The sequence below is a fragment of the Rhizobium sp. PP-F2F-G48 genome (assembly GCF_004342335.1).
Classification (GTDB): domain Bacteria; phylum Pseudomonadota; class Alphaproteobacteria; order Rhizobiales; family Rhizobiaceae; genus Ferranicluibacter.
Genome location: NZ_SLVH01000008.1, coordinates 57,672 through 171,567 on the forward strand (window position 1 = coordinate 57,672; position 113,896 = coordinate 171,567).

The 113,896-nt window shown below is 64.9% G+C and carries 101 protein-coding genes and 7 pseudogenes (2 of these 108 only partly in view); 61 read left to right on the top strand and 47 right to left on the bottom strand.

The genetic code is table 11. The features are described 5' to 3' along the window. A pseudogene (locus C8J36_RS25385) lies at positions 1–52 on the bottom strand (TrmO family methyltransferase); its annotated part reaches 172 nt to the left of the window's first position; the annotation flags it as partial. Positions 53–631: 579 nt separating this feature from the next. Continuing rightward, positions 632–2,821, bottom strand: coding sequence for an EAL domain-containing protein (locus C8J36_RS17590; protein ID WP_132536708.1), 2,190 nt, complete (start codon positions 2,819–2,821; stop codon positions 632–634). A 705-nt stretch (positions 2,822–3,526) separates the two neighbouring features. On the opposite strand from C8J36_RS17590, the pseudogene C8J36_RS25390 reads away from it, so the two are divergent. The 3 pseudogenes from C8J36_RS25390 to istB form a co-directional block, all read left to right on the top strand. After that, a pseudogene (locus C8J36_RS25390) lies at positions 3,527–3,766 on the top strand (hypothetical protein); the annotation flags it as partial. A gap of 139 nt (positions 3,767–3,905) precedes the next feature. Further along, positions 3,906–4,897, top strand: a pseudogene (locus C8J36_RS17600) (IS21 family transposase); the annotation flags it as partial. Next, a pseudogene (gene istB, locus C8J36_RS17605) lies at positions 4,894–5,680 on the top strand (IS21-like element helper ATPase IstB). The pseudogenes C8J36_RS17600 and istB, both read left to right, overlap by 4 nt. A 437-nt stretch (positions 5,681–6,117) precedes the next feature. Here the strand turns inward: istB and virB11 are convergent. The 13 genes from virB11 to C8J36_RS17670 are packed head-to-tail and all read right to left on the bottom strand — an operon-like array spanning position 6,118 to position 16,328. Further along, on the bottom strand, positions 6,118–7,125 hold the full coding sequence (virB11, locus tag C8J36_RS17610) for a P-type DNA transfer ATPase VirB11 (RefSeq protein ID WP_132536709.1): 1,008 nt from the start codon (positions 7,123–7,125) through the stop codon (positions 6,118–6,120). After that, the gene (gene virB10 / locus C8J36_RS17615; RefSeq protein ID WP_132536710.1) at positions 7,122–8,306 is read right to left on the bottom strand and encodes a type IV secretion system protein VirB10; all 1,185 of its coding nucleotides are present in this window, start codon (positions 8,304–8,306) and stop codon (positions 7,122–7,124) included. The genes virB11 and virB10 overlap by 4 nt, the downstream gene beginning before the upstream one ends. A 14-nt stretch (positions 8,307–8,320) precedes the next feature. Beyond that, positions 8,321–9,181, bottom strand: a complete 861-nt coding sequence (gene virB9 / locus C8J36_RS17620; protein WP_132536711.1) for a P-type conjugative transfer protein VirB9 — start codon at positions 9,179–9,181, stop codon at positions 8,321–8,323. After that, complete coding sequence (locus C8J36_RS17625; RefSeq protein ID WP_132536712.1) at positions 9,178–9,849, bottom strand: virB8 family protein; 672 nt, start codon at positions 9,847–9,849, stop codon at positions 9,178–9,180. The genes virB9 and C8J36_RS17625 overlap by 4 nt, the downstream gene beginning before the upstream one ends. A gap of 4 nt (positions 9,850–9,853) precedes the next feature. Next, positions 9,854–10,129 (bottom strand): type IV secretion system protein VirB7, encoded by a 276-nt coding sequence (locus C8J36_RS25395; protein ID WP_132536713.1) that lies wholly within the window; start codon positions 10,127–10,129, stop codon positions 9,854–9,856. 34 nt (positions 10,130–10,163) lie between these two features. Beyond that, complete coding sequence (locus C8J36_RS17635; RefSeq protein WP_165915095.1) at positions 10,164–11,105, bottom strand: type IV secretion system protein; 942 nt, start codon at positions 11,103–11,105, stop codon at positions 10,164–10,166. Between the two features lie 2 nt (positions 11,106–11,107). Then, complete coding sequence (locus tag C8J36_RS17640; RefSeq protein WP_165915106.1) at positions 11,108–11,380, bottom strand: EexN family lipoprotein; 273 nt, start codon at positions 11,378–11,380, stop codon at positions 11,108–11,110. A 2-nt stretch (positions 11,381–11,382) separates the two neighbouring features. Further along, the gene (gene virB5, locus C8J36_RS17645) at positions 11,383–12,087 is read right to left on the bottom strand and encodes a P-type DNA transfer protein VirB5 (RefSeq protein ID WP_132536715.1); all 705 of its coding nucleotides are present in this window, start codon (positions 12,085–12,087) and stop codon (positions 11,383–11,385) included. Then, positions 12,087–14,453 carry a VirB4 family type IV secretion system protein gene (locus C8J36_RS17650; protein WP_132536716.1) on the bottom strand — a complete coding sequence of 789 codons (2,367 nt, stop codon included), beginning with the start codon at positions 14,451–14,453 and terminating at the stop codon, positions 12,087–12,089. Before C8J36_RS17650 ends, virB5 begins: the two co-directional genes overlap by 1 nt. Next, a complete protein-coding gene (locus C8J36_RS17655; RefSeq protein ID WP_132536717.1) occupies positions 14,446–14,784 on the bottom strand; it encodes a type IV secretion system protein VirB3 in 339 nt (112 codons plus the stop codon). Before C8J36_RS17655 ends, C8J36_RS17650 begins: the two co-directional genes overlap by 8 nt. Positions 14,785–14,787: 3 nt before the next feature. Further along, entirely contained in the window at positions 14,788–15,090 is a 303-nt protein-coding gene (locus tag C8J36_RS17660) for a TrbC/VirB2 family protein (protein ID WP_132536718.1), read from the bottom strand. 28 nt (positions 15,091–15,118) lie between these two features. Further along, complete coding sequence (locus C8J36_RS17665; RefSeq protein WP_132536874.1) at positions 15,119–15,802, bottom strand: lytic transglycosylase domain-containing protein; 684 nt, start codon at positions 15,800–15,802, stop codon at positions 15,119–15,121. Between the two features lie 4 nt (positions 15,803–15,806). Then, positions 15,807–16,328: a hypothetical protein gene (locus tag C8J36_RS17670; RefSeq protein WP_132536719.1), complete on the bottom strand. Its 522-nt coding sequence runs from the start codon at positions 16,326–16,328 to the stop codon at positions 15,807–15,809. 86 nt (positions 16,329–16,414) lie between these two features. Between C8J36_RS17670 and C8J36_RS25400 the strand changes: the two genes are divergently transcribed. Both C8J36_RS25400 and C8J36_RS25405 read left to right on the top strand, forming a co-directional pair. Next, positions 16,415–16,768 (top strand): MarR family transcriptional regulator, encoded by a 354-nt coding sequence (locus tag C8J36_RS25400; RefSeq protein WP_132536720.1) that lies wholly within the window; start codon positions 16,415–16,417, stop codon positions 16,766–16,768. Between the two features lie 213 nt (positions 16,769–16,981). Continuing rightward, positions 16,982–17,173, top strand: a pseudogene (locus C8J36_RS25405) (IS30 family transposase); the annotation flags it as partial. A gap of 214 nt (positions 17,174–17,387) precedes the next feature. On the opposite strand, the gene C8J36_RS17685 reads toward C8J36_RS25405, so the two are convergent. Beyond that, entirely contained in the window at positions 17,388–18,392 is a 1,005-nt protein-coding gene (locus tag C8J36_RS17685; RefSeq protein ID WP_132536721.1) for a LacI family DNA-binding transcriptional regulator, read from the bottom strand. 195 nt (positions 18,393–18,587) lie between these two features. Between C8J36_RS17685 and C8J36_RS17690 the strand changes: the two genes are divergently transcribed. The 5 genes from C8J36_RS17690 (at position 18,588) to ugpC (C8J36_RS17710) (ending at position 24,981) form a co-directional block, all read left to right on the top strand. After that, on the top strand, positions 18,588–19,832 hold the full coding sequence (locus tag C8J36_RS17690; RefSeq protein ID WP_132536722.1) for a sugar ABC transporter substrate-binding protein: 1,245 nt from the start codon (positions 18,588–18,590) through the stop codon (positions 19,830–19,832). A 254-nt stretch (positions 19,833–20,086) separates the two neighbouring features. Continuing rightward, entirely contained in the window at positions 20,087–21,007 is a 921-nt protein-coding gene (locus C8J36_RS17695; protein WP_245506625.1) for a sugar ABC transporter permease, read from the top strand. Then, positions 21,007–21,876 carry a carbohydrate ABC transporter permease gene (locus tag C8J36_RS17700; RefSeq protein ID WP_132536723.1) on the top strand — a complete coding sequence of 290 codons (870 nt, stop codon included), beginning with the start codon at positions 21,007–21,009 and terminating at the stop codon, positions 21,874–21,876. Before C8J36_RS17695 ends, C8J36_RS17700 begins: the two co-directional genes overlap by 1 nt. A gap of 38 nt (positions 21,877–21,914) precedes the next feature. After that, positions 21,915–23,846, top strand: coding sequence for a beta-L-arabinofuranosidase domain-containing protein (locus C8J36_RS17705; protein WP_245506626.1), 1,932 nt, complete (start codon positions 21,915–21,917; stop codon positions 23,844–23,846). A 10-nt stretch (positions 23,847–23,856) separates the two neighbouring features. Next, entirely contained in the window at positions 23,857–24,981 is a 1,125-nt protein-coding gene (ugpC, locus tag C8J36_RS17710) for a sn-glycerol-3-phosphate ABC transporter ATP-binding protein UgpC (protein WP_132536724.1), read from the top strand. 289 nt (positions 24,982–25,270) lie between these two features. Here the strand turns inward: ugpC (C8J36_RS17710) and C8J36_RS17720 are convergent, their stop codons facing one another. Beyond that, positions 25,271–25,750, bottom strand: a complete 480-nt coding sequence (locus C8J36_RS17720; RefSeq protein ID WP_132536726.1) for an Lrp/AsnC family transcriptional regulator — start codon at positions 25,748–25,750, stop codon at positions 25,271–25,273. Positions 25,751–25,835: 85 nt separating this feature from the next. Between C8J36_RS17720 and C8J36_RS17725 the strand changes: the two genes are divergently transcribed. Both C8J36_RS17725 and C8J36_RS17730 read left to right on the top strand, forming a co-directional pair. Continuing rightward, positions 25,836–26,750 (top strand): DMT family transporter, encoded by a 915-nt coding sequence (locus C8J36_RS17725; protein ID WP_132536727.1) that lies wholly within the window; start codon positions 25,836–25,838, stop codon positions 26,748–26,750. A 130-nt stretch (positions 26,751–26,880) separates the two neighbouring features. Beyond that, entirely contained in the window at positions 26,881–27,915 is a 1,035-nt protein-coding gene (locus tag C8J36_RS17730; protein ID WP_062593810.1) for a LacI family DNA-binding transcriptional regulator, read from the top strand. Positions 27,916–27,933: 18 nt separating this feature from the next. Here C8J36_RS17730 and C8J36_RS17735 read toward each other — a convergent pair whose 3' ends face one another. Both C8J36_RS17735 and C8J36_RS17740 read right to left on the bottom strand, forming a co-directional pair. Next, positions 27,934–28,881: an alpha/beta hydrolase gene (locus C8J36_RS17735; protein ID WP_132536728.1), complete on the bottom strand. Its 948-nt coding sequence runs from the start codon at positions 28,879–28,881 to the stop codon at positions 27,934–27,936. Continuing rightward, the gene (locus tag C8J36_RS17740) at positions 28,878–30,026 is read right to left on the bottom strand and encodes a Gfo/Idh/MocA family oxidoreductase (protein ID WP_132536729.1); all 1,149 of its coding nucleotides are present in this window, start codon (positions 30,024–30,026) and stop codon (positions 28,878–28,880) included. Before C8J36_RS17740 ends, C8J36_RS17735 begins: the two co-directional genes overlap by 4 nt. A 269-nt stretch (positions 30,027–30,295) precedes the next feature. Here C8J36_RS17740 and C8J36_RS17745 point away from each other — a divergent pair, with 269 nt between their 5' ends. The 6 genes from C8J36_RS17745 to C8J36_RS17770 are packed head-to-tail and all read left to right on the top strand — an operon-like array spanning position 30,296 to position 35,492. Then, a complete protein-coding gene (locus tag C8J36_RS17745; RefSeq protein ID WP_132536730.1) occupies positions 30,296–31,141 on the top strand; it encodes a sugar phosphate isomerase/epimerase in 846 nt (281 codons plus the stop codon). Then, positions 31,138–32,214, top strand: a complete 1,077-nt coding sequence (locus C8J36_RS17750) for a Gfo/Idh/MocA family oxidoreductase (RefSeq protein WP_132536731.1) — start codon at positions 31,138–31,140, stop codon at positions 32,212–32,214. Before C8J36_RS17745 ends, C8J36_RS17750 begins: the two co-directional genes overlap by 4 nt. After that, on the top strand, positions 32,214–33,050 hold the full coding sequence (locus tag C8J36_RS17755; RefSeq protein WP_132536732.1) for a sugar phosphate isomerase/epimerase: 837 nt from the start codon (positions 32,214–32,216) through the stop codon (positions 33,048–33,050). The genes C8J36_RS17750 and C8J36_RS17755 overlap by 1 nt, the downstream gene beginning before the upstream one ends. Then, on the top strand, positions 33,047–33,802 hold the full coding sequence (locus C8J36_RS17760) for an alpha/beta fold hydrolase (RefSeq protein WP_132536733.1): 756 nt from the start codon (positions 33,047–33,049) through the stop codon (positions 33,800–33,802). Before C8J36_RS17755 ends, C8J36_RS17760 begins: the two co-directional genes overlap by 4 nt. Next, entirely contained in the window at positions 33,799–34,512 is a 714-nt protein-coding gene (locus tag C8J36_RS17765; RefSeq protein WP_132536734.1) for a ribulose-phosphate 3-epimerase, read from the top strand. The genes C8J36_RS17760 and C8J36_RS17765 overlap by 4 nt, the downstream gene beginning before the upstream one ends. Next, positions 34,509–35,492, top strand: coding sequence for an ROK family protein (locus C8J36_RS17770; RefSeq protein ID WP_132536735.1), 984 nt, complete (start codon positions 34,509–34,511; stop codon positions 35,490–35,492). The genes C8J36_RS17765 and C8J36_RS17770 overlap by 4 nt, the downstream gene beginning before the upstream one ends. Here the strand turns inward: C8J36_RS17770 and C8J36_RS17775 are convergent. Continuing rightward, positions 35,483–36,244: a DeoR/GlpR family DNA-binding transcription regulator gene (locus tag C8J36_RS17775; protein ID WP_062593824.1), complete on the bottom strand. Its 762-nt coding sequence runs from the start codon at positions 36,242–36,244 to the stop codon at positions 35,483–35,485. The two genes, C8J36_RS17770 and C8J36_RS17775, sit on opposite strands and share 10 nt — an antisense overlap. Before the next feature lie 207 nt (positions 36,245–36,451). On the opposite strand from C8J36_RS17775, the gene C8J36_RS17780 reads away from it, so the two are divergent. The 6 genes from C8J36_RS17780 (at position 36,452) to C8J36_RS17805 (ending at position 43,114) form a co-directional block, all read left to right on the top strand. Continuing rightward, the gene (locus C8J36_RS17780) at positions 36,452–37,252 is read left to right on the top strand and encodes a class I fructose-bisphosphate aldolase (protein WP_062593826.1); all 801 of its coding nucleotides are present in this window, start codon (positions 36,452–36,454) and stop codon (positions 37,250–37,252) included. Positions 37,253–37,256: 4 nt separating this feature from the next. Further along, complete coding sequence (locus C8J36_RS17785; RefSeq protein ID WP_132536736.1) at positions 37,257–38,189, top strand: PfkB family carbohydrate kinase; 933 nt, start codon at positions 37,257–37,259, stop codon at positions 38,187–38,189. A gap of 257 nt (positions 38,190–38,446) precedes the next feature. Further along, positions 38,447–39,592, top strand: a complete 1,146-nt coding sequence (locus C8J36_RS17790; protein ID WP_132536737.1) for an ABC transporter ATP-binding protein — start codon at positions 38,447–38,449, stop codon at positions 39,590–39,592. Between the two features lie 378 nt (positions 39,593–39,970). After that, complete coding sequence (locus C8J36_RS17795) at positions 39,971–41,206, top strand: sugar ABC transporter substrate-binding protein (protein WP_062593832.1); 1,236 nt, start codon at positions 39,971–39,973, stop codon at positions 41,204–41,206. A 107-nt stretch (positions 41,207–41,313) separates the two neighbouring features. Then, entirely contained in the window at positions 41,314–42,252 is a 939-nt protein-coding gene (locus C8J36_RS17800) for a sugar ABC transporter permease (RefSeq protein WP_132536738.1), read from the top strand. Between the two features lie 4 nt (positions 42,253–42,256). Continuing rightward, a complete protein-coding gene (locus C8J36_RS17805) occupies positions 42,257–43,114 on the top strand; it encodes a carbohydrate ABC transporter permease (protein ID WP_062593835.1) in 858 nt (285 codons plus the stop codon). Positions 43,115–43,525: 411 nt separating this feature from the next. Here C8J36_RS17805 and C8J36_RS17810 read toward each other — a convergent pair whose 3' ends face one another. Beyond that, the gene (locus C8J36_RS17810; protein ID WP_132536739.1) at positions 43,526–44,437 is read right to left on the bottom strand and encodes a DMT family transporter; all 912 of its coding nucleotides are present in this window, start codon (positions 44,435–44,437) and stop codon (positions 43,526–43,528) included. Positions 44,438–44,719: 282 nt separating this feature from the next. Between C8J36_RS17810 and C8J36_RS17815 the strand changes: the two genes are divergently transcribed. Next, the gene (locus C8J36_RS17815) at positions 44,720–45,469 is read left to right on the top strand and encodes an AraC family transcriptional regulator (RefSeq protein ID WP_207897564.1); all 750 of its coding nucleotides are present in this window, start codon (positions 44,720–44,722) and stop codon (positions 45,467–45,469) included. A 209-nt stretch (positions 45,470–45,678) separates the two neighbouring features. Here the strand turns inward: C8J36_RS17815 and C8J36_RS17820 are convergent, their stop codons facing one another. From C8J36_RS17820 to C8J36_RS17845, 6 genes and pseudogenes are all read right to left on the bottom strand, one after another. Then, on the bottom strand, positions 45,679–47,328 hold the full coding sequence (locus C8J36_RS17820; protein ID WP_207897557.1) for a dihydroxyacetone kinase subunit DhaK: 1,650 nt from the start codon (positions 47,326–47,328) through the stop codon (positions 45,679–45,681). 191 nt (positions 47,329–47,519) lie between these two features. After that, positions 47,520–48,146: an isochorismatase family protein gene (locus C8J36_RS17825; RefSeq protein ID WP_132536742.1), complete on the bottom strand. Its 627-nt coding sequence runs from the start codon at positions 48,144–48,146 to the stop codon at positions 47,520–47,522. A 10-nt stretch (positions 48,147–48,156) separates the two neighbouring features. Next, positions 48,157–49,455 (bottom strand): amidase, encoded by a 1,299-nt coding sequence (locus C8J36_RS17830; RefSeq protein ID WP_132536743.1) that lies wholly within the window; start codon positions 49,453–49,455, stop codon positions 48,157–48,159. Continuing rightward, positions 49,452–51,029 (bottom strand): amidase, encoded by a 1,578-nt coding sequence (locus tag C8J36_RS17835; RefSeq protein ID WP_132536744.1) that lies wholly within the window; start codon positions 51,027–51,029, stop codon positions 49,452–49,454. Before C8J36_RS17835 ends, C8J36_RS17830 begins: the two co-directional genes overlap by 4 nt. After that, positions 51,026–52,110, bottom strand: a pseudogene (gene rutA / locus C8J36_RS17840) (pyrimidine utilization protein A). The gene C8J36_RS17835 and the pseudogene rutA overlap by 4 nt, the downstream one beginning before the upstream one ends. Positions 52,111–52,386: 276 nt before the next feature. Beyond that, positions 52,387–53,178 carry a GntR family transcriptional regulator gene (locus tag C8J36_RS17845; protein WP_165915096.1) on the bottom strand — a complete coding sequence of 264 codons (792 nt, stop codon included), beginning with the start codon at positions 53,176–53,178 and terminating at the stop codon, positions 52,387–52,389. A 186-nt stretch (positions 53,179–53,364) separates the two neighbouring features. On the opposite strand from C8J36_RS17845, the gene C8J36_RS17850 reads away from it, so the two are divergent. The 7 genes from C8J36_RS17850 to rutF all read left to right on the top strand — a co-directional run bounded on the left by C8J36_RS17850 (position 53,365) and on the right by rutF (position 60,839). Continuing rightward, positions 53,365–54,582 (top strand): MFS transporter, encoded by a 1,218-nt coding sequence (locus tag C8J36_RS17850; protein ID WP_165915097.1) that lies wholly within the window; start codon positions 53,365–53,367, stop codon positions 54,580–54,582. 271 nt (positions 54,583–54,853) lie between these two features. Then, a complete protein-coding gene (locus C8J36_RS17855) occupies positions 54,854–55,951 on the top strand; it encodes a sugar ABC transporter substrate-binding protein (protein WP_165915098.1) in 1,098 nt (365 codons plus the stop codon). 87 nt (positions 55,952–56,038) lie between these two features. Further along, a complete protein-coding gene (locus C8J36_RS17860) occupies positions 56,039–57,607 on the top strand; it encodes a sugar ABC transporter ATP-binding protein (RefSeq protein ID WP_165915099.1) in 1,569 nt (522 codons plus the stop codon). Continuing rightward, positions 57,604–58,650, top strand: coding sequence for an ABC transporter permease (locus tag C8J36_RS17865; RefSeq protein ID WP_132536749.1), 1,047 nt, complete (start codon positions 57,604–57,606; stop codon positions 58,648–58,650). The genes C8J36_RS17860 and C8J36_RS17865 overlap by 4 nt, the downstream gene beginning before the upstream one ends. Positions 58,651–58,660: 10 nt before the next feature. Beyond that, positions 58,661–58,867: a hypothetical protein gene (locus tag C8J36_RS25005; protein ID WP_165915100.1), complete on the top strand. Its 207-nt coding sequence runs from the start codon at positions 58,661–58,663 to the stop codon at positions 58,865–58,867. Next, complete coding sequence (locus C8J36_RS17870; protein WP_165915101.1) at positions 58,854–60,272, top strand: amidase; 1,419 nt, start codon at positions 58,854–58,856, stop codon at positions 60,270–60,272. Before C8J36_RS25005 ends, C8J36_RS17870 begins: the two co-directional genes overlap by 14 nt. 33 nt (positions 60,273–60,305) lie before the next feature. Continuing rightward, on the top strand, positions 60,306–60,839 hold the full coding sequence (rutF, locus tag C8J36_RS17875; protein WP_132536751.1) for an NADH-dependent FMN reductase RutF: 534 nt from the start codon (positions 60,306–60,308) through the stop codon (positions 60,837–60,839). An 80-nt stretch (positions 60,840–60,919) separates the two neighbouring features. Here the strand turns inward: rutF and C8J36_RS17880 are convergent, their stop codons facing one another. Genes C8J36_RS17880 through C8J36_RS17900 form a run of 5 tightly spaced genes read right to left on the bottom strand, consistent with a single transcriptional unit; the run spans position 60,920 to position 66,189 of the window. Then, positions 60,920–61,711, bottom strand: a complete 792-nt coding sequence (locus C8J36_RS17880; RefSeq protein WP_165915107.1) for an ABC transporter ATP-binding protein — start codon at positions 61,709–61,711, stop codon at positions 60,920–60,922. A gap of 8 nt (positions 61,712–61,719) precedes the next feature. Next, on the bottom strand, positions 61,720–62,580 hold the full coding sequence (locus tag C8J36_RS17885) for an ABC transporter ATP-binding protein (protein ID WP_062597205.1): 861 nt from the start codon (positions 62,578–62,580) through the stop codon (positions 61,720–61,722). Next, positions 62,573–63,484 carry an ABC transporter permease gene (locus C8J36_RS17890; RefSeq protein ID WP_062597292.1) on the bottom strand — a complete coding sequence of 304 codons (912 nt, stop codon included), beginning with the start codon at positions 63,482–63,484 and terminating at the stop codon, positions 62,573–62,575. The genes C8J36_RS17885 and C8J36_RS17890 overlap by 8 nt, the downstream gene beginning before the upstream one ends. A 2-nt stretch (positions 63,485–63,486) precedes the next feature. After that, positions 63,487–64,554, bottom strand: a complete 1,068-nt coding sequence (locus C8J36_RS17895) for an ABC transporter permease (RefSeq protein WP_132536753.1) — start codon at positions 64,552–64,554, stop codon at positions 63,487–63,489. A 39-nt stretch (positions 64,555–64,593) separates the two neighbouring features. Beyond that, positions 64,594–66,189 (bottom strand): ABC transporter substrate-binding protein, encoded by a 1,596-nt coding sequence (locus C8J36_RS17900; protein WP_132536754.1) that lies wholly within the window; start codon positions 66,187–66,189, stop codon positions 64,594–64,596. A gap of 156 nt (positions 66,190–66,345) precedes the next feature. Here C8J36_RS17900 and C8J36_RS17905 point away from each other — a divergent pair, with 156 nt between their 5' ends. Genes C8J36_RS17905 through C8J36_RS17915 form a run of 3 tightly spaced genes read left to right on the top strand, consistent with a single transcriptional unit; the run spans position 66,346 to position 69,090 of the window. Next, entirely contained in the window at positions 66,346–67,014 is a 669-nt protein-coding gene (locus C8J36_RS17905) for a GntR family transcriptional regulator (RefSeq protein ID WP_245506612.1), read from the top strand. 1 nt (position 67,015) lies between these two features. Next, complete coding sequence (locus tag C8J36_RS17910; protein WP_245506613.1) at positions 67,016–67,936, top strand: dihydrodipicolinate synthase family protein; 921 nt, start codon at positions 67,016–67,018, stop codon at positions 67,934–67,936. Between the two features lie 14 nt (positions 67,937–67,950). Beyond that, a complete protein-coding gene (locus C8J36_RS17915; RefSeq protein ID WP_132536756.1) occupies positions 67,951–69,090 on the top strand; it encodes a mandelate racemase/muconate lactonizing enzyme family protein in 1,140 nt (379 codons plus the stop codon). Between the two features lie 143 nt (positions 69,091–69,233). Here C8J36_RS17915 and C8J36_RS17920 read toward each other — a convergent pair whose 3' ends face one another. After that, a complete protein-coding gene (locus C8J36_RS17920) occupies positions 69,234–70,826 on the bottom strand; it encodes an isocitrate lyase (RefSeq protein ID WP_132536757.1) in 1,593 nt (530 codons plus the stop codon). Between the two features lie 126 nt (positions 70,827–70,952). Between C8J36_RS17920 and C8J36_RS17925 the strand changes: the two genes are divergently transcribed. The 5 genes from C8J36_RS17925 (at position 70,953) to C8J36_RS17945 (ending at position 77,204) form a co-directional block, all read left to right on the top strand. Beyond that, positions 70,953–72,353: a helix-turn-helix transcriptional regulator gene (locus C8J36_RS17925; RefSeq protein ID WP_132536758.1), complete on the top strand. Its 1,401-nt coding sequence runs from the start codon at positions 70,953–70,955 to the stop codon at positions 72,351–72,353. A 118-nt stretch (positions 72,354–72,471) separates the two neighbouring features. Then, positions 72,472–74,265 (top strand): GGDEF domain-containing protein, encoded by a 1,794-nt coding sequence (locus C8J36_RS17930; RefSeq protein WP_132536759.1) that lies wholly within the window; start codon positions 72,472–72,474, stop codon positions 74,263–74,265. Positions 74,266–74,459: 194 nt separating this feature from the next. Further along, positions 74,460–75,659 (top strand): amidohydrolase family protein, encoded by a 1,200-nt coding sequence (locus C8J36_RS17935; protein WP_132536760.1) that lies wholly within the window; start codon positions 74,460–74,462, stop codon positions 75,657–75,659. Positions 75,660–75,771: 112 nt separating this feature from the next. Beyond that, positions 75,772–76,104, top strand: a complete 333-nt coding sequence (locus C8J36_RS17940; RefSeq protein WP_207897561.1) for a hypothetical protein — start codon at positions 75,772–75,774, stop codon at positions 76,102–76,104. 224 nt (positions 76,105–76,328) lie between these two features. Continuing rightward, entirely contained in the window at positions 76,329–77,204 is an 876-nt protein-coding gene (locus C8J36_RS17945; protein ID WP_132536761.1) for a DMT family transporter, read from the top strand. 64 nt (positions 77,205–77,268) lie between these two features. Here C8J36_RS17945 and C8J36_RS17950 read toward each other — a convergent pair whose 3' ends face one another. After that, on the bottom strand, positions 77,269–77,868 hold the full coding sequence (locus C8J36_RS17950; RefSeq protein WP_062597195.1) for a TetR/AcrR family transcriptional regulator: 600 nt from the start codon (positions 77,866–77,868) through the stop codon (positions 77,269–77,271). Positions 77,869–78,035: 167 nt separating this feature from the next. Here C8J36_RS17950 and C8J36_RS17955 point away from each other — a divergent pair, with 167 nt between their 5' ends. After that, a complete protein-coding gene (locus tag C8J36_RS17955) occupies positions 78,036–78,425 on the top strand; it encodes a RidA family protein (RefSeq protein ID WP_132536762.1) in 390 nt (129 codons plus the stop codon). Here C8J36_RS17955 and C8J36_RS17960 read toward each other — a convergent pair. Further along, entirely contained in the window at positions 78,422–79,366 is a 945-nt protein-coding gene (locus tag C8J36_RS17960; RefSeq protein WP_245506614.1) for a LysR substrate-binding domain-containing protein, read from the bottom strand. The two genes, C8J36_RS17955 and C8J36_RS17960, sit on opposite strands and share 4 nt — an antisense overlap. Before the next feature lie 107 nt (positions 79,367–79,473). Between C8J36_RS17960 and C8J36_RS17965 the strand changes: the two genes are divergently transcribed. Both C8J36_RS17965 and C8J36_RS25630 read left to right on the top strand, forming a co-directional pair. Then, positions 79,474–80,358, top strand: coding sequence for an aldo/keto reductase family oxidoreductase (locus C8J36_RS17965; RefSeq protein ID WP_132536763.1), 885 nt, complete (start codon positions 79,474–79,476; stop codon positions 80,356–80,358). A 100-nt stretch (positions 80,359–80,458) separates the two neighbouring features. After that, a complete protein-coding gene (locus C8J36_RS25630; protein WP_281029251.1) occupies positions 80,459–80,590 on the top strand; it encodes a hypothetical protein in 132 nt (43 codons plus the stop codon). A 65-nt stretch (positions 80,591–80,655) separates the two neighbouring features. Here C8J36_RS25630 and fdhA read toward each other — a convergent pair whose 3' ends face one another. From fdhA to C8J36_RS17985, 3 genes are all read right to left on the bottom strand, one after another. Then, positions 80,656–81,846, bottom strand: a complete 1,191-nt coding sequence (fdhA, locus tag C8J36_RS17975; protein ID WP_132536764.1) for a formaldehyde dehydrogenase, glutathione-independent — start codon at positions 81,844–81,846, stop codon at positions 80,656–80,658. A gap of 241 nt (positions 81,847–82,087) precedes the next feature. Beyond that, the gene (locus C8J36_RS17980; RefSeq protein ID WP_132536765.1) at positions 82,088–83,590 is read right to left on the bottom strand and encodes an FGGY-family carbohydrate kinase; all 1,503 of its coding nucleotides are present in this window, start codon (positions 83,588–83,590) and stop codon (positions 82,088–82,090) included. A gap of 157 nt (positions 83,591–83,747) precedes the next feature. Beyond that, positions 83,748–84,746, bottom strand: a complete 999-nt coding sequence (locus C8J36_RS17985; RefSeq protein WP_165915102.1) for a sugar-binding transcriptional regulator — start codon at positions 84,744–84,746, stop codon at positions 83,748–83,750. Between the two features lie 109 nt (positions 84,747–84,855). On the opposite strand from C8J36_RS17985, the gene C8J36_RS17990 reads away from it, so the two are divergent. From C8J36_RS17990 to C8J36_RS18040, 11 genes are all read left to right on the top strand, one after another. Further along, on the top strand, positions 84,856–86,205 hold the full coding sequence (locus tag C8J36_RS17990) for a sn-glycerol-1-phosphate dehydrogenase (RefSeq protein ID WP_132536767.1): 1,350 nt from the start codon (positions 84,856–84,858) through the stop codon (positions 86,203–86,205). A gap of 4 nt (positions 86,206–86,209) precedes the next feature. After that, positions 86,210–87,022: an HAD-IIB family hydrolase gene (locus C8J36_RS17995; protein WP_132536768.1), complete on the top strand. Its 813-nt coding sequence runs from the start codon at positions 86,210–86,212 to the stop codon at positions 87,020–87,022. Further along, positions 87,019–88,620, top strand: coding sequence for a glycerol-3-phosphate dehydrogenase (glpD, locus tag C8J36_RS18000; RefSeq protein ID WP_132536769.1), 1,602 nt, complete (start codon positions 87,019–87,021; stop codon positions 88,618–88,620). Before C8J36_RS17995 ends, glpD begins: the two co-directional genes overlap by 4 nt. 130 nt (positions 88,621–88,750) lie before the next feature. Further along, positions 88,751–89,638: a sugar ABC transporter permease gene (locus tag C8J36_RS18005; protein ID WP_062597186.1), complete on the top strand. Its 888-nt coding sequence runs from the start codon at positions 88,751–88,753 to the stop codon at positions 89,636–89,638. 1 nt (position 89,639) lies between these two features. Next, the gene (locus C8J36_RS18010; protein WP_062597185.1) at positions 89,640–90,515 is read left to right on the top strand and encodes a carbohydrate ABC transporter permease; all 876 of its coding nucleotides are present in this window, start codon (positions 89,640–89,642) and stop codon (positions 90,513–90,515) included. Between the two features lie 81 nt (positions 90,516–90,596). After that, positions 90,597–92,093 (top strand): extracellular solute-binding protein, encoded by a 1,497-nt coding sequence (locus C8J36_RS18015; protein ID WP_062597184.1) that lies wholly within the window; start codon positions 90,597–90,599, stop codon positions 92,091–92,093. A gap of 99 nt (positions 92,094–92,192) precedes the next feature. Then, a complete protein-coding gene (locus C8J36_RS18020; protein ID WP_132536770.1) occupies positions 92,193–92,918 on the top strand; it encodes an SDR family oxidoreductase in 726 nt (241 codons plus the stop codon). A 47-nt stretch (positions 92,919–92,965) separates the two neighbouring features. After that, positions 92,966–94,030 (top strand): sn-glycerol-3-phosphate ABC transporter ATP-binding protein UgpC, encoded by a 1,065-nt coding sequence (ugpC, locus tag C8J36_RS18025; protein WP_132536771.1) that lies wholly within the window; start codon positions 92,966–92,968, stop codon positions 94,028–94,030. Positions 94,031–94,152: 122 nt separating this feature from the next. Continuing rightward, the gene (locus C8J36_RS18030) at positions 94,153–96,201 is read left to right on the top strand and encodes a bifunctional aldolase/short-chain dehydrogenase (RefSeq protein WP_132536772.1); all 2,049 of its coding nucleotides are present in this window, start codon (positions 94,153–94,155) and stop codon (positions 96,199–96,201) included. A 26-nt stretch (positions 96,202–96,227) separates the two neighbouring features. Continuing rightward, on the top strand, positions 96,228–97,265 hold the full coding sequence (locus tag C8J36_RS18035) for a 2-dehydropantoate 2-reductase N-terminal domain-containing protein (protein WP_132536773.1): 1,038 nt from the start codon (positions 96,228–96,230) through the stop codon (positions 97,263–97,265). Between the two features lie 218 nt (positions 97,266–97,483). Further along, positions 97,484–98,284, top strand: a complete 801-nt coding sequence (locus tag C8J36_RS18040; protein WP_245506615.1) for a GNAT family N-acetyltransferase — start codon at positions 97,484–97,486, stop codon at positions 98,282–98,284. A gap of 152 nt (positions 98,285–98,436) precedes the next feature. On the opposite strand, the gene vapC is transcribed toward C8J36_RS18040, so the two are convergent. From vapC to C8J36_RS18060, 4 genes are all read right to left on the bottom strand, one after another. Then, positions 98,437–98,838: a tRNA(fMet)-specific endonuclease VapC gene (vapC, locus tag C8J36_RS18045; RefSeq protein ID WP_132536775.1), complete on the bottom strand. Its 402-nt coding sequence runs from the start codon at positions 98,836–98,838 to the stop codon at positions 98,437–98,439. Continuing rightward, a complete protein-coding gene (vapB, locus tag C8J36_RS18050; protein ID WP_132536776.1) occupies positions 98,838–99,068 on the bottom strand; it encodes a type II toxin-antitoxin system VapB family antitoxin in 231 nt (76 codons plus the stop codon). The genes vapC and vapB overlap by 1 nt, the downstream gene beginning before the upstream one ends. Positions 99,069–99,176: 108 nt before the next feature. After that, positions 99,177–99,845: a dienelactone hydrolase family protein gene (locus C8J36_RS18055; RefSeq protein ID WP_132536777.1), complete on the bottom strand. Its 669-nt coding sequence runs from the start codon at positions 99,843–99,845 to the stop codon at positions 99,177–99,179. A 149-nt stretch (positions 99,846–99,994) separates the two neighbouring features. Next, entirely contained in the window at positions 99,995–100,894 is a 900-nt protein-coding gene (locus C8J36_RS18060; protein WP_132536778.1) for a LysR family transcriptional regulator, read from the bottom strand. Between the two features lie 121 nt (positions 100,895–101,015). On the opposite strand from C8J36_RS18060, the gene C8J36_RS18065 reads away from it, so the two are divergent. Beyond that, positions 101,016–101,780 (top strand): SDR family oxidoreductase, encoded by a 765-nt coding sequence (locus C8J36_RS18065; protein WP_132536779.1) that lies wholly within the window; start codon positions 101,016–101,018, stop codon positions 101,778–101,780. A gap of 31 nt (positions 101,781–101,811) precedes the next feature. Here C8J36_RS18065 and C8J36_RS18070 read toward each other — a convergent pair whose 3' ends face one another. Next, positions 101,812–102,567 (bottom strand): metallophosphoesterase, encoded by a 756-nt coding sequence (locus tag C8J36_RS18070; RefSeq protein WP_132536780.1) that lies wholly within the window; start codon positions 102,565–102,567, stop codon positions 101,812–101,814. 247 nt (positions 102,568–102,814) lie between these two features. Continuing rightward, positions 102,815–103,291 carry an Lrp/AsnC family transcriptional regulator gene (locus tag C8J36_RS18075; RefSeq protein WP_132536781.1) on the bottom strand — a complete coding sequence of 159 codons (477 nt, stop codon included), beginning with the start codon at positions 103,289–103,291 and terminating at the stop codon, positions 102,815–102,817. A gap of 127 nt (positions 103,292–103,418) precedes the next feature. Here C8J36_RS18075 and C8J36_RS18080 point away from each other — a divergent pair. From C8J36_RS18080 to C8J36_RS18100, 5 genes and pseudogenes are all read left to right on the top strand, one after another. Beyond that, positions 103,419–104,659 (top strand): annotated as a pseudogene (locus C8J36_RS18080) (argininosuccinate synthase). Between the two features lie 202 nt (positions 104,660–104,861). Beyond that, positions 104,862–106,208, top strand: a complete 1,347-nt coding sequence (locus C8J36_RS18085) for an LLM class flavin-dependent oxidoreductase (RefSeq protein WP_132536782.1) — start codon at positions 104,862–104,864, stop codon at positions 106,206–106,208. Positions 106,209–106,308: 100 nt separating this feature from the next. After that, positions 106,309–107,322 (top strand): ABC transporter permease, encoded by a 1,014-nt coding sequence (locus C8J36_RS18090; RefSeq protein ID WP_245506616.1) that lies wholly within the window; start codon positions 106,309–106,311, stop codon positions 107,320–107,322. Between the two features lie 81 nt (positions 107,323–107,403). Continuing rightward, a complete protein-coding gene (locus C8J36_RS18095; RefSeq protein ID WP_132536783.1) occupies positions 107,404–108,405 on the top strand; it encodes an ABC transporter substrate-binding protein in 1,002 nt (333 codons plus the stop codon). 119 nt (positions 108,406–108,524) lie between these two features. Further along, a complete protein-coding gene (locus tag C8J36_RS18100; protein WP_062597285.1) occupies positions 108,525–109,262 on the top strand; it encodes an ABC transporter ATP-binding protein in 738 nt (245 codons plus the stop codon). A gap of 236 nt (positions 109,263–109,498) precedes the next feature. Here the strand turns inward: C8J36_RS18100 and repC are convergent, their stop codons facing one another. The 3 genes from repC to repA all read right to left on the bottom strand — a co-directional run bounded on the left by repC (position 109,499) and on the right by repA (position 113,624). Next, positions 109,499–110,710: a plasmid replication protein RepC gene (repC, locus tag C8J36_RS18105; protein ID WP_132536785.1), complete on the bottom strand. Its 1,212-nt coding sequence runs from the start codon at positions 110,708–110,710 to the stop codon at positions 109,499–109,501. Between the two features lie 383 nt (positions 110,711–111,093). Further along, complete coding sequence (gene repB, locus C8J36_RS18110) at positions 111,094–112,266, bottom strand: plasmid partitioning protein RepB (RefSeq protein WP_132536786.1); 1,173 nt, start codon at positions 112,264–112,266, stop codon at positions 111,094–111,096. 86 nt (positions 112,267–112,352) lie between these two features. Next, positions 112,353–113,624 (bottom strand): plasmid partitioning protein RepA, encoded by a 1,272-nt coding sequence (repA, locus tag C8J36_RS18115; RefSeq protein ID WP_132536787.1) that lies wholly within the window; start codon positions 113,622–113,624, stop codon positions 112,353–112,355. Between the two features lie 52 nt (positions 113,625–113,676). On the opposite strand from repA, the gene C8J36_RS18120 reads away from it, so the two are divergent. Further along, on the top strand, positions 113,677–113,896 hold the 5' portion of the coding sequence (locus C8J36_RS18120) for a hypothetical protein (protein ID WP_132536788.1). 83 nt of this gene lie beyond the right edge of the window; only the first 220 of its 303 coding nucleotides appear in the window; it begins with the start codon at positions 113,677–113,679; its stop codon lies beyond the right edge, outside the window.

Here is a 113,896-nt window from a genome sequence, read left to right on the forward strand (position 1 = left end):
GCACGACGATGGATGTGCCGATCGGTTTTGGCCCTAAGGGCGAAGGCAGTGACTGAATCGTCGGATAGAATGAGACGGAACGTGCTGAACCTTGGTCCCCAAAAGGTCCGGTGACGCAAGCCGTCGACCGTCCTTGGCCGAAGGTTAGGCGGAGAGGGGGACCCGCCAAAGCACACGATGTTACGCCAAGGCAGGCTATCCGGGGACCTCGTACCTGCCTGATGGCAAGCCCGCTTTGCACGGAAGGGAATAAAAGCCGCAACTGATTGTTCGCAACAGCGCTGTCAGCGGACCGGGTCTTACCAGCCTTTTCGACGTCAGGGCGCAGATCGAGATGGCTCGACGCTCGCCGTGCATTCGCACAGCGAAGTCTTGGCCAAAGCGCAGACATGCGGCGCGCCGAAGCACGTCATACGAAGGGGATCAGACCATGCCGACCCCACACGCCGCCAGTATCGTTCTCCGGACTGCAGAGAATGCTGTACTGATTTTCTTCGACGTCCTGCTCGCCGACGGAAAGGAGGAGTGGAACCGCAGCATGAAGCGGACGGGATCGGCAACGCCCGATTAGACCGGAGCTTCAGAAGCATCCCTTATAACTAAAATCGTGTTCGACTTCTTTTTCTCTGGATCAAGCGACAGCAAGTCCATACTCACCGGTTCCGCTATTCTCTTCGTGCACTACCCTCGAATGCGGACAGTTCGTGTTGCTAAGTTCCTCGTCTATGTCACACGCCAGCATCGGCCTGCCCATTAGATAACCTTGAAATTGGTCACACCCCGCCGCCCTCAAGATGTCTGCTTGGGCAGTGTTCTCGATACCTTCCGCCGTCACAGGTATATTTAAAGCGGTTGCCAGCAGTACCGTCGCCTTTAGCACATCTTCGCCATTTTGCTCTTCCTCAAGTGCGATTACGAGCGAACGATCAATCTTCACACGATCAAACCCAAAAGTGCGCAGAGCACCGATACTGGCATAGCCGCTGCCAAAGTCATCGAGTGCGAACCGCACCCCAACTCTCTTGAGCGATTCAATCGACCGGCGCGCCTGGTCCGGATTTGACATTAGAACGCCCTCGGTAATCTCGAGGGTAAGGCGATGTGGATCAAAACTTTCCTTGTCTAGAATTGTTAGGACTACTAGGGGGAAATCCGGGCTGCAGAGTTGCAAGGGCGAAACGTTGACCGACAAATACAGGCTCGGCCAGCGCTTTGCGTGAGCAATGGATGAAGAGAGCATAAGCCGCCCCAGAGCGTCGATGAGCCCGGCTTTTTCCGCCAGCGGAATGAAGATTTCCGGGCTGATACGCCCGTTTGCTCCGTTCCAACGCGCGAGGGCTTCGACACCTTGCATAGTTCCATCTGCTGCCGATACGAGCGGCTGAAACACCGGCGTTATATCACCTTTCACGATCGCTTCTCTTAGATCCGCTTCAAGAAGCGATACACGTTCCCTTTCGACATCGAGCAACAGATCATAGTGAACGACACGGCCTTTTCCGTCTTCCTTCGCACGGTAAAGCGCTATGTCCGCTTGACGCAAAATTTCCAGAGGCTCGACGGTCGCAGTCGCTGTTGCCGTTCCGATGCTTGCACCAACCTCAACGGTTCGTCCGGAAACGCTAAAGGGCACGCGGAAGATGTCCAGAACAACTTCGTCGATCTTGGAAGTCATTGCACCACGTTGCAGAAGCGCAAACTCATCTCCACCGAAGCGCGCAGCACATTCGATCGCTGGAGAGAGCGCTGCGAGCGCCTGACCGACTTGCTTGATCAGTTCATCTCCTACGGCATGCCCCCAAGCGTCATTGACAGCCTTGAAGCCATCAAGGTCGATGAGATGAAGCGTCAACAAACCGTCGTTTTCCCGGAGGTTTTGGAGAGTGCCGACTTGCTGCATCAGACCCGTCCGGTTGAAAAGGCCTGTCAGGCTGTCTTGGGCGGCTTCTCGTTGAGCTACGGCAGCAAGCGCCTTAAGACGCTTTGCCTCCAACCCTCCGCAAACCAAGACTGCCATCAGAAAGACAATGAGAATGGCGATAGCCAGATAGATGTAGGGCCTTACCGCGCGGTACAACTCTTGGCCAGGATGCTGCGCGTGCCATATTAGAGTGCCGACGACACCTCCGGCCGTATTTGTGATATTGACCTTGAGTTGCCCCGTCTCCGCCGCTTGCGTAAGCCTTAAGCCATCCAGGTTGTGTTGCTGAGCTTCGGCGTCAAGAACCGCAGGCGTCAGCTCCTTGATGAAGGAGAGGACGTGATGCCGTCCGGGCAAACCGGCAGACGACGCGAACGGCTGGATGGCATTGGTGGAGACCAAGAAAATCCGTCCGTTGGTAGCAAGAAACTCTACGACAGGCTTGGTTCCGCCCTGTGTGGCCTTGTCGATTTGGTGCTGCAGCGTGGTGCCGAACATAAAAACGGCATCGAATTTCTCGCCTTTAAGGTAGGACGAGTAAGGATTTCCTGATTGATCCGCGACGACCACCCCATCATAGAGCGGGTAGTCTGTGCTGGTCTTGGCCCAGTTTTCGTAAGCCCAGCCAACCGGATCTGCACCGACCGAGGCGGCGTATGCATCGTCCCAGACACTATTGTCGCTGGTGATTGCTGAGATTCGGCTTTTCAGCGACGAGACAGCAGCTTCTACCGCTCTCGTGGCGCGCACATCATCTATCGCATCTGCTGACATCACCATGGTGCCGACCACATGTGCCATGATGGCGGTAAGCGTAAGCCCGACAATAAGGAAAAAAACGGTTGCGCAGGCGACGGATGAGGTCGAGCCGTTGCGCCGAGAGTAGACGCGGGGGTTCATGTTCAATCCAAGAGGAGGGAAGACATCATCTGCGACTGCATCTCTTGACATCATGCCAAGCATTTCGCGCAATCTAACTTTACCGAGAGACTGTGAAAACAAGACGAAGCGATATCGTTAACGATCAAAGAAATGGGGACCGACGCCGGTAGATGAGTAAACGATCGCCTGTACCATCGGATTGTCTGCCGTCAGATATCATTCGGGGGTATCAAGCAATACACTGACAACGAATCGTCCAAGCAGCTGATGTCCGTGGAGACAAATCCGGTAGCGACGCCCGAGATCACGAAGATTCGAAAATGTTCTGGTGCGCTGCCACTCATCAAACAACGCAGCGGAAATCACGTCGCAGGTGACAGGATCGCAATATACGTCTGACCATGGTCGCGACATACCAACCGCTTTTCAGCTGTTGTCGTGTCTTCTGGCTAGACGAGCGGCTGATCCTTGAGTGCCCAAACAGGCTCTTGGCGTCACCGCTGGCCTTGCTTGACCCCGGCGCGGACGAAAAGACGATGTACGAGCGCATCGTCGGTCAACTCGCCGGACAAGGGCCAGGTCAAGCCCGCTAGCGCCGCCCGCTTTAGATATCAGCGGCGACGCGATCGCTTCAGCGGGGATCTGACTAGGGCTTCGAGGCTTTAACTACCCCCTCCTTTCCGCAAAGTGAAACCGCGACCTTGGGACCGCATCTTCTTGCATATGCGCGGCGATCTGAGTGAGATCGAGCGCGCTTAGAAGTTCTCTGGGCAATCGTTACGCGCCGGGCTCGCCTCGTCCGCAGAGGTCGATGAAAGCGATTTTCAGAAGCAGCTTGGCCATGTATCTGCGGAGATGACGCGGCGTCATCAGCGGCGGGGGGATCGCTTCGGGGTCAACCGAACCGAAGCTGCCGGTCCACATCGGGCCTTAGAGGGAGGTCGCGACGAACGAAAACGTTAGCTTTTGAGTCGCTTATCAAAGTCATTTTGGGATGACAGGATCGCGTTTCGATGCATTTTCGACCAATCCACCAGATCGATTACCATAGCGGCGAAGCTATGCCCCCGTGTCGCGAGGGCAAATGTGACCGAGGGCGGGTTGGGTCGACGGCCACATCCACGCGTTCGCGTTCTTTGGGGCCGTGCCTCAGTCGATCGTCTATGACAACGATCCTGCTTGGTGGCAAAGATCCTGCCCGACGGCACGCGCAAGCGCGCAATGCTGTTCAGTGGCTTCCTGTCCCACTACCTGATCCGGGATCGCTATGGCCGTCCTGGAAAGGGCAACGATAAAGGGAATGTCGAAAGACTTGTCGGCTATGCCCGACGTAACTTTATGGTGCCGATCGCGCAGTTTCCGACATGGGAGGCGTTCAACACCTGGCTGGAAGAGCAATGTCGCAAGCGCCAGCGCGATAAGCTACGCGGCGAGAACGAGACGATAGGCGAACGCTTGTTGCGGGATCTCGCGGCCATGCGCTCCTTGCCGGCGTCGCCCTTCGATGCGTGCGATCAGGCGTGTGCTATTGTGACGGCCCAGGCGCTCGTTCGCTACAAGACCAACGACTATTCCGTGCCGGTCGCCTACGGTCATCACGTCTGGGTCCGGGGCTACGTCGACAAGTTGGTCATCGGCTGCCGCGGCGAGATCTTTGCCCGCCATCCGCGGTGCTGGGAGCGCGAAGATTTCATCTTCGACCCGATCCATTACCTGCCGCTGATCGAGCAAAAGATCAATTCGCTGGATCAGGCAGCGCCTCTCCAGGGCTGGGACTTGCCAGACGAATTCGCCACGCTGCGCCGCCTTATGGAAGGCCGCATGGCCAAGCATGGCCGGCGTGAATATGTGCAGGTCCTGCGCCTGCTGGAGAGCTTTGAGCTTGCAGACCTTCACGCGGCGGTGAAGCAGGCCCTCCAGCTCGGCGCGATCGGCTTCGATGCCGTCAAGCATTTGATCCTGTGTCGGGTGGAACGCCGGCCGCCTCGACTGGACCTGTCCATTTATCCCTACCAGCCAAGGGCGACGGTCGAGACGACATCGGCGAAGGCATATATGCGGCTGCTTTCGACGCATAGGGAGGAAGCGGCATGAGCACCGAAGTGCCCGAGATCCTGCTCTCCCACTACCTCAAGATTCTGAAGTTGCCGACCTTCCAACGGGAATATCAGAAACTGGCCCGGCACTGTGCCACCGAGGGCGTCGATCATGGCGGATACCTGTTTCGGCTTTTCGAACGGGAGATGATTGAACGCGATCGGCGCAAGGTCGAGCGTCGCATCAAGGCGGCAAGGTTCCCTGTCGTCAAAAGCCTCGACAGCTTCGACTTCACCGCAATACCGAAGCTCAACAAGATGCAGGTGCTGGAACTTGCACGTTGCGAATGGATCGAGCGTCGTGAGAACGTGATAGCCCTTGGTCCCAGCGGCACGGGCAAGACCCATGTCGCCCTCGACCTCGGCCTGGCAGCATGCCAGAAAGGCTTGTCCGTCGGCTTCACCACGGCCGCAGCACTTGTCAGCGAGATGATGGAGGCACGTGACGAACGGCGTCTGCTCCGCTTCCAGAAGCGAATGGCTGCACACCAGCTTCTCATCATCGACGAGCTGGGCTTAGTGCCGCTCTCGAAAACCGGCGCGGAGTTGCTGTTCGAGCTGATCTCGCAACGATACGAACTCGGAGCCACCCCCGCGACAAATGCTTTGCATTTGCGCTGTGATCACCAGCAATCTTCCGTTTGACGAATGGACCGAATCCCTGGACTCCGAGCGTCTGACGGGCGCACTGCTCGATCGCATCACCCCCCACGTCAACATCCTCGAGATGAACGGCGACAGCTATCGTCTCGCCCAAAGTCGAGCCCGCAAGGCAGGCTGAAGCCCGGAGAAAATAGCCACCAGCATGAGATCCCCGCTCGGGCTACGCCCTCCCGGCGGCGCGCCACAAGTGGCCTGGTTTTACTCCGCCGCCTGGCCGGACTTTACTCCGCCGTTGACAACTGCACAAAAGAGCGGGCCAATCCATCCTCCTGAAACCATGGTCATCATTGTCCTCGTTGCATTTGAAAATGGAATCTGCCGCCATGCAATCTGTGGTTGCATAGGATATGTTATGGGACTAATTCATTGATTTTATGGGCGAAATGTATTGCAATCGGTCCTGTCACCAGCTGCGGCCGCATCACTCAAACCAAATGGTCTCCGGCAAAACCGGTGCGGTTCAGCCGATCTGCTTGTGGAACCACCTTCGATCCGTTTTGGCGCATAGTGAGACCAAATGGGCAGTGAGTGCGAGACCCACCTTAGCCTTTCGTGTCATGCGCTTTGTCGTGACGGATCGAAGGCGACTTCAGTGACTTTGAAGCGCCCGCCGACCCGCTTGCACTGAACCACGATATCGACAAGTTCGGAGAGAAGGCCGCGAATATCGTCGCGCGCGAGATCGCGCCCGCCTTCGGACTCCTTTACCAGAAGCGTCAGCTGCTCGAATGCGAGTCGTGCGGAGTCCGCGTGAACGGTGGTGATCGAGCCGGGATGGCCTGAGTTTACGTTGCGAATGTAATAGAAGGCCGTGCCGTCGCGCAGTTCCTGCAGAAGGATGCGATCCGGCCGCATGCGCAGGCAGGATTCCAGCAGTTCCTTCGGCCCGACCTTCGACAGCCCCTGCCCGCCCTTGGAGTAGAACAGCCGGACATGGTTGGGCTGGGGCAAGACGAGTTCCGGCGTGTCCTCGATGGTGATGATCCTTTCGTCCAGGGGGATGTGCTGGATCAGGGCCTTTGAGAGCGTCGTCTTGCCCGAGCCGGTCGCGCCGGAAATGATGATGTTCTTGCGAGCAAGGACCGCCTTCTCGAGGAAGGCGGCGATCCGACCGGACTGGTGACGCTTCAGCAGTTCCGCGTCGTCTCCGCCGATCTCGCTGGTTAGGGGCGCGACATCCGAGAACAGGCCGGCATTGTCGAGCTCGCTCAGGCTGAGGGAGATCGAGGAAGGCTTTCTGAGAGTGAGACTGACGGTTCCCTTGGTCACGGCCGGCGGGATGACGATCTGAATACGTTCCTCGTCCGGAAGGGTGGCGGACAGGAGCGGATGCGCCTCGTCGATCGCCTGGTGCGAGTGACTGGCCACGGCGCGCGCCAGCCGCATCAGCCTGTCGAAGGTGAGCTGCGGCACCTCGTGCCGCGCCCAACCGCCGGCGCCCTCGGTCAGAACCTCGCCGGGCCGGTTGACGACGATCTCGTAGAGCGACGGATCGTTCAGGAACGTCGACAGCGGCGCGAGCAACTGCCGGACGACGTTCGCATCCGAAGCGCTCCCGGTCACTTGGTCACGAGATCGGAATGGCGGCTGAAGTCGCCCGAGACCGCGCGGTCGTAGACGGTGTTGCGCGGCTCGGTGACGCGCAGGCGATAGATGCCCGAGAAGTCGAGATCGCGGGCGACGAAGATGGAGACGAGCGAGCCCTGATGCTTGTTCAGCGTCGGCGGGATGTTGATCGACTGCTCGACGGCGATGGCCGCAGCGTCCTTGCCGGCACTCGATGTTCCCTCCATGTCGATGTCCTGGTCCTGGAGCTGCTGCGACAGAGCGGACGTTGCATCCCCGACGATCGACAGGAGAAGCGCGCTGCCAAATCGCTCCCACCAGTGCGTATCGACGTGACCGCTGAAGCCGGCGCGGCCGAGCGGATCGGTGGCCGGCGAGGCGAGCGTGACGATGACGCCGGTCGGGGTCTTGGCGCGGTTCCACAGGACGAACAGCCGGCTCTGGCCCCGGCGCAGGCCGCCGCGATATTCGCCGACGATCTGCGTGCCCTTCTCCATGAGGACGACGCGACCGTTGTCGGAAAAAATGTCGCGGTTGGTGACACAGCTGACGAAGCCCGGCTGGTCGGAAGCCATCGCAGTCTCGAGCACGCAGGGGATCGAGGTTCCCATGGCCACGATGAAGTTGCGGTTGCCGAGATACCCTGCGCGCGAGCCCTCGAGTTGGGTCGGCGTCAGCATCCGGTTGAAGCGCTGGTCCTCGTTCTCACCTCGCGCCTCGCCACCGAAGCCCGCAGCCGGAAAGGGTTGGAAGGCGCTGTCGGCGCTTCCATCGCCGTCCGTCGGCGTCGTATCCCTGCGGGATGAACTGCCGGTGCTGCCGCCGCCGAAGGCCATGACCGGTGCGCGGCGGGCCGAATCCATCAGTTCATCGACGACCGGTGCGGCCTGCGGCTCGGTGCCCGGCGTTGGCAGGGAGACGGGCGGGAGGGGTAATGCCACCGGTGGAGGCTCTTGCCTTGCGGGCTCGAAATCGCGGGTCTGGCGTTGGACGACCCGCTCCGGCGTCGCCTCGTCGGTTCTCGGAGCGCCCGAGCGCATCGACCAGGCGGCAAAGCCCATGAACGCTGTGACGGCGAGGACCACGAACCCGCGCTTGGCCAGTTGGTTCTCGGCCGGTCGCGCGGTCGGTGTCTCCGCGCGCTCGCCTTCGATTCTCGTTTCGGTTTCGTCTGCCATGATCTCTCCCCTCCCTATCGTTGCGCCGCGGACGGCAGGGCCACGACCCGTTCGACCGAAGGCGACGTCGTGTTGGTTCCGGGATTGATGCCGGTCGGCGACCAGGCCTCGTTGAATATGCAGAGCACGTCGCCGCCGCGGCGCAGGATGAACTTTCGACTGATCGCGTGGACGAGGACGAGATCGCCGGTGATCGATTTGGGCACCAGCGTCTCCGCGCCATCGCTGTTCTCGATGTAGATCGCCGGCATCTCCTGGTTTCCGGAAAAGGCGAACGTGGTGATCTTTCCGTTGTCGTAGACCGCCTGGGGCTCGATCGCGGACGAGCCTTGCGCGGTGTAGCGCCAGCTGCGCGGCCCGTACTCTTCATGGATGCCGAGCACGGCATCGGCCTCGCCAGCCTTCGCGGCCTCGGCGCGCGCGGCGGAGGCCAGCCGCTTTTGCGCCGCCTCGTCGGCGGGATATCGGTATTTGACGTAGAAGTATGTGTTCTGACCGGCCTCGACCGATCCCTCCCGAACCATCAGCTCCATCTGGTAGCTGCGCTTGGAGCCGTCCCGGCGCGTGGTGACGACGGAGATGTTGGTGACGGGCTGGTTCTCGCGCGGCTTGAGGAAGAGGATGTTGCCGGCGGGGGCGACCTCCCAGGCAACCGTGTTGCCGAGCGCGACATGGGCGATCTCCTCGTCGGGCGAGAACTCGACCTGCACGGAAGATCGCAGCGAGCCGACGATCCGGGTGATGTCATAGGGCTGGTAGTTGACGAAGCGCACGCGGCTGTCCCCATCTGCGCCGCGGGGAACTTCAAGAGCGTTTGCCGGTCCTGCGAGGAGGGCGGCTGCAAGCGCAGCTACGATGAGCGGTCTTTGCCTCATTGAATGGCCTCCGGGTCGGCCCGGTACTCACTGACGACGAAGCCGAGCGGGTTCGTCAGGCGGTCGGTCGAGGACATCGGGGCATTGGTGTAGGCATAGGTCAGCGTCGCGACCCAGTGGGTGATCGTGGTCTCCTCGCCGCGCGTGACGGTGCGGATGTAGCGGACGGAAACGACACTGGCGGAGATCAGCGAGATCGACTTGATGGTGATCTCGGCTGTTGCGCCCCGGCCATAGAGGTTCTGCGGCGAGTCCGGATTGCCGCCGCGATAGAGACTGGCGAAGCGGGTCTGTTCGGCGGCGCTCGATAGCAGCGAGACAGTCCTGAAGTTCTCCTCGGCCTCCGACTGGACATAGCCCTCGCGCGCCCGGACGTAGCGGGCGGCGAAGTATTTGGTGACGGCCTCGTCATAGGTCCCGGCCGTCGAGGTCAGCGCCGAGACGACGTCGACGATGCCCGTGGAATTGTCGACGCGGATCACGAAGGGTTCGACGGTCTTCAGTGGGGTCAGCGCCGCCACCGAGAAGACGGCGAGAGCCGCGATGACGCCGGCGGCGACGGCGACGCCCCAGGCCATGCGGGCCGACCGTTCCACGCGCAAAAGCCGATCCTGATCGAAACGGCGGGCCTTGTCGAAATAGCTCTTGAGGTTGTCGGAGGTGATCATCGCCCTACCCCGCCCGGCAGGCGCGGCGTGAGCCCGCCTCATCGAATGACGCAAAGGCCGGATGCTGGGCCACCTGCGCCGGCGCTGTCTCCGTGTAATCGAGGGGTTCGGTCTGCGCCGGCTGATGGGGATCGCCTGCCCTCTCCTGCTGCCACTGCCACATCGATCGGTTGAGAGGCCGCTTGGCCGCGCCGTCGCATTTGGGGAGCGGGTAGGAAAGCGATGCGCAGCCGGCGAGCAGGGACGCGATGCAGACGAGAACTACTTTTTGAAACGACATGACGAACTCTGAACTTCGAATTGTGGGCATGGGGTCAGGCGACCCCCTTGGTGAGGAGTCTGCGGACCGCCGCGCGGGCTCCGCGACCGACTATCGCCGTGCCACGGCCCGCGAGGACCGCACCGCGGGCGATCGAACCCTGATGGGCATCGCGGGCCGTGCCGTAGCCGTAGGTCAGTGAGGCTCCGCCGGCAGCCAGCGCCGAGGCGATGCCCGGGAGCTGATAGAAGACGTAGAGGGCGGCAAGGCAGATGGCGCAGAGCGCGATCGGCCGCATCAACACGTCGCTATAGGCCTCGATCGCGGTAAAGGTCGTGTCGATGCTGGAGATCAGCAGCGAGCCCACGGCAACGACGAGAACCTGCAGGATGACGAAGTTGACGAGCTGGCCGAGCCAGGCCTCGGTAAATCGGCGCGTCGCCTGGAACATGGCGAGGGCGACGAAGATCGGGCCGATCGCGAGCACGATGGCGAGGGCCAGGCGCGCGTACAGCGAGACGATGTAGCCGATCGCGGCGACGATGAAGCTCGCCCCGATCACCATCATGCCGCCGATGCCTGTCACGATGTCGATCGGCCAGGAGCCGCGAGACCAGATGTCGTAGGCCGACTTCTGGCCCTTATCGAGCAGGCTGTCGAAGGTGCTCGCGCTCGGCGCCGTGCCGGAATTGAGCGCTTGAGATATCTCGCGTGGCAGGCTGTCGAAGAAGAGGTCGGTCACATAGGACTGGTAGTCCGCGGCATTGCGCACGAGCATCAGGATGATGGCGAGCTTGATGGCGCGGATGGCGAAGTCCATGATCGGTTCGCTGATCGAGCCTTTGAGGATCAGGAAGCCGTAGAGAACGACATAAAGGGTCAGCGCGATCGTCAGCGGCCCCGCGATCCAGGCGGCGATGTTCGACGTGCCGGTCGAGACGAACGTCTCCAGCGGCGTTCGAAACTGGTCGTCGAGGAAGGCGAAGACGGTGTACATCGCTATCCCTCAAGCGCCTTGCGCATGCGCTCCAGCCGCGACTTGCCGTCGGCGGCCTCGACATTTCGGCAGTTCGGCGTCTTGGCCAGCATGCCGGGATCGTTCCGGCACTTGGCGATCTGGTCGGCCAGAAGCGCCGGGTCCGCAACGAGCTCCTCGACGGTGTAGGTGCGTTTCGGCGGATTTGCCTCCGAGCATCCGGCGAGCCCGACGGCAAGGGCTGCGAAAAGCGCGATCGCAGTTACGGCCGCGCGTGACCCCCTAAAGATCCTCATCGTCATTTCAGCGCTTCCCCGATCGTGTCCATGCGCTTGCGCCAGTCCTCGGCCTTGCGCTGTTCGTCGACCTGGACCTGCGCCTGCTGCATCATCTGCAGGCCCTGCATCCGCAGGACATCCGTCTGGAGAAACGCGCTCTCGGCCTGCAGGCGGGCTTGCAGGTCGGCGATCTCCTTCGCGTCGCCCGCCGTTCCGATTTTTTTGCGCAGCTGATCGATGCCGTCGATCCGCTTGGTCGCCGCATCGTAGATCTGCTCGCCGAGCGTGATCTGTCCGGCATTCCTCTTCTGGGTCCGGGTCAGCTCCCTGGCGTAGAAATCCTCGGCGTCCGACCGATAGGTCGTGTTCTCGTCGAGATGCCGGGTGGCGCTCTCACCGAACACGCCCTCGCCCGTTCCCTTCAGAAGGCCCTCGATGCCTGCGAAGTCCGCGGGCAAGGCCTTGCGTATCTCGGGACGATTGAGGAGACTCGCGACGTCGGCCATGTCCGTCAGCTTGTTCAGCGAGCCGTAGAGTTGCTCGGCCTGGGAGATCTGCTCGTTCAGCGCATCGAGTTGGTTCTTGAGCTGGGTAATGGATTCGATCTGCTTCAGGATTGCCGTCTGGTCGATCACGGGAATGCCCTGCGCGGCGGCAGGCCCGACCTCGGCGGCGAAGGTCGCGACCATCAGGGCCAGGACGAGGGAAGGCTTCGTTCGTCGCATCAGCTTGCACTCCTTCTCTGTTGGAACAACGGCAGCCAGTCCTCGGGTCGGTCCCCGACCTCGGCACGGATCGTCTCTGCGAGTTCGACATTGGCGGTGCGGCCCGACAGGATCGCGAGCTCGTCGTCGAAGCCGGACAGGTTCAGCTCCGCGACGACGCTGTCGTGGCCCTGCTTGACGATGAAGCGCCGGCTGTCGGAGGACAGCTCGCGCGCGAGAAGCTCGAACTCCGTCTCCGTCAGCTTGAAGCCATCGACATAGTCGGTCCGGTTGCCGCGCGGGTTCGGCATGAAGACCTGCGTCGGGCACTGCTCGATGATCGTGTGGGCGATCGGCGAGGCGATCGCGTCGCGCGGGCTCTGGGTCGCAAACAGCATCAGGCCGTTCTGCTTGCGGATCGTCTTCAGCTTGTTCTGGGCGAGATCGCGGAACCCCTCGTCTGCCAGCGCCTTCCAGAACTCGTCGATGACGATGATGATCCGCCGGCCGTCGATCAGCTGCTCCACACGGTGGAAGAGATAGGCCATCAGCGGCGTGCGGATCTCCTCGTTGTCGAGGAAGTCGGTCATGTCGTAGCCGAGGAATTTTGCGCCGATGCCGATCTCGTCGGCCTCATTATCGAAGACCCAACCGAGCGGCCCTCCCCTCTCCCACCGCCGCAGACGCGCGGCGCTGCCTTCGGGATCGGTGTTGTTGAGGAAGCTGCGCAGCGCGCCGATCGTTCGGCTTGCCACCGGCAGATCGGCCAGGCCGTCGATCGCGCCGGCGATGTCGCGGACCTCTGTCACCGACAGTTCGCGCGACCGCGACCCGACGAGCTTTGCGACCCATTGGGCGAGGAAGATCCGGTTCGCAGGCGTCAGCTCGAGGCCCTTCAGTGGCGCGCAGCCGGTCGGCTGCCCGTTCTTCAGCGGCAGATAGGTGCCACCGGCCGCCCGCACGAAAAGGTCCGCGCCGCGGTCCTTGTCGAAGAACACCATGTGCGGATCGTGCTTCTGGAGCTGGGCCAGCATGAAGTTGAGGATGACTGTCTTGCCCGAGCCGGACGGTCCGCAGACGAAGGTATTGCCGAGATCGCCGTGATGGAAGTTGAAATAGAAGGGCGAGCCCGACGCTGTCTTCAGCATGGCGACGGCCGGACCCCATTCGTTGCCGTCCGCGGCTCCTGTGGGATAGCCGTGGAAAGGTGCGAAGGCCGCGAAGTTCCTGGACGTGATCGCGCCGGAGCGGGCGCGGAAGCGGAAATTGCCGGGCAGTTGCGCCCACCAGGCCGCCTCGAGACCCAGATCCTCGCGTGCGACGACCGCGCCGCCATTGGTCAGATGCGAGCGGGCCTTCGACAGGTTGTCGGTGAGCGCCTTCACGCTCGGCGCGAAGACGGCGAGCGACAGATGGTGCTCGCCGAGCACGAAGCGGTTGGATTCGAGATCGTCGAGCGCATCGTCCAGCTCGTCGAGCTGGGAGCTCGCCCGGTCGCCGGCACTGACCATCTGGTTCTGCTTGCGCGCCATGATCGCCTTGGCATCCGACTTCGACGCGAAGGCGAAGCTCTGCGAGAGGATGAACTCGAAGGGTGCGGTCAGCAGACCGTCGAGCATGCCGGGCCGCGTGCGCGCCGGATATTCCTTGAAGCCGAACATGCCGGCATAGCGGCTCGTGCCCTCGTGGCGGATCTCGATCGTCTCCCGGCCGATGATGACGCGGTCGGAGTAGATCGCGGAGGAGATGCGGCCTTCGGTGAGCGGCACGGGCTCGCGCCGGCCGCCGACCAGCTGATGCAGGACCGCGCTCGGCTCGGAGAAGACAATCCCGTCGATCTCGACCAAAGATAGGACGCGCGGCGAGAAGCGGCTCAGTCCGGTCGTAACGTCGACGACGGTATCGCAGAGCTTCTTCAGCGCGTCCTGGTCGACCTCCCTCCCCTGTCGGCGGGCACCCCGCAGGCGCGACATCAGCTTTGCCAGCTTCTCGGCCGGATCGCGGCCGGGATGCCAGACGAGGCTCAGGACGAGATCGTTGCGGAACAGCTCCTCCCCGATCATCCGCTCGCGGTAGCGGGCGTTTAGACCCGCCGAAAACGGATTGGCGAAGGCGCCATCCGGATAGGACATGTCACGGCGGCGGATGACATGCGTCCACAGCGCCAAGCGTTCGTCGGCGATGTTGCGGTAGAGCGTGTTGAGATGGCGGTGAAGCGCGTTGAGGTCGATCGGGTCCGCGGTCTCGAAGGAGACGCCCTCGATGGCGATCATCACCATGAGCGCGCGGCTGTCGAGTGCGATGATGTGAGCGTCGACATGCCGGACGTACGGAATGAAGGTCTCGGGCTCCAGCTCTCTGGCTCTGACGGTCGCAGCTTTAGGCAAGGCTAAGATCCCTTGCGTCATATCGGCGGGCGAGTTTGAGGGGCGTCACCGTCGAGCCGCCCCAGACCGCGCCGTTGCGCGCCCTGCCCCGTGTCTCGATCCAGGCGAGCAGAACGCGGAACATGTTGTGGTCGTGCTTGACGATGGCCTTGAAGACGATGTGGACGACGACCCCGACAAGCGCGTAGACGACCGAGCCCGCGACGATGAACAGCACCGTCGTCAGGATCATGTTGATCCCCATCGCCTCCATCGTGACACCGGCAATCATCGCCGGCCGCGTGCAGGCGAGAAACAGCGTGTCTTCCTCTATCGCGATCTTCTCCGTCATGGATCAACCACCGGCCAGCGTGTTGACGATCCCGGTCGCCCCGAAAATGATGCCGATGCCGAGAACCACGAAGGCGGCCTTGCGCAGGTCGAGATAGCCGAACATCCAGGCGATGCCGACGATGATGGTGGCGATGATCGCGAGCAGGCGCGCGACATTGCCGGTCAGAAGCGTGACGATATTCTGGAGCGTCGTTTCGATACCGCCCCCGGCCTGCGCGAATGCTGGCTCCATCATGGCCGCACTGACAAGGAAGGTTATCGCTGCGACGGTGGCAAACGATCGTGCTCGGGTACTCTGCACCATGGGTGCTCACTCCTTCTGCTGCTGAATGCTATCGAGAGAAAATCAGGATGGTGGACTGCCGCGACTGGCCGAACACGTCCCACGCTTGGGCGGGCGCGATCGGCTCATCAGATGGCGTGGCCTCTTGGGCTGCGAGCGTGACGGCATCAAATGATGGCGAGGCGCGTGACGCTACCTCGGGCATCCCCCGTGTCTGCAAGCCCCCTGCCCCGTCGCTATCCTGGAGCGTCAGCGATGAAAGCCTGCCGGTCAGGCGCCGTTCTTCCTCGACAATCCGCCGGTCGTAGCCGACCATCGCGCCGATCTTTGCATCGCCCTGTCCATAATAGGACTGCAGCATTGCGACTCCAGCTTCCTTTCCCGTTGCGCCGGACGCCACCGCGGCGCGGTAATAGCGATTGAGGAGAATGCCCGTGGCTTTGAGATTGAGGCAGGGATCGAAGAGATCGGAAATGGACAGCCCTAGGCCTGGCAGGTCGTAGGCGCTGACGCCACCGAGACCGAGATCGACGCTCTGTCCGTTGGACGCCATCGTCGTCGCGATCTCGATCGCTTCCGCCTTGCTCATGGGTCGTTCCGGGCTCGACGCATCACTGTTGATGCGGATCGCCAGAGGATTAAAGCGGCTTTCCACGCTGACGACGGCGGCGAGGACCTCCGCTCTGACCATGGGCGCGCAGGTCTGCGCGATGTCTGCGAATGCTATGGGCATAGGATCAATACCAGATGCGCTGGCGGTTTTGACCGTCGATGGTGATATCGACAAAGCGCGGCTTGTCGCGCCTGTTCGGCGCCGCTGCGACCGTCTCCTTACACACCAGGCGGTCGCCGTCTCGCACCCAGCGAGCTGTCGACCGGCGATTGTCGTCGTCTGACAGGCATCGCGAACTGTTTACCTCACGAGGCGCGACCGAGACGCATACAGCTTCACGCCTGCCGTCACTATAGCGTGATGTCAGACGGGAGCCCGTGCTGCAGAAGTAGGGCTCATAGCCTGGTGCCGATGCCGAGAAGCCAGCACCGCTGCAGGTCGGGAACGAACGACCTTTGGCGAGATGGTGCAACAACTTCTCGATGGGAGGGCGGCATTCCCCAAATTGCATCGGACCACCCGGATTCGAAAGGCATAGAATAACCTCGCAACCCCAGTCATCGGCATGGGCATGACTGTCCGGAATAAGATATAAAGCGGCTGTCAAAAGGACTGGAGACAGCGTTTTAAGGACGGCAGCTTTCATGTTCTCGACACCCTTCAACCAAAAGCAGAGGCCTCTACTGCATGGTCGGCCTTGGCTTGATTGTTTTATAGCGGGCTTTTAAACATATGCCAAGCCGTTTTGATAGTCACTGGCACAGCCTTTCCTTTGCAGCCATGGTCCTCCGTGAAATAATAGATAATCCCTTCGAAAACGAGACGGCTTCGTCACGTCTGAAGCAAATCGGACTGATGAGCGTCCTGTATTACATGCACATATCCAATAAAAACCTGACCATCGCTAATATCATAGAGGAAACTGGGCTTACGAGAGGGGGGATATGGGAAGCCGTGGACTTCCTGATCCAGCGTAAGCTGCTTACCGAGACCCAGGTTAAGAACTCTCTTGGCCGCGGAAGAGCCCGACAGTTCGACATTCCTCAGACAATTTTCGAAAAACTTCGCCATTTCGAGAACGCTTGACCCGGTGCGCTGAGGCGGCCATCTGCGGGAAACAACGAGTGGATAACGTCTTATCAGAGACAGTCTCGCACGGCTTGCGCCAGTTGCGCATAGCTGCCACGTGATTCGAACGGCAACGCGTCAGTGCCAAGTGTGTTGTCGGGATCTGGGATGTGTTTCGGCGTGGAAAGATTGGACGCCGATAAGGGGTCAACGTTCCGAGCCGATTGACACACTGTCGAAAACACCAACAGACGAGCCCGGAAAGGGCTTTCGAGAGAGGTGGATCCACTAGCTTTTAGCGACCATGATCTCACCCAGATCTGCAACCACCTGAACGCGACACCACGGAAATGCCTCGGCTACAAAACACCCGCGGAAGTCTTCCGCCAGAAACGCCTCGCCCAAATCAGGCGCACCGGTTAGCTTCTTCCAGCCTGCAAGTCGCGGTTCGCCATGAACTCACATCTTGAGCCTGAAGTGCAGCGCCATCTGGAACCCGACATCCAGCGGCATTCTCCTCACGATCCTGAACCTGCTCGCAGGGACAGCGAACCGGCTTGGTCGCTGCGCAACGATCAGGAATTCTCATAGGGACTCAAGTGCCGGCGAGGACCCTGAAGGATCGAGATCCTGAGCCTCAAGCGGCACCACAAGATTTTCGAACGACGAGATTGCAGCCCAGGGCCTCGATTCCGAGCGGGACGGATTTCCCTTGGGTGAGGTCCAGCATGGCCAGCCCCGCCCGCCGGCCGAGTTCCTTTAGGCCCATGTCGATCGTCGTGAGAGCCGGGCGCGTCTGCGCGGCGACGACGTGCCAGTTGTCGAAGCCGACGACGGCGATATCGCCTGGCACGGAGAGACCGTTGTCGCGCGAGGCGTCGATGACGCCCCGGGCCGTCTCGTCGCTGCCGCAGAAAATCGCCTCCGGCCGCGGACGGTCGCGCGCGAGCATCTGCCGGATCGCCTCGTGCCCCCAATCCTCGCCCCAAGGTCCGTACATCACCTCGCCCTCGCTGCCGAGACAGTCGCGATAAGCCTCGGCGCGCCGACGGACGGCGGCAAAATCTTCGGGGCCGGTGATGTGCAGGATCCGGCGGTGGCCGAGCGACAGGAGGTGCTCGACCGCGAGACGGGCGCCCTGGGCATCGTCGGGAACGAAGGACACGCTGGTACCCGGCCCTTCGGCAAACGCGTAGACCACGGGGACCGGCAGATGCGTGAGATCGACCGGCGGCGGCAGATCGACCCGGGTGGCGGTGAAAATAATCCCGTCCACCTGCTTGTCCAGCAGCGCTTCCAGGTGCAGACGGGCAAGCCGAGGGTCGTTGTTGGTCGCGCAGAGAAAGACCGAAACACCGTGATCGACCAGCGCTTCCGACACGCCGGCCGTCATCGGCAAGGTGAGCCGGCCATAGGTATCGTTGGTGATCATGCCGATCGAATGGCTTCGTCGGCTGAGCAATCCCCGCGCAAGCGCATTCGGCCGAAAACCGATTTCGTCGGCGACGCGTTTCACCCGGTCGCGCGTCTCCGGATTGGTTCGCCCCTGCCCGTTGAGAGCGTTGGACGCCGTCGAGATACTGACGCCGGCCGCCAGCGCCACGTCCCGGATGGTGGCCCTTCGATCCCGTCCCGCCGTCATATGAACATCCCATTCTCGGTTTGATAAAAGGTTTCATCAAGAAATAATGCAAGTGCTAAAACGTTTTAGCAGTTTTATGACCATCCCTTGTGTCCACACTGTCGACACACTTCATAATCTCGATTACCGTCCGTGTCACGTCAATGCCCCGACCTGCCGAAGGGAGAGTTGGCGACACCGAAAAAGGGAACGCTCATGCTGAAGATCAAACTGGCGCTCGCCGCGCTTTCGCTTGTTGCCAGCACCACGCTGGCGAATGCAACCGATGTGTCCTTGTGGGTCCGAACCTCGTCGGGCGCCGTCCTCCAGGGTCTCGCCGACCACTACAACGCCTCCCATCCCGACAAGATCGTCGTGACGCAGATCACGGCCGAGCAGATGGTGCCGAAGCTGGGCGCAGCGATCGCCGGCGGTGCGGCGCCCGATGGTGCTGTTCTCGACCTGATCTACCTGCCGACTTTCGCGGCAGCCGAAGGCCTGGAAGATATCAGCGAATTCGTCAAGAGCCGTCCCTATGCGAGCGCGATGAGCCCGTCCCATATCCGCCTTGCGACCTACGAAGACAAGATCTACGGCGTGCCGGCACTCCCGGATGCCTCCATCATCGCTTACAATACCGCGCTCTTCGAAAAGGCCGGCCTCGATCCGAACAAGGCTCCCGCGTCGCTGGAAGAGATCGCAGAAGATGCCAAGAAGATCACGGCGCTCGGCAACGAAACCTATGGCTTCTACTTCGTCGCCAATTCCGGCAGCTGGCTGATCTACGACTTCCTGCCCCACCTCTGGGCAGCGGGCGCCGATATCCTCAGCGAGGACGGTCGCACGGCGACGGTGGATACCCCGGCGCTGCGCGAGACGATCGCCGCCTATCGCGATATGTGGAAGGCCGGCGCGATCCATCCCACCTCCCGCTCGGGCAATGGCAACAATGCGGTCGAGGCCTTTGCTTCCGGCAAGGTCGGCGTCCTCATGACCGGCTCCTACATCGTCAACCTGCTGACGAGCAAATATCCCGACGTCAAGTTCGCCGTCGCGCCGATCCCCGGCCCCAAGGGCGGCGCCTCCAGCTTTGCCGGCGGCGATACGCTCGCCGTCATGAAGGGTATCGACGAGGAGAAGAAGAAAGTGCTGCTCGACTTCGTCGACTTCTACATGACGCCGGAGCAGCAGGTCTACATCACCAAGGAGTCCGGCATGCCCTCGCGCACCGATGTCGCGGGCGACGCCTATGCCAGCTTCGACACGCGCAATCTGGTCGCCTACGACATCCTTGCGAAGGCGCGCACGCCCTACACCTTCTCCTCGGATGAGCTCTTCGTCAGCCGCACAGGCCCGTTCGTCAACCTGATCCAGGGTGCGATCTTCGGGGACGACGTCGATGGCTCGATCAAGACCGCGCAGGATGCCTTTACCAAGGTTCTCGATCGCACCAATCCGTAAGGGCTTCACGGATCGCCGTCCGGGATCGTCAGGACCAATCAGGTTGTGGTCTTGGCCGCCCTCACCCGTCCCCTCTCCGCATGCGGGGCGAGGGGACGGGCCGCAAAGTCGCTCCGAGTTCCTTCTCCCCACGCGCGAGGAGGAGGGACCGGCAGGTGAATGAGGGCGGATGCGACCAGGAACGAGAACGTCGCGCACGTCGCCCGTCCCGTCGGCGACCCCGTCCATCATCTACGAGGAGCAGCATCTTGGCTTTGACGGCCCAAAGACCGACGCAGGGGGTGACGGCTGCGAGCAACGATCCCGAGCCGAAGGGCTGGCTCGGCCTTGCCTTCATGGCGCCGAGCCTCGTCTTCATTCTCGGGCTTTTCGTCGTGCCCCTGGTCATGGCGCTCTGGATGAGCCTTCACAACTGGCCGCTGCTCGGACGCCGCAAATTCATCGGGCTTGCCAATTATGCGGAACTGCTGGGGGACATGCAGCTCTGGCACTCGCTCGGCTTCACGCTGCTCTATACGGTGCTCGTCACCGCCGCCATCATGGCCGTCGCCTTGCCCCTGGCATTGCTGGTGGACCGGCCGCTCCGGCTCGCCGGGTTCTTTCGCACGGTCTACTTCATGCCGGTCGTCATCGGCTTCGGAGCGGCATCCACGCTCTGGATGTGGCTGCTCAATCCCGACAACGGCGTTTTTGCGCATCTGCTGCGCGGTCTTGGCCTCGTGGACAGCGCGCCGCGGCCGCTCGAAAGCTTCTGGCCGGCACTCGGCGTGATCATCCTCATGGTGGTCTGGAAGACGGCGGGCTTCACCATGGTCATCCTGCTCACCGGCCTTCAGGCCATTCCGGCCGATGTGACGGAAGCCGCCAAGATCGACGGCGCCGGTGTCTTCAGCCGTTTCCGCCGGATCACGCTGCCGCTGATGCGCAATTCGCTGCTTCTGGCGCTGGTGCTGAACGTGACGTCGTCGATGCTCGCCTTCGACCAGTTCTTCATCATCACGCAAGGCGGCCCATCGAACAGCACCGTCTCCGCCGTATTCTCGATCTACCTCGCCTCCTTCTCCTCCTATCGCCTCGGCTACGGATCGGCCATGTCCTTCGTGCTGCTTGTCGTCCTCGTGGCGATCTCCTCAATCCAGCTCGCCTTCCTGCGCCAGCGGCCGGAGGAAAGCTGATGAGCCGCACCCTCCCCACATCCGCACCCTTGCCGGCGCGCGAGAAGCTCGGCTTCGCCGCCTTTCTCCTCGTCTCCGTTGTCTTCGCGCTGTTCTTCCTGCTGCCGATCGTCTGGTCGTTTGCCAACTCCTTCAAGCCCGCCGCCGAGGCGCTGGCCCATCCGGTCGCGCTGTTCTCCAAAGCCTTCTCGCTGGAGAACTACCGACGGCTCGATACGGTGGGTGCCGGTTGGACCGTCTATGCCGGAAACTCGGTCATGATCGCGTTGGGAACGGTCGTCCTGACGGTGCTTGTCGCCGTTCCCGCCGGCTATGGGTTCTCGAAATTCCGCTTTCCCGGGCAATCCGCCCTGTTCATCGTCGTCATGGCCACGATGATGATCCCGTTCCAGTCGATCCTGACGCCGCTGTTTCTCATCCTCAAGGTACTGAAACTGCAGAACAATCTCTTTGGGCTCGTGCTGATCTACGTGACCTTCCAGCTGCCCTTTTCGATCTTCATGATGCGCAATGCCTTCGATGCCGTTCCCCGGGCGTTGATCGAGGCGGCGCGGATCGACGGGGCATCGCAATGGACGATCCTCAGGCGGATCATGCTGCCAATCGCCCTGCCGGGCGTCGCGACGGTCGCCATGTTCGCCTTCCTCAATTCCTGGAACGAGTTTCTGGCCGCGCTTATCTTCCTGTCCGACCAGAACAAGTTCACGCTGCCGATCATGCTGGTCAACGTCTCCTCCGGCATCTACGGCATCATCGACTGGGGCGCGCTGCAGGCCGGCGTCACCGTCACCATGGTTCCCTGCATCATCCTCTTCCTTCTCCTGCAACGCTATTACGTGCGCGGCCTCACCGCCGGCGCCGTGAAATGAGCATCGTGCATTCCGAAAAGGCTTCTTCCATGTCGTCCATGCCCGCCCCCGCGCACGTCCAGCCGACCCCGCCCCGCCGCTTCATGCCCGCCGATCACGCCGCCGTCGACTTTACCGGCGGGTTCTGGGAGAGCTGGTCGAAGACCATGCGAGAGGTGACCATTCCCACCCAGCACATGCGGCTCAAGGAGGAAGGCTTTCTCGAGGTCCTCGACTTCGACAAGCCGCCGTCGCCGCTGGTGCGCCGCATCCAGCCGAGCGGACTGTCGATGCAGCATTTCTTCGACAGCGATTTCGGCAAATGGATCGAGGCGGCGAGCTATACGCTGAAAAAGCATCCGAATGCCGATATCGAGGCGAAGATCGACGCCATCGTCGGGAAGCTCGAACAGGGGCAGATGGCGGATGGCTACCTCAACAGCTGGTTCATCCGCCGCGAGCCGGAGAAACGCTGGACGAACCTGCGGGATCTGCACGAGATGTACTCGATGGGGCACCTGCTCGAGGGAGCCGTGGCCTATTTCGAGGCGACCGGCAAGCGCCGCTTCCTCGACGTGATGATCCGCGCCGTCGATCACATCATCGACACCTTCGGCCCGGAGCCCGGCAAGCTGCGCGGCTATGATGCCCACGAGGAGATCGAGCTGGCGCTGGTGAAGCTCTATCGCGTGACGCGCGAGCCGCGACATCTGGCGCTTGCGACCTACTTCGTGAACGAGCGCGGCCGGATGCCCTCCTATTACGATGAAGAGGCCCGCCGCCGCGGCGAGAACCCTGAGGACTACGTCTATCAGACCTATGCCTACAGCCAGGCGCACATGCCGGTGCGCGAACAGAAAGAGGTCGTCGGCCACGCGGTGCGCGCCATGTATCTTTTCTCCGCCATGGTCGATCTGGCACATGAGAACGACGATCCGACCCTGAAGGCCGCCTGCGAGCGCCTGTTCGACAACCTGACAGGCCGCCAGCTCTACGTGACGGGCGGACTCGGGCCTTCCGCTTCCAACGAGGGTTTCACGCGGGAATACGACCTGCCCAACGAGACGGCCTATGCCGAGACCTGCGCTGCCGTCGCGCTCGGTTTCTGGAGCCATCGCATGGCGCAGCTCGATCTCGACGCGAAGTATACGGACAGACTGGAAACCGTGCTCTTCAATGGCGCGCTCTCCGGGATCGCCCGCGACGGCGAGCATTATTTTTACGAGAACGTGCTCGAAAGCCACGGCCAGAACCGCCGCTGGAGATGGCATTACTGCCCCTGCTGCCCGACCAACATCGCCCGACTGATCACCTCGCTCGGCCAGTACGTCTATTCCGCGACGGATGCGGATCTGGCCGTGCATCTCTACGGCGCAAACACGGCGGAGATCGTGCTTGGGCAGACGGTCGTCCGGCTCGTTCAGGAGACGCGCTATCCCTGGGATGGCGACATCGGCATCGTGCTCGGGCTCGATGCACCCGCGTCCTTCACGCTGCACCTGCGCATCCCCGGCTGGAGCCGCACAGGCCGCGTGACGGTCAATGGCGAGGCGATCGATGTGAAGGCCGCAACAACCAAGGGCTATGCAGCGATCAAGCGCGACTGGGCGGATGGCGACGACGTCCGGTTGTCCCTCGACATGCCGGTCGATCGGCTCTACGCGCATCCCGCGGTCGGCGAGGATGCCGGCCGGGTGGCGCTGCGGCGCGGCCCGTTGGTCTATTGCGTCGAGGAAACCGACATCGGCACGGAACCGCAACGGCTGCGGCTGCCGGCGAATGCCACGCTCGACGTTGCTTACGATGCGGACCTGCTGGGCGGGGCCGCCGTGCTGACCGGCGAGGCGCTGGAGGCCGATGCGGACGATTGGGACGGGCTTTACCGCACGACCCCGCCGGCGCTCAAGCCCCGCGCCTTCAAGGCGATCCCCTATCATCTCTGGGCAAACCGAGACCCTGGCGCCATGCTCGTCTGGCTGAACGAGAAGTAGGAGACAGAAGATGGCCCGGCTCGAGCTGCGAAACGTCGTCAAATCCTATGGCATCTACGAGGCCGTGCGCGGCATCGATCTGGAGATCGAGGACAAGGAGTTCGTCGTATTCGTCGGGCCGTCCGGCTGCGGCAAATCGACGACGCTGCGGATGATCGCCGGGCTTGAACATATCACCGGCGGTGATATCGTCATCGGCGACCGGGTGGTCAACCGCCTCGGGCCGGGCCAGCGCGATATCGCCATGGTGTTCCAGAACTATGCGCTCTACCCGCACATGTCCGTGCGCGAAAACATCGCCTTCTGCCTCGAACAGCAACGCCTGCCGAAAAGCGAGATCGACACGCGCATCCTGGAAGCCGCGCGCACGCTGCACATCGAGGAGCTTCTCGACCGGCGCCCCGGCCAGCTCTCCGGCGGGCAGCGCCAGCGTGTTGCCATGGGCCGGGCGATCGTTCGCAATCCCAAGGTGTTCCTGTTCGACGAGCCGCTCTCGAACCTCGATGCCAAGCTGCGCGTGCAGATGCGCACCGAAATCAAGCGCCTCCACCAGATCCTGCCGACCACCACCGTCTACGTCACCCACGACCAGATCGAGGCGATGACCATGGCCGACCGCGTCGTCGTCATGAATGGCGGGCTGATCGAGCAATGCGGCCCGCCGCAACATCTCTACCACCATCCCGCCACCCGCTTCGTCGCCGGTTTCATCGGCTCGCCGGCAATGAACTTTCTCGAGGCGAGACTTGTCGAGGTGGCCGGTCAACTCGCGGTGCGCCTTGAGGACGGCACGGTTCTACCGGTGCCCCGGGAACGCGCCGCCCTCTACGCCCCCTTCATCGACCGCGCGGTCACCTTCGGAATCCGACCCGAAGCTCTGAGCGCCCAACAGCAGCGTCCGGGCTATGCGCCGTTTACCGCGCACATCGACCTGGTGGAACCGCTCGGCCCCTCGACCATGATCTATTTCGACATCGGCACCACGACCCTCTGCGCCAGCATCGACCCTGAAGCCGGCGCGAGGGCGGGCGAGGCGATCGGTCTGTCCGTGAACATGAACCAGATGCACCTGTTCGACGCAGAGACAGGCGTGTCCCTCACCCCGGCACCATCCTCAATAACGTTCGGATCCTGAGCATAGAGTTTGGCCAAGCAGCGAGCTTACAAGAGCCGATGGGGCAGACTTCACGGCTCAACGAAAAAAAGTTGCTGCCAAAAGCAATGTCTTCAATTCCAGCGCTGGCGCCTGCATTTGGATCGTGGATGCATGGATCGCGAGCTCGATGCTTCCCAGAGCCGGCCTCTGAGGGACGTGCTCGGGCCGAACCTTCCGGTTGCGACCTATGTCGTTATTCATGAGATCGACGCCGATGCTTGGGGCTATGACGGTCGAACGCAACAAGCGCGCCGACTTTTCTCCGACCCTACAAGGGCGGCAGGCGTCGTTTGACCGACGTTCCCTTGATGACGGCCGTGCTGGTGACGGCGTGTTCCGAAAGCGCTTCGAGAACATCGTCCATCTGCTCGATGGTATGGACGACGAGGCGAGCCAGGAAAGGATCGTCGCCGGTGATCTTGTCGCATTCGACAAACTCCTGCCGCTCCTGGATGAGCCTTTCGACAAGGTGAAGCTTTCCAGGTAACGGCCGGATCCGCACCATCGCCCGGATCTGGTAGCCCATGGCGCGCGTGTCCACATCGATGGTAAAGCCCCGGATGACGCCGGCGGCCTCAAGCCGGCGAACGCGCTCCGACACGCTCGGCGCGGACATGCCGACAAGACGGGCAAGCTCGCTGATCGACTGGCGCGCATCGGAATCGAGCGCGACGACAATCCGTGCGTCCGTCGCGTCCAGCGTCGATTTTCCGGTTTGAAGATTTTGAGGAGCTTTTGCCTTTGACATGACAGGCAAACTATGAGAACGGCTCGCGCAACTCCATATAAATCGTTCAGAACACTTCGCATGATGGCTCCGACAGGAGACCATCATGCTTCTTGGGATTTTTGCCGGCCTTACCACCTGCGCGCTCTGGGGACTGACCTTCGTTGCCCCGCGCGCCGTCGCGCCGTTCTCGGCATGGGATCTGACGATCCCCCGCTATGGCGTGTTCGGCCTGGCGTGCCTGTTGCTGATGGCCGATCGACGGTTCCGACCAACCGGCATTGCACCCGCGAGGCTTCTCATCGGCCTGTTTCTGGGCGGCGCTGGCTATGTCGGATACTTCATCAGCGCCGCCTTTGCCGTCCAGTTGGCCGGCGCGGCCATTCCGCCCGTCATCATCGGCACCATGCCGGTCTTCCTGGCGATCATCGCCAATGTGAGGGACCGATCGGTGTCCTGGATGGCTCTCACGCTGCCCCTGGCCCTGATTGCGGGTGGCGTGGGTATCGTGAACGTCGCAACGGTTCGCGCGGCGGATGCTGCGGACGCGGCGTCGATTATGCTCGGCGTTCTCGCAAGTCTGGCAGCCCTGACGATCTGGATCGCCTACGGCTTGGCCAATGCGGCTGTCATGCGGTCAGCGGACGCGCCGGATGGCCTGCAATGGACGGGTCTTCAAGGCATCGGCGCGGCGATTGGAAGTCTGCTCCTTTTGCCATTGGCGTCGTTCGATCTCGCGGAGGCGGCATCCGCGTCGCAGATCACGCGCTTTATCGTCTGGGCCGTGGTGATGGGGCTCGCTGGCTCGTGGTTTGCGACCTGGTGCTGGGTGGTCGCCTCCCGTCGCCTGCCGCTGGCGCTCGCGGCCCAGCTGATCGTCGCGGAAACCGTGTTCGGCCTCATCTATGGCTTTCTCTTCGAGGGCCGGTTGCCCTCTCCGGCCGAGGCCATCGGGGCGACGATGCAAATCGCCGGTGTCTTCTTCGGCATCGCGGCTTTCATCAAACCACGGGCTTCGTAGCCTTCGGAGAGAGAACTTCCACGAAATTTCCTTGCGAAATTTTTTTCTTTTCGCTTGTAAAAATCTTGTCCGATGTGAATTTGACGTCGAAGGTGGGCGCGGCCGGAAGGGTCGCAGGCAGGAAGCGGGCATGGCGAAGAAGAGCTACAAGTCGATGGACGAATTCGCCCAGGCCTGCGGTGTTTCGCGCCCGACGCTGTCGAAATATTTCCACGATCCGTCGAACGTCAAGGAGGTCACGCGCAAGCGGATCGAGGCGGCGCTGAAGAAGTCGAATTTCGAGCCCAATCTCTTTGCCCGGCATCTCAACCGCAAGCGCACGCGCAATATCGGCGTTCTCGTTCCCACCATCTCCGACCCTTTCTACGTGCAGGTCGTCACCCTGATCGAGCTGGAGCTGCGCGCACGCGGATACTGGCCGATCCAGATCTCCTCGCACACCCGGCCCGATCTGGAGGAGGAGGCGATCCGAACGTTGCTGGCGCTGAAGGTGGCGGGGGCCATCGTCGCGCCGCTCGGCGCCGGCTCGCAGGCCTCGACGCTCCAGCGGCTGACGGATACGATCCCCGTCGTCTGCTTCGACAGTCCGGCGAGCTTCGACCTGCCCTATGTCGGCAACGACAATGCGCAGAGCGTGGCGGCCATGGTGCAGTATCTCTGTCGCTCGGGCGAGCCGCCGGTCTTTCTGGAAATTCCGCAGGTCAACGAGAACTCCGGCGAGCGGCAGGAGAGCTACCGGGCGACGATGCTGAAGGAGGGACACGAGCCCCTGGTGATCGACTGCGAAACGCCGGCCTCCTGGGAGTTCGAGCGGCTGGGCTTCGAGCAGATGCAGACCATCCTGAAGCGGGACGGCCTGCCCGGCCGGACGCTCTTCTGCGCCAATGACCGCTTCGCCTTCGGGGCGATGGCGGCGGCCTTCGCGGCCGGGCTGAAGATCGGGCGGGGCGAGGGCTGCGACGTGCGGATCGCCGGCCATGACGACCATCCGCTGAGCCGCTACACCTGCCCGCCCTTGACGACCATGGCGCAGGATGCCGCCGCCATCGCCGCGACGAGCGTCGAGATCCTGCTGCGCCGGATCGACGATCTCGACGAGGGACGCCCGATGCAGGACGACAAGGTCATTCTGGAAGCGACGCTGGTCATGCGGGAGTCCGCGTGAGGCCTATGGTTGTCCGGCCTATCGTCTTGCCCGGCCGATTTTCGCATCGAACGCGGTCCAGGCTTCGGCCGCGGCCGCCAAAGCGTCCCGGGCTTCCGGGATGAGGCCGCCCATGGAGACGAAGCCGTGGATCTGGCCCGGCCAGGTCCGGACGATCGCCTCCGCCTCCGTTTGCAGGCGCTCGGCATAGGCTGCACCCTCGTCGTAGAGAACGTCGTGACCGGCCAACGCGACGAAGGCCGGAGCGACGTCCTCAAGCGAGGAGACGAGCAGCGGCGACAGGCGCCAGTCCGTCCCGTCGTCCCCCCGCGGCAGGTAATGCGCGCGGAACCAGGCCATGCCGGCGGCGGTCAGCCCGAAATCCCGGGCGTAAGCGGCATAGCTGGCGGAGGTCTGCCGCTGGTCCGTCACGGGGTAGATCAGGATCTGTGCCGTCACCGGCGGCAGCGCGCCGTCCCGCGCCATCAATGCGAGAACCGCCGCGAGATTTCCGCCGGCACTGTCGCCGCCGACCGCAATGCGGGCAGGATCGATGCCATAGCGATCGGCGTGCGTCGCCATGTCGGCGAGAAGCGCGGCGCAATCCTCGACCGCTGCGGGATAGGGATGGTCGGGTGCGAGCCGGTAATCGGGCGAGACCACAACGGCGCCCGCCAGATTGGCGAGGATGCGGCAGATATCCTCATGGCTCTCCGGCGCGCCGACGACCCAGCCGCCGCCATGCAGATAGAGAAGCGCCGGCGCGCCTTCGGCCGGTGCGCCCTGCCCGCGCCAGAGGCGCAGGCGCAGCGGCCCGAGAAAGCGCTCCTCCGTCGCCGCGACCTCTTCGAGCGGCCTTTGCAGCGCGGCGAAGCCTTCGAGAAAGCCCGTGCGGGCCTCCTCCGGCGAGAGCGTCTCGATCGGCGGCGCATTTTCCCGCGCCATCAGGTCGAGAACGCGCCGTGCGGAGAGATCGAGCCCGGTCATGCGAGCAGGCTCCGGGCTTCGTCTTCCCGCAGTTCGGCCGGCTGGTCCAGCGCGCCCTCGATCGCCTGCGCGTTCCCGGTTTCCGCCGCCCGCAGGATACCCTCCATGATCTCCAGCACATGCAGCGCGAGCGCGCCGGAGGCGCGCGGTGCCCGTTTCTCGCCGATGGCGCGGGCGAGGTCGGCAAGGCCGAGCATGCGGTAGTTCGCCCTGTCCGGCGCATCGACGGGCCAGTTGACGGCGCCGTAGGGGAGCGTTGCCGTATCCGTCTCCTTCCAGTCGGCGCCGCGCTCGGACACGGCCACCGTGCCGCCGAACGTATCGGGGTCCGGCAGCCGGAGCGACCCCTCCGTGCCGTGCAGTTCGATCGGATGGTTGGAATGGCGGAAGACATCCCAGGACGCCCCGAAGGTGATCGTCGCGCCATTCTCAAATTCGAGCAGCGACAGAACGCTGGTCGGTGTCCCCACGGAAAAGCGCGTGCCCTGCTTCGGGCCTTCGGCGGTGATCAGCCGGTCCTTCTGGCCGCTGGTCGCCACGGCCTGCACGCGGCGGACGGGGCCGATCAGGTTGACCAGCATCGTCAGGTAGTAGGGCCCCATGTCCATGACCGGGCCGGCGCCGGGCTGGTAGTAGAAGCCGGGGTCGGGATGCCAGTGCTCCATCCCGCGTCCCATCATGAAGGCGGTGCCCGTGACCGGCTTGCCGATCGCGCCGGCCTCCATCAGGCGCCGCGCATGCCGCCCGGCGGCGCCCAGAAACGTATCGGGCGCCGAACCGATCAGAAGCCCGCGCGCGGCCGCTTCCCGCACCAGCCGGCGTCCGAGCTCCGCCGTCACCGCCAGCGGCTTCTCCGTGAAGACGTGCTTCTGCGCCTCCAGAGCCTGCATCGAAATGTCGAAATGGACTGCGGGAATGGTGAGGTTGAGCACGAGGTCGATATCGGCCGCCGCCATCAGGGCATCGACGCCGCTCGCGCGCAGGCCGAACTGCGCGGCGCGCTGGTCGGCCGCCTGCGGATTGACGTCGGCGCAGGCGACGATCTCCACGTCGCGAAACAGCGGTGCGTTGCGCAGATAGGCCATCGAGATATTGCCGCATCCCACGATGCCGATCCGGAGGGGTTGGCGTGCTGTGTTCGTCATGTGCTGAACCTGATCGTTGAGCCGCGTGGTCGCAAACACGCAGACAAAATATGTTGACGTGCGATAAGAATTTATCTTACGTACAACCAACCAGGCTGGGAGGCAACGGTGACATCCATCAAAATCACGACGGCTTCCGGTCGTCCCGGCGGCATCGATGCCTGCGGATCCAATGCCTCCGCCGCTTGCCGCATCTCCCGCCTTTTGGCCTGACGAACCGCCGGAGACGGCCGCGCGGCTCGCCCGGAAACCATGACAGGAACCGACGGATGACGAAAACAGAACGGAAGTTCGGCTGCCAGACCTACACATGGGAGATGCTCGGGTCCGGTTGGAACGGCGGCCCGGACGCGCTGATCGCGGCGGTCGCGGAGGGCGGCTACACCGGCATCGAGATCACCAACACCATGATCGGCGATTACGCGGCGCGCCCGGACGACTTCGCACGGGCGCTGGACGGCACCGGTCTGACGCTCGTCTCCTTCGCGTTCGGCTCTGACAGCGGCTTCACCCTGCCCGGCCGGATCGGGGAGGATCTGGATGCCGTCAGGCGCTGGGTGGATTTCGTCGCCCGGTTTCCCGGCGCGCTGGTCTCCCTCGGCTCCGCCACATCCGTGTCGGACGGACCCCGGGACGACGGGTTCGGGGTCGCAGCCGAGATCTACAACAGGGCGAGCGATATCGGGCGCGCGGCTGGCGTGGTCGTTGCCGTCCACCCCTCCTCGCACCACCGGACGCTGCTTTCCACCCGCAGCGATTACGACGAGATCTTCTCGCGTCTCCACCCTGAGGTCGGCTGGGTGCCCGATACCGGGCACATCCTGCGGGGCGGCCAGACGATGGCCGACACACTCGCCGCGCATCACGATCGCATCCGCTACGTCCATCTGAAGGATGTGGATGCCGCCGGCGACTGGGCGATGCTGGGGGCGGGCGTCTGCGATATTGCCGAGGTCATCGCCATCGTCGCGAAGGCCCCGAATTTCAACGGTTGGATCGTGGTCGAGGAGGAATCCGACGCGGCGGGCAAGGACCCGGCAGCCGCCGTGCGCGCCAACCGCGAGACGCTCTCCCGCATGGGTTTCGACGATGCCCGCACGGGAGCAGGGTCGTGATCCGCAAACAGGAAAGACGGCTCCGGGTGGGCGTGCTCGGATGCGGACCCATCGCGCAGTTCGCGCATCTGGAATCCTGCGTGAAGGCCGGCAATGCCGATCTCTATGCCATCTGCGATGCGGCGCCGGACCTTCTGGCGCGCATGGCGGCGACCTACGAGCCGCAGCGCAGCTATGCCGATTACGACGAAATGCTCGCCGATCCGGAGCTGGAGGCCGTCATCGTCGCGACGTCGGACGCCTATCACGTGCCGATGTCGATCAAGGCGCTCGACGCGGGCAAGCATGTGCTCTGCGAGAAACCGATCGGCGTCTCGATCGAGGAAGGCGAGGCGCTGGCCCGCGCGGTGGAGGACTCCGGCAAGATCCTCCAGGTCGGGCACATGAAACGCTTCGATCCGGCGCTGGAGGCGGCACGGGATTTCGTGCGCGACGACATGGGCGAGATCCTGGCGCTCAAAGCCTGGTACTGCGACAGCACGCATCGCTACACCAACACGGACGCCGTGCAGCCGCTGCCGGTGTCGAGCAAGCTGGCGAAGCGGCCGGGCGGCAATCCCAAGGCCGATCTCCGGCAATATTTCATGCTGGCGCACGGGTCGCATCTCGTCGACACCGCCCGCTTCTTCTGCGGCGATATCGTCGCCGTCCGCGCGCGTCTTGCCACGCGCTTCGGCGCCTATTGCTGGTTCGTGGAAACCGAATTCGCCAATGGCGCCCTCGGCCATCTCGACCTCACCGTCGCGGTGCGGATGGACTGGCACGAGGGTTTTCAGCTCTATGGCGAGAACGGCTCGGTGATCGCGAAGACGTTCAATCCCTGGTATTTTCGCGCCTCCGAGGTCGATATCTTCCACGAGAAAGATGCGACGTCGCGGCGTCCGCTCGGAGCCGACGGCCACTTCTTCCGCCGCCAGGTCGAAGGGCTTGCGGACACGGTCCTCACCGGTGCGCCGATGCGCGGTGCGGACGTCCGCGACGGCCTCGCCTCCATCCGCGCCATGGTCGCCATCGCCCGCTCGGTGGAGACCGGCGAACGCGTCGAGCTGGCCTCCGTCACGGGAGCGGTCTGATGCAGCTCGGCATCTTCGCCAAGACCTTTGCCGGGACCGACCCCATGCAGGTGCTGCAGGCGGCGCGCGCAGCCGGCTACGCGACGGTGCAGTTCAACCTCGCCTGCACAGGCCTGCCCTCCCTGCCGGACGAGATCGCCGACATCGCAGCCCTGGTCGACCGCATCGATGCGGCGCGTGTCGCATCCGGCGTCGGTATCGCGGCGCTGTCCGGCACCTACAACATGGCGCATCCCGACGCCGCGGTTCGCGCCCGCGGACGGCAGGCGCTCGGCCACGTCATCGATATCGCGGGCGCGCTGAAGATCCCGCTCGTCACACTTTGCACCGGCTCCCGCCACCCCGGCGATCAGTGGGCGCACCACCCCGACAATGCGAAGCCCGAAGCCTGGGCCGACATGGTCGCGGACATGGCGGCCGCCCTTCAGCGTGCGGAGGCTGCGGGGATCACGCTCGGGATCGAGCCGGAACAGGCGAATGTCGTCGCGTCGGCCGACGATGCCCGCCGGTTGATCGGGGAGATGGCCTCCGACCGGCTGCGGATCGTGCTCGATCCCGCAAACCTGTTCGAGAAGGCGGATGCCGGGCGCGCCCGCGCGATCGTCGCGCGCGCCGTGGAGATCGCGGCGGGGTTGACCGTCATGGCGCATGCCAAGGACCGGCAGGCCGACGGCCGCTTTGCCGCACCCGGACGCGGCGTCGTGGATTTCGCCGATTTCATCGCCCGGCTGCGCGCCGCCGGATTCGACGGCGCCGTCGTGACGCATGGCCTGGAGCCGGAAGACGCGCCCGGCGTTGCCCGGTTCCTGGCCCCGCTCCTCACGGTGCCGGCATGAGGCGGGCGGTTCTCTTCCAGCACGGATTGGGCGGCGACGACGCGCAGGCGGCGGCAAACTGGCCGGAGACGTCGAATGCGCTGCGGGTAACGATCAACAGTCGCGGCCACAAGGAGACACCGCTCGGTCCCGACCGGCCGTTCAGCATCCCGCTGTTTGCAAGGGACGCGCTGGATGCCATGGCGGGGCACGAGAGGTTCATCGCGGGCGGCATATCGATGGGCGCCGCCATCGCCCTCTATCTCGCCTGCCATCATCCCGAGCGCGTGACCGGCCTCATCCTCGTACGCCCGGCCTGGACCTTTACCAGCGCCCCCGACAATATGGCACCCATCGCCGACATCGCGGCCCTGCTGCGGCGCCTGCCGCCCGAGGCCGCGCGCGCGGCATTTGCCGAGGGGGAGATCGGGCAGCGCCTCGCGCGGGATGCGCCCGACAATCTCGCCTCGCTGCTCGGCTATGCCGACCGACCTCAGCCCTTACGCTTTGCCGAGGTGCTCGCCGATATCGCCGCGGGTTCCCCCGGCGTCAGCCGGCAGGCGGTCGAGGCCCTGCGGCTTCCCGCCCTGATCATTGCCAACGCGCACGACGCCATCCATCCGCGCGCCTGCGCCGAAACGCTCGCGGAGGCAATCCCCGGTGCCCGGCTCGTCACCGTGGCGCCAAAGGCGCTCGAACGGGATCGCCACCACCAAGAGGTCAGGGCCGCGATTGCGGACTTTCTCGCCATGCACACCCGGAGCCCATCATGATCGGAAACCACGCCCTTGCCATCTCTGCCCTGCCCCGCAACCGCCTGCTTGCGGAATTCTCGTTGTGGTCGGCCGATCTGGTCAATCTGGAGCGCGACCTCGCCCGCATCGAGGCGGTCGCTGATCTCCATCATATCGATGTCGCGGACGGGCGTTTTGCGCCGGGTTATCTGTTCTTCCCCGATCTCGTCGCCCAGATCTCGCAGCAGACCAAGGTTCCGATCCACGTCCATCTGATGGTGGAGGCCGACAGCGTCGAGGCGCAGGCCGCGCAGTTCGTCGAGGCCGGCGCCAGCCTTCTGAGCGTGCATGCCGAAAACGGCGACGCCGGCCTTCGCGCTCTGGCGGCGGCGCGCGAGGCCGGTGTCGTCGGCGGCGTGGTCCTGCGGCTGGAGACGCCGGTCGAGGCGATCCTGCCCTTCCTGCCGCATGTGGGCATGGTCACGCTGCTCGGCACGCGGATCGGCGTCAAGGGGCAGTCGCTTGCGCCCGAGGCGTGCGGCCGGCTGGGGGAAGCACGGCGTCTTATCGAGGCGGCCGGGCTTTCCCACATCATCCTCGCCGCCGATGGCGGTATCCGAGAGACCACGGTGCCGGCGCTGCGCGCGGCGGGGGCTGAGACCGTCGTCCTCGGATCGCTTGCCTTCGGCGCGCCGGATCTCGCCGCCCGGATCGACTGGCTGCACGGACTTGGCGGCAGGGCGGCATGACCGCCGCCGCAGCCCTTGCCTTCGATCTCGGCGGCACCGATCTGCGGGCTGCAATCGTCACGCGGACAGGCGAGGTGCGGCAGGCGCTGACGGTGCCGACCCGTGCGCGCGCGGGGGTCGATGCAGTGCTCGACCAGATGGCGTCGCTCGCCAAGACATTGATGGCGGAGACGGACGGCACCATCGCGGGCGTCGGGCTCGGCGCGCCGGGGCCGCTCGACCCGTCGGCCGGCATCATGATCGCGCCGCCGACGCTCGCCGGCTGGCACGATGTCGCCGTGGTCGAGCGTCTGTCGGCGCGGCTCGGCCTGCCGGTGTTCCTCGACAATGACGCGAACATGGCGGCGCTCGGCGAATGGCGCCATGGCGCGGCCCGCGGGTTCGAGACCGTGCTGTTCGTCACCGTCTCCACCGGCATCGGCGGCGGCGTCGTCTCCGGCGGACGCATCTTTCACGGTCGTCGCGGCCTTGCGGTCGAGATCGGCCATATGACCCTCTCCGGGTCCGGCCCGCGCTGCCTCTGCGGCAATGTGGGATGTTTCGAGGCGCTGGCATCGGGAACCGCGCTCGGTCATCGCGGTGCCGACGCCGCTTTGCGACCGGGCGGCGAAAAGATCGCTGCGGCCCAATCGGCCATCGGTCGTCCGGGCGCGCGGTCGGTGGTGGAGGCAGCGCGGGTGGACGATCCCGTCGCCCTCGCCCTGATCGCGGAGGAGGCGGAATGGCTCGGCATCGGACTGACCAACCTGCTGCACATCTTCTCGCCGGATATCGTCGTTATCGGCGGCGGCCTTTCGAATGCCTTCGATCTCCTGATCGGCGGCATCCGCAGCGTCGTCGCGACACGCGCAATGTCGGCCTATCGCGACGTCGTCATCGTGCGGGCGGGGCTTGGAACGAATGCCGGGCTGGTGGGAGCCGCCGGCCTGGTCTTTGCGCAGCCGGGCTTCACGATCCGTGCCGACCGCGATCAGACGTAGCGGACCTCGACACCCAGCTTGTCGAGGCGACCGCGGATCGAATAGGGCATGCCGGTATCGGTGATGATCATGTCGACGCGCGACAGCGAAAACGCCTTGGACGAGGCGCCAGTGTCCCATTTGGTCGAGTCCGCAACCAGGATAACGCGCCGCGCCATGCGCACCAGGTTGCGTTTCGTGCGGGCGATATCCTCGGAGACGTCGACGACGTCGAAGGCGTGATCGATCGCATGCGCGCTGACGAAGGCCTGGTGCGCCACCAGTCCGCCCACGGCCTTGTCGGCATCCGACACGATGGTGCTGACCGTGTTGGGAAACACCCGGCCGCCGATCATGTGGACGTCCAGTCCGGGGCGGTACATCAGGTGCTGGGCGATGTTCATGGCGGTCGTGGCGACCACCACATTGTGCACCGGCGGCATCTGCATCGCCAGCTGCAGCAGAGTCGAGCCGCTGTCGAAGACGATGGACTGGTTGTCGAGAATGAGCCGCGCCGCCATCTGGGCTATCCGGCGCTTGGCCTCGAAGTTGCGGTTCATCCGCTCCTCGAAGGCGGCGGCCGGCGAATCCACCGGCAAGGCGATGGCGCCGCCATGCGTCTTGATGAGCTGCTTCTTCCCGTCGAGATTTTCGAGGTCCGAGCGAATGGTGACTTCGGACACGCCGAAGCGCTCCGCAAGCTCCCGGGTTTTCGCCTGCCCCACGCGTTGGAGCTCAAGCATGATCTGGTGTCGTCGTTGTTCTGCAAGCATGGCTGTTCCGGTGGCGGAAGACTTTCGAAAAAACGAAACAGGCATCGCATGTGCGATGCCAAAATAAGCGTGTGCAGCGCAATATAGCGGAGATCTTTCGGAAATATCTATAAGGCAAATGTAAAACGAAAGAAATCGAAATATTGTGTATTTGTTTTCTTTCGAGTTAGCTGAGGCACAGACACGTCATCAACGGAGGAGATCGTTATGGGCCTTGGAACCAAAGTGCGGCTGTCGCGGCTGTTTTCGCACGCATCGGGAAATCTGTTCGGCGGCGCCGTCGATCATTTCGTCGGCTATGGCAATGTGCGCGAAGGCGGGCTTGCGGATCTGCCCGGCGCGCTGGAGCGGGTGATGGCCGGTGGGCCGGACTATATCAGCATCCAGCCGGGTGCCGCCCGGCATCTCTGGTCGGCCTATGCCGGCAAGGCGGCGCTCGTCATCCAGGCCGGCTGCTTCACGCCGGACGACCGCATCCGCCAGCTCATCGCCACGCCGGAAGACGCGGTTCGCTACGGCGCCGACGCTTTGGCCGTCGCCATTCCCGTGCGCGGCGATACAGAGGGCCATTACATCCGCTGGCTGACGGACACGGTCAACGCCGCCGCCCGCTTCGAAATGCCGGTCGTCGCCCACGTCTACCCGCGCGACTATGCCAATGGCGGCAAGATCGTCTTCACGCCGGACGAGATCGCCTATGCCGTCCGCATCGGTTTCGAGACCGGGGTGGACGTGATCAAAGTTGGCTATACAGGCGACTTCGACAGCTTCAAGGAAACGGTCGCCACCTGCCCGGTCCCGATCGTCATCGCGGGCGGACCGAAGACCGATACGCTGCTCGGCGCCCTTCAGCAGACCAGCGAGGCGCTGCGCGCCGGTGCCCGTGGTGCCGTCGTCGGCCGCAATCTCTGGGGTCACGGGGACACGACGAAGGCGGCCCGCGCCTTCAAGCTCGTCATTCACGACGGCATGGCGCCAGAGGAAGCTCTGGCCGCCGCAGGCGCCTGACGCCATGGCGCCGCACCGCCTCGACGTTCTCGGCTTCGGCGCCGTCGCCATCGACGACATCGTCTATGTCGATCGACCGCTGAAGGCCGGTAAAGGCAAGGTCGTGGGGCGCACGCGAGACTTCGGCGGCAATGTCGCAACCGCCCTCGTGGCGGTTGCGCGGCTCGGCGGCCGGGCGGGCTTCATCGGCTGGCTGAGCGGCGCCTCCGACGACGATCCGAGCGCCGGCGAGCTCGAACGGCAGGGCGTGGACGTCTCCCGCGCCCCGCGCCGCCCCGATGCCCGGGCCATCCGCTCGGTCATCACCGTCGGGCCCGACGGAGACCGGTTCATCGCCTATGACGACGATGTGCCGCACGGGACCCGCGACGATCTCAGCGACCAGACGCTGTCGGAGGCGCGGGTCCTGCTCATCGATGGCTATGCGACGCATTCCGAGCGCACCGTCGCGCGGGCGCGGGCACTCGGGCTGTCGGTCGTCGCCGACATCGAATGGTCGATCGGCCCGGCCACCGATCGCCTGATCGCGCTTGCCGATCATCTCGTCCTGCCGCTCGCCTATGCCGAGACGCAGACGGGCGAGACCGCGCCGGCCGCCATTCTCCAGCGTCTGTGGACCGGCGACCGCGCAGCCGTCGTGCTCACCGATGGCGACCGCGGCGCCTTCGTCCGCCAGGCGGGCGATGCGCGCGACTGGCACGTTCCGGCCTATGCGGTGCACGCCGTGGATACGACCGGTGCGGGCGACTGCTTTCACGGCGCCTATGCTCTGGCGCTTTCGCGGGGCGAACCGCCGATCGACTGCGTGCGCTATGCCGCCGCCGCCGCCGCGATCTCGGTGACCGGGAAAGGCGGCCGGATGGCCCTCCCCGATCACGCCGCCTGCAACGCGCTGATGACGGCGACCGACGCGCCGAGACCTCTGGCGATGGCCTGACGCAGGCGCATCGAACGAACCGTTAAACTTGCACGCGTAAAAATATATTTTTTCGTTCGCAATATGGAAGACACGTTCGAAAATGCGTGTCTTATGAAGGGCCTACGGAATCTGCAATCGGAGTGGCCGGCAGTGACGGAGGCTTTCGGCGGCAACGGGCCGTTGACGCGCGGCGCGCGGACAGGCCTTCTATCGGCGCTGTCGCACAAGGACCATCGCAAGGTTCCGATGGCTGAGGAAACTGGGAGGAGAACACCGTGGCCGACGTGGTGCTGGACAAAATCTGCAAGACCTTTGGAACCGAGTTCCACGCGATCAAGGATCTCAGCCTGACGATCCGCGACGGCGAATTCCTGATCCTCGTCGGGCCGTCCGGCTGCGGCAAGTCGACCGCCCTCCGCATGATCGCCGGGCTGGAAGAGATCAGCAGCGGCACGCTGAGCATCGGCGGCGAAAACGTCGTCGATCTCTCGCCCAAGGATCGCAACATCGCCATGGTGTTCCAGTCCTATGCGCTCTACCCGCACATGACCGTGTTCGACAATATCGCCTTCTCGATGAAGCTTGCGGGAAAGAGCAAGGACGAGCGCACGAAACGCGTCAACGAAATCGCAAAGACCCTGCAACTGACCAAGGTGCTCGGCAACAAGCCGGCGGAGCTTTCCGGCGGGCAGCGCCAGCGCGTGGCGATGGGGCGGGCCATGGTGCGGGAGCCCGCAGCCTTCCTGATGGACGAGCCGCTCTCCAACCTCGACGCCAAGCTGCGCGTGCAGATGCGCGCCGAGATCGTCAACCTGCAGCGGCAGCTCGCGGTGACGACCATCTACGTCACCCACGACCAGACCGAGGCCCTGACGATGGGCGACCGTGTCGCCGTGCTCAAGGGCGGCGTGCTGCAACAGGTGGACACGCCCAAAGTTCTCTACAGCAAGCCGGTCAATGCCTTCGTCGCGGGCTTCATCGGCTCGCCGTCGATGAACCTCTTCCAGGGGCGGCTCGAAAACGGCCGCATCGTCCTGCCGACCTTTTCGATCCCGGTGCCGGAGGCGGTCTTCGCGCGGTCGCCCGGGCTGCGGGCGTTCGAGGGGCGCATGGTGGTGTTCGGCATCCGCCCGGAGGATCTCCACGACAGCGGGCTCGCCTCCGGCGCGATGTATCCGACCTTGCCGGCAACGGTCAAATCCATCGAGGAGCTGGGCTCGGAGTGGATCGTCCATCTGAACATCGATGCCGTCCGCGTGGATTCCGGCGACCCCGATGCCGTGGAGGAACTGAGCAGTGCCGCGAATGCCGTCGCCAAGTTCGAGGCCACCAGCCCGGCCCGGGCCGGTGCGCGGATCGATGTGGCGATCGACGTTACCAAGCTGCATGTCTTCGACCCGGAGACCCATCTGGCGCTCTGACCGCTGCGTCGCTCACCCTCGTATCGGAGGCTGCCGGACAGGGTGCCGGGCACGCGGAAAAGCAGCACATCGAGGGGCTTGCAGAGAGCGGCTGTCGCTCTGCGAGCTTCACCGAAAAACCGCCGGAATCGCGTTCTTTCATTTATTTACGAAAGTAAAGAAATAACGATCCGCAGGTAATTTACTTTGAGATGAATCGCGCTGCCGGGATTGGGAATAATATAACTATATATCAATAGGATACCGGATTCCATCGGGACTCGAAAATACCGAAATTCCGGCAGGCCGAAATTGGACGTTGACAGGTGTCGGCGTTCGGGACCCTACTGCCATATCGATCTGGGAGGATCGAACAAACCGTATTCCTGGGAGGGGATCATGAAGGCTAAGAAGTTTCTCGCCACAGCAGCGCTCTGGGCATTGTGCTCGACGGCTGCTTTCGCCGATACCACCATCGAGTTCATCCAGTGGTGGGAGCCGGAAATGCCCGCAGGCGCGCTGCGCGGCATCATGGATGATTTCGAAAAGGCCAATCCGGGCATCAAGGTCACGCTCGTCAGCGGCCCCTACGCCACCACGCGCGACCAGATCGTCGTCGGTGCGGCGTCCGGCACGCTCAGCGACGTCGTCGGCCTCGATGGCGCCTGGGTCAACGGCCTCGCCAAGCAGGGCGCCATCGCCGCGATGGACCCGCTGATGGCCAATGCGAAATACGATGCCGGGCAGATCGCCGACATCGTCAAGGTCGATGGCAACAGCGTCATGTTCCCGCTTGCCTCCTTCGTCTATCCGGTGTTCGTCAATCTCGATCTTGCCAAGGCGGCCGGCGTCGACAAGGTGCCGGGCACGCGCACGGAATTTGCCGAAGCCGCCAAGAAGATGACGGATGCGGCCAAGAACCAGTATGGCTGGGTGCTGCCGCTGTCGCTGCAGAACCCCGGCGGCATCCAGAACGACGTGATGTCCTGGACCTGGGCGTCCGGCGGATCGATGCTGAAGGACGGCAAGCCGGATCTCGAAAACGAGTCCGTCGTCGGCACGCTCGAATACATCAAGTCCCTGCACGACGCGGGCGTCATCTCGCCCGGCATCTTCGCCAAGAAGGAGCAGGACAAGGTCGAGGAATTCGTCAACGGTCGCGTCGGCATGATGGTCGACTCCCTGGCCCACATCAACCTGATCCGCGAGCGGAACCCGAAGCTCAATTTCGGCATCTCCGCCCTGCCCGCGGTCGATGGCTATACGGGCAAGCGCGGCCTGCCCTATGCATCCTGGGGCATCGGCATCAGCGAAGGCAGCAAGCACAAGGAAGAGGCCTGGAAGCTGGTCGAATATCTGATGAGCCCCGACGTCAACGGCCGCCTCGTCTCCATCGCCAATGCGTTTCCAGGCAATGTGAACGCAAAGCCCGACTTCTCGAAGTCCGACCCGCTGTTCGAGCAGGCCTTCGCGATCTTCCAGAGCGGTCATCTCGCCAACGAGTTCGTCGGCCTTCCCGTGGCCGAGGATCTGATGCGCCAGATGGGCATCGAGGTCCAGAAGATGTTCGACGGTTCGGAAACGCCCAAGGAAGCCGCGGCCAACACCCAGAAGCAATGGCTGACCAAGTTCTAACGCGTTTCCTTGCAGCGTGAAAACCGCGCCGCACGCATCCCCGGCAGGCGCCAATCGCCTGCCGGGGCGCTTCATCCGCCTTTGAGGACATCGGGAAAGCAACCGTCATGAGCAGTGTGACAGAAGGTCTGGCCGTTCCGTCCGCAACGAAGCGCAAGCGCGGCTTCGTTGCCTATCGAACGCGAAAGCGGCTGGTTCCGTATCTCTATATCGCCCCGGCCACCCTGCTCTTCTCGGTGCTCATGCTGTTTCCGATGATCATGGTCTTTCGCTATTCGCTGATGGATGGCGCGATCATGAAGAAGGATTCCGCGTTCGTCGGCTTTCAGAACTACCTGACGATCTTCGGCGACGCGATCTTCTGGCAGGCCTTCGGCCAGACGCTCTATTTCACGGTGATGAGCGTGGTCTTCCACTTTCTCATCGGCCTCGCCTTCGCGCTTCTCCTCAATACACAGCGGATCGATCCCGCCATTCGCAGCCTGTTGCGCGTGCTCTACATTCTGCCCTGGCTCTTCACCGCCGTCATCATCGCCATCATCTGGCGGCTGCTGCTCGACCCGAACGGCGTCGTAAACAGCGTGCTCATGGCCCTTCATATCGTCGATTTCAAAGTGGAGTGGTTCTCCTCCACCGCGACCGCGCTTCATGCCCTCACCTTCGCGAACATCTGGGCCGGCTATCCGCTCTACATGGTCAGCCTGCTCGCCGGCCTGCAGGGCATCTCCAAGGAGCTCTACGAGGCGGCCGGCATCGACGGGGCGAACGAGCTGCAGAAATTCTGGTACATCACCATTCCGCAACTGATGCCGATCATCATCTCGATCGCGCTTCTCGATTTCATCTGGACGATGCAGGTCTTTCCGCTCGTCTGGATGACGACCGGCGGCGGGCCGATCTACGCGACGGAGGTGCTGAGCACCTACACCTACAAGCTCGCCTTCTCGCAGTATGAATTCTCGCTGGCCTCGGCGAGCGCCATCATCATCCTCGTGGTGTCGATGAGCGTGACCTATTTCTACATCAAGCACCAGAAGGGCAGGTAATCCCATGGCCCAACGTTCAGCCAAGCGCGCCTCCGGCCGTTCCGTCCTGCCCACGATCCTGACCTATATCGGCCTGGCGATCGGCCTCGTCTTTGCGGGCTTTCCCATTCTCTGGATGGTCTTCAGCTCGCTGAAATCCAACACGGAAATCTTCGCCCTGCCCCCAAAACTCCTGCCGGACGTCTATACGCTCGTGGCCTACGCCTCGATCTTCGACGATCCGGTGAAGATCCGCTTCTTCATCAACAGCTACATCGTCGCCGGCGTCGTCACGCTGCTCACCTTGCTCGTCGCCATCGTCACGGCCTACGGTTTCAGTCGGTATTCGTTCCGCTTCAAGAACACGCTGAACATCTTCATCATCAGCACGCAGACCGTGCCGCCGATCACGCTGCTCATCCCCTATTTCGGCATGGTCGTCGCCTTCGGCATCTTCGATACCTATTTCGCGCTGATCCTGACCTACCTCGTCTTCACCCTGCCCTATGCCATCCTGCTGATGACGGGCTACCTCAACACGCTGCCGAAGGAGCTGGACGAAGCGGTCCTGGTCGATGGCGGCACCAGCTGGACGGCGCTCTGGCGCGTGATCGTCCCGGTCTCGGTGCCCGGCATCGTCGCCACGGCGGTCTATACGTTCCTTCTCTCCTGGAACGAATTTCTCTTTGCGCTGACGCTGACGAAATCCATGGACCTTCGCACGGTCCCGATCGGCATCCAGCTGCTGATGGGACAGCACGCCTTCGAGTGGAACGAGATGATGGCGATGAGCGTGCTGGGCTCGCTGCCGCTCCTGCTCCTTTACCTCTTCGCCCAACGCTATTTCCTCGCGGGCATGACCTCCGGATCGGTGAAGAGCTGATCGGCGCGCGTTGAGCGCGGGCCGCGCAACGGTCCTGCATGGGTCGCCAAGTCCCCGCTCTCCCCGTGCGAAACCGCGCCGCAGACCATCTGCAGATTGCCGGGGTGCCTTCCCGTGCCGCGATCCGGTCTGAGCCGAGCGTCCCGTTGACCAGGCCGGCCTCAAGCCCGATGTGGCCGTGACCGAAGGCATGGGGGGGTGTCGCTGGCCAGTTCGACCTGTCCGGCGACGCGCAGGCCGGCGCGAAACCGCCTCGCCGGACCTGCTGGCATCCGTCAAGGCCCGCATGGCGGGATCACGGCGGGTGCGGGAGGCACTCCTGTCCGCGACAGGCCCGGGACGTTGAGTTCGATGTGACGTCGAGGGAGATCGACCGTGGCGCAGACCTCAGCTCCAATCGTCAGGCGGGTTTCAAGGTGGCGACACTCTTGCTGTGGCTCGATCTGTCGATCGCGACCTCGGGCGCGCGAAGATCACCACATTTCCGGCGAGCGTCAGCACGAGGCCGAGGATTGCAAGGGGGGTCCAATGATAGCCCTCGTAGACGGTCGAGAGCGACAGCGCCACGACCGGGAAGAGCACCGTCGTATAGGCAGCCCGCGACGAGCCGACGCGCGAAACCAGCATCAGATAGGTGGTGAAGCCGATCACCGAGCCGAAGGCCGCGAGATAGAGCAAGGCGATGAGATAGCGCGTGTCGGGCGGTGCGACGACCGGTGTGCCGGTGAGGGCGATGAGGAGCAGCAGGACGATCGCGCCATAGGTCATGCCCCAGGCATTGGCGATCACGGGGGCGATGCCCCCGGCGCTGTTGCGGCGGGAGACCATGTTGCCCAGCGAGAAGAACAGGGTGCCGAGCGCCGACAGGCCGACGCCCTTCCACGTGTCGGCATCGAAATGCACGAGGATATCCGGGCCAAACAGCAGGAGCAGCCCGGACGCGCCGAGCGCAGCCGCCACCACCGTTCGCCCGGTGATCCGATCGCCGAAGAACAGCCGGGCATTGATGGCGTTGTAGATCGTTGCCAGCGAGAAGATCACGGAGATCAGGCCCGACGGCACGTAGCTGGCGGCGTTGTAGAAGCAGATGAAGTTGCAGCTGAACAGGCAGAGCGCCTGGGCCAGAATGAAAGGCTGGTGCCGGGCGGCGGGCACCTTGAGCTTGCCCATCGCGCCCAGCACGACGAGGAAGATGAGCGCGGCCGCCGCAAAGCGGTAGAACACCGAAACCAGCACCGGCACCGACCCGACCTGCATGGCAATGGCGATCCAGGTCGTGCCCCAGATGATGACGGTCGAAACGAACAGAAGGATGTTGGCCATGACGTTCTCGCTGTGATGGCGGAACAGTAGGAGGGAAAAAGCCGCACTTCTTGCAGATTCTTGCGGTGAAAGTGCTCTGGCCGAGGCCAGACGAGATGCCGCGGCTGGCCAGCGCTGCCCAATGTCGTAAGATGGCGCTCAGTCCGCCAGAGCACTGTCATGTCCCTCGACAACCCGTCCATCTTCCGCTTTCTTTCGGCCTCGCCCCGCGCGCAGGTCACCGATGCGCTGACTCTCGGCTTGGGCCGGTCGGCGGCGATCTGGCGCAACGCCCATGACCAGATGCGCTACGAGCAGCCGGATGACCACACGTTCAGCCTGTATCTCGAAGGTGGATCCGGCACCCGTCGTATCGATCGAGGTCATGTTAGCGGCTGGCCGGGTGCGCTCTGCATCATGCCGCAAGGCGCCTCCTCGGAATGGGAAATCACCGAGCCCTTCGCCTTCGTCCACCTCTATGTGCCCGATGTGGAGATCCGGCGCGTCTTTGCCGAGACCTTCGATCGCGACTGCCGGCTGATGGTGGTGCCCGAAGCGACGTTCGACCAGTCACCGGCGCTCGCGCAGGCGCTGCGCCGAATCGCGGACGCCACGATGTGGGGCGATCCGCTGCTGGCCGACGCGGCGATCACGACGGCCCTCGCCTGTCTGTTTGTCGATCCCCGTTATGGCGGTGCCCGTCCCGTCTGCGTGAAGAGCGGCCTTGCACCTGTCGTGCGCCGCCGGATCACCGATTACATCGAGGCCCATCTCGACACCCAGATCACCTTGCCGCATCTCGCCGCCCTTGCCGGCCTCAGCGCATTCCACCTGCAGCGCATGTTCCGCGCCAGCTGCGGTGTCTCGCCCCACGGCTGGGTCCAGCACAGGCGCCTCGCACGCGCCAAGGCGCTTCTGGCCGAAGGCGAGCCGATTGCCCGGATCGCTTCGGCCTGCGGCTTCAGCAGCCAGAGCCACCTGACGCGGGTCTTCAAGACACATACCGGCACCACGCCCTCTGCCTTTCGAAGACGCGTTTCCGATCGCGCCTGATGGTCGCACTGCCGTTTGCGCGCCGAACATCGAGCGCTCCGGATAGCAGCTGCCGATGCAGCCGTCGGCACTGGCCGTCGCCCGGAAGGAGGGCGAGTGCCGTCCATGGGCCGAGCGTCCCTCGCGGCAGAGGACATCCGCAGGACGAGACGATGCGGTACCCGCCGTCACCCAGATGTCTCAATCCGTCTGGTCAGCGTCCCGTCCGGTCAGCGGCCCGTCTGGTGCGCGATATCTTCAAAGAGGCGCGCGACGGCTTCCGCGCCTGGGTCATTGATGCCCTTGAGCGCCGATGCCGGAACATAGGCGGACCTGCCGGCGCCGGCCTTGGTGATCGTCGCCGTATGATTTGCGCCGCTGCGCGCCGCTTGCGCGGCGGCGTCGAGAGACTGCGTGGCGACCAGCGCTTCGAGCGCCGGTTCGAGCGCATCGACCATCGTCCGGTCGCCGCGCTTTGCCCCGCCATAGCGTTTCATCTGGTGAAGTCCGGCAAGCAGGGCCCTGCCCCAATCTGCGTCCGTCGCAAACGACGGACCGGCCGATGTAAAGAGGATCGACAGAAGGACACCGCTTGACCCGCCCGCAGATCGCAGGAGCCGTTCGCCGATGGATTGCAGCAGGGACGCGCCGTCTCGAAGCGGCAGCTGGTCGAGGTGACCCGATATCGCACCGGCGGCGAGCGCCAGCGTCGATCCCGTGTCTCCGTCGCCGACCTTGGCATCCAGAGCATCCACATCCGCCGCGTGCGACGCGAGAGAGGCGGTTGCGGCCAGAAGAAACGCGTGAACCGCCGGATCGTCCGAAGGGGCGACCGTGGTCCGGGCAAGCTCCGGTGTTGCGATGATCCGCGCCGCCGCATCGGGCCGAGCGTTCAACCGCGGCCAGGTCGCGACCGACGTCTCGGCCTGGATCGCCCGCAGCCGCTCGCGGTTCAGCACCAGCACGCTCAGCGAGAAGCCGCGCATGTCGATCGCCGTCATCAAGGGAGCCGGGCCGAGAACGGCGTCCACCCGGGCAAACAGCCTGGTCTTCCTCAAGGCACTGGTGACGATCGCCATCTCCAGGGGCGACGTGCCGCCGAGCGAATTCACGAGCAGCGCGACGCGGTCCTTCGCGCCAAGGCGCGCGTCGATCCTGTCGGCCACGATCGCGACGAGCTCGTCGGCCGGCGCGAACGGACGCGTTTCGGCTCCCGGTTCTCCGTGGATGCCGAGCCCCAGCTCGACCGCGTCTTCGGCGAGGTGCGTGTGGTATCCGGGAGCACCGGGGATGTTGCAATTTGTCAGTGCCAGTCCGAGCGAGCGGACGTTCGCGGCCGCATCCCGTGCCGCCGCGTGGACCGCCTCGAGCGAGGCCCCTTCCGAGGCCAGTGCGCCGGCGATCTTGTGGACGAACAGGGTTCCGGCAATGCCGCGTGGATTGGGAAAATCCGGGAGCGCGATATCGTCCGAGACGATCACCATCTCGACCTTCAGACCCAGGGCCTTGGCGCGTTCGGCGGCAAGCCCGAAATTCAGTCGGTCGCCCGTGTAGTTCTTGACGATCAGCAGGCATCCGGGGTCGCCCGTCACCGCGACGATCGCCGCGAGAACGGCATCGACGCTCGGCGACGCAAAGACCTCACCGCAGACGGCGGCCGTCAACATGCCCTCGCCGACAAAGCCGGCATGGGCGGGTTCGTGGCCGGATCCTCCGCCGGAAATGACCGCCACCTGCCGCTTCTGCCAGTCTCTCCGCAGAACGACCTTGATCTCCGGAAAGCCGTCGAGCCGGACGAGCGCCTCGCCGGCGGACGAGATCAGCAACCCCTCGATCGCTTCCGTCACTAGGTTCTCGCGGGCATTCATGAAGCATTTCACGGGTCGGTTCCTCCGAGGCGACGGGACGAGGTGGCGTTCCCGGCTCCGTCGTGATCCCTTCATTATAGGTCAGGTTGGATGCAGAGGAACATCGGTCTCCTATAGAGAGGCGATGCCCGCCTTCATAGCCGCGCGAATGGTGCCCTCCGGCTCGTCCAACGAGGGATGATGTCCAGGAGAGGAGGTCTGGCTCAAAGGCTGTGGAAATGCGCGAGAATATCGGCCTCGGAAACGACGTCGGCATATTTGGCGTTCATGTCGAACAGATTTGCCTCGTGCGGCGCAGGGTGGCGATCACCGCAGGCGTCGCGAACCACCGTCGTGATGAAACCGTGCGACATGGCATCGACGCAGGAGGCGCGCACGCAGCCGCTGGTGGTCAGTCCGGTGAGAACGACATTGTCGATGCCCATGGAGGTCAAAAGAGGAGCGAGCGAGGTGCCGAAGAAGGCGCTCGGATATTGCTTGGCGATGACGAATTCATCCGGTTCGGGCACCAGCCCTTCCGGCCAGCGACCAAGCGGATTTCCCAGGGTGAAGCAGGCAAGCGGCTTGGCTTTTTGGAAGAAGCGGCCGCCATCCGCACCGCTCGGGTGAAGAACCACGCCCGTGAGAATCACGGGTATACCCTTCGACCGGGCGGCCGCGCGGATGCGAAGGGCGCTTGCGAGCGCCGCATCGACGCCGGCGTAAAGCGGACTGTCCGGGTCGAAATAGGCCTGCACGAAATCGACCAGCACGAGCGCCGGCTTCTTTCCAAAGCCGATCCGGTTGTCATAGGCCTTGGCATAGTTCTCGAGCAGGTCGTCAGCGGACATGAAGGTCTCCTCAAGGGCTGGAAACGCCAGCCAGAAGCGGGGCAATGCGTCGGCCGGCCTCCAGAAGCGCCACGTCGTCGAACCGCATGGCGATGGCGGTGACCCCGATCGGCATGGAAACGTCGCGCAGTCCGCCGACCGGCAGGTTCAGGCAGGGGACGCCAAGGGCCGTCCACAGGGCATTGAAGATCGGATTTCCCGGCTTGCGACCGAGAGGTGCTATGCCCGGCGCGCTCGGTGCGAGGATGACATCGAAGCGGCTCGCGATGTCGTCGAAGCTCCGCTGCGCCCCGGCGATACCGTGATAGGCCGCGTTCAGCTCGGCAAGCGAACGGTTGTCCCGGTTCTCGACCAGACGGTGAAAATCGTCATGCAGGTCTGCGGCCTGCGTGCGGGCAAGCGCGCGGAACGCCTGTGCGCCTTCCCGCTGAAGGACCGTGCGATGCCAGAGGTCGAGCGTCTGGAAGGCGGGAGGCAGATCGTGCCGCGTGACGCGATGCCCCGCCGCCAGCAGTCTCGCCTCCGCAACATCCAGCGCCTGCAACGCCTCGGGTTCGAGCAAGGACAGGTGCGGACCCGTCGTCAGGCCGATCGTAAGGATGTCGTTTGACGGCGGCGCACGCAGGCGCTCCGTGAGGCCGAAAGTGACTGCCAAAAGCGCGATATCGGCAACGGAGCGCGCCATCCAGCCGACCGTGTCGAAGCTGATGGAATAGAGCTTCACGCCCTCGCGGCTGACGCGATGGGCGCTCGGCTTGAAGCCGTAAACGCCGCAAAAGGCGGCCGGGCGAATGGTGGAACCGCCCGTCTGGGTCGCAAGCGCCAGAGGAACGTGAAAATCGGCAACCGCTGCCGCCGAGCCCGCCGACGAACCGCCGGACGTGCGCGTCAGATCGTTCGGGTTGCCGGTCGCAGCGTTGCGACCGGCCGCCGCGAACTCCGTGGTGTCGGTCTTGCCGATCAGAACCGCGCCTTCCGCCCGCAAAAGCGAAACGGCCGCCGCGTCGGCTGCCGGACGAAACCCTTGATAAAGCGGCGAATTGTGCGTCGTCGGCATGTCGGCCGTGTCGAACACATCCTTCACGCCGATCGGCAGCCCGTGCAGGCGCCCCCGTCGATCGGCCGGCAGGGCATCGAGGCGGTCGGCTTGGCCAAGCGCATCCGCGTTCAGCCACAGCCAGGCCCGCACCTCATCGTCCCGCGCCGAGATCCGCGCGAGGCAGCTTTCGATCAGGGCCCGCACCGTGATCCTGCCGCCGGAGACTGCGGCGAGCATGTCGGATGCCGTCCATTCGTGCGCTGCCTTCATGCGTGCGCCATCAGCCGTGGCGGCAGCGCCCTGTGATGCCGGGTCGCGGCCTGGAAGGCGATGCCGGCGCGCAGGCAAAGCGTGTCGTCCATCGGCCGACCGACGATCTGGATCCCGGTCGGAAGGCCGGTTCGCCCGAGGCCCGAGGGCAGCATCAGCGCCGGGAAGCCGGTGAGATCGAAGAGCATGGTGTTGCGCGAGAGGATGTCCTGGAAGGCAACGGAGCGGCCATCCACATCCACGCTGAGCGTGTCGAGCAGCCCGGCCTCGCCGCCGATCCCCGGCGTAATCAGGAGATCGACGCCGGCCATTGCCGCTGCCAGCGTTTCCTGCGCCTGAAGCCGCAACTGCAGCGCACGCCCATAGTCCGATGCGCGGATCTCCATGCCTTGCCGCAGCCGGTGAACGAGACCCGCATCGAACAGCGCCGCCTGGTCGATCCGCTCCCCGTGATAGGTCGCAAGTTCCGACAGCAGGATGGTCCAACCCGCTTTGTGCAACGGCTCGACATCGATGCGCGGCAGGGGCGCGAGCGTGCAGCCGAGGCTTTCCAGAACACCCAACGCCGCGCGCCAATTGGCAAGAACCTCGGATGACACCTGATCCGTGAACCAGCCATCGGGAACGCCGATGCGCAGACCGGCGATATCGGGCTCAGCGGAAACGAGGGCGGCGCAGTCCGCGGCAAGGTCGGCATCGAACGCGGCCGTCATGAAGGGAAAGCTCGCGGCGATGTCCGCAGCGCTGCGCGCCATGGGCCCGACATGATCGAGCGTCCAGGAAAGCGGCGCGACACCTTTTCGCGACACCCGCTCGCGGCTCGGTTTGAGGCCCGTGGTTCCGCACCAGCAGGACGGCACCCGGATCGACCCGCCGGTATCCGTGCCGAGAGCGAGCGGCAGCAGGCGCGCGGCAAGGGCGGCGCCGGAACCGGTCGAGGAGCCCCCGGTCCAGCGGGCCGCATCCCAGGGGTTACCGACCGTGCCATAGCGCGGGTTGAAGGGAGAGCCGGTGGCAAATTCGGTCGTGGCGGTCATGACGAAGGGAATGGCGCCCGCCGCGCGCAGGGATGCCACCACCTCGGCATCCGTCTTCGCGATCCTGTCGCCCGTGAACAGCGAGCCGGAGGTCACCAGGGTTTCGGCGACGTCGATGATGTCCTTGATACCGAACGGAATGCCTTCGAGCGGTCGCGCGGTGCCGGCCTGCCAGCGCAGCGTGCTTTCCAGTGCCGCCTCCTGCGCGCGCGCGACAGGGCTGAGGATCGCATCGCGTCCGGATGGATCATCATCCATCGCGATGCGGAGGGCGGACAGCACATCCGATGGCGTCGTGGTGCCGTCGGCATAGGCGCAGAGGAGTTCGCCGACACCCAGATGCCGGATTGCCGCAGCCTCTTGAACCGAAGCGTCAGCGGCAACCCGCTCCGGATCGCCCTTCGGCGCGAACCGATCCTGCGCGGAGAGGGGCGACGATGCCGGTACCGTCCGGAAGGGAGCGTCCGCGAGCGTCGGATCCCGCAGGGTTGCGGGATCGAGCACCGGCATCGGCAGGGCGGCAGCCGTGCGGATCATTCCGCAGCGATGGCCGTCGCGGTCGCGCGGGTCTGCATCAGAGGCTGGATCCGCTGGCCGAACTGGTCGAGACCGACGAGGAAGTCGTCGAAGGTGAGCATGATGCCCTTGGTGCCGGGCACATCGCCGGCCTCGTCCAGCATGGCCGCGACATGGGCATACGAGCCGACCAGCGTGCCCATGTTGAAGTTGACCGCGCCTTCGGGAAGGTTGATGTGCTTGACCGTCGACGTCGCGTCGGCCGTCTGGTCGCGCCCACCCTGGTCCGCCATCCAGGCGAGCGCGTCCACATCGGCACCGGCGCGGTATTTTTCCCACTTCGCCTTGGCGAGCTCGTCCGTTTCATCGGCGATGACCATGAAGAGCACATAAGCGCCGACGTCGCGGCCGGTCTTCGCGGCGGCGTCGACGAGTGTCGCATTGTTCGCCGCATAGGCCTTCGGCGTGTTGATGCCGACACCCGAGATGAAGTTGTAATCCGCATATTCGGCGGCGAACGCCATGCCGCGCGGGCTCTGCCCGGCCGCGACGATCTCGATCTTCCCCTGAGGCGCCGGCTTCATCCGGCAGTCCTTCATGGTGAAATGCGTGCCGGAGAAGGTGCATTCGCCGGTCCCCCACAGATCCTTCAGGATGTGGACATATTCGCTGGCATAGTCGTAGCGATAGCCGAAATAGGCGTTGCCCGGCCAGACGCCCATCTGCTCGTATTCGGCCGGCTGCCAGCCTGTGACGATGTTGATGCCGAAGCGGCCCGGCGCAACGCTGTCGATGGTGCTGGCCATGCGGGCGACGAGCGCCGGCGGCAAGGTGAGGATCGCCGTCGAGGCGAAGAGCTTGATCTTGCTGGCACCGCGGCAAGGCTTGCCATCAGCGTGAAGGATTCGAGATTGTGGTCCCAGAACTCGGTCTTGCCGCCGAAGCCGCGCAGCTTGATCATCGACAGGGCGAAATCGAGCCCATAGGCCTCCGCCTTCTGCACCACCTGCTTGTTTAGCTCGAAGCTCGGCATGTATTGCGGCGATTCCGTCGAAATCAGCCAGCCATTGTTTCCAATCGGGATGAAGACGCCAATGTCCATGGAGATACTCCTTCGCAAGATCAAGAGAAGCTTGAGACGCACTGTATGTACGAACTAATGCAAAAATTCCGGACCCTGTAAAGCGCTAATTTGCTGCATATTTATGCGTGTCTATTCTTTGAGCAGATGCATTCTTTGCGTGGCGCAGCTCTGATCACTGCAGCCGCCATCCCGCCTTCGAGAAAGGCGCAGCGCAGCAAATGGCAAAAATTTACGCAAGGAGATTGGAGGGCGACGGACGCGCCGTATCGGCAGATGCGACAGTCTTCGGGCCGGTCAGTTTCCGGCGCGCAGCGTCGTCGAATAGGTAAAGCGATCGGCCGGCAGGATCTGGAAGGCATATTCGATCAGGCGCCGGCCCGCGCTGAAATAGCGCCGGGTCACCTGAAGCGCGAGATCGCCTTCCTTGCCGTCGATTGCGGCCGCGATATCGGCCGTCAGCAGCAAGGGCTTGATGTCCTGCTGGATTTCCAGGATTTTTTCGCCTGTAAAGTCCTCGATCAGATGGAAGATCGCCGATTTCGCGACCTCGAGGTCGCGCACCGCCGGGGCTAGGCGGACGTCGATGTAGACCTCGTTCCACGAGTAGGCTCTGTGTCGCGTGACAGGGTAGCGGACCCCGCTCATGTGCAGGAACTTGCGTCCCGGCCGGCAGCCAAGCTCGACCGCAAGCCGCCCCTGCGCCGAAACCTCTTCCTTCCGCGTGATCACGAATTCCGTCTGGCTGGCGATCTCGAACAGTTCGGACCGCGAATGCGCGATGAAATGCTTCCCGTCGAAGTTCGCGCCAGACTCGACCCGCGTGCCCACACCCTTGCGAGCCGAGAGCTGTCCGCTTGCCCGCAATGTGCCGATGGCCTGCCGAACGGTCTGGCGGCTGACACCGAGAGATGCGGCGAGTTCGTTTTCCGTCGGAAGGAGCGAGCCGACCGGAAAATCGCCGCGTCGGATGCGCGCCTCGAGATGATGGGCCACCTGCATATAGAGGGGTGCGGTCACAAGCTCGGGTCGCCAATCCACGGCATCGGCCGCCGCCCGATCGGAATCGCCCTCATCCAGTGTCGTCATCGGCGCTTCGCCCATCCGTCTTTTCGCATTCTGCGTGCCGTCTTCATCGCCCGCTTTGCCCGTCAGACGCAAACGAAATTCTCCGCCGAGAAAAGATGGCGTCCACGTTGCCGTCTATCGGGAAATCAATTAGTACGGACATATACAGCATTCTTAGCCGTCTCTATTTTCGTTGAGAGTTCTTCCATGTCCGAGATTCTGGCAGAAGCGGTGGAAACGCCGCGCGCCTCGTCCCTTCTCCAGACCCTGACCGTTGCCACGCTGGTGCAGATCGTCGCCACGGCGAGCGTGCTTGCCCTGACCGCCATCGCGCCGCTCGTTGCGCTCGATCTCGGGATCGGCGCGCATTGGATCGGCTATCAGATCAGCCTCATCTATGCCTCCGGCATGCTGTCTTCCGCCATTGCCGGCACGCTCGTCCAACGCTTCGGCCCGGTGCGCGTCGAGCAGGCCGCGCTCGGCTGTTTCATCCTCGGCTGCATCGGCCTTGCCACAGCCATGATCGGCCCGATCCTGATCGGCTCCCTGCTGATCGGGATCGGCTACGGGCTGAACAATCCGGCCGCGTCGGAACTGCTGAGCCGCGTCACCCCGCCCGCGCGCCGCAACATCGTCTTCTCGCTGAAACAGAGCGGCGTTCCGCTCGGCGGCATCCTGGCCAGCTTCCTTTTTCCTTATCTGTCCGCAAGACTCGGCTGGCATGCAGCGCTGCTGGTCGGCGCCGCCCTGCCGTTCCTCGTCTCGCTCCTGATGATGTCGACGCATGCGGCGGAGCCCGTCGCACCCCGCAAGCCCACCTCGTTTCGCCGCGGCTTCCTGGACGAGCAGACGATCATCTGGAGAAGCCCGAAGCTACGGGCGCTGAGTGCGCTCGGCTTTCTCTATTCCGCGATGCAGCTGTCGATCTCCGCCTTTGCCGTGGTCACGCTCGTTCACGACGCCGGATGGTCGGTGCTTGCCGCTGGCTCGGTGGCAGCCGCCATGCAGTTTGCCGGTGCGTTCGGCCGCATTTTCTGGGGCGTCGTCGCCGACCGCATCGGCGGCGGCTTTCTCACGCTGGCGCTCTTGGGGCTTCTCGGCGGCCTCGGCTATGCCGGCCTGTTCTGGCTGCCGGACATGCCGGCCGTCGCCCAGATCGCGCTGTTCGTCGCCATGGGCGGCGTGTCCATTGGCTGGAACGGCGTGCTCCTCGCCGAAGTCGCGCGCAACGCGCCGGATGCCCGGATCGGCGCGATCACCGGGGGCGTTCTCGTCTACACCTTCATCGGCGTCATTGTGGGTCCGTCGAGCTTTGCCATGCTCTACGCCCTGATCGGCCATTACGGCGCGAGCTTCCTCGCCTTCTCGCTGTTCGGCTTCGGCGGCATGCTGCTCGCCTGGCAGGCCCATCGCGCCTCCAACTGACGAACAGCCTTGAAATGTACGGACAATCCGGCCTTCCCTCATGTCGGAAAGGCCGGCGTCTTGCGTGGCGTTTCCGTCCCCGCCAAACGCATCCTCTGACCAAGGAAAGAGCGTGCTGCCTGCCGTTCAAGCAAGATTGCACAGTTTATATGCAGGAATATTTTTTAAGCAAATCAGGTTGACGACGAATAGAATAAGTACGTACATTCTCTCCACGATCTGCAATGAGGCAGACCACGGGCTCGCGCTGAAGAGCCGGAAAAGGGGATATATGCAAAAGCTTCTCACCGGCGTCTTTCTGGCCGTTTGCACCTATGGACTGAGCGCGCCGGCCATGGCCGACCCCATGGCGGATGCGAAGGCCATCATCGCCGAGCATGAGAAGATGCCCGTCTTCGAAGCGCCGGGCGAAGCGTTCGATGCCAAGGCCTGCATGAAGGACAAGAAGGTCCTGTCGATCCCGATCACCATGACCATTCCGTTCAACGTCGAACTGCAGAAGGCGATGGCCTCTGCGGCCGCCGAGGTCGGCTTCACCTACACGACCTGGGACAACCAGTTCAAAGTCGATCAATGGATCCAGGGCGTCTCCCAGGCGATCAGCCAGAAATATGATGCGCTCGATATCGCCGGTGGCCTCAATCCCGAAGTGCTCGGCCCGCAACTCTCCGAAGCCCGCTCGGCCGGCCTCAAGATCAGCACCACGCATCTCTACGACGTCACGCAGGCGCCCTTCGCGGGTGTGGACTATGTGTCCAAGGTCGATTTTTCCGGCGCCGGCAAGCTGCTTGCCGCCTGGGCCTATGTGAAGACCGGCGGCAAGCCGAACGTGCTGATCGTCGGCTCGTCCGATGTCCTGCCCTCCATTCCCTTCGTCAAGGCTATCCAGAGCGAGCTGACGGCGCTCTGCCCGGACTGCACCCAGAAACATCTCGACGTGCCGGCGTCCGAATGGGCGACGAAGATCCAGCCGGGCGTGCAATCGGCCCTGATCGCCGATCCGGGCATCAATTTCGTGCTGCCGATCTACGACTCCATGGCGCAGTTCGTCTTCCCGGCCCTGCGCATCACCGGGTCGGAAGGCGCGGTCAAGATCGCGAGCTTCAACGGCACGCCCTTCGTTCTCGACATGCTGCGCGAGGGACAGGTGGACATGGATATCGGCGAAAGCCTCGGCTGGGCCGGCTATGCCGCCATCGACAACATCATGCGCATGATATGCGGCAAGCCATCCGTCGCCAAGCTCAACGTGCCCCTGCTGATCTTCGACGAGACGAACGTGAAGACCGCCGGCGTCCCCGCCAATTTCAACGATGGCTATGGCGACAGCTATCTCGGCGGTTTCCGGAAGCTCTGGAAGCTGAACTGAGCCAACGCGCCCGCCCGGACCGCAAACCCCAGGACGTCGCCCATGCCTCAACATCATACGCCTGAACAGGATATGCCCGGACTTGATATGCCTGCGCCGGACGCAGAAAGCGGGAAAGACGTTCTTCGCCTGTCGGACATCCGCATGCGCTTCGGCAGCCATTACGCCCTTGACGGCGTGACGCTGTCGATCCGCCGCGGGGAGGTGTTCGGCCTCCTCGGGCAGAACGGCTCGGGCAAATCGACGCTGATCAAGGTGCTCGCCGGCTTTCACCAGCCGGAGGCCGGCAGCCGGATCGTGCTTTGGGGCGAAACCATGCCTCTGCCGCTCGATCCGATGGCGATCAAGAAGCGTGGCGTCGCCTTCGTCCACCAGCATCTCAGCCTCGTGCCGTCGCTGAGCGTGGTCGAGAACATGCGGGTGGCGGCGCTCGGCCAGAAGACGCCCTGGCGCGTTTCCTGGAAAAAGGAAGCGGGCCGCGTCGCCGCGCTCTTTGCCGCGTTCGGCCTCGCCATCGATCCGTTCGCCACCGTCGCCAGCCTGCCGCCCGTGGAGCGGGCCTTCGTCGCGATCGTGCGCGCCTTCGACGACCTGCGCGCCTCCGATGCCGGCTATGGCGGCGAAGGCATTCTCGTTCTCGACGAACCCACGCCCTTCCTGCCGGCGCAGGATGTCGAACGCCTTTTCGCCCTCATCCGCTCGATCGTGCGCACAGGCGCCTCCGTCGTCATCGTCACCCACGATATCGATGAGGTCCGGGATATCACCGATCGCGTCGCCATCCTGCGCGACGGCAAGCTGGTCGCCATTCTCGACACGAAGACGACCGGCCGGCAAGCGATCCTCGACACGATCGTCGGCCTCAGGGTCGATGCCTTCGAGAAGACCCGGAAGACGGGCATCGGCGCCCCGGCCCTGATCGTGCGGGACCTGACGGACGGCCGTCGCCCCGGCTTCGATCTCGACATCCACCCCGGCGAGACGCTCGGCATCACCGGCCGGATCGGTTCGGGCTTTGCCGCCGTTCCCTACCTGCTCTACGGCGCCCGCCGCGGCGCGGGCCGCATCCGGATCGGCGGCCAGGAGGTCGATATCGCGCGCATGACGCCGCAACGCGCCCAATCGCTCGGCATCGCCTTTCTCCCCGGCGACCGCCTCGGCGCGGCCGGTATCGGATCCCTGCCCGTCACCGACAACATCACTTTGCCCGTGCTTGCCGATCATCTCTCGGCGCTCGGTCTCGACCAGCGCGGCATGCGCCGGCAGGCCGCAGCGCTCTCGACCGCATACGACGTGCGCCCGGCCCGGCCCGAGCTCAATCTCGGCTCCCTTTCCGGTGGCAATCAGCAGAAGGTCCTGCTCGCCAAATGGCTGCAGACCAAGCCGACGCTGCTGATGCTGGACGAGCCCACCCAGGGCGTGGACTTCGGCGCGCGCCAGCAGATCTTCGAAGCGCTGCACCGCGCGACCGGACAGGGCACCTCCGTTCTGTGCGCCTCCACCGACAACGAGCAGCTGGAGCAGATCTGCGACCGCATCATCGTCTTTGCCCGCGGCCGGCCGGTGGCGGAGCTCACCGGTGCAGACATTACCCGGAAATCCATCGCCGAGGCATGCTTCCACGGCGAGACAACCGCAGCGGAGGCCGCGCAATGACCACCATCGACCTCTCGACGCCCGAAACACCTGCGACGAGCCTTTCCGCGCCCACCCCCACCCGTGACCCTCCGTCCCGCAGGCCGCTCGACTGGAAAGCCGAGACGGAGCGCTTCGCACTTCTCGGCGCCTGGCTGCTGCTGATCGCCGTCTTCGGCATGCTGATGCCCGACTCTTTTCTCTCCTGGCGCAATTTCTCCACCATGTTCGGCTCGCAGGCGGTCCTCGTCGTCCTCACGCTGGCGCTGCTCGTTCCACTCACCTCCGGCGATTTCGATCTCTCCGGCGCCTCGGTGCTGACCATGAGCACGATGCTGATCGCCGTTCTCAATGTGCGCGAGGGCTGGCCGATCGTGCCGGTCATCCTGGTCGCCCTGGCCAGCGGCGCGGTCATCGGCGCGGTCAATGCCGTCTTCGTCCTCTATTTCCGCATCCATTCGCTGATCGTCACGCTCGGCATCGGCACCTTCGTCAACGGGCTGATCCTCTGGGTCAGCCAGTCGCAGACGATTTCCGGCATCTCGATGGACCTCGTCAGCTGGGTGATCATCAACCGCTTCCTCGGCATCCCGCTCGCCTTCTTCTATGCGCTGCTGCTTGCCGGCATTCTCTGGTACGTGCTGGAATTCACCATTCCCGGCCGCAAGCTGCTGTTCGTCGGACGGGGCCGCGAGGTGTCGCGCCTGAACGGCATCGCGGTCGATCGCGTCCGCGCCGCCTCCTTCATCACCTCCGGCCTGATCGCCGCTTTCGGCGGCGTGCTCTATGCCGGCATGACGGGCTCCGCCGATCCGCTTTCCGGCCTCAGCCTGTTGCTGCCGGCCTTCGCCGCCGCGTTTCTGGGCGCGACGACCATTTCGCCCGGCCGCTTCAACCCCTTCGGCGCCGTCATCGCGGTCTATTTTCTCGTGACGGGGATCACCGGGCTCACCATGCTGGGCGCCGACGCCTATGTGCAGAACCTCTTCTACGGCGGCGCGCTGGTGATCGCGGTGGCGCTCTCCCAACTGGTGCGCAATCGACAGCCCCAGGATTTCAGCTAAGGAAACCCCCATGGACCACGGCAATTTCGCAGCCCTTGCGCGCCAGTTCCTCGATCGAGACGCAAACGATGCCGAGCTGATCGCGATGTCCGGACAGGCAGAGCGCGCGGCGAGACATGTGGCCGCTCCCTCGGCAGCGCGCGGCGTCGCCCTCTTCGCCATCGAGCCGGCGCATTTCGAACGAACCTTGCAGGCGGCACGTCATGAGCCCGAGTGAGCCGGGAACGCTGCGCGAGGCCGCAGCCGCCATTGCATCCGGCCGGATCTCCTCCCTTGAGATGACCACGGAGGCGCTGGCGCGGGCGGATCGTTCGCAACCGCATCTGAACGCCTTCATCGCGATCGAGCGGGATGCGGCGCTTCAAGCGGCAAAGGCTGCGGACGAGGCCGTCGCGCGCGGCATTCCGCTCGGCCCGCTGCATGGCGTTCCCCTGGCGCACAAGGACATGTTCGATCGCGCGGCAAAAGTCACGGGCTGCGGCTCCAGGATCCGCGCGGATCATGTGGCTGCGGAAACGTCCACCGTCATGGCCCGGCTGGAGCGTGCCGGCGCGCTTCAGATCGGCCGTCTCAACATGTCGGAATTCGCCATGGGTCCGACCGGCCACAATGCGCATCATGGCCGCGCCATCAATCCGATCGATCCCGCGCGCATCACCGCGGGTTCCTCCAGCGGCTCCGGTGCGGCCGTCGGCGGCGAGGTGGTCCTTGCGGCGCTCGGCTCCGACACGGGCGGCTCCATCCGCCTGCCGGCCGCCTGTTGCGGCGTCGTCGGCATCAAGCCGACGCAGGGCCGCGTCAGTCGCCACGGCGCCATGCCGCTGTCCTTCTCGCAGGACTGCATCGGCCCCCTCGCCCGCACGGTCGAAGACGCCTACCTCCTGTTGCAGCTGATCAGCGGCGCCGACGGTCGGGACCCGACCTGCCGCGACATCGCCGTGCCCGCGGCTCTGACACCGGAGATCGGAAGCTTGCGCGTCGGCCTCGGCGGCGGGGTCTTTACAGAGGCGCTCTCCGGCGAGGTCGCGTCAGCGATGGACGACATGGCGCGGCTTCTTCGTCCTGCCTGCCGCTCGGTCGAAACCGTTCTGCCGCCCGACCTTTCGGACCTTGCGGAGCTGGCCAATGTCGTGGCGATCAGCGAAGCCGCCGCCGTTCATTTCGACGCGTTTCGCAGCCGGCCGGAGGACTTTGGTCCACAGGTCCGCATGCGGCTGTCCCAGGCCATCGCCATTCCGTCACCGCTCTATCTCAGGGCCCTGCAGATTCGTGTGGTGATGCTTGAGGAGTTCCTCGCGACGGTGTTTTCGGCCTGCGACGTCCTGATCGTGCCGACCATGCCCTTCCTGCCGCCGCTATCCAGCGAAGTGGACGTCGGCGCGAGTGCGTCCATGAACCGCATCGTCAGCGCCATGACGGCCCTGACGCGCCCCTTCTCCTTTCTCGGCCTGCCCGTGGTGACGCTGCCGGTCGCCCGCAGCCGCGAAGGCCTGCCCGTGGGCCTGCAGATCGTGGCGCCGCCCTGGCAGGAGCAGCGCGCCGCGTCCCTCGCCCGCCATATCGAGCAGGCGCTGGCGCTCGGATCGTTCGCCGCCACCTTTCCCCGCCCGACGGCGGCCTGAGCGCGCGCCGGAAACGCTAGAAAAGGAAGCCCCATGTCCGCAGCACCCCTCATCGACGCCGGCCGGATCGAACCCGCATCTGTGGATCGCGACGCGTTTCGCAGCGCGATGTCGCGGCTCGGCGCGGCCGTCAACATCATCACGACGGATGGGCCGGCCGGCAAAGCGGGGTTTGCAGCCTCCGCCGTCTGCAGCGTGACCGATACGCCGCCGACGCTTCTCGTCTGTCTCAACCGGTCGAGTTCGGTCTTTCAGACCTTCGCCGCCAACCGCATGCTGTGCGTCAACACGCTTGCCGGGCATCACGAACATCTGTCGGCGCTGTTCGGCGGCAAGACCCCCGTCGAGGAACGCTTCGCCGCCGCCACATGGACGCCGGGCGCGACCGGCGCCCCGGTCCTCACCGACGCCGTCGTCTCCTTCGACTGCGCGATCGACGCGAGCACCGATATCGGCACCCACCAGGTCCTCTTCTGCAAGGTCCTCGGCATCCATGAAACCGGCAGCAACGTTCCACTGATCTACTTCAAGCGCGCCTATCACCGCCTCGGCATCGAAAGCCTTTAGCCGCGCGTCCGGCTTCGGACGGATCGACATTCATCGCATCCGGATCATTGCAGCCGTGAGAATTCGTCGTTGCGTGTCGCTCAGCCCTGCGCCTCGGCCGAGATCTGAAGATCAGTTGCCGGCTTCCGCGGCGTGTAGCCTCTGCTCCCGTCCATCAGCACCTTGGTATAGGGGTGGGTGACCTCTCCGTTGAGGATCTGCGTCTTCGTCACCGTCTCGACGAAGACCCCGTTCTGCATGACGGCGACGCGGTCGCAGAGATGGGCGATGACCGCCATGTCGTGACTGACGAGGATGAAGGTCAGGTTCTCTAGTTGCCGCAGATCCTTCAGCAGATTGAGGATCTCGGCCTGGATCGACACGTCGAGGGCGGAGGTCGGTTCGTCGAGGAGCAGGATACGCGGTTTCAGGATGAGCGCGCGGGCGATCGCGACGCGCTGTCGCTGGCCGCCGGAAAGCTGGTGCGGAAACCGGTAGCGGAAGCTGACGGGAAGGCCGACATCGCGGAGCACGGCCTCGACCCGGGTCTGCCGGTCGTCGAGCCCGTGGATTTCCAGCGGTTCCAGCAGGATGCGGCCGATCGTGTGGCGCGGGTGCAGGGAGCCGAACGGATCCTGGAAGACCATCTGCTGGAGCGCCAGTTGCGCCCGCGTGCGCTTGGCGCCGATCGTCTCACCGTCGATCGTGATGTGGCCCGTCCAGTGTGTGTTGCGCCCGGCAAGCGCACCGAGGATGGTCGATTTCCCGCAGCCGCTCTCGCCGATGAGCCCGAAGGTCTCGTTGGCGCCGACCGAAAAGGAGACGTCGTTCACCACGCGGGTCGGTCGGCTCGGGCTGCCATAGGAGACGGCAAGATGGTCGACAGAGATCATGGACATGCTCAGCCCTCCAGCCAGACAGGATCGCGCGCGAGAACGTCGAGCCTGTCGCGTGGGCGGTCGAGGCTCGGCAAGGCGTTGAGGAGCCCCTGTGTATAGGGATGCTTCGCCTGATCGAGATCGGCCGCCGCGATCGTTTCGACGATCCGCCCCGCATACATGATGATGACGCGGTCGCAGAAGCTGCGCACGAGGTTGAGATCGTGCGAAATGAAGATGAGACCGATATCGCGCTCGGTCACCAGATCGTCGAGGATGCTCAGAACCTGCTGGCGAACGGTGACATCCAGCGCGGAGGTCGGCTCGTCGGCAATGATGAGCGAGGGCGACGCGATCAGCATCATCGAGATCATGATGCGCTGTCCCATGCCGCCGGACACTTCATGCGGATAGAGATCGAACACCCGACGCGGGTCGCGGATCTGGACACGCTCCAGCATGCCGAGCGTGCGCTCCCGCGCGACCCTGCGGGACACCTTCTCGTGCAGCATCACGGTCTCGCCGATCTGCTCGCCCACCGTCATCACCGGATTGAGCGAATATTTCGGATCCTGAAGGATCATCGCCATGCGCCGCCCCCGGATGGACAGCATCTCCTTCTCGCTGACCTTCAGGAGATCGATCTCCTCGAAGCGCAACGTGTCGGCTTCGACCACCGCGCCCGGCGGCTGCAGGCGCATGATGGCGCGGCCTGTCGTGCTCTTGCCGGAGCCGCTTTCCCCGATGATGCCGATCTTTTCGCGCCCGACGGAGAACGAGATGTCGCGAACGGCAGGAACCAGGCCCGAAAGCGAGGGAAAGCCCACCGACATGTTGCGCACCGTCAGGATCGGGTCCACGGGCAGCGGTGATGGATCAGGCATTGCGCGGGTCCAGAATGTCACGGAGACCGTCTCCCAGAAGGTTGAAGGCAAGGCTGACGACGAGGATCGCGATGCCGGGAATGGTCGTCAGCCACCAGGCGTCCAGCAGATATTGCCGGCCGGACGCCGCCATCGCGCCCCATTCGGGCATTGGCGGTTGCGCGCCGAGGCCGAGAAATCCGAGACCCGCGGCCGTCAGGATGATGCTCGACATGTTGAGCGTCAGCCGCACGATGATCGATGGCGCACAGAGCGGCACGATATGGCGGAAAAGAATGCGCGCCATCCCCGCGCCCTGAAGTTCGGCCGCCACCACGAAATCCGCCTTGCGGAAGGTCAGGGTTTCCGCCCGGGCGAGGCGCGCGATCGGCGGCCAGATGGTCAGCGCGATGGCGATCACGGCGTTTTCGATGCCGGGTCCGAGGGCTGCGGAAAAGGCGAGCGCCAGAACGAGAGAGGGAAAGGACAGGAAGATGTCGGTGATCCGCATCAGCACCGTATCGACCCAGCCGCCGAGATAGCCCGCCGTCGCGCCGATGACGAAGCCGATCGGCGCGACGATGACGGTGACGAGAATGCTGATGTAGAGCGTGGTGCGGGCGCCGTAGATCAGACGGGCATAGACGTCCCGCCCGAACTCGTCGGTTCCAAACCAGTGGAGGAGAGACGGCGCCTTGAGCGCCATGGTGAGATCCTGGGCGAGCGGATCGTGAACGGTGAGAACGGGCGCAAGCGTCGCAAGGCCCACGAGGAGCACGATGACCATCAGGCCAAGCAGCGCCAGCGGATTGGCGACGAGGCTCAACCAGCCGACATAGGCCTTGTGCAGGCGCGCCTGCCGGGTGGAGGTGAAGTCTTCGCGGATCAGCCAGTCGTGCAGATTGTGGAACGTGCCGGAACGGATTGTCATGATGACCGGGTCCTCGGATCGATGAAGCGATAGACGATGTCGGAGAGAAGATTGACCGCAATCGAGATGAGACCGATCAGGAGAACGCTGCCGAGCACGGCATTCATATCGGCAAAGAACAAAGCCGAGGTCAGATACTGGCCGAGGCCCGGCCAGGAAAACACGGTCTCGATCAGCACCGTCCCGTCCAGGAGGCCGCAATAGGCAAGCGCGACGACGGTCAGAAGCTGGACCCGGATGTTCCGGAACGCATGCCGCCAGACGATGGGGCGCTGGCCGAGGCCCTTGGCCCGGGCCGTCAGAATATATTCCTGGCGAAGCTGCTCCAGCATGAAGCTCCGGCTCATCCGGCTGAGATAGGCCATGGCGGCATAGCCGAGAATGATCGCCGGCGCCGCGACATGGTGAAGGGCGCTCCAGAAAACCTCCCACTCGCCCGCCAGCAGCGCGTCGACGATCAGGGAGTTGGTCGGCCCGTCGACCAGTCCTTCATTGTAGATATCGATGCGTCCGCCGCCGGGTATCCAGCCGAGCGTCGCGTAGAACACGAGAATGACGATGGTGCCGAGCCAGAAGATCGGCGTGGAATAGCCCAGCAGCCCGACGACACGCGCGACATGATCGACCCAGGTGCCCTTGCGCACGGCGGCGATGACGCCGAGCGGCACCCCGAAGCCCGCCCCGATCAGCGTGGCGAGCGTCGCCAGTTCCAGCGTTGCCGGGAACACCCGCGCCAGATCGCTTGCGACCGGGTTCTTGGTGACATGCGACTGGCCGAAATCGAGATGGGCGATATCGCCGAGATAGGTGCCGAACTGGACATAGAGCGGCTGGTCGAGACCCATTTCCTTGTAGACGCGATCATACGTCACCTGATCGGCCTGATCGCCGATCACCGCGATGACGGGGTCGGCCGGCACCATGCGGCCGATCACGAAGGTGATCACCAGAAGGCCGAGCAAGGTCGTTGCGATGACGCCGAGGGACGCCGCCAGCTTGCCGGCCCCGGTGAGCAGCGCCGATCTGTCCGGCAGCCTGCTTTCAGTGGTCTGAGTGATGCTCACGACGGTCTCCTTCCTGATCGATGACGGCGATCCCGATCGTCATTCGGCCTTCGTGACCGTGTCCCAGCGGGTGAGCCATGTGGCGTGGCCGACATAGCCCTTGACCAGATTGCGCACGGCCTTGGCGTCCGTCCGCTGGAAAGAGGTGATCAGGGCTGGAGAGGCTGCGAGATAGGCGGCATTGATCCGGGTGTAGAGATCCGCGCGCTTGGACGCGTCGGTCTCGTGGGCTGCGGCCGTCACCATGTCCTGGATCTCCCTGGGCACATCCCAGGCGGAGCGCCAGGCGAGCAATCCGGTGAGCTTGGCCGCGTCGGCATTGTCCGCATTGGTGGCGTAGGAGTTCAGCACGGCATGCGGATCGGGCAGGCGTTCGCCGGAGCGGGCAGAAAACAGTTCGAAGTCCCGCGCCCGGAATTTGCCGATATGGTCGCCGCCCTGAAGATCGAGCTTGATGCCGGCTTTCGCCGCATTGGCGGCCAGCGACTGGGCGACCTCGTATTCGGGCGTGACCGGCGTCGCGTAATAGACCTTGGAGAAGCCGTCGGGATAGCCCGCCTCGGCAAGCAGGGCTTTCGCCTTGTCGATATCCAGCGTGTACGGGTTTTCGCTCGATGCGCCCGGCAGGCCGGCAGGGACGATCGTCTGCTGCTTGACGCCGTAATATTTCATGACGGTACCGGCAAGGCCGTCATAGTCGATGAGGTAGCGGAAGGCCTCGCGGACCTTGGGCTTGGAGAGAATCTCGTCCTTCTGGTTGAGCGCGAGATAGTAGAAGCCGAAGCCGGGCGTCTTCTGGATGGTCACCTTGCCGCCCGCGTCGAGCGCGTTGAGATCGGTGGACGACAGGCGCGTGGCGACATCGATGTCACCGGCCTCGATCTGAAGGCGCTGGGCGGAAGACTCCGGCATGTGCCGGATCAGAACCCGGCGCATGGCCGGCGCCCCCTGCCAGTAATCCTTGAAGGCATCGGCGATCAGAAGCTCGTTCGACCGCCAGGACCGCAGGGCGTAAGGCCCCGAACCGGCATCCGCCGTTTGCAGATAGGCCCGCCCCATATCGCCGTCCTTCTCCTTGTCGGCCAGGAACGCGCTGTCGAGAATGGAGGTGGAGAAGCTTGCAAGCGAGAAGAGAATGAGGTTGGCATTCCAGACCTCGGGCGTCTCGACCACCAGGGTGGCGTCGTCCGTCGCACGGATCAGCGTGTCGACATTGTCGGCGGAAAAGCCCCATTGGCGAAGATCGGTGGAGGGTGCGAGCCCGAGCTTCACGAGGCGGCGCAGCGACCATTCGACATCCTTGGCCGTCAGGCTATTGCCCGAATGGAACGTGACCCCGGAGTGGATCTTGAACGTGAACGTCTTTCCATCCGGCGAGACGGACCAGCTCTCGGCAAGGCCCGGCTGCGGCTCGGAGATCTTGTCGGCCGCCAGGACGACGAGCCGCTCGTAGAGATTGGCAACGACTTCGGCCGATTCGAGCTGGTTCAGCTCGTGCGGATCCAATCCGCGCATCGACGACATGTTGGAGGCGAGGACCAACTGGTCTGCGGGCGTGGCCGCGGCCGCAAACGGTGCAGCAAAGAGGGACAGCGCGGTCGCGGTCGCCAGTGCGATGATAGGGGCTTTGTTCATGTCCGTCTCCTCCGAGGCTCCTCAACCTCATGATTGCAAACTTTCATATCGACAACGATCTGAAATTTGATATATCAGATTTCACAAATTGGGATGGACGTCAACGGGGTTCTCGACATCATGGCTCAAAACACGACGGATGATCGCGGTGACGAAATGTCGAAGCTCGACCCCCGGGTCTTCGCGACCTTGCGGGATCACGTGCACCGCAGCCTGCGCACGGCGATCATCGGCGGGCGCTTCGCCTTCGGGCAGAAGCTGAACGAGCGGCAACTCGCCGAACAGCTCGGCGTGAGCACGACGCCGATCAAGGAGGCCTTGCGCCAGCTGGAGTCCGACGGCTTGGTCGAGACGCAGCCCCGCCGGGGCGTCATCGTCCGTTTCAACGCGACCTGGGCGGAGGAGATGATCCTCGCGAGGGCGGCGCTCGAATCGATGATCGCGCATCTCGCCGCCAAGCGCCGGGAGAGCGAAGAGGGAACGGCGCTGGCGGCGACGGTCAAGCGGATGCGCGAGGCGACGGACAGCGGCGATGTCGATAGCCTGATCCTGCTCAACGAGACCTTTCACGACCAGATCCACATCGCATCGCGCTGTGCCTATCTCGGCAAGCTGATCGAGCGCCAGCAGTTCTACGATGCCGGCACCCGCCGCATCATTCATTCGGATCCCGCAGAGCGCGAAAAGGCTTTTGGGGAACATGCCGCGATTGCGGCCGCGATCACGGCCGGCGATGCGGATCGGGCGGAGCGCACGATGCGCGACCATGTGGTCCGCTCCGGCGAGACCTATCTCGCCATCGTATTCGGTAACAAGGAGAGTTGATGTGACTGACACGCTTCAGGCCGTTCGGACGGCCCTCACCGGCATTTCCGGCGTTCCGGTGACCCCCTATCGTCCCGACGGCAGCGTCGATACCCGGAAACTGACAGACCTCATCGAGCGCCTGGCGGCCGCGCGCGTCCACAACCTGATGGCTGCGGGCAACACCGGCGAGTTCTTCACGCTGACGATGGAGGAAGTCCGCGAGGTACACCGCGTCACCATCCATGCGGCCAACAAGCAGACCCTCGTCAGCGCGGCCGTGGGTCGGTCCCTTTCGGAGGCGAAGGCGCTTGCGCGTGACGCCATCGCGGAAGGGGCGGATGCCATCATGGGGCATCATCCGATGGATCCCTTTGCCGGACCGAGTTACCAGGCCCGCTATTTTCTCGATCTCGCCGATGCCGCCACCGTCCCGCTGATCGCCTATGTGCGCAGCGACAGTTTTTCCATCGATGACTTCCGATCCCTCGCCCTTCACGGCAACATCGCCGGCATCAAGTTCGCGTCCACCAATCTCATGCTGCTTGCCGACATCATCCGCTCCACGCGCGACGCGCCGGCGATCTGGGTCTGCGGCCTGGCCGAAGGATGGGCGCCCGCCTTCTATGCGCTCGGCGCGCGGGGCTTCACCTCCGGGCTGGTCAACGTCTTCCCGGAGCGCAGCCACGCGATCCACCGCGCCCTGGAGGCGGGAGACTATCCGGCCGCCCGAACGCTCATCGACGGCATTGCCGGCTTCGAGGCGCTGCGCACCAAGTACAACAACGGCGCCAACGTGACCGTGGTGAAAGAGGCGCTGGGCATGCTGGGCACCGATGTCGGCCCCGTGCGGGTTCCCGGCGTGACAGCCCTGACGAGCGACGAGCGCTCCCTGCTGCGCGCGATCGTCGATCGCGTCGATACCGAAACCCGCGCCGCCTGACCGGAGACCGAAACGTGCATATCACCAGTCTGAAAACCTATATGCAGCGGGTGGACGAACGTCCGCGGCTGCTTGTGAAGATCGAGACCAGCGAAGGCATTTCCGGCTGGGGCGAGTGCTACAATCACGGCCCCGATCTCGCGCTGCCGCCCTTGCTGGACTACCTGTTCCACCAGATCGAGGGCGAGGACCCGCGCCGCGTGGAGTTCCTGGTCCTGAAGCTCAACCAGCAATGCCGGTTTCCGCCGGGGGCGCTCGGTCTCGCCGCCATCTCGGCGATCGATCATGCGCTGTGGGACATCGCCGGAAAAGCGGCCGGCCTGCCGGTCTACATGCTGCTCGGCGGCAATGTCCGCGACCGCGTCAAGGTCTACTGCGGCGTCTACACCGCGCCCGACCCGGAGCATGCGCGCGACCAGACCCTGCAGCTGCACGAGGATTATGGCTATACGGCCTTCAAGATCAGCCCCTACCGGCGGGACCTGCACAAGGGGCGCTGGGGCGAACTGGTGCGGGAAACCGGCGACTATTTCGGCCGCATCCGGGAGATAACGCCCTCGGATTTCGAGTTCGCCTTCGACGCGCATGCCAAGATCTTCGAGCCCTACCAGGCGATCCAGCTTGCCGCCGCCATCGCCTCCCATGATCCGCTGTTCTACGAGGAGCCGATCCGGCCGGAGCACATACCCGCCTGGAGCGAACTGAAATCCAAGATCAACGTCCCGCTCGCGACGGGCGAATCCCTCTATTCCCGCTTCGAGTTTCTGGCACTGCTCAACGCACGGGGTGCCGACATCATCCAGCCCGATATCTGCGTCGTCGGCGGCGTCACGGAAATGCGCCGGATCGCCACCCTTGCCGAGGCCCACTACGTCACGGTCGCGCCCCACAATCCGATGGGTCCGCTGGCCACCGCCGTCAATATCCATTTCTGCGCGGCCCAACCCAATTTCAAGATCCTCGAATTCAAGCCGCACGTGCACGCACCCTGGGCACTCGACCCCTACATGCCTGTCGACGGACATATGGAGCTGCGCCCCGATCGCCCGGGATGGGGTCTCGAAATCGACGAGGCGTGTCTTGCCAAGGACGACTATGTCCATTGGGAGCGCAAGATCACCCGCAAACCCGATGGATCGACGGCCTATCCATGACGCGGCGCGCGCGCCGGGCACCGGCCGGATAAGACGACCCGCGCGCCGGGGACCCCCATGCGCGCGCACCGTCAACGCTTTCGGATGATGACACGCGGGACACGGTTTGCCCGTGCCCCGCGTGGTGTGGTGTGGTGCGGTCCTCAGGCCGCGAACTGGTTCATCGTGTTGTGCGAGCCGCCGGCCTTCAGGGCCGCTTCGCCGGCGAAATAGTCCTTGTGGTCGTCGCCGAGGTCGGAGCCGGCCATGTTCTGGTGCTTGACGCAGGCGATGCCTTCGCGGATCTCCTTGCGCTGGACGCCCTTGACATAGCCGAGCATGCCGGCCTCGCCGAAATACGCCTTCGCCAGATTGTCCGTCGACAGGGCCGCCGTGTGGTAGGTCGGCAGGGTGATCAGGTGGTGGAAGATGCCGGCGCGCGCGGCCGCATCGCGCTGGAACGTCCGGATGCGCTCGTCCGCTTCCTGCCCGAGCGGCGTCGCGTCGTAATCGACGCTCATCAGCCGGGCGCGATCGTAGGCGGAGACGTCCTTGCCCGCCTGGCTCCAGGCGTCGAACACCTGCTGGCGGAAGTTCAGGGTCCAGTTGAACGAGGGCGAGTTGTTGTAGACCAGCTTCGCATCGGGAACGACGGCGCGAACGCGATCGACCATGCCGGCGATCTGCTCGATATGCGGCTTTTCCGTCTCGATCCACAACAGGTCGGCGCCGTTCTGCAGCGAGGTGATACAATCGAGGACGCAGCGGTCGGCCCCCGTGCCGTCGCGGAACTGGTAGAGGTTGGACGGCAGGCGCTTCGGGCGCATCAGCTTGCCGCCGCGGTTGATGATGACATCGCCGTTGAGCGAGCTGATATCGGCAACCTCCTCGCAATCGAGATAGGAATTGTAGAGATCGCCGATATCGCCGGCCTGCGTGCTGACGGCGATCTGCTTGGTGAGGCCCGCGCCGAGCGAGTCCGTGCGGGCGACGATGATGCCGTTGTCGATGCCGAGTTCGAGGAAGGCATAGCGGCAGGCCCGGATCTTCGCGATGAAATCCTCGTGGGGAACCGTGACCTTGCCGTCCTGGTGGCCGCACTGCTTTTCGTCGGAAACCTGGTTTTCGATCTGCAACGCGCAGGCGCCGGCCTCGATCATCTTCTTGGCCAGAAGATAGGTCGCCTCGGCATTGCCGAACCCGGCATCGATATCGGCGATAATGGGAACGACGTGGGTCTGGTAGGTCTCGACCGCGTGCTGCAGCTGGCGCTCTCTGGCGATGTCGCCGGCCGCGCGGGCCGCATCGATCTCGCGGAACAGCATGCCGAGTTCGCGGGCATCGGCCTGCCGCAGGAAGGTATAGAGCTCCTCGATCAGCGCGGGAACGCTGGTCTTCTCATGCATGGACTGGTCCGGCAGCGGGCCGAATTCGGAGCGCAGCGCCGCGACCATCCAGCCGGAGAGGTAGAGATAGCGGCCCTTGGTCGTGCCGAAATGCTTCTTGATCGAGATCATCTTCTGCTGGGCGATGAAGCCGTGCCAGCAGCCGAGCGACTGGGTATAGTTGGCCGGATCGGCATCGTAGGCGGCCATGTCGCGGCGCATGATGTCGGCGGTGTAGCGCGCGATGTCGAGGCCGGTCTTGAAGCGGTTCTGCAACCGCATCCGGGTCACGGCCTCCGGGGTGATGCCGCTCCAGGTGGCGTTTTCGGCAATCAGGTCTTCGATCTGCCGGATGTCGGTCTTGTAGGCCATGAGAATGCTCCTTGGATGTCGATGGACCCGGTGTAGGGCAGCCGTGAGGTCAATGTCAGGGCCTTCGGTGTGCACTTGTCAAACCTTACAAATTTTGCTTGTAATGTTGTAAGGATGGAGAACGCCATGTCGGAGAAGCAGGGTGTGTATGTGGGCGCGCGCCTGCGGCGGCTGCGGCGCAATCTCGGGCTGACCCAGTCGGAGATGGCGGGGGACCTCGAAATCTCCGCGTCCTACGTGGCGTTGATGGAGCGCAATCACCGCCCGGTGACGGCGGAGGTGCTGCTGCGGCTGGCGCGTTCCTACAAGATCGACATGGCCGAGCTTGCCGGCGATGGCGGTGCCGATCATTCCGCGCGGCTGCAGAGCGTCATGAAGGACCCGATCTTTGCCGACATCGATCTCTCGACGACCGAGATCTCGGAGGTCGCAAACGGCTTTCCCGGCTTCAGCGAGGCGCTGCTGCGGCTCTACACGGCCTATCGCGAGGAGCAGATCGCGCTGGCCGAGCGCCTGCCGGGACAGGGCGCCCAGAGGCCGGAGGCGGTCGATCCGGTGGCCGCGACGCGCCGTTTTCTCGCCGCCCGCCGCAACAGCTTTCCCATGCTCGACACGGTGGCGGAAAAGCTCGCGGCGACGGTGCAGGACAAAGGCGGCATCCCGCCCTATCTGCTCGAACGCCACGGCCTGCGCATCCGCCGCCTGCCCTCCTCCATCATGTCGGACTCGCTGCGGCGTCACGACCTGCACCGCAAGCAGATCCTGCTCGATGAATCGCTCGACATGGCAAGCCAGCAGTTCCAGCTCGCCCAGCAGCTCGCCTATCTCGAATTCGGCAAGGAGATCGCGGATGCGGTCGAGGAGGGGCATTTCCAATCGGAAACCAGTGCCCGGCTCGCCCGCCGCGCGCTGGCAAGCTATGCCGCCGCCGCCCTTCTGATGCCCTACACCGCCTTTGCCAAGGCGGTGGAAACGCGGCGATACGATCTCGCCGCACTGTCGCGCCAGTTCGTCACCAGTTTCGAGCAGACGGCGCACAGGCTGACGACGCTGCAGAAGCCGGGACAGGAGCGCGTGCCGTTCTTCTTCATCCGGCTGGATGCGGCCGGCAACGTGTCCAAGCGGCTGGATGGCGCGCATTTCCCCTTTTCGGCCTCGGGTGGCGGCTGTCCGCTCTGGAACGTGCATCAGGTCTTTCGCATGCCGGGCGAGATCCTCACCCAGTGGCTGGAATTTCCCGATGGCCAGCGCTTCTTCTCGATCGCCCGCACGGTCAGCGCCGGCGGCGGCGCCCATGGCGTCACGCGGGTCGACCGGGCCGTGGCGCTGGTCTGCGATGCCCAGCATGCCGATCGCCTCGTCTATACCAGGCCCGACAGCGACCGCACGCCGACGCTGGTCGGCATCGCCTGCCGCCTCTGCCAGCGGGCCACCTGCACCTCGCGCGCGGAACCCCCGATCGGCCGCCAGATCCTCATCGACGACTATCGCCGCACCGCCGCCCCCTTCGGCTTTGCCGACACCTGAACGGGCAAGCATCGGTTTCCGCTGATATATAAGCATCTTCACGAAAATGTCACACTCCGCAAACCAAACGTTCAGTTCCCGCTGCCAAGGTCGGTCACGACCGCTTTCGGAGACCGCGATGAGTGCCCAGCTGGAAACGTTTTCGCCCCGTCGCCCGGGCCGCAAACCGATCGTCCCCCTGTCGAAACGCGTGATGGAAACGGCCCTGCAGCCGATCGTCGAGGCGACGACCGGGATCTGCTTCGGTTACGAGTCGCTGATGCGGGGCTTCGATCGGCTCGGCTTCCCGTCACCGCTGGCGCTCCTCGACCGCGCGCAGGAAACCGGCGAGCTTCTGGCGCTGGAGCATATGGTCATCGGCCGGGCGCTTGCCGCCTTTGCCGCCCTCCCCGGCGTTCACCAACGCACCCTCTTCATCAATTTCGACACGCGGCTGATCGGCGTCCATGACGAGGCGATCCTCGACCGGCTCGACGCCCATCTGAAGCGCATCGGCATTTCGCCCTCCAGCCTCTGCTTCGAATTGTCGGAGCGGCACGACAGCGAGACGATCGCCGCCTTCGACACGCTGCTCGACCGGCTGCGGCAGCGCGGCTTCAAGCTGGCGATCGACGATTTCGGCGCGGGCTATAGCGGCCTGCATCTCCTGTCGCGCGCGACCGTCGATTACCTCAAGATCGATCGCCATTTCGTCTCGAAGATCGAGAGCCTGCCGCGAAACCGGCAACTGGTGAAGCATATCGTGACGATGGCGCACAAGCTCGGCGCCCGCGTGATCGCCGAGGGCGTGGAGACCGAGGCCGAGTTCCACATCTGCCGCGATCTCGGCTGCGACCTGCTGCAGGGCTATTTCGTCGCCCTGCCGACCGTCTGCCATGCGGATCTGAAACCGAGCTATCCGCATCTCGTCCAGGCCGACGATACGCGGCGGCGCACGGCCTCGGCCGATAGCGTGCTGATCCGCAGACAGGTCGAGCCTCTGCCGACGGTGCAGGAAAGCGCCAGCCTCGACACGATCTTCGAGCTGTTCCGCACGTCGCCCCGTCAGGCCTTCTTTCCCGTCGTGAACGCGAACAACGAGCCGCGCGGCATCATTCACGAATATCACCTGAAGGAGATGATCTACCACCCGTTCGGTCGGGATCTCCTGCAGAACAAGGACTATCAGCGCCGCGTTTCGAGCTTTTCCACGCCGGCACCGGTGGCCGACGTCAACATGCCGGCCCATGAGATGCTCGATATCTTCACCGGCGCAAACGGCAGCGACTGCCTGATCCTGACGGAGAACATGCGCTATGCCGGCGTGCTCTCCTCCGCCTCGCTGCTGCGCATCATCAGCGAGAAGCAGCTGACCTTCGCGCGCGACCAGAACCCCTTGAGCGGCCTGCCGGGCAACCGTTCCATCCGCGATCACGTGCACGAGGCCATGCTCGACGGCGACCGGACGCGCCTTTTCTGCTACTGCGATTTCGACAATTTCAAGCCCTTCAACGACCGCTACGGCTTCCACCGCGGCGATGCCGCCATCACCCTGTTTGCCGCCCTCCTGCGCCGCCACTTCATCGGCGACGGCGATTTCGTCGGCCATGTCGGCGGCGACGACTTCTTCGTCGGCCTGTCGGACGTCTCACCGGACGCTGTGGCCGAGGTGCTGACGCGGCTCCTGCGCGGCTTTGCCGACGAGGTCAGGGATCTCTACCCCGAGGACGACCGCCGCCGCGGCGTCATCACCGGGCAGGATCGCACGGGCACGGAGCAGACCTACCCGCTGATGCGCTGCAGCGTCGGCGTTCTCGTGCTGGACGAGGGTGAGATCCTCACGGACATCAACGCCGTCACCACCCGCGTCGCCGAACTGAAAAGTCGCGCCAAGGCCAGCCGCTCGGGTCTGGTGACCGACCGGCTGGCCTGACGCGGAAAGGGTCGGCCGCGCCGTGCGGCAGAGACGATGCCAGCATCGCCGGTCTTCCCGGCCCTCTTCGGCTCTTGCGATCCCCTCTGCTGGCAGTGGCCGCGTGCGCCAGGGGTGAAGGGAGGGGCCCCGGCGCGCGTTTTGCGCTATGGAGGGACACAAGCCCCGACGACGACGCAACCGAGAGATCGCCCATGACCCAGCCCGAAACGCTCTTCACCCATGCCCGGCTGATCGACGGCACGCTCTGCGACATCACCGTTGCCGGCGGGCGAATCACCGCGATCGCACCGGCCGGCACGCCGTCCGCGATCGCGCAGATCGTCGAGATCGGCGGCGCCCTGCTGGTGCCGGGCTTCGTCGAGGGGCATACCCATCTCGATACCAGCTTTTACGGCGACCGCTGGATCCCGCACCGGCCCTGCACGGACGGCTTCGACGTGCAGGAGCGCGTGGCGTTCCAGGCCGAGAACATGGCCTCGGCCGCGCCGATGGAGCGCCGGGCGCGCGACCAGCTCGACCTCTGCATCGCCCAGGGCTCGTTGCAGATGCGCAGCCATGTCATGGTCGACGGCTCCGTCGGGCTGGCCTCGCTGGAAACGATCCTCGCCGTGCGCGAGGACTATCGGGACCTGATCGACATCCAGCTCGTCGCCTTTCCGCAATCGGGCATCCTCAAGAGCCCCGGCACGCCGGAGCTGCTCGATGCCGCGCTTCGCCTCGGCGCGGATCTCGTCGGCGGCCTCGACCCCGCCAGCTTCGACCGCGACGTGAACGGGCATCTCGACGTGGTCTTCGGTCTCGCCGAAAAGCACGGCACCGATATCGACATCCATCTGCACGAGGCGGGCACGCTCGGCGCCGTCACCATCGAGGCGATCTGCGCGCGGACCACAGCCCTCGGCATGCAGGGGCATGTCGCCATCAGCCATGCCTATGGCATCGGCGATCTCGCCCCCGATCCGGCCCGTCGCCTGGCCGCCGGGATCGCCCGCGCCGGCGTCTCCATCATGACCAACGCGCCCGGCAACCATGCCTTTCCGCCGGTGGCGCTGCTGCGCGCGGAAGGCGTCGTGGTCTTTGCCGGCAGCGACAACATCCGCGACAGCTGGTGGCCCTATGGCGATGGCGACATGCTGCGCCGCGCCGAAATCATCGGCTACCGCTCCGGCTTCTACACCGATGCCGAGCTGGCCGCCGCCTTCGACGTGGTCACTGCGGCCGGCGCGCAGGCTCTGCGGCTGGAGGGCTACGGCATCGCGGTCGGCGCGCGGGCCGATTTCGTCACCCTCGATGCGGACCACGTGCCGCTCGCCGTCGTCTCGGTGCCGAAAGGGCGGCGGGTGTTCAAGGCCGGCCGGCTGGTGGCGGCGGACGGAAAGGTGCTCCGCTAGCACAACACCTGCCCCGGCATCCCGTGGCGCGGAACGCTGCCACAGGCGCCGAACGCTGCCACAAAAGCGACGATTGCCGACGCTAGAGTTTCGGCGCAACAAGGAATGAAACATGCGCCTGCCGATCCTGATCCTGCCCGTTCTGATGACCGCGACCCTTGCCCAGACCTCGTCTGCCCATGCTTCTTCCGACGATGCCTGGGCGGCGTTCAACCTCAAGGTCGCGGAGACCTGCGCTGCGGCCAGCGGGCTGAAACACGCGCATGTCTCCGAGATCGTCGGCTTCGACGATACGCTCGGCAAGGTGGCCACGCTGGTGAGCGGCGTCTATCCGCAGAAGGCGCTGAAGGGCGCGCATGGCAAGATGCTCTGCATCTTCGACAAGGCCACGGGCAAGGCCTGGACCGACGAGGCCAAGGGCTGGAACGCCCCCGACCTGCGCTGACGCCGCCGGGGCGCCTTTCGCGGGACCGCGCCGTTGCAGTTCGCCGGCACAAGGCTTAGGCATGGGAGCGATCGAGAAAGGGAAGCGTAAGCTTACCTTTCCAATGCCCGACCCGACACGCCCGCAGAGACGGCAGAAGACCTTGCTATGCCCGACATCGACATTCTAGACGGGACTCCGTCGTCTCCGACGTCACGCCCGCGCACATCATGACAGCCCGCATCATGACCGCCAAAAGCCGCGGCTATCTCTACGTCCTCCTCGCCGTCACGATTTTTGCCGGTCAGGATGCCTTCTCGAAGCTGCTCGGGGAGAAGTACCCGCCCATCATGGTGGTGATGGTGCGGTTCTGGGCCTTCGCGCTGTTCGTCATGGTCATGGCGGCGATGTCGCCGGGCGGGCTGAAACGCGCCTTCGTCACCCGCCGGCCCGTGCTCCAGGCCTTCCGCGGCGTGCTTCTGGTCGGCGAAGTGGTGGTCGTCGTCTTCGCGCTCGTCACGGCCGGCCTTGCCATGAGCCAGGCCATCCTGCAGGCGACGCCGCTGATCGTCACCGTGCTGTCCGTGCCGCTGCTCGGCGAGAAGGTCGGCTGGCGGCGCGGGCTGGCGGTGCTTGCCGGCCTGTTCGGCGTGTTCGTCATTCTCGATCCGCTGTCGGTGCAGTTCGACCTGCGCCTGCTCGTGCCGCTCGCCGCCGCCTTCATGTACGGCTTCTACAGCATCGCCACGCGGGCGGTGAGCCGCGACGATTCCGCCATGACCAGCGTCCTCTATGCCGGCGTGTTCGGGGCCATCGCGGCCACGCTGGTCGGCCCGTTCTACTGGACGCCCATCGCGCCGGCCGACTGGCCCGCCATGATCGCGCTCTGCATCTGCGGCGCCACCAGCCATTACTTCCTCATCAAGGCCTATGGCCTGCTGACGGCGGTCGAGGTGCAGCCGTTGACCTATCTGCAGCTCGTCTTCAGCGGCGGCGTCGCGGTGGTCTTCTTCGGCGAGACGGTGACGGTCAACATGATCGTCGGCGCCGTCATCGTCGTCGGCGCCGGCCTCTTCACCGTCTGGCGCGAGCACCGCGTGAACCTGCGATCCGCCCGATAGCGAGGATCCCGGTCTTTGCCGCAGTCTCCGACCCTGACGCGAGCCCGCTTCGGCTGGACACGCTCTAGCCTTTGCGCGGATCGACCAGCAGCCCGGTCGAAAGCGCCCGAAACGCCTCGATCGCCTTCGGCAGCACGCGGGCCGCGTCGTCGCTTGCGGCGATCCACAGCGCGGCATTGAGCGCGGCGCCGCTGATCAGCCGGGCGGCGGCCTCGGCATCGACCGGCTTGACGATGCCGCCCGCAATCAGCCGCTCGATCGTGCGCTTCGTCACCTGCAGACACGTGTCCTGGCTCGGCCATTGCGAGGGATCGCCCAGCACCGCCGGCCCGTCGAGAAGAACGATGCGCTGCACGTCCGGGTCGAGCGACATCTCGATATAGGCCGTGCCCTCGGCCAGAAGTCCCGCCCAGTCGTCCGCCATCTGCGCGCCCACAGCCTGCGCCCGCGCCGCCATCTCGCCGTCGATCTGGTCGACGACGGCGGCGAACAGGCCCTTCTTGTCGCCGAAATTGTGGTAGAGCGCGCCGCGCGTCAGCCCCACCTCGGCCGTCAGTTCGTCCATCGAGGCGGCGGCATAGCCTTTTTCGGCAAAGGCCCGGCGCCCGGCGGCGATCAGCTTCGCCCGGTTTTCCTCCATGGTCTGCGCCCGCGTCTTCGCCATCCGGTTTCCCCTCTTTCGGCCCTTACTTCACATACGAAACGTATCTGTGATTGACATACGCCGCGTATGTGACTATCTCTCTACATACGCACCGTATCTGAATTTCGATGCGCCCGGAAGCCGTCCCGTTTCGGCTTGCCCTCCAGTCCCAGACAAGGATCCACACCATGACCACCCGCCAGGCCATCTTTCCCGCCGACCGCCATGCGCTCTACGAAAAACACGGCTACTCCGCCGCCATCCGCTCCGGCGAACTCCTGTTCGTCTCCGGCCAGGTCGGCAGCCGCACCGACGGCTCTCCCGAGCCGGACTTCGCCACCCAGGTCGAACGGGCGTTCGAAAACCTGGAGGCGACGCTTGCCGCAGCCGGCTGCACCTTCGACGACGTGGTGGACGTCACCACCTTCCACACCGACCCGGAGCGCCAGTTCGAAACCATATTGCCGATCAAGTCGCGCTATTTCAGCACGCAACCCTACCCCGCCTGGACGGCGATCGGCATCACCTGGCTCTCCGGCTTCGATTTCGAAATCAAGGTCATCGCCCGCATCCCCTAGGCCGGAGATGACCCCTCCCGGCGCGCCTTGATGAAATCGATGAAGGCGCGCAGCGGGCTCGGCACCAGGCGGCGGCCGGGATAGTAGAGGAACGGGCCGGGAAAGCGCGGCCACCAGTCCTCCAGCACCGGCTCCAGCGCGCCGGTGTCGAAATGCGGCTGCAGCCAGGCGTCGAACAGCGAGACGATGCCGAGCCCGTCGATCGCTGCGGCAACGCCGAGATCCGAGCCGCCGCCGGCCTGCACGATCAGCTGCGGCGCCGGATCGACGCGGACGGTCTCCGCCCCGCGCTCGAACTCCCAGGGCATGACGGAGCGCCCGGCAAAGCGGCTGCGGATGCAGGCATGGGCCAGAAGATCGCGCGGATGCGCCGGCCGGCCCCGCGCGTCGAGATAGGAAGGTGCCGCGGCCGTTGCGAACCGCTGCTCGCGCGGGCCGATCGGCACTGCGATCATGTCCTGCTCCAGCCGCTCGTCATAGCGGATACCGGCATCGCAGCCGGCGGCGTTGATGTCCACGAAGGTCTCGTCGGTCAGGATCTCCAGCCGGATCTCCGGATAGGCCTTGAGGAAGGCCGGGACGATCTGCGGCAGGATCAGCCGCGCCGCGCTGATCGGCACGTTGAGCTTCAGGCTTCCCGCCGGCCGCTCGCCGAGACCGACGACATGGCGCAGCGCCGCATCGATCTCGCGCATGGCGGGGTTGACCCGCTCGATCAGCGCCCGCCCCGCCTCCGTCGCCACCACGCTGCGCGTCGTCCGGTTGAGCAGCCTCGTGCCGAGCTGCGCCTCGAGCCGGCGCACCGCATCGCTCAGTGCCGAGGCGCTGCTGCCGGACGCCCGCGCCGCCTCGCGAAAGCCGCCCGCGGCCGCCACGCTCAGAAACGCCTTCACGTCCCCCATCTCGAACCCGCCATCCTCGATCACGCCGCCACCCGCCATTGTCCGCCCATCCGCACAAGCTGTGCACATTGCCACGGATTATCAAGCGCCCCCGCGCGCGCTATCTCTCCATCATCATCACATCAGCATCAACATAAGAGGGTCCCATGACCGATATCCACACTGCCGGCACCTATCGCCTCGGCGATTTCACCGTTTCGCGTCTCGGCTATGGTGCGATGCAGCTCGCCGGCAAGGGCGTGTTCGGCCCGCCGCGCGACCGGGAAGAGGCGATCGCCGTGCTGCGGGACGCGGTGGAAAGCGGCGTCGATCATATCGACACCAGCGATTTCTACGGCCCGCATATCACCAACCGGATCATCCGCGAGGCGCTGCACCCCTATCCCGAGAATCTCGTCATCGTCACCAAGATCGGCGCCGTGCGCGGCGCTGATGCCTCCTGGAACCCGGCCTTCTCGAAGGACGCGCTGACGAAAGCCGTGCACGAAAACCGCGACAATCTCGGGCTGGAAACGCTCCCCGTCGTCAATCTGCGCGCCATGTTCGATGTGCACGGCCCGGCCGAAGGCTCGATCGCGGCACCGCTCGCCGTGCTGGCGGAGCTACAGGCGGAGGGCCTCATCCGCCATATCGGCCTCTCCAACGTCACCCCGGCGCAGATCGCCGAGGGCCGCGGGATCGCCGAGATCGTCTGCGTGCAGAACCAGTACAATCTCGTCCATCGCGGCGACGATGCGCTGATCGACGACCTCGCCGCGGCCGGCATCGCCTATGTGCCGTTCTTCCCGCTCGGCGGCTTCTCGCCGCTGCAATCGGCGACGCTGACCGATGTCGCCGCCGATCTCGGCGCCACCCCCCTGCAGGTGGCGCTCGCCTGGCTCCTCGCCCGCAGCCCCAACATCCTCCTCATCCCCGGCACATCCTCGCGCATCCACCTGCGCGAAAACCTCGCCGCCGCCGATCTCGCCCTGTCGGCGGAAACCCTCGCCCGCCTCGACGCCATCGCCACCGCCACCGCCACCGCGGGGTGAGGGAGACGCGCGCCCCATCCCAGCCCCACTGCGTCAACATGCCGGATGTCATCGCCAGCGGTTCCGGGATAGGTCTGCCGCCATCCTGAAACCTCTCAGAATGAAAAACCGCGAGATATCCGCCATGTGGGATTGGTTCCCGATCGTCTTCTTTCCGCTCAAGCTCATCGTGCTCGGCACCGGCATGTTCTTCGCGATCAAATGGCATCGCGACCAGGAAAAGAAGAAATAGGACGACACCCGCCCGTCAGCGCCCGTCGATCGGACAGGCGCTGACGGTTTCGGTTGCCCCGCGCCTTACGCCGCCGCGCCGAGGGTTCCGTGGGGGTCGAGCACGTATTTGGTTGCGGCACCCTGGTCGAAGCTCTCATAGCCTTCCGCCGCCGCGTCGAGCGGGATGATCTTGGCGTTGACGATGTCGGCGATGGGCAGGCGGTCGTGGAGGATGGCCTGCATCAGCTGGCGATTGTACTTCAGCACCGGCGTCTGGCCGGTGTGGAAGGACTGCGCCTTGGCCCAGCCGAGCCCGAAGCGCAGCGACAGGCTGCCGCGCCGGGCCGCATCGTCCACGGCGCCGGGGTCTTCGGTGACGTAGAGGCCGGGAATGCCGATCGAGCCGGCGGCGCGCGTGATCTCCATCATCTGGTTGAGCACGATCGCCGGCTGCTCGCCGCCCGCATGGCCGCGCGCCTCGAAGCCGACCGCGTCGATGGCGCTGTCCACTTCGTCCGTGCCGATCACCTGCGCGATCATGTCGCCCAGCCGGTCGCTCTTCGAGAGGTCCACCGGCTCGAAGCCGACCTTTGCCGCATGCGCCAGGCGCTCCTTGTTGAAATCGCCGATCATGACGACGGCGGCGCCGAGGATGCGGGCCGAGGCCGCCGCGGCCAGGCCGACCGGGCCGGCGCCCGCGACATAGACGGTCGAGCCGACGCCGACGCCCGCCTTCACCGCGCCGTGAAAGCCGGTCGGCAGGATGTCGGAGAGCATGGTGAGGTCGCGGATCTTCGACATGGCCCGGTCGCGATCGGGGAATTTCAACAGGTTGAAATCGGCATAGGGAATGGTGACGTAGCGGGCCTGCCCGCCGATCCAGCCGCCCATGTCGACATAGCCATAGGCGCCGCCGGCGCGCGACGGGTTGACCGTCAGGCACACCCCGGTGTCCTGCGACTTGCAGCAGCGGCAGCGGCCGCAGGCGACGTTGAAGGGCACGGAGACGACGTCGCCGACGGACAGCATCTCGACGTCGACGCCTTTCTCGATCACCTCGCCGGTGATCTCGTGGCCGAGCACGAGGCCCGGCAGCGCGGAGGTCCGGCCGCGCACCATGTGCTGGTCCGAGCCGCAGATATTGGTGGAGATGACCTTCAGGATCACACCGTGCTCGATCCGCCGACCGTCCGGCGCCTCCAGCTTCGGATCGTCGATGTCACGGACTTCCACCTTGCCGGGTCGCAGATAGACGACGCCTCTGTTCCTGCTCATGCGATTTCCTCCTCGATTGATGTCCCGCGCGATCGTCTCGATCCGCGGCAGATCCCGCTCCGCCCGCGCTCCTCCGCGAACGGCTGGGGGCCGTCAGGTCCCGGTCCGGGTTCCGGGTCCGGGACATGGCGAGCAGATCACGGACACGGCGCACAGGCAACCGGAGAAGCGACATGCGTGCCCTGCCCCACGACATCGGCAGGCCTTGGGGCGGCGCCGCACGCCGCACGCCGCCCTGCCGTCAGGCGTGCGCCGGCGCCGCCGGCTGGCGGGTGGCGTGGTAGAGGCGCCCCTGGCGTTCGGAAAGATCGTCCCAAAGCGCGCGCGCGGCCGGATCGGGCGGAATTTCCTCGGCAAGCCGGGTCATGGCCTCGGCGGTTTCCTCGAAGCCGCCGTACCAGCCGGCCCCCACCGCCGCCGACATGCCGGCGCCCAGCGCCGAGGCCTCGTTGGACAGGCTGCGGATGACGGGCAGGCCCGTCGCATCGGCCACCATCTGGCGCCAGAGCCGGCTTTCGGCGCCGCCGCCGATCACGAAGAGGCGGTCCGCCCGGGCGCCGCTCTCGCGCATCTTGGCCAGCGACCGGGCGAATTCGAGCGTGATCGCCTCCATCGAGGCGCGATAGAGATGGCCGATTCCCGTGTCGGGACCCATGCCGGAAAAGGTGGCCCGCGCGGTATCGTCCCAGTGCGGGTCCATGCAGCCGACGAGATAGGAGCAGACGGTGACGCCGTTCGAGCCGACCGGAAGCCGGATCGCCTCGGCTTCCAGCCGCTCGAACACGCCGGGATCGCCCCGCCCGCCGGCAAAGGCGTCGAGCAGCCAGTTGAAGAAATAGGTGCCGCCGCGCTGGCAGCTTTCGAGCAGATAGCCCTTGCCGCTCGGCGACACCAGCGTGCGCCAGGCGTTGCTGAGCTCTGGCGTGGCCGACCACAGGCCGCCGACCACGGCCGTGCCGAGATTGAGATAGACGGCGCCCGCATTGATGGCGTTGACGCCGAGCCCGGCGCAATTGCCGTCGCCGCCACCGGCAAAGACCGGCGTTCCCGGCCGAAGTCCGGTGGCAGCCGCCGCCGTGGCGGTGATCTGCCCGATCGCCGCGCCCGGCGCATGGAGGGAGGGCAGTTTGTCGGAGGGGATGTCGAGGTGATCGAGGATCTCGCGCGACCAGCGCTTGGTGCGGATGTCGAGAATGCCGAACGGATCGGCGCTCGTCCAGCTGGCCGAGGCCTCGCCGGTCAGCTTCAGCGTCAGGAAATCATGGACGCTGAGAATGCGGGCGGCCCTCTCGAGAAGGGCCGGCTCGCGCTCGCGGAAATAGCGCAGGCGGTAGACGCAGGGGATGACATCGACCGGCTTGCCGGAAATCGCATGCAGCCGGTCGGCGCCGAGCTCGCCGGCCAGCACCGGCACGAGGTCGTGGGCGCGCCGGTCGAGCCAGAGGGTCGCCGGGGCAAGTGGCCGGTCTTGCGCATCGACGAGCACCATGGTCTCGCGCTGGTTGGAAATGGCGATGCCGTCGATGCGCTCCGGATCCACCTGCCGCATCAGCGATTGCAGCGCGGTGCAGGTCGCGGTCCACCAGTCCAAGGCATTCTGCTCGGCCTGCATGGGGCCCGGCGTGCTGATCGTCAGCGGCGCCCGGCCCTCCGCATGAGAGCGGCCGTCCGCGGTCCAGGCGATCGCCTTGACCGACTGGGTGGACGAATCGATTCCGATGACCAAACGGTCGCGATCAGGCATGCAGGGCTCCTCCTCGACAGCGAGAGGCAGGCGTGCGACGGCGCGCGCCCGGCAGCACGGACCGGATCTCCTCCCCCGGCCCGCACCCTCTCGTATGAAACCTTCGACGACACGTTCAGTCTTTCCGTACCAGTCTCTTCAGGCCGTGCCCGTCTTTTCAGGCCGTGCCTGCCGCGGCGATCAGGGCTTCCGCGGTTGCCATGTCGGTGATGAAATGGGTGACGTAGTCCGCCTCGAGCGTGGCGATGATCGCCTTGATCTTCGACGGCCCCCCGGCCACGCAGATGCGGCTCGGAATGTTCTTCAGCTCGTCCAGCGTGATGCCGACGATGCGCTCGTCGTGCGGGCCGCCGACGGCGCCGCCATGGGCGTCGATGAAGCGGCCGATGATCACGGCCGTCGCGCCCCGCGCCACATAGTCGTCGATCTCCTCCGGCTCGCCGATACCCGCCTGCCGCACCGTGCTTTTCGGCCCGATGTCGCCGACGCCAAAGAGGATGCGGTTGGCCGAGTGGACGAGGTCCATCTGCTTCAGGAGCACCGGCTCGGCGAGCAGCAGCGCCTTCAGCGCCTTGGTCGACAAGACGGCCGGCGCCAGAAGGTTGACGCAGCGCGCATGGATGCGGTTCGACAGGATCGAGGTGCAGAGTTCCGGCGAGAAATCCGCCTCCCCGGTCGAGCTGCCCGACACCTGCACCACCGTGAGATTGCGCACCGGCCGCGTCAGCGAAATCTGGTCGGCCACCGCCAGCACCGTGCGCCCCCAGGCGACGCCGATCGTGTCGCCGTCTTCCATCTGGTCGGCCAGCACCCGCGCGCCGGCATCGCCCAGCCGCTGCACCAGCGCCTGCTCGTCGCCGTCCGGAATGACGAAGGCGCCGGCGAGCCCGAACGTGTCCATGAGCGCGCGCGCGACGCGCGTGCGGTTGCCGGCCTTCGGGTTGATGTGGACCGAGACGATGCCGCGTTCGCGCGCCTCCTGCAGGTAGTTGACGATCGTCGCGCGGGAGACGTTCAGCCGTTTGGCGATCTCGCTCTGCGTCATCTGGTCGGCATAATAGAGCCAGGCCGCCCACATGATGGAATCGTCGAATTCCGTCGGCACGAGCATGCCCTTTTCCGCATCGGTCCGGTCTGATGTCTTCGCCTTGGCCATGGATCTATCTGACGCCGATATTGTCATTTGTCAACTTCTGCTGTCTTGTGTCTTGACATATGACATCGCCTGTTGTCATTTGAACGGAAGGCGAGGAGGCCCTGCAGATATGGAACGTGGAACGATGGACACGGCGCTCGCCACGCGCGCCGGCTGGACGACGCTGATCGACGACATCGTCGCGGGCCGATGGACCAATCCCGAGACGGGCGAGCTTGCCAGCGTTCCCTACGAGACCATCGTCATCGAGGAGAGCCTCGACGGCGCGGAGGCGGATCTGGTGGCCGGCCTCAGGCTCGGGGAACGCTTCACCGTCGTCACCGACACCAACAGCTGGGACGCGATGGGCGACCGCGTCGCGACGGCGCTCCGGCGTCTCGGGCCGGTGGAAACCGTGGTTCTCGATCATCCCCATGCCGACATGGCGAACGCCGAAGACCTGCGCCAGACGCTGCACGGCGCCGATGCCGTCGTCGCGGTCGGCTCCGGCACGATCAACGATCTCGTGAAGTTCGTCACCGGCCAGGCCGGCAAGCGCTATGCCGTCTTCGGCACCGCGGCATCGATGAACGGCTACACCTCGACCACGGCCTCAATCACGCTCGACAGCGGATTAAAGGTCTCCCTGCCCTCGCAGGGGCCGGCGGGCTTCTTCGTCGATCTCGGCGTCAGCGCCCGCGCGCCGCGCCATCTGTCGGCGGCGGGTTTTGCCGATTGCCTCGTGCGCTCGGTCGCGCAGGTCGACTGGTGGATGTCGCACCGGCTGCTGTCCACGCTCTATTCCACGGTCCCCTACATCATCCAGGAGAAGGACGAGGCGGAGCTCAACGCCCGCGCCGCCGGCATCGCCACGGGCGACATCGCGGCGAACGGCTATCTCCACCGCGTCCTGACCCTGTGCGGCCTCGGCGTGTCGTTTACCGGCATGTCCAATCACGGCTCCATGGGCGAGCATCAGATCTCCCACTATATCGACTGCTTTGCCGGCGCCGATCATCCCGGCACGCTGCATGGCCAGCAGGTCGGCGTCGCCACGCTGTCGATGGCGCGGCTGCAGCGCCACTTCCTCGACAGCGAGACGGCACCGGTCATCCGCCCGACGCGGATCGACCCGGCCGACATGGCCCGGCGCATGGGGCCGGATATCGCGGCGCAGTGCTTTGCCGAGCTGAAGGGCAAGGTCTTCGACGACGAGGGCGCGGCCCGCATCAACGAGAAATTCGCCGCGCTCTGGCCGACGCTGCGGGCGGAGCTCAACGCCTTCGCCCTGCCCGTCGCCGAGATGGAGCGGCTCCTGTCGGATGCCGGCGGCGCGATGACCGCAGCCGATCTCGGCCTGCCCGTCGCGCGCTATCGCGAGGCGGTGATCCACAGCCGCGAGATGCGCAATCGCTATTCCTTCCTCGATGTCGCGGCGGATGCCGGCATTCTCGAGGATTTCGCCGCCGGGGAGGCCTGACCCGATGCGCCCGATCCTGGACATGCCCATCGAGGTCGCATCGCGGATCAAGGTGCTCTTTGCCGACATCGACGACACGCTGACGAACGAGGGCCGCCTGCCCTCCTGCGCCTATGAGGCGCTGGAGCGGCTGACGGCGGCGGGCATCGCGGTCGCCCCGATCACCGGCCGCCCTGCCGGATGGTGCGACATGATCGCCCGGATGTGGCCTGTGGCCGGCGTGGTCGGCGAAAACGGCGCCTTCTATTTCGCCTATGACGAGACGCAGCGCCGGATGCGCCGCGTCTTCGCGGTGGCCGATCAGCAGCGGGCGAACGACCGGCAGAGGCTGCAGCATATTCAGACGCGCATCCTGCGCGAGGTTCCCGGTTCCGCCCTTTCGGCCGACCAGCTCTACCGCGAGGCGGATCTCGCCATCGATGTCTGCGAGGATATTCCGCCACTCGCCGTGTCGGACGTGGACCGGATCAAGCGCATCTTCGAGGAGGAGGGCGCGGTCGCCAAGGTGTCCTCCATCCATGTCAACGGCTGGTACGGCAGCTACGACAAGCTGACCATGGCGCGCCGCTTTGCAGCCGACATTCTCGGCATCGATATCGACCGCGAGCAGGAGGCGATCGTCTTCGTCGGCGACAGCCCCAACGACGCGCCGATGTTCGGCTTCTTCCCGCATGCCTGCGGTGTCGCCAACGTGCTGCAGTTCGAAGGCCGCATGGAGGCCGACCCGACCTATGTCACGGCGGCACGCGGCGGTCACGGCTTCGTGGAAGTCGCCGACCATATCCTCGGCGCCCGGCCGCGGAGGGACGCGGCATGAGCACGCCGGTGTTCGATCTCGCCATCGTCGGCGGCGGCATCAACGGTGCCGGCATCGCACGCGATGCGGCCGGCCGCGGGCTGAAGGTGCTGCTGGTCGAACGCGCCGATCTCGGCGCCGCCACCTCGTCGGCCTCGACCAAGCTCATCCATGGCGGGCTGCGCTATCTCGAACACTATGAATTCAAACTGGTGCGCCACGCGCTGGCGGAGCGCGAGCGGCTCTGGGCGATCGCGCCGCACATCATATGGCCGCTGCGCTTCGTGCTGCCGCACCGCAAGGGGCTGCGTCCCGCCTGGCTGCTGCGCCTCGGGCTTTTTCTCTACGATCACCTGGGCGGCCGCAGGCGCCTGCCGGCAACCGTCACCCGGCGTCTGCGCACCGATCCGGTCGGGCAACCTCTGCGCGACGTCTCCGGCATCGGGTTCGAATATTCCGACTGCTGGGTGCAGGACAATCGCCTCGTCGTGTTGAACGTGCGGGATGCCGCGAGGAACGGCGCCGACATTCGCGTGCGCACCGCGTGCCTTGCCGCCCGGCGGCAGGCCGACCACTGGCAGCTGACGCTCGGCGACGAGGAAACCGGCGCGCGCAGCGACGTCTCCGCCCGGGCCGTGGTCAATGCCGCCGGCCCGTGGGTCGATACGTTTCTCTCGGGCGTCGCCGGCCTGAATGCGGGAGGCCGGGCGCGGCTGGTGCAGGGCTCCCACATCGTCGTGCCGAAACTCTACGACCACGACCGCTGCTACATTTTCCAGAATCCGGACGGGCGGATCATCTTCGCCATTCCCTATGAGGACGATTTTACCCTGATCGGCACGACCGATCAGGACTATCGCGGCGATCCGCGCGACGTGAAGGCCTCGCCCGCAGAGATCGCCTATCTCGTCCGGGCGATCTCTTCCTATTTCAAGCGCGAGATCACCGAAAAGGACGTCGTCTGGACCTATTCCGGCGTGCGCTCGCTCTATGACGACGGTGCGGCCAGCGCGCAGGAAACCACGCGCGACTACGTCCTCGCCCTCGATCAGGGGGCCGGTACCGGCTCCGGTGCCACGTCCGGCCAGGCGCCGCTCCTGTCCGTGTTCGGCGGCGAGATCACCACCTATCGCTGCCTTGCCGAGGATGCGCTCGACCGGCTCGCCGCCCTGTTTCCGGAGATCGGCGCGAAGCGCGGCTGGACGGCGACGCGGGCGCTGCCGGGCGGCGATTTCCCGGCGGGCACGGCCGGCGCCCTGGTGGCGGATCTCTGCGAGACCTACGGCTTCTTCTCGGAGCGCGAGGCCCGGCGCCTCGTGCGGCATTACGGGCTGGAAGCGCACGACATTCTCGGCACCGCGCGCCGCGCGGACGATCTGGGCCGGGCCTTCGGCGGCGCGCTGACGGAGCGCGAAGTCCTGTTCCTGATGGACCGGGAATATGCCCGCGAGGCAGCCGATATCGTCTGGCGCCGGACGAAATCCGGGCTGCGCATGACGCCGCAGGAAATCGCCGCCCTCGACGTCTTCATGGCGCAGAGACGGCGGGAGATACGGGCGGCGGCGCAAGGGTTGGAGCCTGCAGTGGAGCCTGCGGTGAAGGCCGCGGTCAAGGGCTAGCATTTTCCGGCCGAAGCGGGACGGCTTCGGATCCGCACCATCGGGAGAATGGTCGGGACCGGAGGACACGAGAGACGGGACGAGCATGCGGCGCCCTTTGCGCCGGGGTTTCTGGGAGGAAAGAACCGCAATGTCCATTGCACAGGTGAAACGCATCGCGATCTCGGATTCGCCATGGCCATGGCTGCTGCCGCTCGTCGCGCTGCTGGTGGTCTTCACCGTCTATCCGCTGGTCTACAATGTCTGGCTCAGCTTCCACGAATTCGTCCCCCGGCAGCGAACCCTGAAATTCGTCGGCATGGCCAACTGGGTGCAGTTGGTCAATGATGGCCGGTTCTGGGGGGCGCTCGGCGTCACCTTCCTCTATTTCTTCATCGCCCTGACGGTCGAGATCATCCTCGGCATGTCGGTCGCCATGCTGCTCGATGCGGAGCTGCCCGGATTTGCCGCCCTGCGCGCCATCCTGTCGATGACGCTGGTGATTCCCCCCGCCATCGCCGGCATGATGTTCCTCCTGATGGAGGACGCGCAGTTCGGCGTTCTCTCCTATTTCCTCGGACAGCTTGGGCTGCTCGACAAGTCCACGCCGATCCTCGGCACGTCCTCCCTCGCCCTTCTCGGCGTGCTCGTCGCCGAGATCTGGCAGTGGACGCCGTTCATGGTGCTGATCTTCATGGCGGGCCTGCGCTCGCTGCCGTCGGAGCCCTACGAGGCCGCCTCGATCGACGGGGCCTCATCGTTCCAGATGTTTCGCCGGCTGACGCTGCCGATGATGTCGCGGGTGATCGCCGTGGCGGTCCTCCTGCGCGGCATCGATCTCTTCCGTGTGTTCGACTACGTCTTCGTCATGACCTCCGGCGGGCCGGGAACCGCGACCTACACGGTCAGCCTCTATGCCTGGCAGCAGACCTTCTCGTTTCTCAAATGGGGCTACGGCGCGACGCTGAGCCTGACGAGCCTCGTGATCGTCATGGTCATGGCCAACCTCTTCATCCGCGTCGCGAAGGTCAGGTGGTAACATGCATCAGAGCAAGCTCGTCCGCACCGTTCGCACCATTGCCGGCTGGCTGGTGGTCGGCGCCTTCTTCTTCCCGATCTACTTCTGGACCTCGGTCGCCTTCCGGGATTCCAAGGACATCTTCAACTGGCCGCCGATCCTCTTCAACTTCCAGCCGACGATGCGCAATTTCGAGCAGGTGTTCGGCATTTCCTTCGGCTTTGCCCGGCAGGGCTCCGTCGCCCCCGGCGGCGGCAATTTCTACATGGCCCCGCGGCTGTGGGATTCGATCGTGGTCGCCTCGATGTCGACGGTGCTTGCCATCACGGTCGCGACCTTCGCGGCCTATGCGCTGTCGCGGATGCATTTCCGCGGGCGCCACCAGTTCGTCAACTGGGTGCTGTCGACGCGCATGATGCCGCCGGTGGCGGTCGCCATCCCGATGTTCTTCATCTTCAAGCAGTTCAACCTGCTCGACACCTATATCGGCGTGATCCTGATCCACGGGCTGATGAACCTGCCGCTGGCGGTGCTGCTGCTCAAGAGCTTCTTCGACGACATTCCCGCCGAGATCGACGAGAGCGCGCTTCTCGACGGAGCGTCCCGCTGGACGATCTTCCGGCGGGTCGTCCTGCCGATGGCCAAGGGCGGGATCGCGGCCACCGCCGTGCTCTGCTTCATCTTCTCGTGGACGGAATTCCTGTTCGTCCTGACGCTCACCCAGACGGGCCTGAAGACCGTGCCCGTGGTGTCGTCCACCTTCGTGACTTCGATCGGAACCGCCTGGGGCAATATGGCCGCCCTCGGGGCGGCGGCGATCGTGCCGGCCTTCTTCGTCGTCCTTCTGGTCCAGCGCCATCTGGTGCGGGGCCTGACCATGGGCTCGCTGAAGCAATGACTGCGGCGGGCCGGGAGGGCCTGCCGTTCGATCAACGATCTGCCGCCGTCATTTCGACGGCGGATACTGGAGGAGAGAACAGTGAAAGAGAGCGATAGAAAGTCATACCTGGCGTCGATCACCGACCGCTTCGTGAAGGGTCAGATGGACCGGCGGGCCTTTCTGCGGGCGACCAGCAAGCTCGGCCTCGGCGCAGCAGCCCTCGGCATGGGCATGGGCAGCCGCCCCTTCATGCTCAACAAGGCCGTCGCGCAGGAGGAGATGCAGCCCTCGGCCGAAGTGATGGCCTGGCTCAAGGATGTCGGCAAGCCCTTTGCCGGGACCACCCTGAAATTCGCGACCGAATCCACGCCGCCGTCGAACGCCATCAATTCGCAGCTCAAGAAATATTTCGAGGAGGCGACGGGCATCAAGGTCGAGATCGAGGTCCTGCCGCTCGAGCAGGTTCTCCAGAAGATGACGCTCGACGTCGCGTCCTCGCTCGGCACCTACGATCTCTACTATATCGACCAGAGCTGGGCCGCGTCCTTCAGCCAGGACGTCTTCGATCCGCGCGAGCAGATCAAGGCGAAGGCGGACCTTGCCATGCCCAACTACAACATCGACGACTTCCTGCCGGCGCTCGTGGACGGCATCTCCAAATACGAGGACCACTGGGTCGGCGTGCCCTACGACATCCCGATCTTCATCATGATCTACCGTCGGGACATCTACGAGAAGCTCGGCCTCAAGGCGCCGGCGACCTTCGAGGAGCTCTACACCAACTCGGCCGCCATCACCAAGGAGATGGGTCCGGACACGTTCGGCTATGCCGGGCAGATGAAATCCGGCCATTATGCGCTGGAATGCGAATGGACCTCGATGCTCTGGGGCCATGGCGGGTCGATCTTCAATGCCGACAAGGCGTTTTCCGGCAATGACGAACGCGGCATCGCCGCCCTCGACTACTACACGAAGCTCCGGGACATCATGCCCCCGGGCGTCAACCAGTGGACATGGGACGGACAGGGCCAGGCCGTCGCCCAAGGGGTCGCGGCATCGATGCTCTCCTGGGGCGAGTTCTTCCCCTTCTTCGACGATCCGACGCAGACCAAGGTGTCCGGCCTCTGCGAAGCCGTCATCCCGCCGCAGCCGATCGCGCTTCGCAAGCCCGGAGAATGCGGCTATGGCGAAATTCCCGGCGTCGGCCACCAGGGCGGCTCGTCGCTGGCGGTCTCGCGCTACTCCAAGAACCCGGATGCCGCCTGGCTGTTCATGCAGTGGGCGACATGCGCCGATACCCAGGCGCTGGTGACGACGCTCGGCGGCGGCACCGGGCCCACGCGGGCGAGCGTCTACGACGATCCGCGCGTCAAGAGCCATGCCCGCGTCGGCGCCGGCACCACCCGCCACCTGCCGGTCGTGCAGGAGACGATCGCCAAATATATGGGCTCCGAGCCGGACCTGCCGGAATGGGCGCAGATCTCCTCCGACACGATCCCCGTGGCGCTCGGCAAGTATTTCTCGGGCAGCTACGGCTCGTCCAAGGAAGCGCTCGACGATATCGGCACGCAGATCGCAGCCGTGCTGAAGGGCTGAGCCCTGGCATCGCCTCTTGCCCTGAAACCTGGAGGTCGCGGCCCGCCCGCGACCTCTCCCGGACAGGCCGCCGAAGGCGCCGTCACAACGGAGGAAACAATGGACACCAAACCCTTGATCGCCATCACCGGCGCCAGTTCGGGGATCGGCGAGGCCGTCGCCCGCGCCTTTTCGGACGCCGGACATCCGCTGCTCCTGATGGCGCGCCGGCTCGACCGGCTGGAGGCGCTGGCCCTTCCCCGCGCCGTGTTGCGACAGGTCGACGTGCGCGACCGCGCCGCCCTCGCCTCAGCCGTCAGCGATGCCGAGGCGCAGCACGGGCCGGTCGATCTGATGTTTGCCAATGCCGGCATCGCCCGGCTCGGCGATATCGGCTCCCAGCCGCCCGAAGAATGGGACGAGATGATCGACATCAACACCAAGGGCGTGATGAACAGCGTCCATGCGGTGCTGAAGGGCATGATCGGCCGCCGGCAGGGCACGCTGGTCATGATGAGCTCGATCGCCGGACGCAAGGTCTATCCCGACCACACCGTGTATTGCGGCACGAAGTTCTTCGTCCATGCGGTGTCGGAAAGCCTGCGCGGCTATCTCGCGCCCCACAATGTCCGCGTCGTCGTCGTTTCCCCCGGTATCGTCGATACCGAGGTCCTCGACCATGTCAACGATCCCCGGACGCTCGAAAACTACAGGACCAACAAGGCCGCCATCGGCGGCGGCATTTCCGCCGACATCGTGGCCGGTCTGATCCTCGACGCCTATGCGCTGCCGCAGCGCGCCATCGTCCAGGAAATCGTCGTCACGCCGACGCAGCAGACCTACTGAAACGACGCCGTCCGACCCGCGGCCCGCGATACAATGGAGCATCCTCAATGGCGACCGTCGAATATCAGCGCATAGGCAAGTCCTTCGGCGCCTTCACCATCATGCGCGACATCTCCTTCGAGATCGCCGACCAGGATTTCGTCGTCCTGCTCGGCCCGTCCGGCTGCGGCAAGACCACCCTGCTGCGCATGACGGCGGGGCTCGAAAGCGTCAGCGAGGGCGACCTGCTGATCGACGGAAACCGCGTCAACAACCTGCACCCGCGCGACCGCAACATCGCCATGGTGTTCCAGAACTACGCGCTCTACCCCACCATGAAGGTCTACGAGAACATCTCCTTCAGCCTGGAGGTCGCCAAGGTCGCCCCGGCCGAGATCAAGCGCCGGGTGGAATGGGCGGCCGAGACGCTGAACCTCACGCCCTATCTCGACCGCTACCCGAAGGAGCTTTCCGGCGGCCAGCGCCAGCGCGTCGCCATGGGGCGGGCCATGGTGCGCGAGGCCGCGGTGTTTCTGTTCGATGAGCCGCTCTCCAACCTCGACGCCAAGCTGCGCGCCCATATGCGCACCGAGATCCGCCAGCTGCACAACCGGCTGAAGACCACCACGGTCTACGTGACGCACGACCAGATCGAGGCCATGACCATGGCCGACAAGATCGTCGTGATGCGCGCCGGCAAGATCGAGCAGATCGGCTCGCCCGACGCGGTCTACGACCGGCCGGCCAGCAAATATGTGGCCGACTTCATCGGCGCCTCCGCCATCAATTTCCTCCCCGGAACGGTCGTCGTGGCCGATGGCAGGCCTGCCGTCGACACGGCGACCGGACGGGTGGCGCTGGAGGCGACGACGACGGCCAAACCCGGCGAGAAGGTCGTCATCGGCCTGCGTCCGACCGATGTCGTCGTCGACGACGCCGGTCCGCTCGCGGCGAAATCCGTGCTGGTCGAGCGCCTCGGCCACGATGCCCAGTTGTTCTGCGACGGCGCCGACGGGCGCTTCACCGTGTCGGTGGACAAGACGGCCCGCTTTGCCGAGGGCAGCGACGTCCACTTCTCCATCCCGCCCTCCAAGGTTCACGTCTTCAACGCCGAAACGGAGGCCCGCCTCTAGAGCGCCCTAGCGCCGGACAGGCGCGGCACCGGCGCCCGGCCGGCGCCCGCGCCCTCCCCTCCCATTCCATCCTCTGGCATCCCCCGCCGCCCGATCGCGCCGGCACAGAAAGGACCGTCATCATGAAATCCCGCTGGTCGGACTCCGACTTCACATCCGTCGTCGATGCCTATGTCGCCAAGGGCATCAACCGCGACCTCGCCATCCGCACCTATACGACACGCCTTCTGGGGCAGGACCCGGAACTGGTGCTGCATGGCGGCGGCAACACGTCGGTGAAGACCGTCTTCACCGAGATGGACGGCACGGAGGTCTCGGTGCTCTGCGTCAAGGGCAGCGGCTGGGACATGGGCACGATCGAGCCCCCGGGCCTGCCCGCCGTGCGGCTCGATCCGCTGAAGGCCATGGTCGCCTTCGAGACGCTGTCGGACGACGACATGGTCATGCTGCAGCGCCGGCTGCTGCTCGACCCCGCCGCCCCGAACCCGTCGGTCGAGGCGATCCTGCATGGCCTGCTGCCGTTCAAGCATATCGACCACACCCATGCCAACGCCATCGTCTCGCTGACCAACCAGCCGCAGGGCGAAGCGCTGGTGCGCGAACTCTTTCCCGATGCGATCATCGTTCCCTACGTCATGCCCGGCTTCGACCTCGCCAAGGCCTGCGACGCCGCCTTCAAGGCCAATCCGGGCGGCGACGGCATGATCCTGCTGAAGCATGGCATCTTCACCTGGTCGGAAGATCCGCGCACGAGCTACGAGGATATGATCGCCAAGATCGACGCGGCGGAACGGCGGATCGCCGAGGGCCGCCCAAAACCCTTCCGCGGTGTGACGCTGCCGCCGAAGATCGCCACCGCCGCCGAGATCGCGCCGATCCTGCGCGGCGCGATCGCCCTTGCGACCGATGTGGAGGGCGCGCCCCGCCGCTTCGTGCTGGAGCATCGCACCAACGGGAAGATCCTCGATTTCTGCAATGCCGAGACGGTGTCCTCGCTGGTGGCGCGGGGCAACGCGACGCCCGAACACGTGATCCACATCAAGCGCTTCGGCGTGGCCCTGCCCGCGCCCGAGGCCGGAAAGCTCGACGCCTGGGCTGCGACGGTGACGGACGCGATCAAGGCCTACCAGGCGGCATACACCGCCTATTTCGAGCGCAACAATGCCCGCGTCGGCGGCGGCAAGCGCATGCTCGATCCGATGCCGCGGGTGTTCTACGTCGCGGGCGTCGGCCTCTTTGCCGCCGGTGCGGCCGCCAAGAACGCCCGGGTCGGCGCGGATGTGGCCGAAGCGACCATCGCCGTCATCACCAATGCCGAGGGCATCGACGCCTTCGAGGCGCTGTCGGAAGCCGATCTCTTCGATATCGAATACTGGTCGCTCGAACAGGTGAAGCTTGCCAAATCGGTCGAAAAGCCACTGACCCGGCAGGTCGCCATCGTCACCGGCGGCGCGAGCGGGCTCGGCCTTGCGGTCGCCGAAGCGCTGAAGGCCGAAGGGGCGGAGATCGCGCTGTTCGACGTCTCGCCGGAGCGCGTGGCACGCGAAGCCAAGCGCCTCGGCGCCTTGCCCGTCGTCTGCGACGTCACCGACCCCGAGGGCGTGGAAGCCGCCGTCGCCACCGTCGCCGCCCATTTCGGCGGGGTCGACATTCTCATTTCCAATGCCGGCGCCGCCTTCCAGGGCAGCCTGCTCACCGTGTCGGAAGACACGTTCCGCAAGGCGTTCGACCTTAATTTCTGGGGGCATCACTATATGGCGCGGGCCGTGGTGCGGGTGATGGAACGGCAGAAAACCGGCGGCGCCCTGGTCTTCAACGTCTCCAAGCAGGCCGTGAACCCCGGCGCGGATTTCGGCCCCTACGGCACCTCGAAGGCGGCGCTGATGGCGCTGATGCGGCAATATGCGGTGGAGCACGGCGCCGCCGGCATCACCTCCAATGCCGTCAATGCCGACCGCATCCGCACCGGGCTGATGACCGACGAGATGGTGGCGGCCCGCAGCAAGGCGCGCGGGGTGACGCCGGAGGCCTATCTCTCGGCAAATCTCGTGCGCCGCGAGGTGACCGCCGCGGACGTCGCCGCCGCCTTCGTCCACCTTGCCAAGGCGCGCGCCTCGAGCGGTGCGGTCCTCACGGTCGACGGCGGCAACGTCGCGGCCATGATGCGCTGACCCTTGTCCCGGAGAGGAGACCGTCCATGGCCCATATTCTGATCCTCGGCGCGGGCGTCATGGGAACGGCGCTTGCCGTGCCCGCGAGCGACAACGGCCACGATGTCGTTCTCGCCGGCACGCCGCTCGACGCGGCGACGATCGCGCGGATGCAGGCACCGGCGGGCACGCATCCGAAGCTCGATGCGCCGCTTGCCACCTCCGTCCGCGTGCTGGCCGACGACGCGCTGACCGCGGCGGAGGCCGACCGGGCCGACCTCGTCGTCGTCGGCGTCAGCAGCCCCGGCATCGCCTGGGCCGTGGAGCGGCTGAACGGCCTGCTTCGCCGGCAGACGACCATCGCCTTCGTGACCAAGGGGCTCGACCGCAGGGACGACGCCGTCGTCACCTTCGCCGAGACGGTGCCGGCGCGCATCGCCCGGCTCGGCACCTTCATCGGCATCGGCGGGCCCTGCATCGCGCGCGAGCTGGCGCTGCGCCTGCCGACCTCCAGCGTCTATGCGGCGCGCGAGATGCGCGACGCGGAACGGGTGGCCGCCCTCTTCCGCACGCCTTATTACCGCCTTGCCGCCAGCGACGACCTGACCGGGGTGGAGGCCTGCGCGGCGCTCAAGAACTTCTTTGCCATCGGCGTCAGCGCCATGCAGACCCGCTATCCCGACACGCTGCGGGCCGACGGCCAGTCGAAGAACCCGACGGCCGCCGCCTTCACCCAGGCGGTGCAGGAAATGGCCGCCCTCTGCGCGCTGATCGGCGGCAGGCGACAGACCGCCTTCGACCTCGCCGGCCTCGGCGATCTCCACGTGACCGTCGGCGGCGGCCGCAACAGCCGCCTCGGCCACAGCCTCGGCCGCGACCGCACGGTCGCAGAGGTGGTGACGCAGGAACTGGCCAACGAGACCGTCGAGGGCATCGACACCGCCCGCGTCGTCGCCGCTTTGCTCGAAACGGCCGCCAACGCCACCCCCGCCTTCCCCCTCGCCTTCCCCCTCGCCCAGGCCATCGTCACCGCCGTCCTGAACGACACCCGCTTCGACTTCGACTTCGCAACGCTCCACGCCTGAGGCACACATCAATGTGGCCCTGCTTGTCGGTCGGCAGATATTGCGGAAAGACAGCCGGCTGGGAGAGAGGTCTACTGAACAAAAATCCACGTCCGAACAGGCCTCGACAGACGGGCTTCGATTGATAAGGTGCGGCGACTTCGAGAGAGAGGCGTGGCCCGATGCAAGACCTCAGTTTCAGATCGACATATGCTCACACCGGCGACGGACGTCGGGCATTGGGCAGTCTGATCCGCGATATTTTCGGGATCGAGATCTCGTCGCTGGATCGACTTGGTCATGATCCCAGTGTTCTCGCATTCGGTTGGTGGAGCGGCGAGCATCTGGTTGCCAATGTGAGCGTGTATGAGCGGCAGCTTTGGCTTTGCGGTCGGCGTGTCAAGGCATTCGGCGTTCAATCCGTGGCGACGCGTCCAGACTGGCGAAACAGGGGTCTCTTCCGTGATTTGTTCGGGCGAGCCTTGGCTTATGCCGACCAGAGAGCAGATCTGATAATCCTCTCGACGGGGACACCCGATCTGTACCGGCGTTTCGGCTTCCGCCAGATCGAGGAAGTTCGCTTCGGCTCTGAAACACCAGCTGGAACTTTGTCTGAAGGTTGCCGCGAGTTGTCGTTGGAGAGAGACGACGATCTCTCGCTGATTATCCAAGCCTTCGCTCATCGGGAACCGACATCGCTCTTGGCATCCGCCTGCGATCATCCTGCTCTGTTTATGTTGAAGGCCAAGCTGACGTCGGAGATAAAACTGTTCCACCTGAAGAAACTGAACGCTGTTGTTGCCGTCAAGCAAAACGAATCTTCTCTGACAATTCTCGATATTGTGGCCGCCTGTATTCCTTCGGTCGCTCAGATCGTTGGCGCCTTGGGTTTTACCGGCTTGAGGACAGAGGTTCACCTGACCCCGGAGCGCCTGTCCTGGCAGCCCGAGGAGAAGGAAGCCGTCGACAACGGCTATATGGTGCGCGGTCCGTTTGCGCCAGAAGGGCAAGCTTTTATGCTGTCTGATATGACAATTTAGGTGCAGGCCTGCAAAACCGCGAACAAACGACGGTGTCTTTGCGAACCGAGCGTGACATTCCCCCCGCACATTGGAGTCGTCTGAACACCAGTTGACAGCTGTCAACTGGGCGAGTCGCCGGGCGCCACCCACGCCGGGCGACGTGCGACCCCCTACCCGGTCCAGTCCTCGACCCGCAGGCCGGGGACGCGGGTGAATTCGCGGCGGTTGTTGGTGACGAGGGTCAGGCCGCGCGACCGGGCGTGGCCGGCGATCAGCTGGTCGTAGGGGCCGATCGGCGTCCCCGCCCGGGAGAGTTCGGCGCGCAATTGTCCCGTGTGGCCGGCCGCCAGTTCATCGTAGGGCAGCACATCGAGCCGCGCGGCAAAGCCCTCGACCACCTGCAGATTGGCCGCCGGGCTTGCCGATTTCTCGGCCCCGTAGAGCAGTTCCATCAGGCTGACCGCGCTGATGCACAGTTGACCGGAGTGGCGGTTGAACGCATCGCGCACGGCGGGCGGCCGGTTCTTGATGGTATAGATGCAGATATTCGTGTCCAGCATGTAGCGGAGCATCAGAAGGCTTCGCGCGCCTGGTCGGCCGGCTGGTTCCGCTCGTCCATGAAATCCCCGCTCGCCTCCGGCCCGTCGAACCAGCTGTCCCAGACCTCGCCCGCCGGCGCGATGATCCGCGTGCGCCCGACCGCGACGATATCGACGCGCTTGACATCGTCCGGCAGCGCCACCGCCTTCGGAAGGCGGATGGCCTGGCTTCGATTGCTCCGGAAGACGACGCCCTGTTTCATGATCGAAGTCCTCTGATCCCTGCCGCCCTAGACGGCTGGCATATCCCATCCCAGCCTGCAAAACGGGATATGTCAATGGGATATGCCAACCTTGAGAGCGTGCGGCGTCTACCCCACCGTCTCCGACAGGAAGGCGAGCGTGCGCTCCAGCGCCTTGGCGGCGCTCGGTTCGTCGAAGGCGGCGCGCGCGTCGCAATTGAAGCCGTGACCGGCATCATAGGTGTAGATCGGCACATCCGGCAGGACGGCGCGGATCGCGTCCACGTCGCGCAGGGGGATATGATCGTCATGCTCGCCGAAATGCAGGATCAGCGGCACCTTCGGCGTGCGGTCGAGCGATTTGGCGATGTTGCCGCCGTAATAGCCGACGGCAGCCGTCACGCCCGCGGCCGAGCAGGCCGCGTCATAGGCGAGCGACCCGCCCCAGCAATAGCCGACGACCGCCACCTTGCCGCCCTCCGACGCCGCCGTCACCGCCGCGGCGACATCGAGCGGCGTCTTGGCGTGATCGACCCGCTGGACGAGCGCGACGGCCGCCGGGAAGGCCTCGGCATCGTAGCCGAGTTCGACATCGGGCTCGACGCGATCGAACAGAGCGGGGGCGACGACGAGATAGCCGTCGCCCGCAAACCGGTCGGCGACCCGCCGGATATGGGCGTTCACCCCGAAAATCTCCTGCAGCAGGACGATCGCCCCGCGCGGCGCGCCGTCAGGCTCGGCTTTGTAGGCACCGATCGTCACGCCATCGGCGGCCGTCAGCTTGATCATCTGGCCCATGTCAGACCCTTCTTTCGTGTTGCGTGGCCGCGCGGCGGAACGCTGCGCGTGTCGAGCATGTGGGGCGGTCGGGCGGAAGCGCAAGGCCTCGATGTCCGGGACCGGGGTTCCGCGCGGCGCGCGATCCGCCGAAAACCCGAGGCCCGCGATCATCCGTCCCAATAAGGCGGATCGCCGAAGGTCTTGCGCAGGTGATCGGCCACCGCGCGCAGCTTGGCCGAGGGGTTTCGCCCCTCCGGATGGGCCATATAGATGAATTCCACCTCCGGCTCGTGGTCGATGACGATCTCGCTGAGCAACCCCTCGCGCACCGACGGCCCGACGATGAAGACCGGCAGGAGGGCGATGCCGAGCCCGGCAATGGCCGCGTCGCGCATCATGTCGCCATTGTTCATGCCGACGGCCTGCCGGGCGCGCACCACGGCCGGCCCCTCCGGGGTGGCGAACCGCCAGTCGGCCACGCCCCGGTTGGTATAGAAGATCGCCTTGTGCCGATCGAGATCGGCGAGCGTCGTCGGCACGCCGTTGCGCAGCAGATAATCCGGGGAGGCGACCAGCAATCGGCGGCTGCGGCTGAGCGTCCACACGACGAGACGCGAGTCTGCAATCGGCCGATGGCGGATGATCGCGTCATAGCCGTCGGAGGCGACATCGACGCGCCGGTCGTTCAGGTCGAGCACCAGCTCGATGCCGGGATGCGCCGCCAGAAACGGATAGAGCGCCGGCCCGAGATGCATGCGCCCGAAGGTGACGGGTGCGGCGAGCCGCACGGGGCCGGAGAGCGTGCCGCGCCGCTCGCTCATCTCGGCCGCGGCCCGTTCGATCTCCTCCAGGATGCGGGTGGCGCGACCGAGAAAGGCAAGGCCGTCCTCCGTCAGTGTCAGCTTACGCGTCGTGCGGTGCAGCAGCATGCCGCCGAGCGACCGTTCGAGCTCGGCCAGTCTTTCGCTGACCACCGATTTCGACAGGCGCAGCCGGCGCGCCGCCTCGCTGACGGAACCGGATTCCACCACCGTCACAAACGCCGTTATGCCTTCGACCCTGATCACGTTCGGCATTTCCGAATTCGAGTTCCGCCGATCGGAGGCTAATCCGAACGCGGCGGAAATGCCATCTTCCGCTTACGCTTTGGACGCCAACTTCGGCCCAACGCCATCCTGGAGATCAAAAATGCCCCGTCTGGAAGAAAAAGTCGCCATCGTCACCGGTGCCAGCGCCGGCATCGGCCGCGCGACGGCCAAGCTCTTTGCCGCCGAGGGTGCGAAGGTCGTCGTCGGCGCCCGCCGCCAGGCCGAACTCGACCGCTTGGTCGCGGAGATCGCCGCCGACGGCGGAACCGCCATCGCGCTTGCCGGCGATGTCCGCTCGGAAGACTATCACCGGGCGCTCGTCGCCACCGCCGTCGAGCATTATGGCCGGCTCGACGTCGCCTTCAACAATGCCGGCATCATGGGCGAAGCGGGGCCGAGCCCCGGCGTTTCGGAAGCGGGCTTTGCCGAGGCGCTGACGATCAACCTGACCGCCTCTTTCCTTGCGGCCAAGCACCAGATCGCCCAGATGGAGCGCAACGGCGGCGGCTCGGTGATCTTCACCTCGACCTTCGTCGGATACAGCTTCGCCTTTCCCGGCGTTGCCGCCTATGCCGCCAGCAAGTCGGGCCTGATCGGCCTCACCCAGGTGCTGGCTGCGGAATTCGGACCGAAGAACGTCCGCGTCAACGCCGTGCTGCCCGGCGCGGTCGATACCGACATGTACCGCGAAATGAACAACACGCCCGAGAAAGTGGCCTTCGTGACCCAGCTTCACGCCCTGAAGCGCGTGGCGACGCCCGAGGAACTGGCCCGATCCGTCCTCTACCTCGCCTCAGAGGATTCGAGCTTCGTCAGCGGCACCGCCATGCTGGTCGATGGCGGCGTCTCGATCACGCGGACCTGAGCCGCGCGTTGACGCGAAACCCCGCATCCCCTCACGGGCGCCATTCGCCGACATGGATGGCGCCCGTCCCGTCCACCTCGGTCGAGACGAAGTGCGACAGGGCGTCGTCGCGGATCACGGCGGCGGTCAGGCGGCCGGTGCGGTAGGCGCCGGTGTCGAGCGCGATGCGGTTGGCGTGAATTTCCGGCCGCAGCGAGGCCGTGATCGTGTGGCCGTGCAGCACCACATGGTCGAAGACGTCGGTGTGATCGAGGAAGCCGGCCCGGATCCAGCGCAGGTCGTATTCGGTCTGCAGCAGCAGCGCGACGCCCGGCCGGATGCCGGCATGGACGAAGCAGAAGCGGCCGATCTCCTTGTAGGTCAGCGCCGTTTCCAGGAGCGTGACATGATGCGGATGGGCGGCGCGGATCTCGGAAGCGATATTGTCGAGATCCGGCACCGGCCGGTTCGAATAGGCGCTGAGCGTGGCGACGCCGCCCCAATCCAGCCAGTTGACCGCATCCTCCGGTGCCAGCGTGCCGCGCAAAAGCTCGCGCAGATAATAATCGTGATTGCCGAGGATCAGCCGCGAGCCCGGATAGAGATCGAGCGCCGCCGAGACCTGATCGAGCACCCGCGGACTTTCCGGCCCGCGATCGATGAGATCGCCGAGGAAGACGAGGACGGGGCGCGACCCTTGCCGGGCGGCATCCTGCGCGATGAAGCCGAGCAGCGCGTCGAGCAGATCGGCGCGTCCGTGAATGTCGGCGATCGCATAGATCTCGCGCGGTAGCTTCTCTGTCGTCATCGCTGTCGTTCCCTGCGGACGTGTTTAGGGCGCCGCCCCGCCCCGCGCCGTCCGGATGCCCGGATGCCCGGATGCCCGGATGCCCGGATGCCCGCTCTATAAGCTATCCCTCCCCCGCCGCGCCACCGAAACCCGAACGCCGGACCGCGATATTTCGCGAACGCGATGCGGTTGCGGATCGTCTCGGGCGGAAGCAGTCCGGCCGGTCTGGAGGGATATCGAGCAGCGACGCGCCAGAGTCACGTGATCAGGACGATATTGCCAACGGCAATTCGAAACTCCGCTTGATCGTTTCCATCGGAACATCCGTTTTGACGTTCAGGACGCTTGCAATACGGGTCAGGTGATCCGCCTGGAAACGCCAATAGCTGTGGAGGTCGGCGGTCACGATGCGCAGGATAGCGTCGCACTCTCCGGTGGTCAGGTAGCATTCCATGACTTCCGGTAGGCGTCTGATGGCTTCCGCAAATTGAAGCGTGACCTGTGCATCCTGCGTTTTGAACCAGACGCGGGCAAACACCGTCAGGCCGGCGCCCACTTTCGCCGGATCGAGAACCGCGACGTAGCGATCAATGATCCCCGCTTCTTCCAAAAGCCGGACACGGCGCAAGCATGGCGAAGGCGAGAGGCCCACTTCCCTCGCCAGGTCGATATTGGACATGCGGCCGTCCCGCTGGAGTACCTTCAGAATACGGCGGTCGATCTCGTCGAGTCGGAATGACACGATATAGCTCCATCAGAAACATTCTCAGCATAATATGCCAAAGTTCTTCAAATCAATGAATTCTTTGCGATCTCATTGCGCGGGCTTTGATCTATCGTTTTGCACGTTCAACAGGGAGGCGAAGATGATGACGAGAAAGATAGGGAAGATCGTGCTGTCCTACTCGGGAGGGCTGGACACCTCCATCATTCTGAAGTGGCTGCAGGAGACGTATCGTTGCGACGTGGTCACGTTCACGGCGGATCTGGGCCAAGGCGAGGAGCTGGAGCCCGTCCGCGAAAAGGCCGAGCGGCTTGGCGTCAAGGACATTCGGATTATCGATGTTCGTGAGGAGTTCGTTCGTGACTTCGTTTTTCCGATGTTTCGCGCCAATACGCTCTACGAGGGTCGCTATCTCCTGGGTTCCTCCATTGCACGGCCGCTGATCGCCAAACATCTTGTCCGCATCGCGAGAGAGGTTGGCGCCGACGCCATCGCTCATGGCGCCACCGGCAAGGGCAATGATCAGGTGCGCTTCGAATTGGCGGCCAATGCGCTCGATCCGTCGATCGAAATCATCGCCCCCTGGCGGCAGTGGACTATTCAATCCCGCACGCAGTTGATCGCGTATGCCGAACAGCACGGAATTGCGATTCCGAAGGACAAGCGCGGAGAAGCGCCCTCTCGATCGATGCGAACCTCCTGCATACCTCCACGGAAGGAAAAATCCTGGAGGACCCCTCAGCGACGGCACCTGACGATGTCTATCAGCGAACAGTCGATCCCCTGAATGCGCCGGACCAACCAGAGACCGTCGTCATCGGTTTTGAGAAAGGGGATGCCGTTTCGGTGAATGGCATCGCGCTGACGCCGGCTGCACTTCTGACAGAACTCAACAGGTTGGGCGGAAAGCACGGGATCGGCAGGGTCGATCTGGTTGAAAACCGGTTCGTCGGCATGAAATCCCGTGGCGTCTACGAGACACCCGGCGGCACGATCTTGCTCGAGGCACATCGCGGGATCGAATCGATCACGCTCGATCGCGCTGCCGCTCATCTGAAGGACGACATCATGCCGCGCTATGCCGCGCTGATCTATAATGGCTTCTGGTTTTCTCCGGAGCGGGAGATGCTGCAGGCTTTGATCGATCAGAGCCAGATCCATGTCAGCGGCGAGGTCACGCTCAGGCTTTACAAAGGTTCAGCAAATGTGATCGCTCGCAACTCGGCAAACTCGCTCTATTCGATGGATCTCGTTACCTTCGAAGAGGGTTCCGGCACCTACGATCATCATGATGCGGAAGGCTTCATCAAGCTCAACGGGCTACGCCTGAAGAGCTGGGCTGCCCGCAACAGTAAAGCGCGGCCGGCCGGATGCCACGTTCCCTAGGCCATTCCTCCCCCCACCGCGCCGTCGGGCGGGAGAGATCTTCCCCCCGCCCCCGTTCTACCGCACGCGCCTCTCCTGAAATTTCCGTTCGCCCAGCGTCCATTCTTCGAAAAAATTACTCTATAAACTCTGTAGACGAACTTTGATAATTGCCCCATTGCGGCCGGGTGCGGCGCGGCATTGGAACCTGAAGGGGCATGTCATGGCACGGCAGATCAAACTTGGAGCCTTTCTTCCCGGCGGCGGGCAGCATATTGCGGCCTGGCGGCATCCCGATCAGCCGCTCGACGGCGCGACCAATCTGAAATTTCATATCGAGCTGGCGCAGACGGCCGAGCGCGGCCTGTTCGATGCCTATTTCCTGGCGGACGGTCTGGCGGTCGCCTTCGGCGGCGGGGTCGAGGGCGGCAATGCGCGGGTCGTCGGCTTCGAACCGGTGACGCTGTTTTCGGCGATCGCCCCGTTCACCACGCATATCGGCTTCATCGCCACGGCCTCCACCACCTATGAGGAGCCCTATGCGCTGGCCCGCAAGTTCGCCTCGCTCGACCTGATTTCGGGCGGCCGTGCCGGCTGGAACGTGGTGACCACGGCAACGGAAGCGGCGGCGCGCAACTTCAACCGCGACCGGCAGCTGCCGCATGCGGCGCGCTATCGCCGCGCGGCCGAGCATGTGGCGGTGGTCAAGGCGCTGTGGGAAAGCTTCGAGGACGACGCCTTCGTCCGCGATCGCGACCGCGGCGTCTATTTCGATGTCGACAAGGTTCACCGGATCGATCACCAGGGCGAGCATTTCAAGGTCGAAGGCCCGCTCAACGTGCTCCGCTCGGCGCAGGGCCATCCGGTCATCGTGCAGGCCGGCCAGTCCGAAGACGGGCGCGATCTCGCCGCCTCCACCGCGGAGGTGATCTTCACCGCCCACCAGAAGCTCGAAACCGCGCAGGACTTCTACCGCGATATCAAGACGCGGGCGACAGGCCTCGGCCGCGATCCGGCGCATGTCCTGGTCATGCCGGGCGTCTCGCCCTTCATCGGCCGCACGCGCGCCGAGGCGCAGGAGAAATACGAAAAGCTCACCGGCCTGATCGTCGAGGAGGACGGGCTCGCCCTCATCAAGGCGCTGACCGGCGGCGAACTCGACCTTCGCGGCCTCGATCTCGATGGCCCCCTGCCGCCCGTCGCCCCGACCGAAGGCATGAAGAGCCGGCAGGCGCTGATCCGCCAGATCGCCGACGAGAACAGCTTTTCCATCCGCCAGCTCTATCAGTGGATCGCTTCGGCCCGCGGCCATTTCACTTTGGTCGGCTCGGCCGTCGAGATCGCCGATACGCTGCAGGACTGGTTCGAGAACGAGGGGGCCGACGGCTTCAACATCCTGCCGCCCTGGCTGCCGACCGGGCTGAACGATTTCGTCGATCTCGTCATTCCCGAGCTGCAGCGCCGCGGCCTGTTCCGCACGGCCTATGAAGGCCGCACGCTGCGCGACAATCTCGGCCTGCCCTATCCGCACACGCGCTGGCGCCAACCTTACGCTGCGGCCGCCGAATAGACCCGGCGACGCTGACCTTTAACTTTTGCCTGGACGGTCGTCCGGCTTTTGCCTCGGCCCTTCGATCGCTCGCTCTCCCTCTTTGCAACAGGATGCCCCCATGACGCTCGAGACCCCGCAGCCCGTGATCCTGCCGCGCCATGCCGGCGTCGGCCTGTGGCACCGTCCGCACGCCCGGCAAAGGCCAGCACCCGTATCAGGGCCCATATCAGGATCAGGGCAAGGGGCGTTGCTGCGCGCGCCCGGCGTGGCGGATGTTGGAAAGACGGAGCCTTCCCAGTCGTCGCCAGGGTCATCGCCGTCATCGTCATCGTCGCCGGATCGCGCGGCAATCGCGCGGCTGGCAGGGGCCGGCGCGCTGGCTCGGCGGCTCTTTGCCCGGTTCGGCCTGCTGGCGGCTTTTGCTGTCCTCTGGCAGGTGGCGCCGGCGCTCGGCTGGTCCAACCCGGCCGTGCTGCCGCCGCTCGACGCGATCGTGCGGGCGCTCTGGACGGGGGTCACGGTCGGCACCTTTGCCAACGACATCGCCATCAGCCTGCAGCGCTCCGGCATCGCCTTCGGGGCGGCCGTCGGGCTCGGCATTCCGCTCGGCCTGTTCATGGGCCAGATCCGCATCGTCGAGCACAGCCTCGGCCCGATCCTCCAGCTTTTCCGCCAGACCTCGGCGCTGGCGCTCTACCCGGTCTTCATCCTCATGCTCGGGCTCGGCGAGACCTCGAAGATCTTCGTCATCTTCTGGGCGACGCTGTTTCCGATCCTTCTCGCCACCATCGGCGGGGTCAAGCAGGTGGATGCGAAGCTCGTGGAAATGGCCCGCGTCTACGGCGCCGGCCGGCTCACCGTGTTCCGCCGCGTCGTGCTGCCGGCCTCCCTGCCGCAGATCTTCGTCGGCCTGCGCCTCAGTGCCACGACGGCGCTTCTCCTGCTGATCGCGGCCGAGATGATCGGCGCCAATTCCGGCATCGGTTTCCAGGTGATGAACGCGCAGTACAATTTCCAGATCCCGCTGATGTTCGCCGCCATCCTCTTGCTGGCGCTGCTCGGGCTGCTTGCCAATCTCCTGCTGGAGACGCTGCAGGCCCGGCTCTGCCGCTGGTCGCGCCTCCCGGCGTGATCGCCATCCTCTCGTCGTCCCCCCCTCCCCCCTCCCCCCTTCGCCCCATCTCTCCCCTCCCCCGATCTTCCGGAGCCCCCCATGCAGATGTCCCGCCGCCTCTTCGGCCAGCTTGCCGCCCTCGCCACCGGTCTGGCGCTCTCAGCGCCCGCCAGCACCGCGCGTGCCGCCTCCGAGCCGGTCACGATCCGCTATCTCGCGAGCCAGGGCAGCCTGTCCGCCCATGAGCTGGCCGATGCGCTCGGCTATTTCAAGGATACCGGCATCACCTTCCAGAATGTCGGCTATGCCCAGGGCGGCCCGGCCTCGCTGTTCGCGCTCGCCTCGGGCGATGTCGAGCTCGGCAGCGCCGCGACGGCGGCCGTGCTCAACTCGATTGCCGGCGGCAATGATTTCGTCGCCGCCTACGCCTCGAACGGCATCAACAAGGGCACGGAAAGCATCTTCTACACGCTGGAAGGCAGCCCGATCACCTCGATCAAGGATCTCCAGGGCAAGACCATCGCCGTCAACACGCTCGGCGCCCATCTCGACTACACCGTGCGCGAGGCCCTGCACTCCGTCGGCCTGCCGGAAAATGCTGCCAAGCTCGTGGTCGTGCCCGGCCCGCAGCTCGAACAGGTGCTGCGCTCGAAACAGGTCGATGTCTCCGCCTTCGGCTACTGGCAGAAGACTTTCGAGGGGGCTGCGCTGAAGAACGGCCCGCTGCAGAAGGTGTTCGGCGATACCGACGTGCTCGGCGAGATCGCCGGCGGCTTCGTCGTGCTGCGCCGCGACTGGATCAAGGCGCATCCCGATGCCGCCAGCATCTTCGTGGAGAAATCCCAGGCCGCGCTGGAATATGCCCGCCTGCATCCGGACGAAACCCGCGCCCTCCTGAAGACGGCGCTGACCGCACGCAACGAAAACCCCGAGATCGCCCAGTACTTTACCGGCTATGGCGTGCGCGAGGGCGGCAAGGCCATTCCCCGCGACCTGCAGTTCTGGATCGACATCCTCACCCGCGGCGGCTCGCTGCGCGAAGGCCAGCTGAAGGCCGAGGACATTCTCTACGATCCCGCCACCTTTGCCGCCGCCAACTGAGGAACGACATCATGGCCCTCGCAGAACCGGAAACGGTAGATCGACCCTCGGCTAAGACGCACCCAACCGAGACGCACCCAACCGAGCGGCATGGTGGCAAGCCGCCCGCGGGTGGCGCGGTGACGATCCGCGACCTGTCCAAGTCCTACACCATCAACGGCCGGCCCTTTCCCGTGCTCGATCGCGTCAGCCATCATGTCGAGGCCGGCGAGGTGCTGTCCATCGTCGGCGCGTCCGGCTCCGGCAAGACCACGCTTCTCCGGGTCATCGCCGGGCTGGAAACGGCGGATCAGGGCGCGGTGCTGATCGACGGCACGCGCGTCGCGGGCGTCGGAACGGATCGGGCCGTGGTCTTCCAGGAGCCCCGCCTCCTGCCCTGGCTGACCGTGCTCGACAATATCGCCTTCCCGCTCGAAAACCGCGGCGCGACGAAAGCCGAAGCCCGGCAGCGCGCCCGCCATTACGTGGATCTCGTCGGCCTGGCCGATTTCGCCGATGCGCTGCCGGCCCAGCTCTCCGGCGGCATGGCCCAGCGCGTCGGCATCGCCCGGGCGCTGGCGGTGAAGCCCGAGATCCTGCTCCTCGACGAGCCCTTCGGCGCGCTCGACGCGATGACCAAGATCACCCTGCAGGAGGAGCTTTCCCGCATCTGGCGCGAGGAAAACGTGACGATGATCCTCGTCACCCACGATCTCGAAGAGGCCGTCTTCCTCGCCGACCGCGTGCTGATCCTGCCGCGTGAGAAGGGCGAGAGCACCCGCGAGATCGTCGTCGATCTGCCCCGCCCCCGCAGCCGCAGCGAACCCCGCTTCGTCAAACTGCGCGAGCAGCTGTTGAACGCCTTCGGCCTGCACTGAGGCGCGGTTTTCTGCCCACCAAATCCCGACCGCATCGCCTGCCGCCTCGAAATCCTCAAGGCCCCGTGACAGTGACACCACGGGGCTTTTCGCTGTCCTCAGCAGCCGACGCCGATCCCGATCCGCCCGCCTTGTCCTCTCGCTTTTTGTCGGCGCGACGGCCGTCAAGCGGCTGAGCGACGGCCCTATCGTTATCCGGCTCACCGTTTCCACGCCCCGCTTTGCCCCGCCCGTCCTCATCCGAGCGCCTTCAGCATCGGCCCGATCGAGAACCGGCCGTCCTCGGCGCGTGCGGTGAGGTCGCGCAGATAGCCGCCGGGCGACCGGATCGCGGTGCTTCGCTGCAGAATCCCGGCCATCACGATGGCTGCGCCGATCTCGCCCATGGCTTTTTGTGCGGCAAACCAGGCACTTGGGCTGATGCCGAGCATGGTGCGCACGACCGATGCCGCGCCGATCACGTCTGGCCAGCCGGAGACGCCGCGCCGCGCGTAATCGGCGATATCAGGGCAGAGTTTCAGGAAATCGTGGAGCGCAATGCCGGTGGATTTGCGTTCGGGTGCGATGGCGTTTTCGGTTTCGGCTGCTGTTTCGATTCTGTCCTGGCCTCTATCAAAAGAGTTTTCTGAGTCTGAACTCTGAATGTGGGGCTCAAATTGGGTGTCATTGGCGCTCATTTTCTCGTGCGAAACCGCAGCGAGGTAGCCGGCTTCCACCTCGGCGCGCAAGGCGACAAGGGCGGCGCGGCGGGCGGAGAGATGCGCCTCGGTACCGTTGCGCAGGACGCGGCCGGACAGCCCGCGCAGGCGCTCGAGACCATCCTGCCAGAGGGTGGCGTCCAGCGTCGCAAAGCCCTCCGTGGCGGCGGCATCGATGATCTTGGCGATATCGCGCAGATGCAGGGAGATCTCGGTGCGCAGCCGTGCGATGCGGCGGGCGGTGTCGCGCACCACAGCGGCGCTTGAGAGGATCTCCTCGGCCCTGAGCGCGAGCGGCGCCAGATCGAAGCCGAAGGCGCTCTCCACCGTGCCGCGGTCGTCGCGGCGGCAGTAGCGCTTGCCGTTGGCGCTATCGCGACGCAGGATCAGCCCGGCCTCGACCAGGCTGGCGAGATGCCGGCGGAGCGTCGCCGGCGACATGCCGCGGGCCCGCAGCGACAGTTCCGCATTGGAGGGGAAGACGATGATCGGCGCGCGGCCGTCGAGATGGCGATCCTGGTGGAAGCTTGCTAAGGCCTCCAGCACCGCAATCGTGCGGTCCGACAGGCCCCAGACCGGCCGGGCTTCGCTGAGCGCCCGGATGATGCGGTATTTCTCCACCTGCGCCGCTTGAGGGCCGTCGTCACCTGCGGGAAGCCGCGCCCGTCTCCGTTCGAGATCGGCGCGCAGTGCCACATTGCGCGCAGTAAGCCGTGCGCCGCCGAACGGCGTCGTTGCAAAAATCTCCATCTCTCCATCTCCGTTGGGAGGCAAGCCTCCCCCGGCACGGCACACGTCTCCCTTCGCTGAAAGCCTTGTTATCAAGGCGTTCAGGCACAGGTGTCCTTGAGGTCAGAAGGTTTTGCCGCGAAACCGGGTCTCCCCGGTCATGGCTCCGCCGATCGGCATTTCTGCCGCTGACTCTTGACTTTGCTGGTCGGAAGTGATTCTCTTGAACTGCTTAGATTGAAGAGGGCTTCCATGACGGTGACGTTTTGGGGGCCTTTTTTCTTGCTCTCTTGGTCGTCCTTTTCTGGTTCAGATCCGCTCAAGCCCGGGTCGATGTCCCGGGCCTTGCCGCCGCCCGGTCCTTTTCGAGGACAAGGGCGGCAACGGGTGCGCGCGCGCCGGGCTCAGCTCTCGCCGGTCTCGTCACGCTGGAATGTCTCGTGCGCCTCGACGAGAAGTGCTGTCGCCGCCTCGATGAAGGCTGTGGGCGTGCCGTCCGCAAACTCGATCCGGGTCGCGCCGCCCTCCACCTTGAGCCGGGCAAATATCCGGCCGCGCGCATCTGTCAGCGTGCGGTCGGCATCCGCCTGGATCTGCCGTGCGCCCCCTGCCCCGTGCTTGACCTTTTCGGGCCGGCTCAGCGAATCCAGATGGGAAAACAGGATCTGGAAGCGCCGGTCGCTGTCGGCCGCCTTGAATTTCGGGGAATAGACCACGTCCATGCCCTGTACCTGCCGGGCTTCCTTCGACAGGATCTCGCCGAGCTTCATCCAGCGTTCGCGGCCGACCTTCGGCGCCGGGCCGATGAAGCGGACGAAATTGTTGGGCACGCTCTCGATCACCTGCATCAGGCGCGACAGCTCGCTCTTCTGCACGGCCAGCGCATCGCCGATCATCCGGCGGTCGAAGCCGCGTTCGGCGAGGTTTCTCGCAAACAGCGCCCGCTCGATGAAGGAGAGGTTGCGGCGCTCGGCATTCTCCTTGCCCTGCGCCAGAACCAGTTCGTCGTCGGTGAGCGTGCGAATGATCGCCTTGACCGGACGGCGCAGACGGGTTGCGGCGCGAATGCGGCGGTGGCCATAGGCGGTCTGGTAGAAACCCGGCTTGTCGGGATGCGGCCGCAGCAGCACCGGCACCTGCTGGCCGGTCTCGCGCATGCTCTGGACCAGCGCTTCGAAATCGGGGTCGATCACGCCTTCGATCATCAGCCGGTCCTCGACGAAGGAGGCCTCGATGCGGGTGGCGTCGACGGTGACGACGCGCTCGCCCTCCGACAGCGCCTGGCGCAGCACGCGCGCCTCCTCCGCCTCGCGGGTGATCGCGTTCAGCGACAGGCCCATGGCCTTGACGGCGCCCGATGCGCTGCGCGTCTGCGGCAGGGCCGGTGCGCCCTCGCCCCGTGCGCCCTCGCCCTGTGTGGCCGGGGGCAGACCGTCGCCGGTCGGATCGGCCGATTTCCGCTCGGGCGCCGCACCTTCGGGAGACGCCTTCTGCGCCTCCGCCGCCCGTGCCGCATCGGACGGGCCGAGCCCGCCGCCAAACAAGGCCTTCAGTTCGCTCTTGCGGTTCGCCGCCATCCGTCCCGTCCTTTCCAAGCCCCGGCCCGCCGTCCCGACCGCAGTGCCGGCCGTCCGTGTGGGCTCGATCGCATTATCCGTCGCCATCAGCGGTTCCACACCGCATGCACCAGCGTTTCGATCTCGCTGTTGACGGCATTCATCGATTCCACCGCGCGGTCGTAGGTCGCGCGGGTAAAATTCTCGCGCCCCACTTCGTAGAGCGTCTGTTTGGTGAGGCCCGCATCCGAGACGGCGGTAGATTTCACCATCGGCGCCGTCAGCACGCGCTCGCCGAACAAAGAGCGCATGAAGCCGACGATCTGCGCCTGCGGTCCGTCATTCGGCTCGAAGCGGGTGACGAGATAGCGCAGGAAGTCGAAATTCAGCGTGCCGCCGGCATCGCGCACCACCGAGAGAAGATCGGCGGTCATGAACAGGAACTGGTTCATCGAGGCGATGTCCAGCATCTGCGGGTGCACGGTGACGATGACGGAGGTGGAGGCGCAGAGCGCGGAAAGCGTGAGATAGCCGAGCTGCGGCGGGCAATCGATGACGACGACGTCGTAATCCGCCTCCACCGTGCCGAGCACCGCCTGGATGCGGGCAAAGAACAAAGGTCCGGTGTCCGTGCCCCCGTCCCGGCCCGACTGCCGGTCGGCCAGCGCCTGCGGCGTCACATGCTCGAATTCCTGCAGCTCGATATTGCCGGGCACGAGATCGAGCCCGGGAAAATAGGACTGGCGGATGACATCGGACAAGGGCCGCTGTTCCGCATCGTAGCGGATCGCGCCATAGAGCGTGTCGTTGCCGGTGAGATCGAGCTCGGGCTGGTAGCCGAACAGCGCCGAGAGCGAGGCCTGCGGATCGAGATCGATGGCGAGCACCCGGTGGCCGGTCAGCGCCAGATATTGCGCGAGATGCACGGCCGAGGTCGTCTTGCCGGAGCCGCCCTTGAAATTGGTGACCGAGATGACCTGCAGCCGCTCGCCGGCCTCGGCATCCCGCCGCGGCAGATAGGCGCGCGCCTTGGCGACATTGCCCTTGGCCATGGCCTGATCGGAGAGATGCACCCGCAGCGCATTGATATCGGCCAGGGAGTAGAAGCGGCGCCCGCCCGCCCCGGTTTCGGGCTGCGGCCCCTCGCCGGCCAGCGAGAGCTGGCGCAGATAGCCGTCGGACACGCCGATGAGCTTGGCCGCCTCGCCGGAGGAAAACGATCGCAGGGTCTTCGTCGAGGTCGGAGGAAACAGCCGTTCGCGCATGGCTTTGAGCTGTTCCGACAGCGCGCTCGCATCTGCCGCGATCGTCAGATCCGCCGAGGGCGAGGGCGCCTCGTCTTTCGGGCCGCTGCGGGTCGTGGGGGCCGGTTGGGCCATGTCGTGTCTTTCCTCGCTGTCGGCCGTCTTGCAGGTTGGGCAGGACCGGCGGATGATCGATGATCTGCGTTCGATAAGGATCGAGAATCGTGGTGAAGCGATTCTCGATCCTCACTGTATACGTCGGGCCGCCTTATATACAGAGGAGGAAGCCCGTTACGCCGACGGCCTCGATATCCGCCCTCAGGCGTTAGAAGCTGAGGCCGCGTCCGAGTCGCGTCAAGCGATTTCTGATGGGGAGTCTTTTGATCACCGTCCCTTCCCAATGCGCT

Excerpts from the sequence above, each read along its gene's own strand:
- C8J36_RS17805 (WP_062593835.1), top strand. The coding sequence starts at position 42,257 with ATGGCCCAACGTTCAGCCAAGCGCGCCTCCGGCCGTTCCGTCCTGCCC.
- C8J36_RS17745 (WP_132536730.1), top strand. The coding sequence starts at position 30,296 with ATGACGAAAACAGAACGGAAGTTCGGCTGCCAGACCTACACATGGGAG.
- C8J36_RS18005 (WP_062597186.1), top strand. The coding sequence starts at position 88,751 with ATGTCCATTGCACAGGTGAAACGCATCGCGATCTCGGATTCGCCATGG.
- C8J36_RS17835 (WP_132536744.1), bottom strand. The coding sequence starts at position 51,029 with ATGATCCGCACGGCTGCCGCCCTGCCGATGCCGGTGCTCGATCCCGCA.
- C8J36_RS17985 (WP_165915102.1), bottom strand. The coding sequence starts at position 84,746 with ATGGCCAAGGCGAAGACATCAGACCGGACCGATGCGGAAAAGGGCATG.
- virB9 (WP_132536711.1), bottom strand. The coding sequence starts at position 9,181 with ATGAGGCAAAGACCGCTCATCGTAGCTGCGCTTGCAGCCGCCCTCCTC.
- C8J36_RS17785 (WP_132536736.1), top strand. The coding sequence starts at position 37,257 with ATGGCGCCGCACCGCCTCGACGTTCTCGGCTTCGGCGCCGTCGCCATC.
- C8J36_RS17755 (WP_132536732.1), top strand. The coding sequence starts at position 32,214 with ATGCAGCTCGGCATCTTCGCCAAGACCTTTGCCGGGACCGACCCCATG.
- C8J36_RS17825 (WP_132536742.1), bottom strand. The coding sequence starts at position 48,146 with ATGTCCGCTGACGACCTGCTCGAGAACTATGCCAAGGCCTATGACAAC.
- rutF (WP_132536751.1), top strand. The coding sequence starts at position 60,306 with ATGTCCGCAGCACCCCTCATCGACGCCGGCCGGATCGAACCCGCATCT.
- C8J36_RS17685 (WP_132536721.1), bottom strand. The coding sequence starts at position 18,392 with ATGACGGCGGGACGGGATCGAAGGGCCACCATCCGGGACGTGGCGCTG.
- C8J36_RS17855 (WP_165915098.1), top strand. The coding sequence starts at position 54,854 with ATGCAAAAGCTTCTCACCGGCGTCTTTCTGGCCGTTTGCACCTATGGA.
- C8J36_RS17965 (WP_132536763.1), top strand. The coding sequence starts at position 79,474 with ATGACCGATATCCACACTGCCGGCACCTATCGCCTCGGCGATTTCACC.
- repA (WP_132536787.1), bottom strand. The coding sequence starts at position 113,624 with ATGGCCCAACCGGCCCCCACGACCCGCAGCGGCCCGAAAGACGAGGCG.
- C8J36_RS18090 (WP_245506616.1), top strand. The coding sequence starts at position 106,309 with ATGACGCTCGAGACCCCGCAGCCCGTGATCCTGCCGCGCCATGCCGGC.
- C8J36_RS17990 (WP_132536767.1), top strand. The coding sequence starts at position 84,856 with ATGGAACGTGGAACGATGGACACGGCGCTCGCCACGCGCGCCGGCTGG.
- C8J36_RS17735 (WP_132536728.1), bottom strand. The coding sequence starts at position 28,881 with ATGACCGGGCTCGATCTCTCCGCACGGCGCGTTCTCGACCTGATGGCG.
- C8J36_RS17925 (WP_132536758.1), top strand. The coding sequence starts at position 70,953 with ATGTCGGAGAAGCAGGGTGTGTATGTGGGCGCGCGCCTGCGGCGGCTG.
- virB10 (WP_132536710.1), bottom strand. The coding sequence starts at position 8,306 with ATGGCAGACGAAACCGAAACGAGAATCGAAGGCGAGCGCGCGGAGACA.
- C8J36_RS17740 (WP_132536729.1), bottom strand. The coding sequence starts at position 30,026 with ATGACGAACACAGCACGCCAACCCCTCCGGATCGGCATCGTGGGATGC.
- C8J36_RS17670 (WP_132536719.1), bottom strand. The coding sequence starts at position 16,328 with ATGAAAGCTGCCGTCCTTAAAACGCTGTCTCCAGTCCTTTTGACAGCC.
- virB5 (WP_132536715.1), bottom strand. The coding sequence starts at position 12,087 with ATGCGACGAACGAAGCCTTCCCTCGTCCTGGCCCTGATGGTCGCGACC.
- C8J36_RS17770 (WP_132536735.1), top strand. The coding sequence starts at position 34,509 with ATGACCGCCGCCGCAGCCCTTGCCTTCGATCTCGGCGGCACCGATCTG.
- C8J36_RS17700 (WP_132536723.1), top strand. The coding sequence starts at position 21,007 with ATGAGCCGCACCCTCCCCACATCCGCACCCTTGCCGGCGCGCGAGAAG.
- C8J36_RS17885 (WP_062597205.1), bottom strand. The coding sequence starts at position 62,580 with ATGCCTGATCCATCACCGCTGCCCGTGGACCCGATCCTGACGGTGCGC.
- C8J36_RS18035 (WP_132536773.1), top strand. The coding sequence starts at position 96,228 with ATGGCCCATATTCTGATCCTCGGCGCGGGCGTCATGGGAACGGCGCTT.
- C8J36_RS17705 (WP_245506626.1), top strand. The coding sequence starts at position 21,915 with ATGCCCGCCCCCGCGCACGTCCAGCCGACCCCGCCCCGCCGCTTCATG.
- C8J36_RS17625 (WP_132536712.1), bottom strand. The coding sequence starts at position 9,849 with ATGATCACCTCCGACAACCTCAAGAGCTATTTCGACAAGGCCCGCCGT.
- C8J36_RS25400 (WP_132536720.1), top strand. The coding sequence starts at position 16,415 with ATGCCAAGCCGTTTTGATAGTCACTGGCACAGCCTTTCCTTTGCAGCC.
- C8J36_RS17765 (WP_132536734.1), top strand. The coding sequence starts at position 33,799 with ATGATCGGAAACCACGCCCTTGCCATCTCTGCCCTGCCCCGCAACCGC.
- C8J36_RS17900 (WP_132536754.1), bottom strand. The coding sequence starts at position 66,189 with ATGAACAAAGCCCCTATCATCGCACTGGCGACCGCGACCGCGCTGTCC.
- C8J36_RS17590 (WP_132536708.1), bottom strand. The coding sequence starts at position 2,821 with ATGAACCCCCGCGTCTACTCTCGGCGCAACGGCTCGACCTCATCCGTC.
- C8J36_RS17850 (WP_165915097.1), top strand. The coding sequence starts at position 53,365 with ATGTCCGAGATTCTGGCAGAAGCGGTGGAAACGCCGCGCGCCTCGTCC.
- C8J36_RS25395 (WP_132536713.1), bottom strand. The coding sequence starts at position 10,129 with ATGTCGTTTCAAAAAGTAGTTCTCGTCTGCATCGCGTCCCTGCTCGCC.
- C8J36_RS17940 (WP_207897561.1), top strand. The coding sequence starts at position 75,772 with ATGCGCCTGCCGATCCTGATCCTGCCCGTTCTGATGACCGCGACCCTT.
- C8J36_RS17655 (WP_132536717.1), bottom strand. The coding sequence starts at position 14,784 with ATGACGGAGAAGATCGCGATAGAGGAAGACACGCTGTTTCTCGCCTGC.
- C8J36_RS18010 (WP_062597185.1), top strand. The coding sequence starts at position 89,640 with ATGCATCAGAGCAAGCTCGTCCGCACCGTTCGCACCATTGCCGGCTGG.
- C8J36_RS17725 (WP_132536727.1), top strand. The coding sequence starts at position 25,836 with ATGCTTCTTGGGATTTTTGCCGGCCTTACCACCTGCGCGCTCTGGGGA.
- C8J36_RS17660 (WP_132536718.1), bottom strand. The coding sequence starts at position 15,090 with ATGGTGCAGAGTACCCGAGCACGATCGTTTGCCACCGTCGCAGCGATA.
- C8J36_RS17930 (WP_132536759.1), top strand. The coding sequence starts at position 72,472 with ATGAGTGCCCAGCTGGAAACGTTTTCGCCCCGTCGCCCGGGCCGCAAA.
- C8J36_RS17665 (WP_132536874.1), bottom strand. The coding sequence starts at position 15,802 with ATGCCCATAGCATTCGCAGACATCGCGCAGACCTGCGCGCCCATGGTC.
- C8J36_RS25005 (WP_165915100.1), top strand. The coding sequence starts at position 58,661 with ATGGACCACGGCAATTTCGCAGCCCTTGCGCGCCAGTTCCTCGATCGA.
- C8J36_RS25630 (WP_281029251.1), top strand. The coding sequence starts at position 80,459 with ATGAAAAACCGCGAGATATCCGCCATGTGGGATTGGTTCCCGATCGTC.
- C8J36_RS17775 (WP_062593824.1), bottom strand. The coding sequence starts at position 36,244 with ATGCTTGCAGAACAACGACGACACCAGATCATGCTTGAGCTCCAACGC.
- C8J36_RS17635 (WP_165915095.1), bottom strand. The coding sequence starts at position 11,105 with ATGTACACCGTCTTCGCCTTCCTCGACGACCAGTTTCGAACGCCGCTG.
- ugpC (WP_132536771.1), top strand. The coding sequence starts at position 92,966 with ATGGCGACCGTCGAATATCAGCGCATAGGCAAGTCCTTCGGCGCCTTC.
- C8J36_RS18030 (WP_132536772.1), top strand. The coding sequence starts at position 94,153 with ATGAAATCCCGCTGGTCGGACTCCGACTTCACATCCGTCGTCGATGCC.
- C8J36_RS17945 (WP_132536761.1), top strand. The coding sequence starts at position 76,329 with ATGACCGCCAAAAGCCGCGGCTATCTCTACGTCCTCCTCGCCGTCACG.
- C8J36_RS18085 (WP_132536782.1), top strand. The coding sequence starts at position 104,862 with ATGGCACGGCAGATCAAACTTGGAGCCTTTCTTCCCGGCGGCGGGCAG.
- C8J36_RS18065 (WP_132536779.1), top strand. The coding sequence starts at position 101,016 with ATGCCCCGTCTGGAAGAAAAAGTCGCCATCGTCACCGGTGCCAGCGCC.
- C8J36_RS17860 (WP_165915099.1), top strand. The coding sequence starts at position 56,039 with ATGCCTGCGCCGGACGCAGAAAGCGGGAAAGACGTTCTTCGCCTGTCG.
- C8J36_RS17730 (WP_062593810.1), top strand. The coding sequence starts at position 26,881 with ATGGCGAAGAAGAGCTACAAGTCGATGGACGAATTCGCCCAGGCCTGC.
- C8J36_RS17640 (WP_165915106.1), bottom strand. The coding sequence starts at position 11,380 with ATGAGGATCTTTAGGGGGTCACGCGCGGCCGTAACTGCGATCGCGCTT.
- C8J36_RS17815 (WP_207897564.1), top strand. The coding sequence starts at position 44,720 with ATGCGCTACGAGCAGCCGGATGACCACACGTTCAGCCTGTATCTCGAA.
- C8J36_RS18095 (WP_132536783.1), top strand. The coding sequence starts at position 107,404 with ATGCAGATGTCCCGCCGCCTCTTCGGCCAGCTTGCCGCCCTCGCCACC.
- vapC (WP_132536775.1), bottom strand. The coding sequence starts at position 98,838 with ATGCTCCGCTACATGCTGGACACGAATATCTGCATCTATACCATCAAG.
- C8J36_RS17780 (WP_062593826.1), top strand. The coding sequence starts at position 36,452 with ATGGGCCTTGGAACCAAAGTGCGGCTGTCGCGGCTGTTTTCGCACGCA.
- C8J36_RS18020 (WP_132536770.1), top strand. The coding sequence starts at position 92,193 with ATGGACACCAAACCCTTGATCGCCATCACCGGCGCCAGTTCGGGGATC.
- C8J36_RS17995 (WP_132536768.1), top strand. The coding sequence starts at position 86,210 with ATGCGCCCGATCCTGGACATGCCCATCGAGGTCGCATCGCGGATCAAG.
- C8J36_RS17920 (WP_132536757.1), bottom strand. The coding sequence starts at position 70,826 with ATGGCCTACAAGACCGACATCCGGCAGATCGAAGACCTGATTGCCGAA.
- C8J36_RS17690 (WP_132536722.1), top strand. The coding sequence starts at position 18,588 with ATGCTGAAGATCAAACTGGCGCTCGCCGCGCTTTCGCTTGTTGCCAGC.
- C8J36_RS17880 (WP_165915107.1), bottom strand. The coding sequence starts at position 61,711 with ATGATCTCTGTCGACCATCTTGCCGTCTCCTATGGCAGCCCGAGCCGA.
- C8J36_RS17935 (WP_132536760.1), top strand. The coding sequence starts at position 74,460 with ATGACCCAGCCCGAAACGCTCTTCACCCATGCCCGGCTGATCGACGGC.
- C8J36_RS17955 (WP_132536762.1), top strand. The coding sequence starts at position 78,036 with ATGACCACCCGCCAGGCCATCTTTCCCGCCGACCGCCATGCGCTCTAC.
- C8J36_RS18055 (WP_132536777.1), bottom strand. The coding sequence starts at position 99,845 with ATGGGCCAGATGATCAAGCTGACGGCCGCCGATGGCGTGACGATCGGT.
- C8J36_RS17980 (WP_132536765.1), bottom strand. The coding sequence starts at position 83,590 with ATGCCTGATCGCGACCGTTTGGTCATCGGAATCGATTCGTCCACCCAG.
- C8J36_RS17960 (WP_245506614.1), bottom strand. The coding sequence starts at position 79,366 with ATGGCGGGTGGCGGCGTGATCGAGGATGGCGGGTTCGAGATGGGGGAC.
- C8J36_RS17830 (WP_132536743.1), bottom strand. The coding sequence starts at position 49,455 with ATGAAGGCAGCGCACGAATGGACGGCATCCGACATGCTCGCCGCAGTC.
- C8J36_RS17760 (WP_132536733.1), top strand. The coding sequence starts at position 33,047 with ATGAGGCGGGCGGTTCTCTTCCAGCACGGATTGGGCGGCGACGACGCG.
- C8J36_RS18070 (WP_132536780.1), bottom strand. The coding sequence starts at position 102,567 with ATGACGACAGAGAAGCTACCGCGCGAGATCTATGCGATCGCCGACATT.
- C8J36_RS17795 (WP_062593832.1), top strand. The coding sequence starts at position 39,971 with ATGAAGGCTAAGAAGTTTCTCGCCACAGCAGCGCTCTGGGCATTGTGC.
- C8J36_RS17950 (WP_062597195.1), bottom strand. The coding sequence starts at position 77,868 with ATGGCGAAGACGCGGGCGCAGACCATGGAGGAAAACCGGGCGAAGCTG.
- repC (WP_132536785.1), bottom strand. The coding sequence starts at position 110,710 with ATGGAGATTTTTGCAACGACGCCGTTCGGCGGCGCACGGCTTACTGCG.
- C8J36_RS17865 (WP_132536749.1), top strand. The coding sequence starts at position 57,604 with ATGACCACCATCGACCTCTCGACGCCCGAAACACCTGCGACGAGCCTT.
- fdhA (WP_132536764.1), bottom strand. The coding sequence starts at position 81,846 with ATGAGCAGGAACAGAGGCGTCGTCTATCTGCGACCCGGCAAGGTGGAA.
- C8J36_RS17800 (WP_132536738.1), top strand. The coding sequence starts at position 41,314 with ATGAGCAGTGTGACAGAAGGTCTGGCCGTTCCGTCCGCAACGAAGCGC.
- C8J36_RS17845 (WP_165915096.1), bottom strand. The coding sequence starts at position 53,178 with ATGACGACACTGGATGAGGGCGATTCCGATCGGGCGGCGGCCGATGCC.
- C8J36_RS17870 (WP_165915101.1), top strand. The coding sequence starts at position 58,854 with ATGAGCCCGAGTGAGCCGGGAACGCTGCGCGAGGCCGCAGCCGCCATT.
- repB (WP_132536786.1), bottom strand. The coding sequence starts at position 112,266 with ATGGCGGCGAACCGCAAGAGCGAACTGAAGGCCTTGTTTGGCGGCGGG.
- ugpC (WP_132536724.1), top strand. The coding sequence starts at position 23,857 with ATGGCCCGGCTCGAGCTGCGAAACGTCGTCAAATCCTATGGCATCTAC.
- C8J36_RS17905 (WP_245506612.1), top strand. The coding sequence starts at position 66,346 with ATGTCGAAGCTCGACCCCCGGGTCTTCGCGACCTTGCGGGATCACGTG.
- glpD (WP_132536769.1), top strand. The coding sequence starts at position 87,019 with ATGAGCACGCCGGTGTTCGATCTCGCCATCGTCGGCGGCGGCATCAAC.
- C8J36_RS17720 (WP_132536726.1), bottom strand. The coding sequence starts at position 25,750 with ATGTCAAAGGCAAAAGCTCCTCAAAATCTTCAAACCGGAAAATCGACG.
- C8J36_RS17810 (WP_132536739.1), bottom strand. The coding sequence starts at position 44,437 with ATGGCCAACATCCTTCTGTTCGTTTCGACCGTCATCATCTGGGGCACG.
- vapB (WP_132536776.1), bottom strand. The coding sequence starts at position 99,068 with ATGAAACAGGGCGTCGTCTTCCGGAGCAATCGAAGCCAGGCCATCCGC.